The organism is Halosolutus gelatinilyticus, from assembly GCF_023028105.1.
Taxonomy (GTDB): domain Archaea; phylum Halobacteriota; class Halobacteria; order Halobacteriales; family Natrialbaceae; genus Halosolutus; species Halosolutus gelatinilyticus.
In genome coordinates this window covers 1,448,548-1,560,750 of the sequence record NZ_CP095491.1, presented here as the reverse complement: position 1 = coordinate 1,560,750, position 112,203 = coordinate 1,448,548, and the positions used below count along the sequence as shown (strand labels likewise).

The window sequence follows — 112,203 nt, the reverse complement described above, 5'->3', positions numbered from 1 at the left end:
GTCAGGACGATCTCGATACGCTCGAAGAGCGCGACGACATCGCGGCGGCCTACGGCTACATGCCGCTGTCGACGCAGGCGATCGTCTCCGGCGACGAGATTTCGCCCCAGAGCGACGCCCTGGTCGCGGCGGGACCACCGTACATCCGGGAGGATACCCTCGACGAGGGGCGACAGTTCGAGATGGGCGAGCGCGAGGCGGTGATCAACCCCGCCGTCGCGAATCAGTTCGAGGAGAACGTCTCCGCCGGCGACAATCTGACGATCGTCCTGCAGGGCGGCCGGCGGACCGAGGTCACCGTCGTCGGCATCACCGACTCCTCGGAAGGGCTGAGCCCGTTCGAGGGGTTCGAACCCTCGCCGCGCGTCTACGTGCCGACGGATCCGTTCTACACGGAGCAGGCCGCGGGGATGATTCCAGGTCCTGGCAACGGATCCGACGGGGAGGGAAGCCGTGACGACGGAAGCAGGGGCCAAGGCGGAACCGAGTCCGAAAGCAACGGCAGTAGCGGCGCGGGATCCCAGAACCAGGTCGACGACGCGCTCTTCCTCGCGATCGTCGTCGAGGCCGAGTCGGCCGACGAGGAGGACATCGATCGAGCCCGGGAGACCGCGATCGACTACCTGGAGAGCGACGAGTCGGACGCGGGGCAGTTGATGGGCGACGACCTCACTGTGAGGCTCCAGACGAGCACGGAACTGCTTCAGCAGTTGCAGGACGTGCTCGATCTCCTGCGGAACTTCATCGTCGGCATCGCAGCGATCTCGCTCGTCGTCGGCTCGATCGGCATCGCGAACATCATGCTGGTGAGCGTCACCGAACGCACCCGCGAGATCGGCATCATGAAAGCCGTCGGCGCGCAGAACCGGGAGGTGCTCGGCCTGTTCCTGACCGAGGCGGCGGTTCTCGGCGTGATCGGCTCGATCCTCGGGACGGGACTCGGCCTCGCAGCGGGCTACATCGGGGCGCAGTACATCGACCTGCCGCTGGTCTACCCCTACGAGTACGTCGCGCTCGCGATCGCCGTCGGGTTCCTGGTGGGCGTCGTCTCGGGCCTGTATCCGGCCTGGCGGGCGGCGCGAACCGATCCGATCGACGCCCTGCGTTACGAGTGACGACCGACGGCCGTCGATCGCAGGCGGATCCGTCAGGTTCGCTCCCGATCCCGATCGGCGTCGCGATCGCGCGCTCGGGAGTCGTCGTCGGGAAACGTCGAGTCCTCCTCTGGATCGTGTTCCCACGACGTCCCCGCGCCGAACTCGGATTCGCGCTCCGACGCGGGTTCCGAGGCTCGCGGCGGGCGCGTCGGGTCGACCGATCCCGGCCGATCCGGCGACAGGCCGACCGTGTCCCGCGTTCGCGCGCGCTGTTCCGGGTACTCCCGCGCGAGGTACGCGCCGAGGTAGCCGCCCAGCAGCGACAGGCCGACGGTGTAGAGGAAGACGAGGGCCGCGCCCACGAAGACGAAGAGCATCACGATCGCGAAGCCCTCGATCGGGACGGCCGCGACGCCGAACCCGAAGCCGAGGAAGCCGAGCACGAGCACCGCGCCGGCGGCGATCGGGAGGAAGGTGATGATGCCCGCGAGCGCGCCGACGATCGCGCCCCGTCGCTCGTCGGGGCCTTCGAGGAAGCCGGCGACGAGTCCCCCGACGACGGTGGAAAACGGGATGAACGAGAGCACGACGCCGACGACCGCGCCGATGATGGCGTTGATGAGGGTCCGTCCGGTGACCATAGCGATGGTACGTCGGGACGGAAGAAAAGTGACGGTGGTTCAACACCCGGACGCGACGTGGGTTCCGTCGGCGATCGACCGGCCGTCAGTCGCCGGCGTCCGCCAGCTGCGACTCCGACTCTTCGGCTGTCATCGACAGGGTCTCGCCCGACTCGCTCGGCGAGCCGTCGGGACCCGCGTCCGCGAGATCGGCGAGGGTCACCTCGCCGTTCACCTCGTCGGCGAGCAGATCGACCGACTCGACGAAGACGGCGACGATCAGCGGGCCGACGACGATGCCGATCGCGCCCAGCGTGAACAGCCCGCCGGTGAAGCCGATGAAGTAGAGGCTTCCCGGGAGGCCGGCCGAGCGGCGGGCGAGGCGGGGCCGGACCACGATGTCGGGGAGCCAGGCGACGAGGGTGATCCCCAGGGTGCCGACCAGCGCCGCCGCGGCGAGGTCGCCGACGGTGACCTGGTAGATCGCGATCGGGGCGACGAGGAGGCTCGGTCCGATGATCGGGACGAACTGCAGGACGGCGGCGACGATCGCGAGGGTGAACGCGGCGTCGTAGCCGTAGCCGAGGGCGAAGAACAGCGGGTAGGCGACGAGAAAGGTCGCGACCGAGGTCGCCAGCTGCAGGACGTAGATCGCGTACAGCGTCTCGCGCGCCCGCGTGGCCAGCGCGTAGACGACGTCACGGTAGCCGTGGGGAACGGGGGCGATGGCGGCCCGGGCGGCGGCGTCGCCCTTGAGCAACAGGGCGAACAGCAGGATGACGAACAGCGCGAACTTGATCGCGAGCACCGGCAGCGCCGACGCGAACGAGAAGGCGACGCTGTTCACGTAGTCGACGACGAGCGACTGTACCTCGCCGGACTCGATCGTGTACGTCACCCCCAGCGCCGTGGCGGAGATCGATTCCGGGAGTCCCCTGACGACGGCGACGATCTCCTCCAGCCGGAAGTAGAGGGTGACGACGATCGGGGAGAAGACGGCGACGGCCGCGACGAAGCCGAGGAGGGTAGCGGCGACCGCCGCCGTCCACTCCGTGAAGCGGTGCCTGGCGAGCCATCCCTGGACGGGTGCGAGGACGTACGCGACGGTCAGCGCGAACAGGATCGTTCCGAGCACTTCGAGGAGGATCCCCCCGGTGACGATTCCGAGCAACGCGACGACGCCTGCGAGGACGTACCGACGGTTTCCGGCGGACCTCCCGCCCCCGTTTCCGCGATCGATCGAGTTCGCTGTCACAGGAGGGAGTCTCACCGGGGCGAAATAACCCTTCGGATCGGTGATCGGTCCGCCGCGACGAACGTCATATTCCGTCGAATACGGGCCTTCAGTCTCCCGAATTTCGCGATCGCGCTATTTAAGACCACGCAGTGTAACAACCGTGTAATGAAACGACGGACGTTCGTCGGCGCGGTCGGCGGCGGCGCGGTCGCCGGACTGGCCGGCTGCGTGACCCGCGACGGAGACGACGGTCCGGAAAACGGCACGGAACCGGGGGATCCCGAACCCGAAGAGCCGGATCTCAGCGGCGAGTTGATCGTCGCCACCTACGAGTCGATGGTCGACGACGAGAACCCCGCCGGGACGTGGCTCAAGGAGGCGTTCGAGGAGGCGCATCCGGACGCCGAGCTCACGTGGACCGTCCCGGAATCGGGGCTCAACCACTACATCCGGCGCGAGCAGGAGGAGGCCGACCTGGACGCCGACGTCTACCTCGGCGTCAACGTCGACGACCTCGCCCGGATCGACGACGCGCTGGACGACGGCGGACTCTTTCGCGAACTCAACCTCGATCGGATCGGGCGCGCCGATCGGATCCGCAATGGCCTCGAGATGGGCGACCCGCACGGCCGCGTGCTTCCCTACGACACGGGCTACATCAGCCTCGTCTACGACGAGACCGAGGTCGACGAACCGACGACGTTCGACGATCTCACCGCGCCCGCGTACGAGAACGCGCTGCTCACCCAGAACGCCCAGAACTCCGATCCCGGACAGGCGTTCCTGCTGTGGACGATCGACGCCTTCGGCGAGGACGGCTACCTCGACTACTGGCGCGAGCTCGCGGACAACGGCGTTCGCGTCCTCGACGACTGGTACGAGTCGTACTACGGCGCTTACATGGAGGGTCAGCGGTCGATGATCGTCTCGTACTCGACCGATCAGGTGTTCGCCTCGGCCGAGGGCTACGACATGAGCCGCCACCAGGTCGCGTTCCTGAACGACCAGGGCTACGCGAATCCCGAGGGAATGGCGATCTTCGATCGCGCGACGAAGATCGATCTCGCCTACGAGTTCGTGAATTTCGTCCTGTCGAGCGACGCCCAGGCCGAGATCGCCCAGCGAAACGTCCAGTTCCCCGCGGTCGCGTCGGAGCACGTCGAACTCGATCCCGAGTTCGACCGGTACGCCCACGAACCGCCGGAAGCCGTGACGATGGAGTACGATCGGCTCCGGGGCAACCTCGACGGGTGGGTCGACGACTGGGCGCGCGAGTTCGCGAGCCAGTAGCGCCGTGACCCGCGCGGATCGACGCGCCGACGTCGCCGCGGCCGCGGTCGTCGCCGGCGGCCGGGCCTGGTTCGAACGCCGCGCGCTCGCCCTGGCCGGGATCGCGACGATCGGCGTCCTCGTCGTCATGCTCTACCTCCCCGTGGGCGTCGTTTTCGTCGACGCGGTCGTCGTCGACGGGGTGCCGACGCTCGCGGCGTTTCGCGAGGTGCTGACCGACCCGTTCTACGTCGGCGCGCTGGCGGCCGTCTTCTCGGATCCGCTGGCGATCGGGGGCCACGCGACCGCCGTTTTCGGCTGGCTCGCGGCGGTCTCCGTCTCCCTCTCGATCGAGTACCCGCTATCGGACGTCGCGCTGCCGGTCCCGTGGCTCCGCGTGACGACCCCCGGCGTTCGGCTGGGGCTGTTCGGCTTTACGGCCTACCAGGCGGCGCTCTCGACGATCGCCAGCGTCGCACTCGGCCTCCCCGCCGCCTACGTGCTCGCGACCTACGAGTTTCGCGGTCGGCGGACGCTTCGATCGCTGACGATCCTGCCGTTCGTGCTGCCCGGGATCATGGTCGCGGTCGGCTTCTACGCCGCGTTCGGGCAGACGGGGACGATCAACGGTCTGCTCGGGCTCGTCGGGCTCGGCCCCTACCCGTTCATCGAGCGGAATCCGCTGGCGATCGTGATCGTCGCCCACGCCTTCTACAACGCGCCGCTGGTCGCCCGGATCACCGTCGCCGCCTGGGAATCCGTCGACGTGCGAACCGTCGAAACCGCCCGCAGTCTCGGCGCGAGCCCGCGACGGGCGTTTCTCGACGTCATCGCGCCGCAGCTCTTCCCCGCGATCCTCACGGGCGCGCTGCTGACGTTCGTCTTCACGTTCATGACGTTCCCGATCGTGCTCGCGCTGGGCGGGCTCCAGCTGGCGACCGTCGAGGTCTGGATCTACGATCGGATTCGACGGCTCGCGTACGCCGAAGCCGCGACCCTCGCGATCCTCGAGACCCTCGTCTCGCTGGGGCTGACCTACGCCTACCTCCGCTACGAGTCGGCCCGATCGGGACTGGCGCGGGCGGCCGCCCCGCCGCCGAAGGAGCCGCTCTTCCCGGACCTGCGGACGGCCCTGACGCCGCGCCGACTCGCCGTCGTCGGCTACGGCCTCGTCGCGCTGGTGGTCTTCGTCGGCCCGATGGCGAGCCTCGTGATCGGGAGTTTCACGGACGGGAGCGGGTTCACGCTTCGCCACTACGCGTTCCTGCTCGAACGGCAGGTCGAGGGCCAGTCGTTCCAGACGCGTCCGTTCCCGGCCGTCCGGAACTCGCTGCTGTTCGGCCTGGGGACGCTCGCGATCGCGGTGCCGATGGGCGTGATCCTCTCGGTGTCGACCGCGCGCGCGGGCCGCGTGGGAACGATCGTCGACGCGCTCGCGATGCTCCCCCTCGCGGTCAGCGGGGTCGTCTTCGGGATCGGCCTCCTGCAGGGACTCGTCTTCGGGATTCCGCTACCCGGCGGCTGGCGACTCCAGGTGACGGGACCCGTCGCGATCGTGGCCGCCCACGCGGTGGCGGCGTACCCGTTCGTCACCCGAAACGTCTCGCCGCTGCTCGGCGCCCTCGATCCGGCCATGGTCGAGTCGGCCCGTGCGCTCGGCGCCTCCCGCTACCGCGCGCTGGTCGACGTCGAACTCCCGCTCGTCGCCAGCGGGATCGTCGCCGGCGCCGCCTTCGCCTTCGCCATCTCGATCGGCGAGTTCTCTTCGACGGTGATTTTGGCGGGCGGCGCCGACACCTACACCATGCCCGTGGCCGTCGAGCGCTACCTCGGACGTCGGTCGGGGCCCGCGATCGCCATGGGGACGCTCCTGCTCGTCGTCACCGCCGCGAGTTTCGTCGTCGTCGATCGGGTCGGCGGGAGGGTCGAACGGTGACCGAACTCCGCCTCGAAAGCGTCTCGAAGCGGTACGGAGGCGGACGGGGAGCGTCCGAGACCGTGGCCCTCCGGAACGTCGACCTCGCCGTTCGAGACGGGGAGTTCTTCACGCTCGTCGGCCCCTCCGGCTGCGGGAAGACGACGACGCTGCGGACGATCGCCGGCTTCGAGGAGCCGACGGCGGGGGACGTCCGCTTCGACGGGGCGGAGGTGACCGGCGTCGCTCCGGAGGACCGGAACGTCGGCGTCGTCTTCCAGAGCTACGCGCTCTTTCCGCACATGACCGTCGCCGAGAACGTCGGCTACGGCCTGCGCTTCCGGGAGCCACCGACGGGGACGACCGCCGACGAGCGCGTCGCGGAGTTGCTCGACCTGGTCGACCTGGACGGGATGGGCGATCGCAGCCCGGACCAGCTCTCGGGCGGGCAGCAACAGCGGGTCGCGCTCGCTCGGGCGCTGGCGCCCCAACCGGAGCTGCTCTTGCTTGACGAGCCGATGAGCGCGCTCGACGCCCGCCTCCGGGAGTCGCTGCGCCGGCAGGTGACCCGGATCCAGACCGAACTCGGGATCACGACGGTCTACGTCACCCACGACCAGGAGGAAGCGCTCGCGATCTCCGATCGCGTGGCGGTCATGAACGACGGACGCGTCGAGCAGGTCGCGACGCCCCAGGATATCTACCGCGAGCCGGCGACCCGGTTCGTCGCCGAGTTCGTCGGCGACAACAACGTCTTCGACGGCGACGTGCGAGACCGCGGCGACGACGCGGCCGCGATCGGCGGCGACGGCGATCGCTCCGCCGTCGAAGTCAGCGGGGAGTACTCCGTCGTCGAGGTCAGCGGCAAGACCTTCGAGCTACCCGCGCTCCCGGGCCGAGCCGATCGCGTCACCTTCTGCGTCCGGCCGGGGGCGCTCTCGCGGGCCGCCGATCGAAACCGGATCACGATCGCCGTCGAGACCTGCGAGTTCCTCGGCGAGACGGTCCGGGTCAACGGCCTGTGGAACGGGACCGAGACCGTCCTCCAGCTTCCGGACGTACCCGACGGGGACGCGGTGACGGTTGGATTTGATCCCGACGACGCGCACGTCGTCGACGTGCGGTGAGCCGGCGGGGCGACCGATCGCTTACTGCCGATCGACCGGTCGATCGACGAGCGGGGACACCCGTCATCGGACTACCGGAACTCGCAAGTGCGTCCTTTTCCGGACTCCCGTGGTACGTATTCGCATGCAAGTTACTCGCCAACTTAGGATCGACGTCGGGCGGAGAGAGATCCCCAGCGGAGGGACGGTGACCGTTCGCGTCCGCGACAATCGACGCCGACCAGTCGAGAACGCGCTCGTCGAAACCGAAACGAAATTGGCCAGAACGGACGCGCGCGGACTGTGTCGACTGCGGTTCGACTCGCCCGGCTTCTGGAAGCTCACCGCGGCGAAGTCCCCGACCGATCGCGTGGCGTACGATCCGGTGTCCACGCTCGTTCGGGTGGTGCCGACCGAGGCTGCGCTTCGGCCCCGTCGACGGATGGGGTCCCGGACCCGGATCGGATAACTACCCGAACCCGTTCGCCGGTGATTCTGCGCGCGCGAGAACCGCAACTGTACTAAAGTACGACGCGCGAGGCCTACTCAGTGGTGACCGATCGCGCGCTCGCACGCCCGAGAGCGACGGCGGGCGATCGGCGGAACCGACGAGCCATGAACGAATACACGATCCTCATCGCACTCGGGAACACGGCGACGCTCGTGACCGGCGGCGCCATCGCGCTGCTCGCCTACCGCGCGTTCCGGCGGACCGGATCGCCGGCGCTCCGGGCGCTTGCGCTCGGCTTCACCTGCATCGTCGCCGGCTCGGTCGTCGGCGGCGCCATCCACCTCCTCGCCGACAACGTCGCCCTCGGCGTCGCCGTCCAGAGTTCTATCACGGCGGGCGGCTTCGCCGTCCTGCTGTATTCGCTGTTCGTCGATCGATCGCGGACGACGATCGTGCGCGCGAGGGGGTCGCAGTGAGTCGAGACGCGCGGGAACCGACTCGCGTCGTCGCCATGGGGACCTTCGATCTCCTTCACCCCGGCCACGTCCACTACCTCGAGGAAGCGGCCTCGATGGGCGACGAACTCCACGTCGTCGTCGCCAACTCGGAGACGATCGACCACAAACCGGCTCCGATCGTGCCGGACGAACAGCGCCGGGACCTCGTCGCGGCCCTCGACGTCGTCGATCGCGCGCGAGTCGGGCACCCCGAGGACTACTCGATTCCGATCCGCGCGATCGATCCCGACGTGCTCGTGCTCGGCCACGACCAGCACCACGACGAGCGCGAGGTCGCGGCGATGCTCGACTCCTGGGAGATCGATTGCCGCGTCGAGCGGGCGAGCGCCCGCGAACCGCGGGACGACGACCCGGAGCTTCTCTCGAGCAGCGCGATCACGGACCGGATTCTCGAGCGGCGCGCCGCCGACGTCCCCGGCCGGCCGGGTCGGTAGCGGCGGACCGCCGGAGAACGTGGCAAAGCCGTTATAGTTATTCGTCGCGTGTTCGTGCGAACACGTATGGATAGGGATAGTCGGCGTTTCGACCGGCCCGCTCGCCTCGGGCGGTGGCACGCGCTCGTCGAACGGTACACGCCCGACGGGTGGCTCGGGCGGACGCTTCTCGGATCGACGACCGGGATGTCCGGGCTCTGGCTGCTGGCGCTGGCCCTGTTCGAAGTCCCGCGGTGGGGGCTATCGCTCGCCGCGTTGTTCTGGCTGCCCGCGCTCCTCGGGCTGGGACTGCCGGCGTTGGCCCTCTCGCTGGCGGTCCTCTGGCCGGTGTACCTCTCGCTCATCGGCAATATCGAGTCGGCCGACGCGTACCCGCGCTCGAGGACCGACGAGCGCGCGATCCCGAGCGGCCGAGAATCCGAATCCCCGAAACGACGCGATTCCGCCGCGTCGGCCGCGGAAGTCGACACCCCCGAACCGGCCGCGAGCGATCCGTTCGGCGATCTGAAACGGCAGTACGCGAACGGCGAGCTATCTGAGGACGAGTTCGAGCGCCGGATCGAGCTCCGCCTTCAGGACGGGACGGCGCGATCGACGGCCGGTGACACGGGCGGCGCGGGCGTCGAGCGACGAGAGCGAGTGCCGGATCGAAACTGAGTCCGTCGACGGTCCGCGGATCGCGGCTGCGAGACGGCGGCTCGCAACTCGCTACGACGAGCGCGACGCGAGCCGCGATCGGAACCGATCGAGCCCGTGTTCCAGCATATCGGGGCTCACCGGCTGAAACTCGTCGTCCGCGGGGAAGAACTGACGAACCGAATCCCAGCTGTCGCGAGCGTAGCGCTCGTCGAGCAGGACGCGAACGCCGACGTCCTCGGGGCTGCGGATGACCCGGCCGATCGCCTGCCGGGCTTTGCGGACGGCGGGGATAGTCAGCGCGTAGGTGAATCCGTCCTCGAACTCGTCGTCGTAGGCCCGCCGGACGGCCTTCGTCCGGGGGCTGGAGGTGTTGACGATCGGGACGCCGCAGACGACGGCGGCCGCGAGGCGATCGCCGCTGTAGTCGACGCCCTCGGTGAGCGTTCCCCGGAGGCTCGTGACGAGCACCTTCCCGTCGCCGGCGAAGAACTCGGCTTTGAGCGACCGGGTCGTCTCGTCGTCGCTCGCGGCGTCGAGCAGGATCGGCTTGTCGACGCGATCCTCGAGGACGCCGGCGGCCCACTCCGCTTCCGAATAGCTCGGCATGCCGACGAGGACGTTCCCGGGGAGGCGGGCGACCTTCGCGATCGCGTCCGCGTAGTGCGTGCGGGTCGGGTTGTCGTCTCCCGGTCTCCCCCGGTTGTCGTAGGTGAACTTGGGCGCGGCGACGGCGAAACTCTCGCGGTTCTCCGCCGGAAAGTGCAACCCGTAGCGGCGCTCGACGACCGGTCTGTCCTCCTCGCGCGCCAGGTACCGGAGTCCCGTCACCTCGGTGAAGGCGTCCATCGGTTCGAGGGTCGCGCTCATCAGAATGCCGCCGCCGAACGCGTCGAGGCGCGCACCGATCGCGTCGCTCGGGACGCAGTTGTGCAGGGCGAGTCTGGCGGTGTACGCGCGGCGCCACGAGTCGGCGGGTTCGGTCTCGTTCCAGGTGCGTTCGAGTTCGATCTCCCGGAAGTAGTCGGTGTGGCCCCGGCGGTACCACTCGCCGAGGACGCGACCGACGGCGGGCGCGGCGCGCGTCCGATCTTCGTCTTCGGCCTCGTTCAGGATGCGCGCGACGACGGCGCCGACCGTCTCCGAGCGGATCCAGTCGACATCCGTGTAGCCCGCGTTTCTCGCCCACTCGGTGATCTCGTCCTCGGCCGGCTCTCGCGGATCGCGAAGCGGGATCTCCTCGTCTTCGAGATCGGTCAGGTTCGACTCCCAACCCCGGTAGTGGCGATCGAGGTGGGCCGTCACCCGCCGATCGAGTTCCCCGCGGAGGTCCCGGAGGAACTCGAGGGTTCGAACGAGTTCGTCGAAGGAGACGTCCGTGTCCGCGAGTTCCGAGCGGACGAGGTCGGCGTCGGCGGTTTTGGAGCCGCCCTCGGCGCGTCGACCCTCGCGTTCGAACTTCACGGGCTGGATGACTCGCGAGAGTTCGGTCTCGGCCTCCCGCAGCGTCGCGTCGGCGATGCCGTCGCTGACCAGGTCTCGCACGCGCGGTTCGAGCATGTGCGCTTCGTCGCAGACGACGAACGTCGACTCGTCGAGCAGGGCGCCCGTAAACGCGGTCGTCGTGGTGGGATCGAACGCGTGGTAGTAGTTGCCGATGACGACCTCGGCGTAGCCCAGGAGTGCGCCCATCACGGAGTGCGGGCAGGTTCCGCGGCGGACCGATCGGGCGACGAGGTCCTCGGGCGTGACCATCCCGGTCTCGGTGAAGTCGAAGGGGACCGCTTCGACTGGAGAGCCTTCCTCGTCGTCCGGGAGGTCCTCGAGGTACTGCGCGTAGAACGGACAGTACTCGGTTTCCGCGCCGACGGGGCCGCCGTCCGAGTAGGTCGGCATGTCGAGCGGGTAGGGCGCCGGTTCCCCCGCCGTTTCGAGGAACCGGGCGGTGGTGGCGGTCCGCCCGCTGTCGGCCAGGCCGGTCTGTTGCTGGCGGGCGCGCGCGGCGAGGGTCCCCGTCGTCGTGTCGCCCCCCTCGCCCGTCAAGTCGCGAGTCCGATCGCGCAGCGTCTCGCAGCGATCGTAGACGTTTCCGTCGTCGATTCCGCCCGCGTTCGCGCGGTTGTACGGGCAGACGTCGGCCTTGCCGACGAGGGTGAGTCCCGAAACCGGGTTCCAGTCGTCGGGCAGGTTCTCGTTGATGGTCTCGAGGTCGGCTTCGAACTGGCGCAGTTGCTGTTTGACGCTCGTGAGCACGAACACGCGCTCGTAGTCGGTGTCCGGATCGCGAACGAGGTCGATCCCCGCGGTGAGCGCGATCATCGTCTTTCCGGTGCCACAGGCGCCCTCGACGACGGAATAGCCGCCGTCCCGAGCGGTTTCGATGGCGGTCTCGATGCCGTCGACCTGCTCGTCGTAGGGTTCGTCGTGGCCGAACACCATCCGCCAGTTCGTCATGCCTGCCGTACTCATCGTCGGTCGGTCATAGGGTTGACGGACTGCACTGGCCGCGCTCTCGTACATAAACCGCCTGGTTCGGCAGCTCGCCGAATCGGGCGACGATCGGACCGAGCGGTTCGACTCGCAGCCGGAAAGTCGCCGGTCGCTTCGAGCGCCGAGCGAAATCCGTCGGCCGTATCGGGTCACGAACGTCGGTGCTGGATGCTGCGAGCGTGCCCCTTTAACGGTCCGAGCACCTAGGTGCACGTACGATGAAAGTCCCCAAAGCCCTCCAGAACGCCGATCGCAGCGGCGCGGTCGTCCGGACCTTCGAGTACGACGACGGCAGCGTTATCGCCGTCGACTTCGGCCACGCGGGCGACGCCCTCACCGTCGACATCCTCGGGTCGACCGCGATCGTCGTCACCGACGGCGAGCAGTTCGAGTTCGAACTGCCGCCCGAAGCGACGGACGTGTCCGTCCAGAACGGCGTTCTAACGATCGAAGAATAGACGTCGGCGACGCCGCGGACCGATCGCTGCGGTCGAAATTACCCCGTTCGCCGACCGTCCCGATCGAACCGGCTCTTCTCTCGTCACAATCCCGATACCGCATCGAGCGGGCTCCGAAACGCAACCCATTCCAGCCTTCGACCGGTAGTACCGGTATGGCCGATGCTTCCGACGCGGACGTCGATCCCGATCGCTGGAGCGCCGAACTCGAGTCGAAACGCGCCGAGAAGGACGAGTTCTTCGCCGACCATCCCCAGTCGCCGATCCCGCCCGACGAGCGCGACGAGTTTTCGGGGCTGGACTACTTCGAACCGGATCCCGACTACCGCGTGACCGCGACCGTCGAGGTCCACGACGACCCCGAAGTCGTGTTGATGGAGACGACCGCGGGCCGGGAGATGCGCTACCTGCGAACCGCGACGCTCGAGTTCGAACTCGTGCGGGACGATCCGGACCTTCAGGACGGGACGTTCGAACTCGGCGCGTACGAGATCGAACGTCAGAGCGACGAACCGCTTTTCATCCCGTTCCGCGACAAGACTACCGGCCAACAGACCTACCGGGGCGGTCGGTACATGGAACTCGCGCCCGATCGCGACCTCGAGACGGACGACGAGATCGTCGTCGACTTCAACCTCGCGTACACCCCGTTCTGTGCGTTCAGCGAGACCTTCGATTGCCCGCTCCCGCCGGAGGAAAACTGGCTCGACGCGGCGATCCCGGCGGGGGAGCGGTTCGAGTCGAACTGACGGCAGGCCGATCGAAGGCGACGGACGCCAATACCGTCGAATCGGCCCCTGATCACGCGGTTCGAGTGGAAACGGAGGGGTGTCGGGGCGAACGGGGGTTCGGAACGGAAACCGAGAACGGAAATCGACGAGCGAGAATCGGTGAACGACTGCGACAGAGCGGTCGGTAGCCCGGCACCCGTGGACGTCGGTTGCAGTCGAAACCGAGGGCTGCACCGGCGGTGGGAGGCGAACGGGCGGTGCGATACGGCAGCTGATCGGTGATTCGATACGGCGAGACGATCGGCGAGCGGAGACGACGCCGTCAGGGCGCGACGCCGACGGTGAGTAACGTGCCGAACTCGCGGTAGCGTTCGACCATCGCTTCGCGGGTGTCCCAGTCGTCGGTCGGAAATTCGGACTTGTTCGGGATGGTGATCTCCCGATCGGGGACGTTGTCCTGTTCGGCGACGTGAAGGCCGGCCTCGCGGAAGGCCGATCGGTACTGCTCGCGGTCCCAGCGGGTCATCTCGATCGAGATTAACTCCTGCCACTCGTGGGAGTGGACGTTCTCCTCGTAGTAGTTGACGGCGCAGTAGAAGGCGCCGCCGGATCGGAGCACGCGGGCGATTTCGGCGAGCGTCTCGCGGGGATCCGCGGCGTAGTAGAAGGCCTCCATCGACCAAACGTGGTTGATCGAGTCGTCCTCGAAGGGGAGCGAGCCGAAGTCGCCGACGACGTACCCGACCTGCCCGTCGTCGGTGTAGCCGGCGGCGTTTCGCGCCATCTCGGGGGCGCCGTCGAGGCCGTAGACGCGGCCGGCGCCCTTGGTGTCCCGCAGCGCCCGGCCGGCGTAACCGCTGCCACAGCCCAGGTCGAGCACCGTATCGCCGGGTTCGACGGGCATCCGCGCGAGCGCGTGTTTGGCGGTGTGCCAGTGGCGCTCTTCCATCCCCTTGTCGCGACCGCTCGTGGCCCAGTCGTCGAACTCCTCGCGTACGCTCATGGGCGACCAATCACGACCGGGAGGCAAAACCGATTCGACTCTCTACCGTCCCGTCGAGACGACCCGGATCCCGCATCGGTACGATTTTCGACGGGATCCAGCGTTCCGATCCGGATTCCGCCGCCGGGCGGCGGGTTCGACGATCGAGTCCGTACCGAAGACACCGCGGCGTCCGGCACCGGTAGATTCTTTAGGCTGGCCTAAAAAGAGAGAAGTGGAGAGGTTTCGGTTGGCCGAAATCCGTGGGCATCGGATTCGGGCCGAAGAACACCCCTGTGTCCTCTCACCTCTTTCCACCGAAACTGACACAGCTACCGCCACGGAACGATCGGTATCCGTTCGATCGCTGCGAACGGCTGTCGCGTTCGTATCCGACGGCGGGGTGACCTACCGACGGTATCTCGGCCCCACGGTCCTCTACCGTATCGACTCGACGCCGGCGAGGTCGTCGAGCCGATGCACAACCACTCCGATCGGATCGAACTCGGCGAGTCCGTGAGCGGCGAGCCAGCGGTCTCGCACGAACTGGCCTGATCCCCCGTCGAACGGGATCGAAATCGAGACCGGACGGCCGAAACGCGGGTCTAGTAATCGGATTTTTGCCCACCTGACGGATTGTCGCGGCTGTCTGACTGATCGAAGTCCCAGACAGTCGGAGCTATCATCGAATCGATCGACGATCGAGACCAATCGCCACAGTGCGTCGGGGGACACATCCCCACTCTTAAGTCAGTGCCGAAAGTTGTTCACTCCAATATGGAATACGCGCTTGAAATCGACGGGACGCCAGAGACGGTACCGGGCGGAACCGGGGTGCTTCTACTCCACCCGAGCACGGGCGAAACTGACCGCATCGACACAGATTTCCTCAAGACGGATACCGACACCTTCCTCGTCATCTCCACCCGAACCACCGCTCGAGAGGTCAGGCAGAAACTGGAGTACTACGACGTCGACGAGAAACGTGCCGAAATCCTCGATACGCTGAGCATCGAGCGCGGCTACTCCCGCCGATCGAGCGATGCGGTCCACTACGTCGCCGCCCCGGACGACGTCGACGGCATCGTCGATCACATCGACGGCTTCCTCAACGACCACGACGGCAAACTCCGGCTCAGTTTCGATTCCGTCACGGAACTCGCCTACTACGCCGGCGACGACGAGGCGCTCGAGGCCGTCGAGCGGATCCTCGAACTTCTGGACGAATACGACGCGATCGGCCTCTTTCACGTCTCCGAGGACCCTCACGACGAGGCGTTCGTCGAGGAGATCCGCGAGCTGTTCGGCGGCGTGATCGATCTGGACGAAGACGGCACCATCGACGCCGAATTCTGAGCGGCGAGCGGCGTCAGCGGCCGCGGATCGCGGTGGAAAACGAAGAGGATTCGGGAACGGGGTTCGGTCACTCGGCCAGCGAGTCGAACGTCTTCTCGGCCCATCGAACCGCGTACGCCGATCCGTGATCCCGGTACGCGTCGGTATCGAGGGCCGCGTACGGCGCCGGGAGTTCGATCGCGTGTTTGATCGCCGCACAGGCGAGTTCGGTCGCATCCGCGAAGTCGGTCTCGCCGCGGGCGACGGCCCGCGGAAGGTCCCCGACCCGGCCCTCGAGTCTGGTTCCCGCATCCTGCCACGCGTCGGCGAGTTCCGGGTAGTCGTCGTTCCATCCGGCGAAGACCTCGCGGCTCTGGAGCCCCACCCAGCCGTCGTACAGCGCCGCGGCGACCTGATAGGTGCCGCCGGGGTCGAGCGGGGTCGCCCGGTTCAACGCGGGATAGTCGTCCTCGAAGAAGCCGAGGAAGTGCTCCGGGACGCCGAGATCGAGTTCCACGAACGCCTCCGCGAGGAGGAAGTCGATAAACGACTCCGGTGAGCCCTGAACGCGGGGTTTGACGATGACCGTCGGCGGATCGGTCTGACGCGTCCACGCGATGCTCCCGTCGCCCGGCATCCCGATCGTCAGATTCGAACTCGCGTAGCGAGCGAGCAGCGTGGGTGCGTCGTCGGGAAGCCAGTCCGCGGGATAGCTCGCGGGTTCGAGCGAGTCGACGATCAGACCGAGATCCTCGGCCTGCGCGGGTGGGACCGTCTCGAAGTCACGGGTCGCGTCGACTACCCGCGCGTCAGGCGCGTACGCATCGCGGACCGCTTCGAGCCGACTCGAGAGCGTCCGGGTCTCGAACATCAGGCGCCGAAGACGGTCTGGAAGACGATCAGAACCGACAGCAGTGCCGATGCGGCAACGGTACCGAGAACGATCTTGGTCGCGGTGCTCATACTCGGTGGCTATCGTCCACGTCGCTTAAATCCATCTGTCCCGAAGACGATCGCCGCCCGTACCGGCTCCGACCGCATCGCCCGAGGGTATCGATCGGGCACGCGCCATCCGACCGGCCACACCATCATTTCAACTGGAGGATATTTCGCTCCGTCACAGGCTACGAATCGTCAATTTGGTATTTCTGGAGTCGAACCGAGACGGTGTACGCAGAACGAGTTCGTTACTCGGAGTCGGCGCCGCGCCACGATTCCGGGACGTCGATGACGTACCGCCCGTCCTCTTGCAGCGACACGATGTACTCCTCACGGTTGTAGAGCTCCATCAGGTTGAGTTCGTACTGGCCCGGCTGCAGGATCTTGATGCTCTCGAACTGTTGGTTGAGTTCCGCGCGGAGCTCTTCGATCGACGGTCGATCGGCCGACGGTTCGCTGACGACGCGGCCGTTGCCCGGCGGTGCGGCGTCGTCTGCGGGTCGAGATTCCGGTGGGACGTCCGTCGACCCGGTCGCGGCCCGATCGTCGGTATCGCGGGTCCGCGGTGGAAGCTCGTCCGGCGGCTGCGACGGGAGGTCGTCCGTCGACACGACTTCGCTGCGCGCGTCGGCCTGTGCGGTGTCTTCGTCGTCCGGGAGCGACGTCCTGTCCGACGGGTCGACCGGATCCGATCTATCGGTCGGGTCTGCCGAATCGACAGGGGAGTCCGTCCCGGTATCGGCCCGCTCTTCCTGTGGCGGTGCCGATCGATCCTCGGGCCGCCGTGCGGCGTCGGGCCACTCAGTGAACTCGTCCGATCCGGTCGCCGGGGTGGACGCGTCGCCGGCGTCGGGCGACGCAGACGAGGGCCAGTCAGAGTTCTTCTCTCCCGCGGTGCGTGACTCACTCGCAGTACGTGTGCCGCCGGCTCCCTCCGAACCGGCTCCGGAATCGGTGACGTCGGCGGACTCCGTCGTTCGGGACGACGCGGTCGATCGAGCCCGGGTCGATCCGGAGTCGCCCGTATCCGCCGACTCGCGTGCGGCCATCGCCTTCGGCGCGAACTGGAACTTGTTCCCGCCGCAGTCGGGACAGCCCGAGAGCATCTCCTTCGAGCCGTCAGGGAACACCCGGCCGCAGTTCGTGCATTGGTGAGGCATTAGTCTCGGGACACGAGTGCGCTGATGAGCGTTTCGTCCTTGTGGAGCGTTTCGATCTGGTTCGCCGGGCCGATCACGGTCAGTTTCGCCGTCGACTCGTTCGATCCCATGATCCGACCGAGCAGCGACGAATCGCGCGTGTCCGACCGCGGGTAGGTCTCGATCTCGATCCCGTTGAACTCGTTGGGACTGATCTCGGACATCGTCACCTCGATGAGTCTACTCTCCTCGTCGGGCGTCAACCCCTCTTCGAGGATGACGATGTTCCCCTCGTGGACACCGTCTAAGATCATCCGGATCTTCTCCATGGTCGCCATTCCGTCCATCCGTTCGCCGCTGATGAGGTCGATCTGGACACCGTCCGGAGCGTCCGGTTCGTCCGCGTTCGTTGCTTTTGGCATGGCTATCACCCGAAGTACTCCGCGATGCTCTCGTACACTTCGTCCATATTCTCGCCCTCCTTGGCCGACAGCGGAACCGTCTTATGCTGCGGGAAGGCGTCCTCGATCCGCTTGACGCTCGATTCATCGAGGTCGATCTTGTTCGCGAAGATCAATACCGGCAGATCGCGGGATTCGATGATCCCGATCAACATCGTGTTGACCTGCGTGATCGGGTCCTCTGCGCTGTCCAGAACGTAGATGACGCCGTCGACGTCCTCCCGCAACCAATGCATCGCCTCGGCGACGCCCTCGGTCGCCTCTCGCGATCGGCGGATGGCGTCGTCTTCTTCCATCTCGTCGGTGAACTCCTCGTAATCGACCTTCGTCGTGACGCCCGGCGTGTCGACGATGTCGATCGTCACCGTCTTGCCGTTCCGTTCGATCTCGACGCCTTCCTTCCGGCGTGCGCGGCGCGTTTCGTGTGGAATGTGACTCTCCGTCCCGACAGCGTCACCAGTCCAGTCGCGGGCGATTCGGTTCGCGAGCGTCGTCTTGCCGGCGTTCGGCGGACCATAGATACCGATTCGTTTGGGCTCCTGTTCGGAGAACAGGCGTTCCGTGACCCGAGAGATACTATCTTTGAGCTCTGTGAACAATCCCATCCTTGGGGACCTCCAGCACCACGGGGTGCATCTGCGCGTAGTACAAACCGAACTCACTTAAGCCTACGTCAGACGTGTTGACTGTCAAATACGATTGAATCAAACCGTCGCGTGAAATATCCGTCGGAGAACGATCCGATTGGGAACCAGTGGGCGGGGAACGCTCGATCTCATATAAAGACCGTGATCTATGAGTACTATGAACTATCCGACGTACGCCTATCCGATGTACGTTGTCCGAGTGACAGACGACAGGTTTGGGGACGACGGACAACGACAGGGGATAGCAACCAGTATTGAATACGGTCAGTCCACCAGTTGAATACGATCAGTCGACCAACGATCGGCGGGGATCGTCGCGGGACGACGTAGTGATCGTCATCGTCGTAGCAATCAGTGTCGCGATCTGAATCGTCATTATTGCTGCCGCTGTGACCGTCAACGACTCGGACATCGGTAGAGAATGTCGCACTCGCCTTGCTGCTCTCGGACACCCCCACCCCTTCGTTTCAACTGGAGATCTGCGAGGCCGGTATTCCGTGAGTAGGAGAACTCATCACTGAGCGGACACGATCGTCCCCGATTTCGGCTCGAACCCCGAATAACGGGGAGCTCCCTGGAGAATATTGGAGAAGCGACGGTCCTAGTAATGTGAACGGTCTAATCCAAGTATTCTAGTAGAATCTAGTAATTGAATACAATACCCTAGTAATGTATGGCGTTTTGCTAGTTCTACGGATACTGTTTCTCACCCATCTAAATAAATCCTTCCGTCCGATAATCCGTCGATCCCGTCCACTCTCTCGGGTCGTTCCACCTGAAACGAAGGGGTGGGGGGGTTCCGAACCATCGTGTTGTGGAATAACACAGCACTCCATCGCATTGCTCGCCGATTCCGATCTTTCACGTCGTTTTCTCGTAAGCCGCGTCTATCTCGCCCAGCGATCGATCCGATCGTCACCGCAACGAGCCGCTGCATAGTGGTCGCGATACGTCCGCCGATCGCAGTACGACTTTACGGGACGCGGGCGCCGGCATCCTAACTCTCGGACAGTGACTTTCGGGGTCGTTGACTCTCGGGACGTTGACGACTATCGCACGGAACGGACGGCGTCGTGAGCACCACGCATCGTAATCACTGCGTGCAGGACTACGCCCGGATCGTATTGTCACCTACTGGTGAAACGATCACAGTCGTCGCTCGAATCGATCGACGGGACGGTCGCGCCGATCACCCGCTCGGTTGTCCGGACCGCGAATCGAACCTAGCCGCTTCGTCCCGACGGGACGACGGAGCGTCGACGCGAAACGAGCGTCCGCGAACTGCCGCGACCGAGGGTCGCAGTGCTCGATCGCGAGCCGTTTCGATCGACGCCAGTACCGAACGCGACCGAATGTGGAGGTCGAATGCGGCCGAATGCCGTCCGACATGCCGATACGCCGATCGGTCCGAACGTCGTCACAACAGCTGCATTGAATGGAAGATTTTATTACCAATGTCTTCCTCTGTTTCGTTTGCATCAACTGGACCCGATCCTGATATCTGGATGGGTGAAATAGCCGATATTGGCCGTTTCACTGGCTGTATTCCTGTATCCGGGGTCGGCGTTCCACTCGAAATAAGGGGGTGCGTGTACGACGGATGTCAGACAAGAATACGGAATCCACCAGGACCGACGTAAACGTCGAGCGCGACGAAACAGCCGGCTTTTCGACTGATTTCGGGAATTCCGATATCGAAGACGAAAGTTCGAATCAGGGGTTGTTCGACGACCTCCTCAGCGGGGAGCCGATCTTCGAGAACAAGGAGGTGTTACGTCCGTCCTACACGCCACACGAACTGCCACACCGTAGCGACCAGATCAACAAGATGGCGACGATTCTCGTCGCCGCCCTCCGCGGCGAAACGCCGTCGAACATCCTCATCTACGGGAAGACCGGCACCGGAAAGACCGCGAGCGCCAAGTTCGTCAGCAAGGAACTCGAGAGCACCTCCCAGAAGTACAGCGTTCCCTGCGACGTCGAGTACATCAACTGCGAGGTAACCGACACGCAGTACCGCGTCCTCGCGCAGCTGGCGAACAAGTTCATCGAGAAAAACGAGGCGCAGATCGCCGATCGGATCGACACACTCGAATCGCTCCTCGAGAAGCTCGAGGAGTACGATCGACCGGCCGACCGGGCTACTACCCAGTCCGATCTCTTCGACGAGGCGGCTGGTCTGTCGTCCGATCGAGACGGCTCCGACCCCGACGATTCGGTTTCGGCTGGAGGTAACTTCGACGTCAAGTCTGGCGAATCTGCAGTTGAAACAGGGGGGTCTGATTCAGCACTCGATACCGGAGATCCGGGTAGCGACGCGACGGGCGGCAGCGGGACGTCCGGCGACGGAACGCGCGGCGACGCGATCGGTGCCGGTGGAACGCTCCCGCCGGACCATCCGCTGGAATCGACGCCGTTCGGTTCGCGTGCGGAGATCGAAGACCGGATCGACCAACTGCGCGCCGACGAGGAGTCGTTCGAGGAAGTGCCGATGACCGGTTGGCCGACCGATCGGGTCTACAGCGTGTTCTTCGACGCCGTCGATTACGACGAGCGGGTCGTCGTGATCATGCTCGACGAGATCGACAAACTCGTCGAGAAGAGCGGCGACGACACGCTCTACAACCTCTCGCGGATGAACTCCGAACTCGAGAACTCGCGCGTCTCGATCATCGGCATCTCGAACGATCTGAAGTTCACCGACTTCCTCGACCCGCGCGTCAAGTCCTCGCTGGGCGAAGAGGAGATCGTCTTCCCGCCGTACGACGCCAACCAGTTGCGGGACATCCTCCAGCACCGATCGGAGGTCGCGTTCAAGGAAGGTGCGCTGTCCGACGACGTGATCCCGCTGTGCGCCGCGTTCGCCGCGCAGGAACACGGGGACGCGCGCCGCGCGCTCGATCTGCTTCGAACGGCGGGCGAACTCGCGGAGCGGTCCCAGGCCGAGACGATCGACGAGGAACACGTCCGGCAGGCCCAGGACAAGATCGAACTCGACCGGGTCGTCGAGGTCGTCCGGACCCTGCCGACGCAGAGCAAACTCGTCCTTTTCGCGATCATCCTCCTCGAGAAGAACGGCGTCCACAGCATCAACACGGGCGAGGTGTTCAACATCTACAAGCGCCTCTGCGAGGAGATCGACGCCGACGTGCTGACCCAGCGCCGCGTCACCGATCTCATCAGCGAACTCGATATGCTCGGAATCGTGAACGCGATCGTCGTCTCGAAGGGGCGGTACGGTCGAACGAAGGAGATCAGCCTCTCGGTTCCGCTCGAAGAGACCGAGGCCGTCCTGCTCTCGGACTCCCGGTTGAGCGATATCGACGACATCCAGCCGTTCGTCCAGGCCCGTTTCGAGAATTGACCGTTCCTTCTCGGCTTCGGTCGCGTCGAACGTCGATCGAATCGCGTCGAACCGGGTTCGATCTGAGCCGACTGCGAAACTGACTCTCGAGACCGTCGACCGAATCTCGAATTACCGTCGTCGTCGCGTGATGGCGGCCGCAGCCGTCGCGCCGGTCGTTGCCGTCGCCGCTGCGCCGGCCGGACCGGCGAGTCCAGGCCCCTGGCCCGATCCCGCTGACAGTCCCGGCTCGATCGCGATCGAGTTGATGATCGACGGCGACGTCGGGGCCGTCATCCCGAAGATCGAGTCGAAGGCCAGCCGGATGTGTCCGAGATACGGGATCCGGAACATGGCCTTGCCGGTGACCCACTCGGGTTTGACGATGTTCGTCTGGGCCCCGCCGTAGTGCTGATCGTAGCCCATGTTATCGTCGCCCTTGGTGACGAAGCCGTCGTGCGGCGCCGGACAGGCTTGTACTTCGGCGCAGGTGGCCCCACCGAGGTACTTCTGGTTCGCCTTGGTGTCGACCCAGTTTTCGCCCTTTTCGACCCAGAAGTGGGCCCGATGGATGACGGGCGTCCGGCGATCGCTTCCGTCGGGTTTGAAGACGATGACGTCGCCGGGTTGACTGAACTTCTCGTGGCCGCTGTCCTGCCCGGTTTCGCGGGTAACGATCCCGGTGCCGTCGATCGGATCGTCGCCGACGAATCGGTCGTCGTCGACGATGAAGATCAGGTCTCCCTCTTGCATGTTGGGTTCCATGCTCCCGCTCTCGACGGCGACCAGCGGCGGCCAGATGCCGCTGATCCCGAACAGCAGGAGGCCGATGAGCGCGACGAGCGCGACGCTGCTCAGGATATCGCGGGCGAGGACGACCGACTCGTCGTCGGTTCGCAGAAACCAGCGAACGATACCGACCTCCGCGATCGTCACCTCGTCGGTTCCCGCCCCGGCGTTCGAGGAGTCGGGCGTCCGAGTCGCCGATCCCTGCTCGGCTGCGATCGCGTCGCCGTCGGTTCGACCCGATTCGGAAGTCGATCGCCGGCCGGCCTCGGTCGATCGGTGCGCAGTCGCGTCGTCGTACGTATCGTCCGGAGCGGCGGTCCCGTCCGACGACGGGTCGTCACCTGGGCCCGAGAAACGGTGATCGGAAGTACCGTCTCCGGCGTCGTCGTCGTCGGTGTCTCCGGAATCGGGGCCGGTCATCGTCCCGTGTTTTGCCGCGGCCGGCAATCAACTTTCTGCTCGGACGCCCGCCGGGTCGGGGACGCCGATCTGACCCGACCCGGCCTTCGACAGGGCGATCCCGTCGAGCGGCCGCCGCGATCGAATCGAGCGGTCTCGGAGCCGTTACGATCGAACGATCTCGGATCCGCTACGTTTTTCCCCGCGCTCACGAATTCGAGGGGTGTGCCACTCGAGGGTCCCGCCCGGATCGTCAGCGAACTCACGAACCGCGGCTACAACGCCGAGCGCGAGGCGGTGACGCGCATCGCCGCCGCGGACGACCCGCAGGCTGTCCTGGAACGCGTCATCGAGCGGGTTCCGGCGGAGGCGCTCGTCGTCAGCACGGACCACGTCGAAACGGTCCTGGAGGCCAACCGGGAGCGAGGCGCCGGCGACTCCGAACCGGACGCGAACGCCGCTGATCGGGCCAGCGGCGCCGATTCGGCGTCCGATACCGACGCCGATGCCAGTGCGGACGCATCAACGAGCAACCCCCCTGTTTCAACTGGAGCTGGCGCCGAGGATTCGCCAGCCGACGGTGACCGTTCTCCAGTTGAAACGAAGGGGTCTCGATCGGCGGCCGATCGCTCGGTCGACCCCGAGGCCCGATCGCTCGAGATTCGAAACGACATGACCGGGCAGAGTACGGGAACCGGCGAGTACGGCGATTTCGTGTCGGTGTTCCGGGATCGCCTCAATCGGCTCGGCTCGAAGCTGCGGGGACGGGTCAATCACCGGCCGGCGACGGCGATCCAGAACATGCCGGGCGGCGGTGAGGTCGCGATGGTCGGGCTGGTCAACGACGTGCGATCGACGGCCAGCGGCCACTGGCTGATCGAACTCGAGGACGCCACCGGAACGTTCCCGTGGCTCGTGATGAAAGACCGGGAGTACGTCGACCTCGTCGACGAACTGCTCTGCGACGAGGTGCTCGCCATGGAAGGGACGCTCTCGGACGACTCGGGGATCGCGTTCGTCGATTCGATGTACTTCCCCGACGTTCCTCGAACCCACGAACCGTCGACGGCCGATCGGCCGGTTCAGGCGGCGCTCATCAGCGACGTCCACGTCGGTAGCCAGGAGTTCATGGCGGACGCGTGGAACCGGTTCGCGGACTGGCTCCACACCGAGGCGGGCGAGGCCGTCGAGTACCTGCTGATCGCGGGCGACATGGTCGAGGGCGTCGGCGTCTACCCCAATCAGGACGAGGAACTCGACATCGTCGATATCTACGAGCAGTACGAGGCGTTCAGCGAGCGCCTGAAACAGGTTCCCGGCGACCTCGAGATCGTCATGATCCCGGGCAACCACGACGCGGTGCGCCTGGCGGAGCCCCAGCCCGGGTTCGACGAGGAACTCCGGGAAATCATGTCGGCCCATGCCCCGCGCATCGTGAGCAACCCGTCGACGGTGACGATCGAGGGCGTCTCCGTTCTCATGTACCACGGCGTCTCGCTCGACGAGGTAATCGCGGAGCTTCCCGCAGAGAAAGCGAGCTACGACGAGCCCCACAAGGCGATGTACCAGCTCCTGAAGAAGCGCCACGTCGCACCACAGTTCGGGGGCCACACCCGCCTCGCACCCGAGGAGAAGGACTACCTCATCATCGACGAGGTGCCCGACATCTTCCACACGGGTCACGTCCACAAACTCGGCTTCGGCAAGTACCACAACGTGCTCGCGATCAACTCCGGCTGCTGGCAGGCCCAGACCGACTTCCAGAAGAGCGTCAATATCGACCCCGACTCGGGGTACGCCCCGATCGTCGATCTCGACACGCTCGACGTGACGGTCCAAAAGTTCAGTTAGTACCCGGCGTCGGATCGCGAGTCGGCGATCGATCGCCGGCAGCAGTGCTTTTATCCGCGATCGCGTTACCGTCACGACACCCGATCGAGATGTCTCCACCCGAACGGCGGCGGTCGTCCGAAGAACGCCGGTCCCCGTTTCGCCCCGCGATCGACGCCCACGCGCACCTGTTTCCCGAGCGGCTCGCCGAGGCGATTCAGCGCGCGCTCCGCGCCGAAGCCGGCTGGGAGTTCTCGAACCCGACGGCTCGACCCGAAATCGAGGAGGTCCTCCGATCAGCGGGCGTCGCCGCCTACGTCGCCCTGCCGTACGCGCACAAGCCCGGAATCGCGGCCGGTCTGAACGACTGGCTCCTCGAACGAGCGGCCGAGTCGACGTCCCTGCTCCCGTTCGCGACCGTCCACCCGGACGACGATGACGTCGCGAGTATCGTCCGTGACGCGTTCGAGGCGGGCGCTCGCGGGCTGAAGATCCACTGTCCGGTTCAGGAATGTCGCCCCGCAGATCCGCGACTCGAACCCGCACTGGAGATCGCAGCGAAGTACGATCGACCGATCACCTACCACGGCGGCACGGCGCCGATGTTCCAGGACAGCCCGTACGTCGGCGCGGACGCGTTCGCCGAACTGGTCGACTCCTACCCGGAGATTCGGGTCTGCTGTGCGCACATGGGTGCCTACGAGGTTGGCGCGTTCCTCGAGTTCGCGCGGAACAACGAGAACGTCTACCTCGACACGACGTTCGCGATGTCCACGTCCGCTCCCGACACGATGGGGTTCGATCCGTCGACGATCGCGGACGAGACGTTGATCGAACTCTCGGAATCCATCATGTACGGCTCGGACTACCCGAACGTTCCGTACCCGTATCGTAACGAGCGGGCCGGGCTGCTCGATCGAGATCTCCCAGAAGAAACGGCGCGGGATATCTTCTATCGGACCGCGATCGACTATCTGGGACTCGAAGAAGCGCCCGTCCCCAGGAAAAACGGCGAGTGAAACTTAGTCCTCGACTTCCGCCTCGTCTCGGAGTTCCGTCCGGCGGATCTTCCCGGTGACCGTCTTCGGGAGTTCGTCGCGGAACTCGATCTCGCGGGGGTACTCGTGGGCCGAGAGCTCCTCGCGAACGTGGGTTCGGATCTCTTTTTTCAACTCCTCGGAGGGCGTCGCGCCCTCGCTCGGCACGACGTAGGCCTTTACGATGTTCCCCCGCTCGCGGTGGGATTTCGGGACGACGGCAGCCTCGGCGACGGCCTCGTGCTCGCCCAGCGAACTCTCGACCTCGAAGGGGCCGATCCGGTAGCCGGACGAGAGGATGACGTCGTCGGCCCGCCCCTCGAACCAGAAGTAGCCGTCCTCGTCGGTGTGTGCGAGGTCGCCCGAGAGATACCACGTACCGTCGGGACCGTCGACGAAGCAGTTCGCCGTCTGTTCGGGCTTCTCCCAGTACTCCGCGAAGAAGCAGGGGTAGTCCCCGCGCTGGGCGATCTCGCCTGTCTCGCCCGGTTCCAGGACTTCGCCGGTCTCGGGGTCGACGACGGCGGCTTCGATCCCGGGCAGCGGCTTGCCCATCGATCCCGGTCGAACCGCCATCGTCGGGTAGTTGTTGACGATCATGTTCCCCGTCTCGGTCTGGCCGTAGGTGTCGTGGATCGTCACGCCCAGCGTCTCCTCGCCCCACTCGACGACGCCGGCCGAGAGCGGTTCACCGATCGACAGCGCGTGGCGCAGGTCCAGCGAAACGTCGTCCAGGACGCGCTCGTGCTCGCGGAGCATGCGGTAGGCCGTCGGCACCGAGAACAGGACCGTGATCGGGAACCGATCGAGCAGGTCGGCCCACGCCTCGGGGTCGAACTCGCCCTCGTAGGTGAACAGCGCGGTACCCCAGAACCAGGCGCCGAGCGTGTTGATCGGGCCGGTGAGCCAGCCCAGATCGCCGGTCGACCAGTAGAGGTCGCCCTCCTGGAGGTCGACGGCGTACTTCTGGGTCGCCGCGACGCCCGCGACCCAGCGGTGTTTGTGCAACACCCCTTTCGCCAGCCCGGTCGTTCCGCTGGTGTAGTACAGCAGCGCGTCGTCCTCGCCGCCGGTCTCCGCCGCGTCGTACTCGCGGCTCGCGGTCTCCATCTCGCCGTGGTAGCTGACGTCGCCGCGTCGGATCCCCGTCCCGTCGTCGCTGACGACGATCACGTGCTCGACGGAGGGCGCGTCGTCCAGCGCCTCGGCGACGGTCTCGCGATTCTCGGGCGTCGTGACGATCGCTTTCGCGTCGCAGTCGTCCAGCCGGTAGGAGATGCCGTCGGGGCCGAACCGCTCGTTGACGCCGCCGAAGACGGCTCCGCGCTTGAGCGTCCCGACCAGCGCGACGTAGTGTTCCGGTACCCGCGGCATGTACGAGAAGACGCGATCGCCGTGATCGATACCCAGCGACTCGAGGACGTTCGCGAACCGGTTCGTCCGCGCTGCCAGTTCCCAGAACGTCAGCGCCGTCAGCTCGCCGTCCTCGCTCACCTGGTAGAGCGCGACTTTCTCGTTGTTTTCGGCGTGGCGATCGCAGACCTCGTGGGCGACGTTGAGCCGCTCCGGCGCGCCCCAGCCCGCCGCTTCGTAGACGTCCTCCCACGAGAACCCCTCGCGAACCCGCTCGTAGTCGGGCATGTTGTGGTCCGTTGGCATACACCGCGGGTGGCACCGTTGTCGGCAATAATTGCTTCGGTCAGTTTCGTCGTCTGCGGCCGGGAAAAAGCCGGCCCGATCGGCGTCCCCGTGCGGACGCCGTTGCGCGTTCGCGGCGGAGCCCGTCTCCCTCCGGTGACGGGGCCGTCCCGCGGTTCGAGTCGAACGTCCTACGGCTCCAGTCGAAATCGGATCGTCCGCGAGCCGTCGAATCGCGGCCCGGTCCCGCGCTTTTCGAAGCCGAGTTCCTCGGCGGCCGTCTCGACCGGTTCGGTGCCGGGCGGGACCAGCACCTCGACGTCCATCGATTCGCGTTCGGCGAACCGAACGGGCTCGGCGAGCAACCGTCTGCAGGCGTCCGCCGTCCCGTCGAGCTGAGTGATGTGGACCGTATCCTCCTGGGCGTCGAAACTGATGAAGCCGAGGAGGTCTTCGGGATCGGAGACGCCGTACTGCGACTCGTCGACGTCCGCGTTCGGGTCGCGCGGCCCGTCCTCCGCGACGCGCACCGTCCGATCGTGCACCAGGTTCCGCATCACGTCCGTCGGAGAGTCCGCAATCGACGCGAGCGCATCGGCGTCAGCTTCGAGTGCGTCCCGTACGTTCATTTGAGTGTGGTAATGCTACCCACGAATATAAATCCCGTCGCAGTTCACCGATCCTGAACTATCTCCGATCGCGACCAATTCCGTCGTTGCGGCGGCGCGCTGGCGATCGGAATCGAACCGGTGACCGGTAAAATTAGCGGCGATGGGACACAGTTATCTGCTCGCTCTGGTAACGAACTGGCATATGAGCCACGCCACCGACAACCGAACGGACCGTGCAGAGGTGTCTGTATGCGCGTCGTAGCCAAGTTCGGGGGAACGAGTCTCGGCAGCGGCGATCGCATCAATCGCGCCGCGGACTCGATCGCCGCCGCCGTCGAAGACGGCCACGAGATCGCCGTCGTCGCCAGCGCGATGGGATCGACCACCGACGACCTGCTCGAGGAGATCACCTTCGAGACCGACGACGCCGATCGCGCCCAGATTGTCAGCATGGGCGAGCGGACGTCGGTCCGGATGCTCAAGGCCGCGCTGTCCTCGCGGGGCGTCGATGCTACGTTCCTCGAACCCGGCAGCGAAGAGTGGCCGGTCATCACGGACGAGTACGGCGAGGTCGACGTCGAAGAGACCCAGGAGCGTGGCCTCGAGGTCGCCGACTCACTCGACGAGACGGTCCCGGTCATCACCGGATTCCTCGCGGAGGGCCCGGACGGGTCGGTCACCACGCTCGGCCGCGGCGGCAGCGATACGACGGCCGTCATGATGGGCAAGTACATGGAGGCCGACGAGGTCGTCATCGTCACCGACGTCGAGGGGGTCATGACCGGCGACCCCAACGTCGTCGAAGGGGCCCGAAACGTCGGCGAGATCTCGGTCGACGAACTGCGGAACCTCTCGTTTCGCGGCGCCGAGGTCGTCGCCCCGTCCGCGCTGTCGTACAAGGACGGCAAACTCGACGTCCGCGTCGTCCACTACCAGCACGGCGATCTGCTCTCGGGCGGGACCAGCATCGAGGGCGAGTTCCAGAACCTCGTCGACCTGCGCGAGCGTCCGCTGGCCTGTCTCACCGTCGCGGGCCGGGCGATCCGCAACCAGCCCGGCGTCTTCTATCATCTCTCGGAGGCGCTCGCCGACAGCGACGTCAACATCGACGCCGTCGCGAGCGGCCTCGACACCGTCACCTTCTACGTCGACGAGGACGAGGCCGAGCGCGCCGAGAACATCCTCCACCGCGAGGTCATCGCCCGCGACGAACTCTCGAGCGTCACCGTCGACGAGCCGATGGCCGTCGTTCGAGTCACCGGCGGCGAACTCCCGAACCAGCCGGGCGTCATCAGCGATATCGTCAACCCGCTGGCCGACGCGCGGATCAACGTCCACGACATCATCACCAGCGCGACCAGCGTCGCGATCATCGTCGACTGGGAGGACCGCGAGGAGACCCTCGAACTCACCCAGGACCTGTTCTGAGTCCCCACGGACTTTCCGGTTTCCCACCCGCAGCGGCGGCGCTCGACCGCGGCGCCGACGTGTTCGTCGAGGCCGCTCGTTCCCGCCGGGTGGGAGTCGATCCGATCGCACCTATCGCTACGATTTCGAGTCCTAGTGTTCGCTTACTCGTTGATTTTCCGCACATTCAGGCTCAGGTCCTTTCCGTCGCAGACCCCGAAATGGATCCATGCTCGAACTCGCAATCCTGTTCCTCGTGATCGCGCTCGTCGCCGGCGCGTTCGGCGCGACCGGCGTTGCAGGCGTGTCGATGGCGATCGCCAAGTGGCTCGTGCTGCTCTTCCTGGTCCTGGCCGTGCTGTCGATGCTGCTGTAGGGCGATCGAGCCGCCGAGTCGACGCGGAGCCGTCGGGCAGCGCGGGACCCTCGCGTCTCGTCGCGGCAATCTACCCCCGAAGTCGCACGTTTTTCCCCGCGGAGCACGTCCCGTCCCTATGGAACCCCGCGAATCGGTCGATTCCGCCGACGATCGACGAAACGCCTCCCAACCGGAGACGGGCCTCGATCCGACGGCTCGTGCGGGACCGTTCGCGGTATCGGTCTCGGACCTCCGGCTGACGTACTCGGACGGCACCGAGGCCGTCCGGAGGGTCGACCTCGCGGTTCCCGAAGGCGAGTTCTTCGGCTTTCTCGGCCCGAACGGCGCGGGCAAGACGACGACGATCAAGGTGTTGGCGACGCTGCTGTCGCCGACCGGCGGCGAGGTGCAGGTCAACGGTTTCGACGCCCGAAGCGAGTCGCGGAAGGTCCGGGAGTCGATCGGCTACATGGCCCAGGAGACGAGCATCGATCCCGAACTCACCGCCGAGGAGAACATCAAGTTCGCCTGCGAGGCCTACGGCGTGCCCCGCGGCGAGCGCGCCGATCGCATCGACCAGTTGCTCGATCTGGTCGGCCTCGCGGACGTTGCGGACAAGCGGGCCGACGAGTTCTCCGGCGGGATGAAAAAGCGCCTCGACGCCGCGACCGCGCTGGTCCACGAGCCGCCGCTGGTGTTTCTCGACGAACCGACGACCGGGCTCGACCCGAAGGCGCGCAACCGGCTCTGGGAGTACTTCCGGGCGATCAACGATCGCGGCACGACCATCTTCCTGACGACCCAGTACCTCGAAGAAGCGGATCAGCTCTGCGACCGCCTCGCGGTCATCAACGACGGCTCGATCGTCGCCGAGGGTTCGCCCGCCGACCTCAAGCGCCGCGTCGGCGGCGAGATCCTCGACGTGGAACTGCAGGACGGAGGAGACGATCGCGCGCGAGCCGCGACGATCGCCCGCGAGTTCGACGCGTTCGACGACGCGACGATCGACGTCACCGACGAGGGGATCAGCGTAACCGCCGAGACCGCCCGCCAGCACGGGACGGACCTGCTGGTCGCGCTCCGCGACGCCGGGCTGACGGTGACCGGCTTCAACGTCCGCGCGCCGACGCTGGACGACGTCTTCCTCGCGATCACCGGCGAGACGGTCGATACCGACGGCACCGGCGACAACGGCGATGCGGATGCGACCGACGCGACCAACGATACCGGCACCGCGGGATCGCCGGCGTCGACGGGGGTGGACCGATGAGCGGCGAGTCGGTCGCCGCCGCCGGCGAACGGGCCGCGAGCGTCGACCGATCGGCGAACACGTTCCTCGGGGACGTCTGGGTCAACTTCAAGCGATGGAACCTCAAGGCGGTCCGCAACCCGTTCGTGCTGGTCGTCTCGCTGGTGCAGCCGATCATCTTCCTCGTCCTCTTCACGGAGGTGTTCGGCAACGTCGCCGGCGACGCCGTCAACCGTGGCATTCCGGGCATCAGCTACGAGACGTTTCTCGTACCGGCGATCGCCATCCAGGTCGCGCTCGCGGCGGCCGTCACCTCCGGCATCGGCCTCGTCAACGACATCGAGAACGGCATGTTCGAGAAGGTGCTCGTCTCGCCGATGAACCGGACCGCGGTGTTCGTCGGCAAGACCGCCGCGGAGGTGTTCCGGATCGCGATTCAGGTCGCGATCATCCTCGGTCTGGGCGTCCTCCTCGGCGCGGACATCGCGACGGGGATCGTCGGCGCCGTCGGAATCGTCGCCGTCGGCGTCCTCTTCTCGCTGTGGTTCATCGCCCTCTCGAACGCGCTGGCGATCCTCACCCGCGACCAGGAGTCGACGATCATCGGCGCGAACCTGCTGCAGTTCCCGCTGCTGTTCCTCTCCAGCGCGTTCCTGCCGCTTTCGACGCTTCCCGGTTGGATTCAGACGTTCGCCACGTTCAACCCAGTCACGTACGGCGTCGACGCCGCGCGGGCGCTGATGCTCGATCGGGACGTGATGACGGTCGTCGAGGTGACGCGGTTCGACGGCGCGATGAACGCGGTCGTCCCTGGCGTTGCGGTTCTGGCGGGTCTGGCGATCGTCCTCGGCGCGATCTCGGTCACGCTGCTGGCCCGAGCGACGAGTTCCGACGTGCAGTAGGCTCTCCGCGTTTTCGATCGAAGAATGCCGCCGATCGCTCGACCCCCTAGTCGGCGTCCTCCGCGAGGAGGTCCTCGGTCGCGTACTCCTCGCGGAGCGTCTTCTTGTCGAACTTGCCGGTGGCGGTCTTGGGCACCTCGTCGATGTAGACGACGGTGTCCGGGGTCCACCAGTCGGGATAGTCCTCGCTGAGGAAGTCGTTTAGCTCCGCGAGGAACGCGTCTTCGTCGTCGGGGACGTCCTCGGCCGGCACGACGAACGCGGCGGGGCGCTCCTGCCACTTCTCGTGGGGGACGCCGACGACGGTCGCCTCGGCGACGGCGTCGTGGGCCATGATGGCGTTCTCGAGTTCGACCGTGGAGATCCACTCGCCGCCGCTTTTGATCACGTCCTTCGCGCGATCGACGATCTGAATGTAGCCGTCCTCGTCGACGGTGACGATGTCGCCCGTTTTGAGCCACGACCCTTCGAAGTCGGCCTCGTCGGCGTCGGGCCGCTTGAAGTAGGAGTCCGTGACCCACGGTCCGCGGACGTAGAGTTCGCCGAAGTCCTCGCCGTTCCACGGCACCTCCTCGCCGTCGTCGTCGACGACCTTGAACTCGAGGCCCGGGACGATCAGCCCCTGTTTGGCCTGCTTCTCGTCTTTCTCTTCATCCGGTAGACCCTCCAACTCCGGCTTGAGGTGGGCGACCGTGCCGATCGGGGACATCTCGGTCATTCCCCACGCGTGGACGACCTCGACGCCGAGCTCGTCGTACTGGCGGATGAGGCTTTCGGGCGCCGCGGAGCCGCCGATGACGACCCGATCGAGGCTGGAGAGGTCGGCGTCGGTCTCCCGGACGTACTCGAGGACGCCCATCCAGACGGTCGGGACGCCGGCGCTGAGCGTCACGCCCTCCGCCTCGATGAGCGAGACCAGGTCGGCGGGATCGGGCGACGGACCGGGGTAGACGTGTTTCGCGCCTGCGGCCGTCGTCGTGAACGGGAGCCCCCAGGCGTTGACGTGGAACATCGGCACGACCGGCATGACGACGTCGTCCGACTCGATGCCCAGGCCCTGCGGCGTCAGGGTGGCCATCGTGTGCGACCAGAGCATCTGCTGGGTGTACTCGACGCCCTTCGGCTTGCCCGTCGTCCCCGAGGTGTAACACATCCCCGCGGGCGTCTCCTCGTCGAGTTCGGGCCAGTCGTACGCGGCGTCGTGGGCGCCGATAAACGACTCGTAGTCGGTGATCGGTTCGAGGCTCGCCTCGGGGACCTCCGACCCCATGACGACGTACTGCTCGACGCTCGCGAACGCTTCCTCGTCGTAGGCCGCCTCGAACGGCTCGAGCAGCGACGGATCGACGAAGAGCACCCTGTCCTGCGCGTTCTCGACGATGTACCGGATATGCTCGGGCGGAAGCAGCGGGTTGATCGTGTGTAGCTGGCCGCCGATGTTCGGCGCCGCGAAGTACACCTCCGCGTGCCGGTGGTGGTTCCAGCAGAACGTCCCGACTCGATCGCCCGCGCCGACCCCCGCCTCGTCGAGGGCGTTCGCGAGTTGGCGCGTCCGATCGGCGTACTCGTCGTAGGTGTTGCGGACGATCCCCTCGTGCGTCCGCGAGACGACTTCCTGGTCCGGGTGCAACCGTTCGGCGCGCCACAGAAACGGCCGCAGCGTCTGATCGTATCCTCCCATAGTTCGTGCTAACAATTGCCACCCAACTATAATAATAGTCGGTGTCGGATACGACGACACGGCTGCGTCCGCGTCCGTTCGAGATCGAAACCGCGATTTCGCGGCCGGGACCCCACTTCCGGCGATCGGTGGACGACTCCGCGGTCGAGACGGCGGATCAGCACGTTGGCGCCGGTGAGAGGCCCTCGGCGGCCCGAACCCGGCACCGATAGACAGCTACTCTCGCTCGATTTGAACTACCTGGCCGTCCGACTGGTCGTATGGTCGCGTACCGATCGAAAGTCGTCGAACGGATCGAACTCCCGTCGCGAGAGCGACGCGAACGCACCCTCTCGGAAGCCGGGTACAACGTCTTCAACATCCCCGCCGAGGAGGTGTACGTCGACCTGCTGACCGACAGCGGGACGGGCGCGATGAGCGACGCCCAGTGGGCCGCACTGATCCGCGGCGACGAGGCGTACGCCGGCTCGCGGAGCTTCGAAGAGCTTCGGTCAGCGGTCGCGGACGTTATGGGGTTCGAGTACGTGCTCCCGACCCACCAGGGACGGGGCGCGGAGAACGTCCTCTACGGGACCGTGCTTTCGGAGGGCGACGTCGCCCTGAACAACACCCACTTCGACACCACGCGCGCCCACGTCGCGAACCAGGGCGCGGAGCCGGTCGACTGTCCGACCGACGCGGCCCACGATCGCGATTCGGAGGCGCCGTTCAAGGGGAACTTCTCGATCGATCGCGCACGGGAATTCGTCGACGAGGTCGGTCGGGATCGGGTGCCGCTGGTGATCCTGACGATCACGAACAACTCGGCGGCGGGCCAGCCGGTCAGCGTCGAGAACACCCGGCGCGTCAGCGAGTTCGCGGAGGAGATCGACGCGACCTTCGTCGTCGACGCCTGCCGGTTCGCGGAGAACGCCTACTTCGTCCGGGAGCGCGAGTCCGAGTTCGCGGACGCCTCGATCGCGGAGATCGCCCGCGAACAGCTCTCCTACGCCGACGCCGTCGTGATGAGCGGCAAAAAGGACGGGCTGGCCAACGCGGGCGGCTTCGTCGCGACCGACGACCGGGATCTCTTCGAGCGGTGTAAGCCGCGGACGATCCTCTACGAGGGCTTTCCGACGTACGGCGGGATGGCCGGCCGCGACGTCGCGGCGCTCGCCGTGGGGCTGCGCGAGGCCGTCGAGGACGCCTACGTGGCCGATCGGGTCGACGGCATCCGCGAGTTCGGTCAGTTGCTCGCCGACGCGGGCGTCCCGATCGTCACGCCGACCAGCGGCCACGCGGTCTACGTCGACGCCGGTGCCGCGCTGCCCGACGTCCCCGCCGACGACTTCCCGGGCCAAGCATTCGTCTGCGAACTCTACCGCGAGGGCGGCGTCCGCGGGGTCGAACTCGGGAGTTTCGCCTTCCCGGAGACCGACCGACCCGAACTGGTCCGCCTCGCGGTTCCGCGGCGGATGTACCACGGAGACCACTTCGAGCACGTGGCCGAGGCGGCCGCGGCGGTCATCGAGAAGCGATCGGACGTCTCCGGCTTCCGGGTCGCGACGAACCCCGAGATTCCCGAACTCCGGCACTTCACCGCCGAACTCGAGCCGATATCGTCGTAGCTCGCGTCGGCTGCGAGAGCCGAGCCGGCGACCGCCGCGTTGCGATCCGTCGGTCGTATCGATCGGGGCGCGGAACGCCGTCGTTCGACCGGGAAATTCGAGGGGAGGCGGACGAAACGACGATCCTCTCGGCCGACGGCGGCGAATCTACCGATCCGACAGAGTGCGCGAAAAGCGGTGGTCACGGCCCGCGAGCGGACCCGACTCCGGCCGGCGAGGTTCGGCCCGATCGACCGTCGTCAGCACCGGCGGGGTCGACTCACGAGAGCCGACGCTTCGCCCGCGATCGCAGCCCCGATGACTGGCTTCCGGTTCCGCTCGCGACCCAGTCGGGCAGCTGGGACTCCAGTTGCGATCGCTTTTCGGCTTTCATCTGGCTGTACTGTCGTAGGACGAGTCCGATTCCGAGGTAGAGGCCGGCGTCGACCAGCTCCCGTCGGAACCGTTCGTTGTCGTTCCGCACAGCGATCGCCTTCGCGAGCGAGAGGACGCCGATCGCGAGGTAGAGTTTCGAACTCCGCGAGGGATCGCCGCTGAGCATCCGTTGTAGCGCCATGCGACCCACCGTACCACGTTCTGTTTGATAAATGTCGTGCGGGGGTATGCCGGAAACCGGTGCGTACCGGGCGCCCGGTCGAGCGAGACGTTTCCTCGCCGTTCACGCGCCGCCGTCCCGTTGCTTGACGCCTCGGTGGCGCCGATCGTCGATCGGTTCGATCGAGAATCCCAGCCGCTCGTAGAACGGCCGCACGCCGTCGTCGAAGTGGGCCGTGAGCTGCGCCTCTCGTTCGAGCGCCCGCTCCATCAACAGCCGGCCGATACCGCGGCCGCGCTGTCGACGGCGGACGCCGATCGCCGAGACGTGGCTGCCCCGTTCGCGCGGTTCGAGGACGACGGCGCCGAGGATCCGTTCGTCATCTTCGTCTCCGCCGCCGTCCCCGATCGCCGTCTCGTCGTCGGTCGACCCGCCGCGTCGATCGCCGGCGACGAGGACGTTCCCCTCCGCGATCCGGGCCTCGACGTCGCCCGGTTCGAGCATCGCGGCGTCGAGGATGCGCCGCACGTCGAGGACGTCGTCGATCGTCGCGGTGCGGACGTGCATCGTACTCGTCAGGTGAGTCGGTCCGCGTCCGCTAACAGCGCGTCGATTTCCGGTCGGTCCCGGATCGAGCCGTCGCGGGACGACGGGACGACGGCGATCTCGCCGGGATCGCGAACGTCGAACGCGAGCGGATCCGGCTCCGGACGGACGTTCGCGAGGGTCACCTTGCCGACGGTGTCGATCATGGGTGTCCGGTACGATCCCCGCCGGGAAAACGATCGGGCTTTCTGGACCGTCCCGATCGGGCGTTCGAGACCGAAAATCGTCCGAACGGTTAAGGAGTGACTCGTGGTAGCGGATGCCATATGGGGCGGAAGAACGGCTGTACCCGACACGGGGTTCTCGAGTTCGGGGGGCGATCGACGCTCGACCGACGAACGGTGCTGCGGCGCTCGCGCGAGAGAGGGACGACCCGATGAGCCTGATCGTCATCGCCGACATCGCGCATCCGGACCTCGCGCTGACGCCGACGATTCAGGGGTGTCCGGGCGTTTCCATCGAGGTCGTCCCGCATTCGACGACGGACCCCGAGACCGGCCTGTTCTTCTTTCTCGTCGAGAACGCCGACGAGTCGTTCGAAGACGCGCTCGGTCGCGATCCGACGGTCGCGGAGTGGACGCCCGCCGACGACCTCGATTCGACCCGCATCTACCGATTGCAACACACCGACGAGGCGATACTCATCTCGCCCGCGGTCAGCGAACTCGGCGGGTTGCTATTGAAAGCGGAGAGCGTCGATCGCGGCTGGACCGTTCGACTTCACCTCCCCGATCGAGAGGCGCTCGCCACGCTGTGGGAGTACTGCGAGGGGCGGGACATCTCGTTCGACTTGCATCGCGTGTTCCGCCAGGACGAGTGGACGAACGGGCGGGCGACGGATCTGACCGACGAACAGCGGATCGCCCTGGTCAGCGCCTACGAGGAGGGCTACTTCGAGGAACCGCGCGAAACCTCGCTCGAGGAACTCGCCGAGCGACTCGACATCTCGCCGACGGCCGTCGGCGGCCGCATCCGCCGCGGGACGGGCAAGCTCGTCGAGACGACGCTGCTCGAGGAGTAGCGTCGGAACCGACGGAGCCCCACGGCGCTGCCGACGCCGCTCAGAACGCGGCGAGGTGATCGTCGCGGGGCTCGTAGAGCGCGCCGGTCAGTCGCACCTTCTCGATCGCGCCGAGCGCCTCGCCGACGGTGTCGCCTCGCTCGCTCATCGCGGCGACGACGATTCCGATCGGGACGCCGTTTTCGTCCCCGTCCCGCGCGTCGAGCGCATCGACGATCGCCGCGACGTCGTCAGGATCCGCCACCTCGTCGTCGAGGTCGGCGTCGGGATCGGCGCGGGTCACTACCACGTCGTGTCCCGTGTGCCGGTAGTGACGGCGGTAGAACGCGACGACTTCGTTCGGCTCCATGGTCTCGCACTCGACGTCGCAGTCCGGGCAGATCGCGACGAACGGGGGCTGCCGGTAGGTGGTCATGGGTACTGCATGATTTTCGGCGGTTACGCTTCCGAGGCCTCACCCTCGTGCGATCGGTCCTCGGCGGTCTCGTCGGCGTACGCGTCGTAGGCCTCCTGTGCGAGCCGGTGGAGCCGGTGAACCGTGTGTTCGTTGGGCCCGAGTTGCGCCTGCGCGATCGCACCGGTGTTCAGCCCGCGCTGCTGGCGCTCGACCAGTTCGAAGTCCTCCTCTTGGAGCTGCCTGCTCGTTCGGACGAACTGCGTCTCCTCCTCGCTCAGCTCCGACTCCCGGAAGTAGTAGTCGGCCACCAGCTGAAACCGTCCTTCGTCGATCGGATCGACGAGGTAGGTTCCGTACCCGTCGGCGGTGCCGTACATGTTGACCGCGAAGTTCGGCCAGAAGTAGTGAAACTGCGCCTCGTGCTCGTCGTGGATGCGCATCTCGTCGTCGACGTCCTCCTTGTGCTTGTAGTGGAGGGTCCAGTGGTAGTCGTCGACCTCGAGTTCGGACTCGAGGAGTTCCAGATCTTTGACCCAGTCCTGGTGGTTCGCCTGGCAGTGGTCGCACTCGGAGTAGTTGCCGGCGAAGACCTTCCAGTTGCACTCGACCTCCGAGACGATTCGGCGGGCGAGGCGGTACTCCTCGAGCGGGAGCGCCTCGAGTTCGTCCGTCAGCTCCCCGGCCTGTTCCGCCAGCGGCATCGGGTCGTCGTCGAGGTTCACGAAGACGAACGGGCCGATTCGATCGGTGTGGACCGCCATGAGCGAGTTGTCCTCGGCGTCCAGCTCGGGGACGTCCTCGTCGTCGAGGTCGGGGTTCAGCCGCGCCTCCTCGAAGCTCCGGGGCGTGCTCGCGAGATCGCCGTCCAGGTCGTAGGTCCAGAGGTGGTACGGACACTGGATGCGCCGCGCGTTGCCCGGATCGGTCATCGGGGTGTCCTCGACGATCGCGGAGCCGCGATGGGCGCAGACGTTGTAGAACGCCCGGATCTCGCCGTCGTGATCCCGGAGCACGATGAGCTCCCGATCGCCGATCGTCCGGGTGAAGTAGTCGCCGGTCTCCGGGATGCAGTTCGCGTGCCCCGCGTACACCCAGTAGCGACCGAACACCGCCTCCTTCTCCAGTTCGTGGACCTCCGGATCGGTGAAGTACCACGCCGGAAGCGCGTTCGTCTCGTCGGTGATGTCGGGACTGACTCGCTCTACCTCGTCCAGACCGTTGTTCCATCTGGTCATGCTCTGTGTCATGCCATGGCGTACCGTTCAATAATGGTTGATCGCAGGTAGTTCGGACCTATAAGTGGCGGCGGGCGGTTATCCGCGGGAGCGGCCGGGGATCCGACTCGGATTCCCGGCCCACGTTCGCGGCCGGATCGCGACCGCGCTCGGTTACGCGATCGCGTGCCGACTCGCCGTTCGCTACCGATCGGCCGAGATCGCGACGACGGTCGACGACACGGTAGGGACTCGTCGACGAGGAGTTCGACACCTGATCGACGCGTCAAAAAGGTGTGACGTGAGACAGACGAACTCTCATGGACGTCGTCATCGAACCGGGCGGCAGTATGAGCACGGACTCCGAACGGTACGACGCCGTCGTCGTCGGCGTCGGCGGGATGGGAAGCGCGACGACGTACCACCTGGCCGCGCGCGGAATCGACGTCCTGGGCCTCGAACGGTACGACGTTCCGCACACGAAGGGATCCTCGCACGGCATCACGCGGATCATCCGCCGAGCCTACTACGAGCACCCCTCGTACATTCCCCTCATCGAGCGGGCGTACGACCTCTGGAAGGATCTCGCGATCGAAACGGGACGCGAGGTGATCCACCGGACGGGGTCGATCGACGCCGGACCCGAGGGCAACGTCGTCTTCGAGGGCTCGCGCCGCTCCTGCGAGGAGTACGACATCCCCCACGAGGTGCTCGCGAGCGAGGAGGTCACCCAGCGGTTCCCGGGCTATCGACTCCCCGACGGCCACATGGCGGTGTACCAGCCCGACGGCGGGTTCGTCGTCCCCGAGCAGTCGATCGTCGGTCACGCCGAGGCGGCGCAAGCCGCCGGCGCGGAGGTGCGCGCCCGCGAGCGCGTCGTCGACTGGAAGCCGACGCCCGACGAGGGCGTCCGCGTCGAAACCGATCGCGGCAGCTACGAGGCCGACGCGCTCGTGCTCGCCGCGGGCGCGTGGAACTACAAGCTCGCCGATGCGCTCGACGGCCTCGCGGTTCCAGAGCGGCAGGTACTTGGCTGGTTCCAGCCCGATCGTCCGTCGACGTTCGCCCCCGAGAACTTCCCGGTCTGGAATCTGAAGGTCGAGGAGGGACGGTTCTACGGGCTGCCGATCTACGACGTTCCGGGGATGAAACTCGGGAAGTACCACCACCGGGACGAGCGGGTCGACCCGGACGCTTACGAGACGGAACCGACGATCGAGGACGAGCGCGTGCTCCGGGAAGTCACGCGGCGGTACTTCCCCGACGCGAACGGGCCGACGATGCGACTCGCCACCTGCATGTTCACGAACTCGCCGGACGAGCACTTCATCCTCGATACGCTGCCGGATCACCCGCAGGTGGCCGTCGGCGCCGGCTTTTCCGGCCACGGCTTCAAGTTCGCCAGCGTGATCGGCGAGATCCTCGCCGACCTCGCGATCGACGGCGAGACGGACCACCCGATCGAGATGTTCCGACTCGATCGGTTCGACGAGTAGACCCGAGCGGGCGCGAAAGCGGGCTCGCACCGACGCGACCGCGGACGGTTCGATCCGCTCTCAGCCAGCACTTCCAGTCCGCGCTCTCGGGCCGTCAGATCGCGGGCTTCGATCCGTCCGCAGCTCCTTCCGATCGCGGCGTCGTGTTATACGCCACAGATTATGCACCCGGATAGCTATGCCCGATCGGCTGGCAGTACCTGTGTCATATGAGCACAGGGAACGCGATTCCCGATACGGCAGGAACCGTCGTCGTCGGCGCCGGCTGCGTCGGCTGTAGCGCCGCCTACCACCTGACCCGACTCGGCCGGGAGGACGTCGTCGTCGTCGACCAGGGGCCGTTGTTCGAGACCGGCGGATCAACTTCGCACGCCCCGGGACTGGTGTTCCAGACGTCGGGCTGTAAGCTGATGACGCGGATGGCGTCGTACACGCGGGAGCTGTACGAGGACCTCGACGGGTTTCGGACGTGCGGCGGCATCGAGGTCGCGTACACCGCGGATCGCTGGGACCTCCTGAAGCGAAAGCGCGAGTGGGGACGGTCCTACGGCATCGAGGGTGGGGCCCTGCTCTCGCCCGCCGAAGTCGCCGACCGCGTCCCGCAGGTGGACGAGTCGGTCGTCCGAGGCGGCTACTACGTCCCGACCGACGGCAAGGCCCACGCGGTCGACGCCTCGGCGGCGATGGCCGAGCGCGCCCGGGCGGTGGGCGCCGAGTTCTACGGCGAGACGACCGTGACGGACCTCGAGACGAACGACGGCGAGATCGAGGCCGTCGTCACCGATCGCGGCCGGATCGCGGCCGACGAGGTGCTCGTCGCGACCAACATCTGGGGGCCGCTGTTCGGCGAGATGGTCGGCGTCGATATCCCGCTGGTTCCGTGCGCCCACCAGTACCTCGTCTCCGACGAACTGCCGGAACTCGCCGGCGCGAGCCGGGAGATCGAACAGCCGATCCTGCGCCACCAGGACCGGTCGCTGTACTTCCGTCAGCACGGCGAGCGGTACGGGATCGGCTCGTACAACCACGAGCCGCTGCTCGTCGATCCCGCGGATATCTACGGCCCGGAGAAACTCGACGACCTGGGCCTCGAGTACCCCTCGCTGCGGGAGTTCACGGCCGAGCACTTCTACGAGAACACCCACCCCGATCACGAGCAGACGGCCTCCGACGCGGCCTGCGAACTCATCCCGTCGCTGCGGGACGCCGAGTTCGAGTCGGCGATCAACGGCATGTTCTGTTTCACCCCGGACGGAATGCCGATCCTGGGGCCGACGGAGGACATCGACGGCCTCTGGTGGGCGCTGGCGATCTGGGTCACCCAGTCCGGCGGCGCGGGGAACATCGTCGCCCACTGGATGGAAGACGGCGTCCCGCGGCTCGACGGCGATCGCGTCGACGCGACGCCGGCCCACCTGTCGCGGTTTCAGCCCCACGCCGGATCGCGCGAGTACACCTGGGGTCGCGGCGCACAGCAGTATCAGGAGGTCTACCAGCTGATCCACCCGCGCGAGCAGCCGCGGGACCAGCGGGCGCTCAGGCGGAGCCCGTTCTACGATCGCCAGGCGGAACTCGGCGCGGAGTTCTACGACGCGGGCGGTTGGGAGGTCCCCCAGTGGTACGAAACGAATGAGTCGCTGCTGGAGGAGTACGACGTACCCGATCGGCCGGCGTGGCTCGATCGGAACTGGTCGAAGGCCCAGGGCGTCGAACACCACGCGGTCCGCGATCGCGTGGCGATGGTCGACATGACCACCTACACCGGGATCGAGGTGACGGGCGACGGCGCAGTCGGGTTCCTCCAGGGGCTCCTGACCAACGACGTCAATGTCTCGCCGGGACGGATGCGCTATGCGGCGATGTGCAACGAGGACGGCGGCGTCCTCGCGGACGTGACGATCGCCCGGTTCGCGGACGATCGGTTCGTGCTCTACACGGGTGGCGGCAACTCCGCGACGCTGCACTCGCGGTGGATCCGCGAGCACGCGCCGAGCGACGGCTCCGTCTCGGTGACGACGCACGACTCGAGTCTCTGCGGCGTGGGCGTCTTCGGCCCCGAGGCACGGAACGTGTTGGCGCCGCTGGTCGAAGCCGACCTCTCGAACGACGCGTTCCCGTTCTACACGGCCCGAGAGACGTACCTCGAGAGCCTGCCGGTGACCGCACTCCGCCTCTCGTACGCGGGCGAACTCGGGTGGGAGATCTACACCCCGACGGAGTACGGCGCGCGCCTCTGGGAGACGATCGAGGACGCCGGCGAGGCGTACGGGATCGTCCCGATGGGGTGGGCGGCCCTCGCCTCGACGAGCCTGGAGAAGGGGTTCCGGCTGTGGGGGACCGATCTCACGCCGGAGTACGACCCCTACGAGGCGGGCATCGGCTTCGCCGTCGACCTCGAGACGGAGTTCCTCGGCAAGGAGGCGCTGGTTGAGGCCCGCGACGAGGGGATCGATCGGAAGATCACCCCGATCACGCTCGACGAACCCGGCGCCCTCGTCGACGCCGGCCACCCGGTGTTCGATCCCGACGGCGACGAGGCGCTCGGGTACGTGGCCCGCGCGGAGTACGGCTACACGATCGACGCGGGGATCGCGTACGCCTACCTGCCGGCCGACGAGGCCGAGGCCGGCCGCGAGGTCGAACTGGGCTACGAGAACGATCGGTACCCCGCGACGGTCCGGGACGAGCCGCTGTTCGATCCCGATCGGGAGAAGATGCTCCGCTGATCCGCGATGAACCGGAAGCGCAGTACCATCGAGTTCGATGACGTCGAGGTCGCGCGGGAGCGACTCGACGATGAGTCGGTCGTCAAGCACACGCCGGTCGAGCGGAGCACGTCGCTCGACGACCTGACCGACGGCGAGGTCCACCTCAAGATGGAGCACCTGCAGTGGACCGGCTCGTTCAAACCGCGCGGCGCCTACAACAAGATCGCCCAGTGCGCCGACGAGACGGATCGGGTGGTCGCGGCCAGCGCGGGCAACCACGCCCAGGGCGTCGCGCTCGCGGCGACGAAACTCGGTGTCGACTCCACCATCGTGATGCCGAAGGGAGCGCCGCAGGCGAAGGTCGACGCGACCCGGGGCTACGGCGCCGACGTCGAACTCGTCGGGAGCGACTTTCGGGAGGCGATGCGCCACGCCCGCAGCCTCGTCGACGACGAGACGACGTTCGTCCACGCCTACGACGACCCCGCCATCGTCGCCGGGCAGGGTACCCTCGGGATCGAGATGTACGAGGACCTGCCCGACGTCGACACGATCGTCGTCCCGATCGGCGGCGGCGGCCTCATCTCCGGGATCGCGACCGCGTTCGCCGAACTGTCGCCGGAGACGCGCGTCGTCGGCGTCCAGGCGGCCGGGGCGGCGACCGTTCCCGATAGCCTTCAGAAGGGCGATCCGGTCGCCCTCGAGTCGGTGAAGACGATCGCCGACGGCATCGCGACGGGCGGCATCTCGGAGCTGACGCTCTCGCACATCCAGGCGCACGTCGACGAGGTGGTGACGGTCACCGACGGCGAGATCGCCCGGGCGATCCTCCTCCTGCTCGAGCGGGCGAAGCAGGTCGTCGAGGGCGCCGGTGCGGCCTCGGTCGCCGCGATCATCAGCGAGGAACTGGACGTGGCGGGCGAGACGGTGATGCCGCTGCTCTGCGGCGGCAACCTCGACATGACGATGCTCCAGACGGTGCTCGTCCACGCGCTGACCGATCGGGAACAGCTGTTGCGGTTGCGCGTTCGCATCGACGACCGGCCCGGAAAGATGGAGGAGATCTCGGGGGTCATCGCCGAGCACAACGCCAACATCCAGACCATCCGCCACGATCGATCGGCCCCGGAACTCGACGTCGGGGAGGCGCACCTCGTCTTCCAGATCGAGACCAGCGGCGCGAGCCAGGCTCGCGCGATCATTCGGTCGATCCGCGGCCACGGGTACGAGGTCAGACACGTCAACGCGTGACCGCTCCGAACCGGACGCATCGACGATAACCGGCCCAGCCCGTCTCCGCGAGACGTCCACTTAAAAGGGTCGCCGATGATTAAGATGAACACTGATGGGGGACTTTGCCAACTATTGGCATGAGTTCCCGTACCACGAGTACCCGTCGGACGAGGGGCGATCCGTCGGCGGGTGACTGCGTCGCGCGACGGCGATCGATCGGCCGAATCCACGGGAGTAGACCACGACGCGCACGGTGACCGACAATGGACGACACCAGACACAACACGCTACGAACCTTTACGGACGAACTCGACACCGTCGTCTTCGGCGCCGGGTTCGCCGTCGCGGCCGTCGCGGTACTCGCGTTCGTACTCAGACCGGCAACCGCGTCCAAATACATGAACAGGGCGAACAAATTCTTGTGGACGGCGCTCGGGTGGTGGTACCTGCTCGCCATGTTCGTCCTCGTCGTCTTCGTCGCGTTCCTCATCTTCGGCCCGTGGGGGAACATCAAACTCGGCGACGACGACGAGGAACCGGAGTTCACCTTCCTCGCGTACTTCGCGATGCTGTACTCGGCGGGAATCGCCGCCGGTATCGTGTTCTGGGGGCCGGCCGAGGCGATCTTCCACTACGACGCCGTCTCGCCGTTCATCGGTGCGGAATCGCAGTCGTCGTCGGCCGCCGTCGGAGCGATCCAGTACACGTTCTTCCACTGGGGTATCTCCGCGTGGACCGCCTACGTGGTCGTGGCGCTGCCGATCGCGTACTACGCCTACCGCCACGACGCGCCGATGCGCATCTCGACGGTTCTGGCCCCCTGGATCGGGATCGAGAACCTCGACGGGCCGATCGCGAAGCTCGTCGACGTGCTCGCGGTGTTCGCGACGATCGGCGGCGTCGCGACGACGCTGGGGCTGGTGGGCAACCAGTTCCTCGTCGGCGTCGAGTGGATGACCGGCGCGAGCGTCGGCGACGCGGGCACGGTGGCGGTGATCACCGGGCTCACCGTCGCCTTCACGATCTCGGTCGCGCTCGGCGTTCGAAAGGGGATCCGTCGGCTCTCGTACTTCAACATGGGGCTGTTCGCCGTGGTGACCGTCGCGACGTTCGTCCTCGGTCCGACGACGTACATCACGTCCGTCGGAACGGAGGCGCTCGGCGCCTACTTGAACCAGTTCGTCACGATGAGCTTCTACACCGGCGCCGCGGAGAGCGTCGGCGGCGGCGTCGCCGAGTGGGTCGGCAACTGGACGGTCTTCTACTGGGCGTGGTGGTTCTCCTGGACGCCGTTCGTCGGGCTGTTCATCGCCCGCATCTCGCGCGGCCGGACGGTGCGACAGGTCGCCGTCACGGGCGTCGTCGCCTCGACCGGCGTCACGATCCCGTGGTTCGCCACCATGGGCGGAACGGCGATCTTCCTGCAGGAGACCGGCCGGGCCGACATCCTCACCGTGGTCGGCGAACTCGGCGAGGCCGGGTCCGGCTACCCGCTGTTCGAGGCGCTGCCCCTCGGCGGAGTGTTGACGGTGTTGTTCCTCGTGCTCGTCACGACCTTCCTCGTCACGTCGGCCGACTCCTCGACGTTGGCGCTCGGGATGCTCACCACCGGCGGCGCCGAACGCCCCTCGACGATCAACCGCGTCATTTGGGGCTTCCTCATCGGCGCACTCGCGTCGCTGCTGATGGTCACCGGCGGCGTCGACGCGCTTCGGGCGGCTGCGATCATCACCGGCGGCCCGTTCTCGGTCATCGCCCTCCTCGCCGTCGCGTCGATGGGTCTCGCGTTCGGCACCGAACGCTCGCTGTTCCTCCGAGAGGAAGACGGCGTGGAGGTGCCCGGCACCGGCGACGTCGTCGGCGTGGACAGCGCTCCGGACGACGATTGAGCCGTCGATCGCCGTCCCGGCGGCACCCTCGCGTCTACCGACCGTCGACTCGCGGGGCGTTACCGCGGCTTCACGCGACCGAAAACGGAACGTTCGATCCGCTCGCCGTTCGACCCTCGATCGACGCGGTCACTCCTTCGGCGCGACCTTCCCCGCGAACGTCTGGAACTCGATCGTGTCCTCGGGGATGTGGAACGTGTCGGTCGCGAACTCGTAGACGTTCTCGCCCGATTCGGCGCGCCAGACGATGTAGCCGAACTCGTCCTCGACGAGCTGTTGCTCCATCGCGATCGACGCGTCGGGGTGGTCGAACTCCTCGAACAGGGTCGCGAACAGCCCCTCGATCTCGTCCAGCCCGCGGAACGTTCCCATGTTGGTGACGACCGTCGAGTCGTCCGTGTAGTCCTCCATGACCGCCTCGAGATCCTGGTTCTCGAAGGCGTCGAGGTGGTGATCCAGTACGTCTTCTCTCGTCGTGCTCGTGGACATGTGTACCCTCCCGCCGGATCCGCGGCCGGCGAGTCTGTCGAGGGTTCAACACGATCGATAATAACGGTTCTGTCGGTTCGCCGGATCGGTGAGCGGCGCAAGTCGTGCCGGGTCGACTACTCGTAAACCGGAAACGACTCGCAGAGGTCGTCGACCGCGTCGGACGCCCGATCGCGCGTCGTGCCGTCGTCGGGAGCGTCGATCACGTCGGCGACGAGGTGGCCGACCGTCTCGATCTCCTCGGGGCCGAACCCGCGCGTCGTCAGCGCGGGCGTCCCGATGCGGACGCCGCTGGTGACGAACGGCGATCGCGTCTCCCCCGGAACCGTGTTCTTGTTGACGACGATCCCGACGTCGGAGAGCGCGGCTTCGGCGTCGGCCCCGGTGAGGTCCGGGTGCGAGTCCCGGAGATCGACGAGGACGAGGTGCTTGTCGGTCCCGTCGGAGACCAGCGACAGCCCGCGCTCGCGCAGGACGTCGGCCAGCGCGGACGCGTTGTCGACGACCCGTTCGGCGTACGCCTCGAAGTCGGGCGTCAGCGCCTCCGCGAATCCGACCGCCTTTCCGGCGACGTTGTGCAACAGCGGCCCGCCCTGGCTGCCGGGGAACACCGCGCTGTCGACGTCGTCCGCGTACGCCTCCTCGCACATGATGATCCCGCCCCGGCCGGCCCGGATGGTCTTGTGGGTGCTCCCGGTGACGAAATCGGCGTGCCCGACGGGACTGGCGTGTACGCCCGCGGCGACGAGGCCCGTAACGTGGGCGATGTCAGCGAGGTGGTATGCGTCGACCTCGTCGGCGATCGCACCGATGCGCTCCCAGTCGAACTCGCGCGGGTAGGCCGAGGAACCGCTGACGACGAGGTCGGGGTCGACCTCGCGGGCCTGCTCGGCGAGCGCGTCGTAGTCGACGTACCCCGTCTCGGGATCGACCTCGTACTGTTCGACCGCGTAGAGTTGCCCGGAGAAGTTGACGTGGTGGCCGTGGCTGAGGTGGCCGCCGTGGGTCAGATCGAGCGAGAGGATGGTGTCGCCCGGTTCGATCGCGGCGAAGTAGACTCCCATGTTGGCCTGCGTTCCGGAGTGCGGTTGGACGTTGACGTGGTCCGCGCCCCAGAGCTCCGTCGCCCGCTCGATCGCGAGTCGCTCGACCTCGTCGACGTGCTCGCAGCCGCCGTAGTAGCGCGCGCCGGGATAGCCCTCGGCGTACTTGTTGGTTAACGCCGTTCCCTGGGCCGCCAGGACGGCTTCGGAGACGTGGTTCTCCGAGGCGATCATCCCGAGGGTCGACTCCTGGCGCTCGCGTTCTCGATCGACGGCATCCGCGACAGCCGGGTCCACCTCCGTGAGGTGATTTGACATACCGCGATCATCGAGAACGTCCTCCAAGTAGCTTCGTCGCAGGTGATCGACCCGTTCAAAAGTCGGCGATCTCGTCAGCCGCCTTTGATCAGCCGCAACACGGTGACGTGCTCGCTCTCGACCGGCTGGTCCTCCGGGACGGGGCGGCCGTCGACGAGGACGCTCACCTCGTGCGGGCTGAGGTCGACTTCGCGGAGGAGGTCCGCGTACGTCGGCGTCGCCTCGCCGGCGCTCAGGGAGTCGAGATCGAACTCGTGGGTGTCCTCGCCCTTGACGTCGACGGTGACCTGCATGGGCGATCTTACGAGGGAACGAACTTGAGGAGCGCGGTTCGGAACGAGCGTAGCGAGTGAGAACCGCGGTAAAGCGAGCGGTGAGTGGAACGAACCGCGAGAAGCGAACGGGGAGTGCGCGGTCCGACGGGCCGCGAATTCGAGCGGGGAACGAAGTGACCCGCGAAAAGCGCAGCGACCCGTGAGCAACGAAGTGACCCGGGAGCAAACGAAGAAAGCGAGAACCGCGGAGGTACGAGCGAGAACCGCGATCGACGCTCGCAATCGGCGGGCCGTAGCCCGATCGGAGCGCCCGGTCACTCCGCCGCCGAGCCGTCGGGCTGGGCCGGCGCGGGCGACGCTCGGGTGTGCCGCCGGTGGGCGACCAGCCCGAGCGAGAGCGCTCCCAGTCCGAGCAGGAGAAGTAGGAGGTTGAGCAGGCCGCCGACGATCGGTATCCGCGCGAGGAGCGCGCCGCCGAGCAGGCCGACGACGAGCGCGAGCCAGCGGTTCTCGACGCCGGCGGCGGAAAGCAGCCACGCGGCGACGGCGAACCGGCCGTAGACGACGCCGATCCAGACGACGAGCGCGAACGCGAACGCGCCGAGCACGCTGATCGGAATGCCGAGTACCGTGATCGCGATCGCGATCAGCAGGATCGGCACGCCGACGAGGACGCCGAGGCCCGCGAGGCCGGTCCTGACCGGGTTGGTCGCGACGCGCCGGACGACCCCGTCGGAGAACCGTGGGAAGACGGCGAGCAAGACGGCGCCGAGCAGCAGGTTCATGACGAACGCGTAGGCCACGAACACCCACTCGGTGATCGGCTGGAGCGTCGGCCAGACCCCGACGCCGACCCGCGAGTCCTCCGTGATCTGGCCGGCGACCGCGTCGGTGTTCCCTTCGAGCGTGCCGCCGTAGCGGAGGTCGCCCTGGATCGACGCGGTCTCGCCGAGGCGGATCGTCTCCGCGCCGATCTCCGCGTCGCCCTCGATCGTGCCGTCGATCGTGACGGTGCCGGCGCCGGCGTCGAGCGAGCCGCCGATCACCGCGCCCTCGCCGACGACGAGGTTGCCGGCGCCGGCGCTGACGTCCCCGTCGACGGTCCCGGTGATCTCGACGTTCCCCGCGGCGGCTTCGACGTCGCCGCGGACCTCGCCCTCGACGTGGACGTTGCCCGCGAACGCGCTGACGTCGCCGGTGACGGTCCCGCGGACGATCACGTTCCCGGCGAACGCCTCGATTTCGTCGACCGTCTCGCCCTCCTCGACGACGATCGTGCCGCCGGCCTGTCGCTCGGACTGGGCGACGGCCCCGATCGGGACCGTCCCGAGCACCACGACGGCGAGGACGGCGACGACGACCAACTGCGTTCGCGAGAGTGGAATGCGTTCCATACCGATCGTACGACTCCCAGGACCCAATAACTGTCACCTAGTTCCCACGACGGAGGAGTCGGCCGAGGCGATCGGATCCGCCGTAATCGTCACCTCGCGATCGGTCGCTCGCGCCCCCTCGAACGATCCGATAGCCCCGTTTCCGCCCGGCCCCGGCGGTGGCCTTCGGGCGATTTATCTGCGGGCCGCCCCTTGCGATCGGTATGAGCGAGGCCGACGACCAGGCGGCGGAGCCGACCCCCGGCAGGACCGAGGTCTGGATCGAGAAGTACCGCCCGGAGCGGCTCGACGAGATCAAGGGCCACGAGAATATCATTCCGAGACTGCAGCGGTACGTCGAGCGGGACGACCTGCCGCACCTCATGTTCGCGGGGCCGGCCGGGACGGGGAAGACGACCGCGTCACAGGCCGTCGCGCGGGAGCTTTACGGCGACGACTGGCGGGAGAACTTCCTCGAACTCAACGCCTCCGACCAGCGCGGGATCGACGTCGTTCGCGATCGCATCAAGGACTTCGCTCGATCGTCGTTCGGCGGCTACGACCACCGGATCATCTTTCTGGACGAGGCCGACGCGCTGACCAGCGACGCCCAGTCCGCGCTCCGCCGGACGATGGAGCAGTTCTCGAACAACACCCGCTTCATCCTCTCGTGTAACTACTCCAGCCAGATCATCGATCCGATCCAATCGCGGTGTGCGGTCTTCCGCTTCACCGAACTCTCCGTGGAGGCCGTCGAGGCGCAGGTTCGCGAGATCGCCGAGAACGAGGGGATCGACGTGACCGACGACGGCGTCGACGCGCTGGTCTACGCGGCCGACGGCGACATGCGAAAGGCGATCAACGGCCTCCAGGCCGCGGCCGTCATGGGCGAAACCGTCGACGAGGAGACGGTCTTCGCGCTCACCTCGACCGCCCGCCCCGAGGAGGTCGAGGAGATGGTCGAGCACGCCATCGACGGCGACTTCACCGCCGCGCGCGCCGCGCTCGAGGATCTGCTGACCGATCGCGGCCTCGCCGGCGGCGACGTGATCGACCAACTGCATCGCTCCGCGTGGCAGTTCGACATCCCGGAGCCAGCGACGGTGCGCCTGCTCGAACGGCTGGGCGAGGCCGACTACCGGATCACGGAGGGGGCGAACGAGCGACTGCAACTCGAGGCGCTGCTGGCCTCGCTGGCGCTCGAAAGCGAGTGAGTTAGTTTTCGACGTTTCGGATCCGATCGAGCGCCGGATCGCGGGTCGAGTCGGAGAACAGCCAGTCGTCGTCCGTTTCGACGCCGACGAACTCGACGCGCGTCCCGCCCGCGGCGCGCTCGTTGATCGAAACCGACCAGCCGTGGGCCTCGGCGATTCGGGTGACGATCCCGTAGCCGTAGCCGCACCGATCGGCGCGGTCGGCGCCGGGTTCGAGGAGTCGTTCCCGATCGGCGTCCGGACCGGGAACGTCGTCGGCGACGAAGAATCCGTTCGGCGTCGCGCCGACGCGGAGCGTGACCGGCCCCTCGTCCGCCGGTTCGGCGCTTCGAAAGAGGTGCTCGAGGGCGTCGGTGAGCCGCTCCTTGTCGGCTTCGAGGAGTCGATCCTCGGCGACGTGTAGCAGCCGTCCGTCCCGGTCGTCGTCGTCGAGGCGCGCCCAGGCTCGTCTGGCCAGATCGTGGAGCGCGACCGGCTCGACGGTCGCGATCACGCCCCGCCGCCGGGAGAGTTTCAGGAGCGCGTCGATCGACTCGGCGAGGCGGTCGTGTGCGATTTCGACCTCCGCGGCGTGGTCGGGATCGCCCGTCTCTCGTGCGGCCGCCAGGTATCCTTGTGCGAGGTTGAGTCGGTTGCGCAGTTCCTGGTTGACGATCCGTTCGAACGCCTCGAGCCGCGCCCGCTGGGCGGAGAGCGCTCGCTCGCGGCGTTTGCGATCGGTGACGTCCCTGAACGTCGCGACGCCGACGGCGCGGTCCTCGCGCTCGCACGTCGCGACGGTTACGAGGAAGTCTCGCCGTCCCTCCGGCGTCCCGCACCGGACGAACGCACGCGACGGCCCGTCGTCCCCTCGATCGGCGCTCGTCCGATCGCCCGTCTCGACGGCGTCGAGCGCGTGGTGGTCCGCGAGTCGCGTTCCCCGGAGCGCCGGGGCGTCTTCGTCGAAGACGGTTTCGAACGCGGCGTTGACGTCCCGGACAATCGCTTCGCCGTCGACGATCGCGTACCGAACCGCGGGATCGGGAACCGCCTCGAGGAGCGACGAGAGCCGGGCGTCCGCCGAAGCGGCCCCGTCGTTCGCTCCGGAGCGGTCGCCGGCGTCGCTCGGCGCGCTCGGAAGCGCGGTCGGCTCGTCTGCGGGGGCGGGACCGCGAGCGATCCAGCGGATCTCGTCGGCGAGGTGGACCGTCGATCGATCGCCGTCGCGACGGACGTAGCCGTCGATGCCGGCGGTCGCTCGCGCGGCCGTCGGAGCGTAGGCCGCGTCGGCGTAGAGCACCAGCGGCGTTTCGCCGCAGGCGTCGATCACGTCGAGCAGATGCGCGCCGTCGGCGGTCGTCGGCGTCTCCGCGAAGACGACGCAGTCGGCGGCGGGCGCGCGATCGCGGATCGCTTCGAGGGAGACGGCCGGGACGGCCGAAACGCCGGACGCGCTCCGCTCGAGGTCGCCGGCCCCGCGACTCGCGTCGGCGCCGGTGGCTGCGACGTACAGGACGATGACGGTCATGGGGTGTGAACGCGGGTCGTCACGTACGGCTGTCGAACTGTGTGAAAAAGCTACTGGTTGGTTCACCGGGCGACTCGGCCGGATCGGTGCGGCCCGATCGTCGATCGTCACCCGCGAACGGCGGCCGATTCCGCCGCCGTCACCGATCGGGCGACTGCCGACCCGTCCGGTTCGCAACGCTCGTCCCGAGCCCGTACCAGTAGGCGACGAGAATCCCGACCGGGACGAGCCAGCACGCGCCGTAGGGGAGGTACCATTCGCGGGCGTGCGCCGGAGCGGTGACGAGAAACCGGCGCACGCCGACGCCGGCGACGATCGTCGCGGCGGTGACGAACAGCACCGCGTTCTCGTCGATCGACCGGTAGCGCCAGGGACGGTAGGTTCCTCGCCGTCGAACGTCGGTCGAAAGCACCGCGAGCGCACACGCGGCCGCGCCCACGGTGAGCGCGATCGAGACGTCGAGATCGAGCACGTACCGGCCGGTGGCGGCGTCGGCGAGGAGCACCGGGACCAGCGGGAGCGCGAACGACAACGCCGGCCCGCCGTTCCAGGCCGCGTACCCCAGCGGAACGACGAGCATCGTTGCCGTTGCGAGCGCGATGAGTACGGCGCTGATCGTATCGAAACTCGGCCGCGCCGTGTCGAGCGGGGTACCGTCGATCACGACCGCGCCGCCGGCGTAACTGGCCGCGAACAGGCCGACGACGGCGAGTACGTACGCGATCGCGATCGTCGTTCGCCGCCGATCGAGGCCGATCAGCGGGTTCTCGAGGATCGCGGGGCCGTCCGGCCACTCGATGAGCCGGCGGTCGGTGCTCACGGCGCCTCCGCGATGACCGTCGCGACCCCGTCGTGGTCCGGCGCCTTGGCGTTGTCCAGATCGATCGCCCCCGGCGAGACGGACCACCCGTCGGCGGCGTAGAGCGTTTCCACCGTCTCGCGGCCGCGTTCGTACGAGGCGATCCCGTGTTTCGGTCTCGCGCCCGTATCTTCGTGGGCCTGCATCGAGACGACGCCGTCGAACGCCCAGCACCGGACGTGGCGGCGGCCGCTGGTTCCGTAGTAGGTTTCGGCCGCCGACGCCTGCTGGCGAACGTACCGCGCCGTCTCGCTGTCCCACGCGTATCGGGTGTACTCTTCGACGTTGCGCAGCCAGCCCGCGTTCTCCAGCACCCCCATTACGCGCTCGAGCCTGCCGCGATCGGGAAGGAGAACGACGTTGACCGGGGCGGTCGGGGCGAACTCGCCGCCGCGGCGGGGTCGGTACTGATACCGCGCGATCGGCGCGTCGTTCTCGTCGCCGATCACCTCGTCGTCCCACGGCGTGACGACGGCCGACGGCCCGGCGCCCTCGACCGTGCCGCCAGTCGTCGTTGATTCGGGCGGCGACGGCAACGTGGCGACCCCGATCGCCGTTCCGATCCCCATCACGCCGGCCTTTCGGAGGAGCGTCCGTCTCGTCGGCATCGTCACGCGATACCTCGGCGGGTCGCCGGTCGGCGTCCCGGCGACCGACTCGGGCGCGGCTGCCGTCTCGTTCGTTCGGCCACACGGTTTCGATTGAACCCCACCATTCGTAGATACGTCAATTAGGTGCACATTATTACGTCTTCCGTTCTGGTACAGGATCGCGCCCGGTCCGGCGCCGCAGGATTCGGGTCGGAGCGGCGATCGGCCGAGAACGGTTCCGTCGGGAATCACGCGGCTGTCGGGGTGCTTCTGAACGTTGCGGAACTGTTTTACCCGCTGCGCGGTCAATGCACGTGTAATGAGCGAACTGGCGGAGGAGTACCGACTCGAGTACTTCGAGTCGGAAGGATTCGAGCGCAAGGAGTGCGTCGAGTGTGGCGCGCACTTCTGGACGCGCGATCGGGACCGGGAGACCTGCGGCGAGCCGCCGTGTGCGGAGTACGACTTCATCGGGAACCCCGGCTTCGAGGAGGAGTACAGCCTGGAGGAGATGCGCGAGGCCTTCCTCTCCTTTTTCGAGGAGCACGGCCACGAGCGGATCGATCCCTACCCCGTCGCGGCGAACCGCTGGCGCGACGACGTCCTGCTCACCCAGGCGTCGATCTACGACTTCCAGCCGCTGGTGACCAGCGGCAAGACGCCGCCGCCGGCCAATCCGCTGACGATCTCTCAGCCCTGCATCCGGATGCAGGACATCGACAACGTCGGCAAGACGGGCCGGCACACGATGGCCTTCGAGATGATGGCCCACCACGCCTTCAACACGCGCGAGGACGTCCCCGAGGACGAGTACGCCTACCACGGCGAGGTGTACTGGAAGGATCGGACCGTCGAACTCTGCGACGAACTGCTGGACTCGATGGGCGCCGACATCACCGAGGTCACCTACATCGAAGATCCGTGGGTCGGCGGCGGTAACGCCGGCCCCGCGATCGAGGTCATCTACCGCGGGCTGGAGTTGGCGACCCTCGTCTTCATGTGCATGGAGCAAGACCCCGAAGGCGAGTACGAGCTCAAGGACGGGAACCGCTACTCCTACATGGACACGTACATCGTCGACACGGGCTACGGGCTCGAGCGGTGGACCTGGATGAGCCAGGGCACGGCGACGGTCTACGAGGCGATCTACCCCGACATGATCGACTTCCTCAGGGACAACGCGGGGATCGACTACACCGACGAGGAGACGGAACTCGTCAACCGCGCCGCGCGCCTGTCGGGTCAGCTCGACATCGACGACGTCGACGATGTCGAGGCGGCTCGCGACGATCTCGCGGCCGAACTCGGCGTCGATACCGACGAACTCCGCCGACTGGTCGAACCACTGGAGGACATCTACGCGATCGCCGACCACTGCCGGACGCTGGCGTACATGTTCGGCGACGGCATCGTCCCCTCGAACGTCGGGACGGGCTACCTCGCGCGGATGGTCCTCCGCCGAACCAAGCGGCTGTGTGACAACGTCGGCGTCGACGCACCGCTGGACGAACTCGTCGACATGCAGGCCGAGCGCCTGGAGTACGAGAACCGCGATACGATCCGCGACATCGTCCGCACCGAAGTCGAGAAGTACCGCGAGACGCTCGAACGCGGCGGCCGCCGGGTCGAGAGCCTGGCCGAGGAGTACGCGAAGAAGGGCGAACCCGTTCCGACGGAGGAGCTGATCGAACTCTACGACTCCCACGGCATCCAGCCCGATATGGTCGCCGAGATCGCCGACGACGTCGGCGCCGAGGTCGACGTTCCGGACGACTTCTACAGCCTGGTCGCCCAGCGCCACGACACCGTCGAAGCGGCCGAGGAGTCCACCGGCGACGCGGAGGAGCGGTTCGAGGACCTCCCCGAGACCGAGAAGCTCTACTACGACGACCAGCAGCGAACCCAGTTCGAGGCGGTCGTCCTCGACGTCTTCGAACGCGAGGACGGCTACGACGTCGTCTTAGACCAGACGATGTTCTACCCCGAGGGCGGCGGTCAGCCCGCCGACACGGGAACGCTCTCGACCGACGACACCACCGTCGAGGTTTCTGACGTCCAGATCGAGGACGGCGTGATCCTCCACCGCACCGACGACCACCCCGGCAAGGGCGAGTTCGTCAACGGCCAGGTCGACGCCGCGCGCCGGCGCCAGCTCATGCGCCACCACACGGCGACGCACATCATCATGCACTCCGCACGCACCGTGCTCGGCGAGCACGTCCGCCAGGCCGGCGCCCAGAAGGGCGTCGACTCCTCGCGGATCGACCTCCGCCACTACGATCGCATCGATCGCGCGGCCGTCAAGGAGATCGAACGCGTCGCAAACGAGATCGTGATGGACAACACCGCGGTGAGCCAGGAGTGGCCCGATCGCCACGACGCCGAGGCCGAGTACGGTTTCGACCTCTACCAGGGCGGCATCCCGCCGGGCGAGCAGATCCGGCTGATCCACGTCGACGAGGACGTGCAAGCGTGTGGCGGCACCCACGTCGCCCGAACCGGCGAGATCGGCACCATCAAGGTGCTCAACACGGAGCGCGTCCAGGACGGCGTCGAACGGATCGTCTTCGCGGCGGGCGAGGCCGCCCTCGAATCGACCCAGCGCACGGAGGACGCCCTCTACGCGGCGGCCGACGTCCTCGACGTCTCCCCCGAGAACGTTCCCGAGACCGCCGAACGGTTCTTCGAGGAGTGGAAGGACCGCGGCAAGCGGATCGAGGACCTGAAAGAACAGCTCGCTGCGGCGCGCGCCGGCGGCGGTGGCGGCGGCGAGGAGGTCGACGTCGGCGACGCGACGGCGATCGTCGATCGGATCGACGCCGACATGGACGAACTTCGAGCGACCGCGAACGCCCTCGTCGAGGACGGCAAGATCGCCGTGCTCGGAAGCGGCGAGAGCGGCGCGCAGTTCGTCGTTGCGGTGCCCGACGGCGTCGGCGTCAACGCCGGCGAGGTCGTCGGCGAACTCGCCCGGAAGGTCGGCGGCGGCGGCGGCGGCCCGCCGGACTTCGCCCAGGGTGGCGGTCCAGACGCCGACGCGCTTGACGACGCACTCGACGACGCGCCGGATGTGTTGCAGAACGTGCTGAACGCCTGATCGGCCGCCACTCCGACCGGCCGCCAGGTTTCTCTCCGCCCGTTCGACCGCCGAGCGATCGCGCCGCCCGCCGTCGGGGTCGACGCTCCCGATCGACCGCGAACCCGCTGGTATTTTCACGAGCGCGTCCGCTGTTCACGCATGCAAATTTCGGCGTGGGACGACGAACTGCGGTCGTTCGTCGACGAACTCTGCGGGTTCGAGTCGACGGCTGGAAACGAGGCGCCCGCCCAGGAGTGGATCCGAGAGTACCTCTCTGACGCCGGCTTCGAGACCTACCGGTGGGACGCCGACACGGAGGTCCTCGCTGGCCACCCGTCGTTTCCGGACGACTCCGACGAGATCGAGACGGCCGATCGGCCGAGCGTCGCGGGCGTACTCGAGTTCGGCGACCCGGGCGCCGGCCGAACCCTCGTACTGAATGGCCACGTCGACGTGGTCCCGACGGGCAGCGGCTGGAAGGGCGATCCGTTCGAACCGCGGTGGGTCGACGACGCCGGCGCGGCCGGTCGGCTCGTCGCCCGCGGCGCGGCGGACATGAAAGCCGGGTTGGCGACGTGCGTGTTCGCGGCCCGCCACCTCGCGGCGTCGGAACCGGACGTCGACGGCCGGCTCGTCGTCGAGAGCGTCGTCGGCGAAGAAGAGGGCGGCATCGGCGCGGCGGCCGCGGCGATCGAGAACCCGTACCCGTTCTCGCGGGACGCGGCGATCGTCGCCGAGCCGACCGAGTGTCGGCCGGTGACGGCGACGGAGGGAAGCGTGATGAAGCGGCTCCGACTCGAGGGCCGATCGGCGCACGCGGCGTCCCGCTGGCGGGGTGAGTCGGTCCTCCCCAGGTTCGAGCGCATCCGCCGGGCGTTCGAGGATCTGGAGGCCGAGCGTGCCGAGCGCGTGAGCCACCCGTTATACGAGGAGTTCCCGATCTCGTGGCCGGTCTGTTTCGGCCGCGTGGAGGCGGGCCGGTGGGCGTCGTCAGTGCCGGACCGGCTCGAAGCGGAGGTCCGAATCGGCGTGGCGCCCGGCGAGACGGTCGCCGAGGTCGAACGGGAGTTTGAGGAGCGACTGGCCGCGGTCGTCGCCGAGGACTCGTTCCTCGAATCCCACCCGCCGACGTTCGAGCGCTTCTCGATCCAGTTCGAACCCGCGGAGACCGACGCCGACGAACCGGTCGTTCGGGCGGTTCAGTCGGCGATGGCCGACGCCGGACTCGAGGACACCGACGTCCGCGGTGCGACTTACGGCGCCGACAGCCGCCACTACGTGCGCGCCGAGATTCCGACCGTGCTGTTCGGGCCGGGAACCGTCGACCAGGCCCACTTCCCCGAGGAGTCGATCGCGTGGGAGGAGGTCCTGACCGCGGGGGAGGTTCTCGCGGCGGCGGCCCAGGCGTATCTGGCGGGCTGAAGTAGTTCCGGCGGCCGCTCGATCGGGTTGCCTGCGCTCATTCGAGGTGATCGTATCCCGGGAGCGTTCGAACCAGGTGGCCTTCGATCTCGTACACTCGGCCCAGCAACCCGTCGGCCTCGATCGTCTCCGGTTCGTAGAGGGTTCGCGTCCGAAGGCCGGTACAGCCCGCGAAGGCGGCGGTAAGACCGCCGCCGCCCGGCGCGAGCAGCCGTCTGCGGGAGGGAGTCCGGATCGATCGCCGATTCGATCGATCGTCGGGAACCATGATTCACCCGTCCGAACGGAGACGTATCTGTCTTCCTAACGGTTTCGCTATTGAACGGACCGGGGAGTATTGGAGGCCGCGATAGCCTCGAGTCGAAACCCCGCCTTCTTTCCCCGATTCGCGCGTTCGTTCACCCATGCCCACCGCCGCTACCGGCTCCGTCTCGCTGTACTACGATCGCCAGGGCGACGGCGATCCCGTCGTCTTCGTCCCCGAGGCCGGCCTCGGGGGCTGGCTGTGGGGGTGGCAACACGCCGCCGTCGCCGGCCCGTACGAGGCGATCGTCTGGGACCTCCGGGGGACGGGTCGATCGGACGCGCCGCCGGGTCCGTACGCGCTGGAGACGCTCGTCGGGGACCTGACGGCCGTGCTGAACGAGTGCGGCGTCCGAAAAGCGCACGTCGCCGGCTGCGGTCTCGGCGGTGCCGTCGCGCTCGCCGCGGCCCGGACCACGAACCGGGTCGAGACGCTGACGCTGTTCGGAACCGCGCCGCGGGGCGAGACGTACGATCTCGACCCGCTGTTCGCGCCGCCGGACGATCGGGCGGCGCTCCGTGACTCGCTCGCGGCGGGCCTCTCGGAGGACTTCCTCGAGTCTCAGCCCGACGCGGTGGACGGCGTCGTCGACTGGCGGGCGGACGGCGACGCCGATCGAGCGGGCTGGGAGGCGCAGGTCGCCGCACTCGAGGAGTTCGATGCGACGGACTGGCTCGTGGAGGTCACTCAGCCGACGCGCGTGATCCACGGCACCGACGACGAACTCGTTCCAGACGAGGCTGGCGAAGACCTCGCGCGCAGCCTCCCGCGCGGCGAGTTCGTCCCGATCGACGGCGCGGGCCACCTGTGCTTCGTCGAGCGATCGCGGACGGTCAACGACCTGCTCGCGGACGCTCTCGAAACCGGAACCGAAGACGAGTGGGGGTGATCGGGTCGTCCTCCGCCGAAGGGTTCATGTTCGAGCGATCCGACGAACCGTCCCGGCGTCAGGACTCTTTCCACTCGCCGTAATCGGTCTCCTCGACCTCGCCTTTCGCCTGCCGGTTACGCGGCCAGTAGGCGATCCCCACCGCGAGCCCGTAGCCGAGCAGGACGCCGCCGAGGACGACCGAGCCCGGTACCCAGGCTATCGACGCGGCCTGCCACCAGGTCTGGCCCGGGTAGTACGCGCCGATCCGGAACAGCCAGCTGACCAGCATAACGGTTAGTAACGGGAGGTACACCCGACGGAGACGTCGCCCGAGCGCCTCGGAATACGGCATCTTGATCGTCGGGTTGCGGTAGTCTTCGCTCAACTCCGCTCGCCAGCGCGATAGTTCCACGCCCGCGGACGGATCGAGGGCGTTCGCGAACAGGTTCTCCTGCAGCAATCGCACCCGCGAACGCCACACGTCGTAGCTCTGGTACCGCCGCGCCTCGATCCCGAGAAACACCGACATCACGAGCATCCCGATCAGCAGGATCACGTGCGAGGTCCCGTCGCTCGAGAACGCATAGACGAGGATCGCGGCCATGACAGTGACCGCCCAGTTGGTGGTCTGGTCGAGTCGATCGCGCCAGGTGGTGACGCGCGAGATTTCCCCCCGGTAGAGGTGCGCGGTGACCGACCCGAGGCCAGTACTCTTGTCGACCATCTCGCGACCGATCTCCCGCTCTTCGGACGCTTCCGGGTCGAAATCAGGGTCGCCTCCGATCATTACGACCGGTATCACCGGAACGGAGATAACGAGCACGCCTGCACTACGGGAAAGTTGCCCCCGCGAACGCGCAGGTCGCGAATCGGGTCGGCGCGACCCGCGCCGTTCGTGCTTGCGACTGACCCCCGACGTACTACGTACGAGAGCGTGGACGGGACGACCGTGACGCTTTCGCTGGCTCGCCGGGCCGATCGCTTCCCCGACCGTACTGCGATCGTGGACGTCTCGGAGCACCGTCTCTACGCGCCCGCCGAGACGGTCCACGATGATCGCGTCTCCTACGGCGAACTCGCCGCGATCGTCGATCGAACGGCCGAGCGCCTCGCGGCGCTGGACGTCGGCGTCGGCGACACCGTCTGTTACGTCTCGAGGAACCGGGTCGCCTCGATCGCGCTCCTGTTCGCCTGTCGTCGACTCGGCGCGACGTACGCCCCGATCTCGCACCGGCTGACGCCGGCGACCGTCAAGCGCCCGTTCGAGGTGCTCGATCCCGACCTCGTCGTCTCCGAGGCCGCCCAGCGGGACCTCGTGCGTTCGATCCCGTTCGACCGATCCGTGACGCTCGAGAAACTCGCCGAAACCGATCGGACGTCGACCGAGGACGGCGACCGAGTGGCCGTGTCAGTCGACGAGGACGCCGATCGCGACGGCCCGCTGCTCGCGCTGCACGGCGAAACCGGTCGGCCGATCGTCGGCTACTCGGCGAGCGCCGTCGAGTGGAACTGCATCACGGCCGCCGTAACGTGGGGGCTCTCGGGCGACGACTCGGGACTCGTATCGACGCCGCTGTCCGCCGCCGACGGTCTGTTCCGGATCGCGCTCCCGTTGCTCTACGTCGGCGGAACGCTGGTGCTCGATCGGGCCTTCGATCCGGGTGACGCGCTGACCGCGATCGACGCCCGCGACGTGACCGTCCTCGCCGGCCGCGCGACGGTGGTTCGCGAACTCGCGGCCGACGAGGGATTCGCGGCGATCGAGGCCGTCGACCTCGTGATCTGCGACGAGGCGACCGACCAGGACCTCGTCGCCCCGTACGCGGCGCGCGACGTCCCGATGGTTCGCGCGTACGGCCGACTCGAGTGTCCGACCGCGCTGTGCCAGACGACGGGAACCGACCCCGTCGCGGGTACCGGCGTCGGCCGTCCGCTCCCGGACTGTCGGGCCCGTCTCGTCGACGACGAGGGAACCACCCTCGACGGCGCGGTTGAAGGGCGTCTCCAGCTGTCGGGTCCGGTGCTCGCGACGGACTACGTCGCCGCGTCCGGAACCGACGACGAGGAGTGGTACGAGCCCGCGATCGAGGAAGCCGCGGAATCCGCCGCGAGCGACGACGGCCTCGACGGCACTGACGAACCCGCCGGCGAGGGCGAACCCGATCACAGCGGCGATGCCGACGGTGACCGCGGCCGATTCGAAGACAACTGGTTCGATACCGGCGACCGGTTCCGTCGGGACGAGGACGGGTCGTACCACTCAATGTGAGTCCCGTGCGGTCGATCGATCCCGACGCGCCGTCCGCGGCGACGCGATCGAGTCGCGCGGGTCGCCCGCGGCGCCGATGCGATCGAACCGCTCGGGCCGCCGTCTGCGGTCGCGGCAAGGCCGGGATGCGACGGAAGGCCTATTTATATCGAGCGGTCACTAGCCGCCGATGAGACAGCTTCGGCTCGCCGTCCTGAACGCCGCCCACCGGGACGTGAACACGACGCGAAACTTCCGGCGCGAACTCGACGCCTCGCTGGCGGAGTTTGACGTCACCGAGGGCGAGGTCCCCGACGGGTTCGACTTCGACGGCGCCGTCGTCACCGGCTCTCGATCGTCGGTCTACTGGGACGAGGAGTGGATCGAGACGACGAAGGAGTGGGTGAGGGGGGCGATCGATCGCGAGCTTCCGATTCTCGGGATCTGCTGGGGCCACCAGTTGCTCGCGGACGTTCTCGGCGGCACCGTCGAGGCCATGGGCGTCTACGAGGTCGGCTACAGCGAAATCGAACACGGTGGCGACTCGCGGCTGTTCGACGGTATCTCCCGGGAGTTCACCGTCTTCACGAGCCACTACGATGCCGTGACCGAACTCCCGCCGGGGGCCGAGTCACTCGCCGAGAACGAGTACTCGAACCACGGCTTCCGAAGAGGGCGGGTCTTCGGCGTCCAGTTCCACCCCGAGTACGACATCAAGACCGCCCGCGAACTCGTTCTTCGGAAGGACCTCTCCGAGGAGCGGCGCCGATCGGTCCTCGACGAAATCACCGAGGAGAACTACCAGCGGGCCTGCGAGGCCAAACTCGTCTTCGACAACTTCGTCGAGTACGTTCGCGAGCGAAGCGAAGCGGTAAGCAAGCCCGAAAACGCTTCGGCGTAGCCCGGACTTCCTGTTCGGCGGCCTCCGACGGATCGACTGTCGCTGACCTCCAGACGAACGCCGACGTGTCACCCGAGTGACCACCACGAGGGGAACGGCCGCAAAAGGGGACGCTGCTGGCGACCGCTCTTGGTGATTCCGCCGTGGTATCTGTTTCCGGTTGAGTTACTTGTGCCCCTGAACGGCGCCACCGTAACTGTTCACGAACCCACAATGATCGATTATCAAATGTATAGTAACGGAGAAAATTGGAATCAGGCGGAGTATGGTACGCACATACCGACGCGTATTCCTGGGTACAGCCGCGTCTGCGCTGGCACTCGGTGGCACCGTTGCAGGCACAGAACCGTTCTCGCAGGCAGACACGGATACCGAAGCGGGTCCCTGGCCGCAGTTTCAGGGGGACGCCGCGAACACGGGTTCAACCGACGCGGAGGGTCCCAGACGACACCTCGAGTCGGCGTGGAACGTCGACTACGACGAGGTCGGACGCTGGGGGATCAGATCGGGTCCCGTACTCGCGGATGGAACGCTCTACTTCGCCTCGCTGGAAGACACCCGCATGAGTGGGATGGGATACGTCCACGCGGTCGACGCGAGCGACGGGTCACACGAATGGCGCGTCGAGACGGATATGAGAGCCCGATCGACGCCGGTGGTCGCGGACGGCCGCCTGTTCATCGGCGACGGCCCGCTGCTCGCGCTCGACGCCGAAAACGGGTCGGAACTCTGGCAGTCGGAAAGGGGCGTTTCCCGCTCGCCAACTTTTGCGAACGGAACGCTATACGCGACCACGGGCAACCACGTCACCAGTAGCGTCCGCAGTCGTACCGTCACTGCGTTCGATCCCGCGGACGGGAGTGTCGAGTGGACGTTCGACCCCGCAACAGAAGACGTGGACTGGAAGCCCGACACCACACCCGCCGTCGCCGGCGACACGGTGTACGTTGGCGTCGGTATGTCCCAACGGGGGGCGCTGTGTGCGCTTGCAGCCGACACCGGCGAGGAACGCTGGCGCGTCGAGTTGCCGGAACTCGCCGACGGATCGACCATAGACATGACGTTTACCGCTCCCGTGGTCGCCGACGACACGGTGTACATCAGCGCCGGTTCCGAGAACTATTGGCACAACCTCTACGCGTTCGACGCCGCCACGGGCGACCAGCGGTGGTCCGTCTCCGACGCACGGACGCCGGCCGTCGGGAACGACACCGTCTACGCGGTAAATCGATACGACGGCGAGAACGACAACAGCGAACTGCGCGCGTTCGACGCCGAGACCGGCGCCGAGCGCTGGACGACCACCTTCGACGGAGACAACGTGACCGTGGTCAGCGAACTGGCGGTAGCCGGCGAGACCCTGTACGCCGGGACGGGCGGCGACGGTCTGTACGCCGTCGACGCCGAGACGGGGAAGATTCTCAGCCGAGGCGCCGAGAGGCGGTATCCCGCGTCGATGAACGCCGCGCCAGCGGTGGTCGACGGTACCGCGTTCGTCGCGACGTACGATCCGGACTACGACACGAGCGTGTACGCATACGTCGAGAGCGAGAAACCGCCAGCACCCGAAGCTACCATCAGCCTTGACGAGCCCGGACCGCACTGTGCGGGCGAGGACGTCATCTTCGAATACGAACTCACCTTCGAAGGCGTTGACGACCCCGAGCGTCGAAACGAGTTGATAGACGAGTACTCCTACGAGTGGAAAATTGACCACGCGATCGGTGACGACGAGGAGCCGGCGTTCGAGGAGTGGAGTTCAGCCGTCACCATCGACAGGCACGCCTACGATGAACCGGGCACTTACGAGGCGGAGATTACGTTCCGGGACTCCTTCGACAGGACGGCGTCGGCGTCGACGACCGTCGAGATCGCCGACTGTGACGGGCCGACCGCACAGATCGAAACTACCCCTGCTGACGCCGAGACGACGGACCTCCCGCAGGGAACGCAAGTCGGCCTCGACGCTTCGCCCTCCGAGTCCGAAGTCGATATCGAAGCCTACGAGTGGGACACGGACAGCGACAGCGATTTCGAGACGGACGCGAAAGCGTTCTCGATCATCGTCGGCGGCGAGAGCTGCGGCGACGAAACGTGGGACGAGACGCGGACGATCACGCTTCGAGTGACCGACGTCGCCGGAAAGAGCGACACGACTTCCGTAACGCTCTCGACCGAATCCGACGAGGAGAGCGAGTAAAACCGGGATCGGAATCAGTCGGCCGCCGCCGCGATCCTCGCCTCCTCCTCGGCGCCGATCGCCTCGACGATCAGTTCGGCGACGTCGACGATCTCGATCTCGTCCTCGTAGCCGCCGGTCTTGCGGCCGTCCTCGTACATCGTCATGCACATCGGGCAGGCGACGACGAACTTGTCGACGCCGCTGCCGGCGTCGGTGTCCTCGAGCGCCTCGCGCAGGCGCTCCTCGCTCGGCTTCGGCTCCTCCTCGAAGTCCATCCAGAGGCCGCCCCCGCCGCCGCCGCAACAGAAGGAGTTCTCGCGGTTGCGCGGCATCTCGTCGAGCGTGCAGCCGGTCGCCCTGATCAGTTCGCGCGGCGCCTCGTACTCGTCGTTGTACCGGCCGAGATGACAGGGGTCGTGGTAGGTGACCGTGTAGTCGAGTTCGGTGCCCGTGAGGTCGAGTTTGCCGTCGTGGACGAGTTCCTCCACTGCCTGCGTCCAGTGGAGGACCTCGATCTCGCCGTCGGCGTTCCACTGTTCCTCGTAGTCGAACGGCATCATCGGGTCGTCGGCGAACTCCTCGAAGTCGACCTCGGGGTACTCGTTTTTGAACGTATTGTAGGAGTGGGGGTCGGTGCAGACGATCGTCTCGAACTCGCAGTCTTCCCACGTTTCGACGTGGTGGCCGGCGAGTTCGATGTAGAGGAACTCCTCTCCCACGCGGCGGATGTCGTTGCCGTCGTACTTCTCGTCGTCGAAGAGGATGCCGAAGCTGACGTCCGCTTCCTGCAGGATGGCCGCGAGCGATCGGGCGACCTGCTTGTTGCGCTCGTCGTAGCTCGGGAAGTCGCCGACGTACCAGAGGTAGTCGACCTCCTCCTCCCGGGCGTCGGCGACGTCGAACTCGAGTTCGTCGGCCCAGTCGCCGCGGTTGCGCGGGGAGTCGCCGAACGTGTTGCCGTTTTGCATGACGTTCTGGAAGACGTCCTGCATGCTGGGGGCGATGTCGCCCTGGTCGGTCATCTGGCGCTGGAGGCGGGTGAACGACTGCAGGTGCTCAATCTCGACGGGGCAGGCGTCCATGCAGGCCATGCAGGCCATGCAGGATTCCATGGTCTCGGTATTGATCACCGAGGTGCCGCCGTCGGCGATGATCGGTTGCTCCCCGCCGCCGGCATCGAGCGATTCGCGGTAGTTCCGGAGGTCGAGGATAACGTTGCGCGGATCGAGCGGCCGATCGGAGGCCTTCGCGGGGCAGACCGACGAACAGCGACCGCACTTGGTGCAGGCGTCCTGGTCGAGCAGTTCCTTCCAGGTGAAGTCGTCGATCGATTCGGCGTTCGTCGCGTCCAGATCCGCGGGAACGTTCGGCAGCCGCCGACCGGTCTGCTCGTCGCGCGTGACGACGTTCGCGAACGAGGAGACCACGTGGAACGGCTTGCCGGCGGAGGGGATCCACGCGATGAAGAAGAAGGCCATCAGCGAGTGGAGCCACCAGGTCGCCCAGTGGAGGTTCTCGACGTTCAGTCCGGCGCCGTTGACGCCGGCTTCGGTCGGCCCGAGGGTCGCGAGACCGATCGCCTGGAACGCGAGCGCCAGCCCGTAGCCGACGAAGCTGACGATTTCGTGCTCCGGTATGCCGGCGCTGTAGATCCGGAGCCCTTCGAGCAGGAAGCCGCCGACGCCCAGTCCGAACAGGAGCCAGATGAAGAGGTCGTCTTCGTTTCCGGTGTGGCGATCCCAGAGGCGTTCGTTACGGACCCAGTAGCGGCGGTACATCGCCATGCCGAGGCCCACGACGAACAGCAGCCCCATCGCGTCGACCATGAACTGGTAGGCGAGGTAGAACTCGCCGTGCCAGAACGACATCGAGAGGAGTTTCTGGGCGGCGTACTCGTCGACCATCAGGATGAGCGTCGCGATGAACAGCGACAGAAATCCCCAGAGGATGAACGAGTGCATCAACCCGCCGTAGAGGTCCCTGTTGAACTGCTTCTCGTTCGTGACGACGATCTTTGCGGCGCTGACGATCCGGTTCGCCAGGCCGTCGAGTCGATCGAACGGATCAGCGTCCCCCTCCGCGTAGCGGCTGAACCGCCGGTAGACGCCGTAGACGAAGACGAGGATCGTGATCGTCGCGAGGAGATAGAACAGCGCATACTCGGTGCTACTGATCCCCCAGTACGTATCCCTCGTCACGTCCGACTGGGCTACGATGTTCATGTTCTATCACGGGGAGGGTGGTGACTTAATTCTTGCCCCGTCGAATTTGCCGCTATCACGCTTCCCTCGTGCGTAAATAGTAATTCAATTGTGGGTTCATAACTGTTGTTCACCGCCGGCTTCTGCCGACGGTATCTGGCAACAGGCTTAAATAGCCGCCCGTCGGGATGTTCCATCCATGAACGAAAAAACGGAGGAACTCAGGGATATCTTCACCGACGTTACCGACGGGGAAGCGACGATCACCGAGTCGCAGGAGGACACCCGCGGATCGCTCGAAAAGGACGACCGAAGCGCCGAGGACCGGCTCGAGAACGTGATCGCGCAGATGCGCGAGCGGTACGAGTTCGAGACGCCGCTCTCGGACGACCAACTCATCGCTCTCTCAAAGGCGTTTTACGACGGCGAGAGCGACGACGCCATCGCCGACGATCTCGGCGTCGACGAGGAGACGGTCTTCGACGCCCGGCTGTCGCTGCACCTCGTCGCCGAGGACGACGCCGATGAGGTCGACCTCGTCGCGATCCGTGATCGGGACGAAGACGATGCCACGCTCGCCGCGGAGTACGACGTCAGCGAGACTCAGATCCGCCGCTACCGGCGAGTCGCCGCGGCCAAGGACGAATCCCGCGCGGCCAACGATCGCTACCGCGACGAGTTCGACAGTATCCTCGCCGACGCGGACCTGACCGATCGGATGGCGACCGACGTCCGCGAGGACGGCCTCGAGGACGCCACCGAGGGGATGGAGACGAACGTCGACTTCTAAGAACGAACTTTTTAACGGGGTCTTCCCTCACTTCGTTCGGTCAAACCCCGCCAAAAAACTTCGATGAAAAAAGGCCGAGCGCTCGCTGCCGCTCGCGCTCGGTACAAATGCTTGTACCGTATGAATTAGACGCATCTTCGTAGCCAGGATCTGGACGACTCTTTTTATACGATCGGACGGCCAGACCGCTCGTGTCTCGCCAACTGGTCTCGTTCAGCGACCTCCGATCGGCCGCGTACTGCCCGCGGAAGTGCTACTATCAGCGAACCCGGGACGATTACGATCGGGAACCACCGCCCGAAGTCGCCGAGATCCGCGCCCTCGCGACCCGATACGAGGATCTCCTCGATCGCTCGGTCGACGCGCTCGAAGCGGAACCGATCGCCGTCTCGCCGGAGGCGTACCGCGATCGACTATCGCGCACGCGAGATCGGTTGCGGGAGGCCGGCCACTGGGATCGACTACGGGAACCGGCCGATCGCGACGTCCTGTGCGCCGGCCGGCACTGCCGCGGGATCGTCCACAAGGTGCTCGACGCCCCGCTCGCACCCGCGGTCGTCTCCCCCGGGTCCCCGCCGGACCAGGGGGTCTGGGAACCACAATCGGTTCACGCTGTCGCCGCCGCGAAAGCCCTCGCGTGGGAGTACGAAACGCCCGTTGATCGGACGTGGATCGAATACCCGGCTCACGGCGTGATTCGCCGTATCGATCTCACCGTCCGGCGGAAGGCCCGGTACCGGCGCGCGCTCCGGACGGTTCGGGAACTCGACGGGCCGCCCCCGCGGATCGACAATCGATCGAAGTGCGAGGCCTGCGAGTTCGCCGCCGACTGCGGGGTTCGAACGCGGACGTTGCGATCGCTCCTCGGATTGTAGAGGCCGCAGTTAGGGAGGAGAGTCCGATCAGTGCTCGTCGAGCCAGCGTTCGATCTCGTCCGCCCGCGCACCGCGTCGGTGGATCGTTCCCGTCGAGACGTCGACGACCGTGCTCTCGGTGCCGGCCGTCTCCCCGCCGTCGAGAGTCGCGGCGGCCGTCTCGCGGATCGTTCGATCGAGCTCGCCGAGCCGTCGCACGCTGCCCTCGCCGCTGACGTTCGCGCTCGTCGCAGTGATCGGCGTCCCGGCCCGTTCGCACAGCGCCAGCGCGAGGTCGTGGTCCGGAATCCGGACGCCGACCCGATCGCGGCCGGCTGTGAGTTCGTCCGGAACCTGCTCGCGTCGGGCACAGAGCACCGTGACGGGGCCGGGCAGGAACCGGGCCATGAACTGGCGCTCCCGATCGCTCGCGCGCACGTACTCGAGTGCGGCCGGCACCGACGGCACCGCGAACGAGATGGGCTTCGATCGGTCCCGCCCTTTCGCCTCGAAAACGCGCGATACGGCGTCGGGATCGAGCGCGTCCGCGGCGAGTCCGTAGACGGTCTCCGTGGGGTAGACGACGAGCTCTCCCTCCCCGATCGCGGCGGCGGCGCGGTCGATGTCGCTGTCGGTCATTCGATCGAACGTCGGGCCGTAACCGGCAAAAACGTACCGCGATCGCCGTCCGGTCGCGGCGGCCGCCCCACCCTCACCACGGTTGATCGGTATCGCCACGATTGGCGTCTCAGTCGAGGGCGAGTTCGTCCTCGAGGTCGTCGTAGTCGGGGAACTCCGGCCACTCGGTCGCGACCCAGGCCGCCTCGACGGTGCGATCGGCGTCGATCGCGACGAACGCCAGCCGCGGTTCGCCGATCCCGGCCATCCCGTCGAGGTCGTGGGCGATGCCGTAGGATTCGGCGACCTCGTTGGACGGATCGGCGAAGATCGAGAACGGATACTCGTTCTCGTCGAGGAACCGGGCGATGCCGTACGGCGTCGAGGCGCTGACGCCGACGACGCGCTCGTCGCGCTCGTGCCAGCCTCGCTCGGCGAGTTCGTCCCAGACGTACTTCGCGACGAACGAGCCGACCATGGGCGTGAAGACGAGGATCGTCCCGCCGTCGGCCGCGAGGCCCGCGAGGTCGCGATCCTGCCAGAACTCGTCGGTGACCAGCGGACGGGTGAAATCGGACGCCTCGCTGCCGGGCTCGGGGCCGTCCGCGGGATCGAGTTCGACGACGTCGAACGCCGGCATCACTCCTCACCTCCGGCGGCCGCCGCGGACGACGGCTCCTCGTCTGCCGTTTCCGCGGCGCGATCGCCGTAGGTCGACTCCAGGTAGTCGACGATGTTCGCGCTCTCGGCCATCGTCACGCCGGTGTTCTCGTCGACGATGACCGGAACGGTGCGGACGCCGGCGACGCGCTTGACGACGTCGCGCCGTGAGTGCAACGGCTCGACGAACCGCGAGGCGTACTCGAGGTCGTACTCGGTGAGCCGTCGCGCGACCCGCTCGCAGTACGGACAGCCCTGTAGTCGGTAGAACGTGATCGGTGCCTCCGTGTCTGCACTGGCGGCTGCGATCATAGATGTTCGTTTGGGTGAGAGCCGGGTAAACGTGTCGTCGGCGGTCGTACCGACCGCTAAATGGTAACGGGTAAACCGATCCGGTGACAAGACTGCACATCAATGGCGCCGTCTCCGCTGCTCGAGGTTGCACTCGCCGCCTTCGAGGTGCCAGTTGTGGGTCTCGAGGTCGATCAGACGTCCGTGACGATCCTCGGCCTTCTCGCCATCGTCATACTGGTTGGACTCTCCGCCTTTTTCTCCTCGTCCGAGATCGCGATGTTCAACCTGTCGAAACACCGGCTAGAGGGAATGGTCGAGGACGGCACCGAAGGTGCAACGTTAGTACAGGAACTCAAAAGCGATCCGCATCGGCTGCTCGTGACGATCCTCGTCGGCAACAACCTCGTCAACATCGCGATGTCATCGATCGCCACGGCCCTGCTCGGGATCTACTTCGAGGGGCTCGCATCGATTCTGCTGGCGACGTTCGGCGTCACCGCAATCGTCCTCCTGTTCGGCGAGAGCGTTCCCAAGTCTTACGCGGTCGAGAACACCGACTCGTGGGTGGTTCGCATCGCGAAGCCGCTCAGAGGCACCGAGTACCTCCTCTACCCTCTCATCGTCCTGTTCGACTACCTCACCCGACAGGTGAACCGCCTCATCGGCTCTACGGGGGCGATCGAGTCGCCCTACGTGACCCGCGACGAGATTCAGGAGATGATCGAGTCCGGCGAGCGGGAGGGGGTCTTAGAGGAAGAAGAGCACGAGATGCTCACCCGGATCTTCAGATTCAACAACACGATCGTCAAGGAGGTGATGACGCCGCGACTGGACATGACGGCCGTCCCGAAAGGCGCCGGCATCGACGAGGCGATCGAAACCTGTATCCAGAGCGGCCACGCGCGTATCCCGGTCTACGAGGGTAGCCTCGACAACGTCCAGGGCGTCGTCCACATCCGCGACCTCGTCCGCGACCTGAACTACGGCGAGACCGACGCCGACGACCTGGAACTCGCCGACCTCATCCAGCCGACGCTGCACGTGCCCGAGTCGAAAAACGTCGACGAACTGCTCACCGAGATGCGCGAAAACCGGATGCACATGGCGATCGTCATCGACGAGTTCGGCACCACCGAAGGGCTCGTCACGATGGAGGACATGGTCGAGGAGATCATCGGCGAGATCTTAGAGGGCGGCGAGGAGCAGCCGATCGAGGAGATCGACGACGACACCGTCCTCGTCCGCGGCGAGGTCAACATCGAGGACGTCAACGAGGCGCTGGACGTCGAACTGCCCGAGGGCGAGGAGTTCGAGACCATCGCGGGCTTCATCTTCAACCGCGCGGGTCGACTCGTCGAGGAGGGCGAGGAGATCACCTACGACAGCGTCCGCATCACGGTCGAGGACGTCGAGAACACCCGGATCATGATGGCGCGGCTCCGCAAACTCGAAGGCGAGGCGTCGACGATCGACGCGGACGAGACGCCGGATGACGAGGCCGACACCGGCGACGTGACGGATAGCCCGCTCGAGTAGATCGGTCGGAACGGAGCCCTTCGTGAACCACCAGCCGCCCGCTACGATCGAAGCGCGCGACGGAGCCGTCGTTTCGCGTTCTGCAGCCGCTTTTTCACCCGCTCCGAAACGCGCACCCGTCGCGAGCCGACGATCGCGTGTATCTCGCTTGCGACCCGCGGCGGGACCACGATTCGACGCGGCCCCGCGACGTACTGTCCGTCCGGTTGGGCGTACTCGAGCGTCACGACGGCCGCGTCACCGATCCGTCGACTGGACACGGCGTCGATCACCGAGAGGTCGATCGCCTGCTCGGGATCGTAGAAGTAGAGCATTCCCTCGTCGCGGTCGAACGCGCCGACGGACCGCAAGAACGACGCGAGTACGAGCGCGACGAGCGCGAGCGGGATCGTCAGCGCGGCCAGTCCCGTGAACGGACCGGCGCCGGCGTCGAGTAGTTCCCGTTGGGAGACGATCCGTCCGACGAGCATCAGCGAGCCGATGATCGCTCCCATGACGACCGCCCCGACGATGGCGTCCGTCGCCCGCTCGGCGTACCGCTCCGCCCGCCCGGAGACCGCGAGCGCGAGCGCCGTGGCGACGATCGCGGCGAAGCTCGCGACGACCAGCTGCGCGCCGAAGGGGCTGACCTGATAGGCGAGTTCGTAGATTCGCCAGAAGACGACCATGACGATGGCCGCGAGGAAGGTGCCGACGCCGAGCGCCCACAGGGCGCGAACCGTGAGCGAGGTCGAGGCGTCCCGGCGCCAGCCGATCGGGTCCGATTCGGAATCGTCCATGTTCGACCTCGGAACCGGTCGTGTAAAGGCGGTTCGGTGTCTCGCTACGCGGTCGCCTGATTGGGCTGCCGCCGCGGACGGGAACGAAAGGGCTCGGCAAGGACTTCCGCGGCGGTAACAGAGCGTGCAACGACCTCGGATCACTACGCTCGAGCGGTAAGCGCGGTTAACCGATCAGCGAGAAGATGACGACGTAGCCGGCGTAGGTGACGACGATCGAGCCGGCGAGCGAGCCGGCCCACGCGAGCACCGTGTACAGCATCTTGCGGGCGCTGACGCCGCCGCCGGCCCCCGCCGCGGCGTAGCCGCTGCCGATGATCGCGCTGACGATGATCTCGTTGAACGAGACGGGGATGCCGTAGAGGACGGCGGCCTGGGCGATGATGAACGACGGGATGAGCGCAGCGATCGACCGCCGCGGGCCGAGCGAGGAGTAGTCCTGCGAGATCGCCTTGATCATCCGCGGCGCGCCGGTCCACGAGCCGAGCAGGAGGCCGAAGCCACCGCCGAGGAGGAGCGCGGGCAACGGGAGGCCGACGTCGCCCGAGAGCGGGATGAGCGGGCCGACCGCCAGCCCGACCTGACTGCCGCCGGCCGAAAAGGCGACGAGGCCGCCGAGGACGAGCAGGAAGTGCCGCTCGCCGCGCTCGGTACCGTTTCGGAGATCGACTCCGATCGCCAGCGCCCACAGGGCCGCGATGGCGGTCGTCGCGACGACGACCCCGACGTCCGTCGTCAGGGGGAACCAGCCGCCGGCCACCTGGGCGATCGACGCGCCGCCGGCCTCGTCCGGATTGAGGATCGCGAACTCGATGTTCGCGACGAGCGCCCCGACGAACGCCGCGAGCGCGACGATCAGGTACTCCTCGGCGACCGGTTCGGCACGGAGGAGTCGGGCGATGGCGTAGGCGAGACCGCCGCCGGCGAACGGCGTGAGGATCCACAGGGCGGCGATTTCGGTGTACTTCGCCCACGCGGGATCGCCGCCCATCGCCAGCCCGACGCCGATGACCGCGCCGGTGACGGTAAACGCCGTCGCGATCGGATAGCCCGTGAAGACGCCGATAGCGACCAACGCGGCGGCGATGAGCAGCGCGATCGTCGCCGCCAGCGGCGACAGCGTCACGTTCCGGATCAGTTCGGCGCCGACCGCCTCGGAGACGTTCGCTCCCTGTAACACCGCGCCTGCGAATCCGAGGACGCCGACGAAAAACCCCGCCCGCATCACGGAGATCGCGTTGGCGCCGACGGCGGGTGCGAACGGCGTCGATCCGCTCGACCCGGCGCCGATCGCCCACGCCATGAAGAGGCTGGCGATTGCGGCCACGAGGAAAGTTCCGAGCGTGGCGATTTCGACCATCTATCCGGTTCCTATTGGGTGACCCTACAAGTGTGTGCCGACCTGCAGTTGCCAGTGACGGCGCGGATATCGCGATCGTACGGGGCACGCTCGAGTCGACGCGGGGGTGAGTCCGCGAGTACTGCTCGATCGCCGTACCCGTTTTCGGTCTCGCCGGAGACTCGCCCAAATTACTCGACCAGCTCGGAATCAGCTGCGGCGTGCTCGACAAAGAAATCACCGCTTCCGTACAGAATCCATACTTCGGCCACCCAGAGTGCTGTGGCAGCCACGATACCCAGTAGTAGATCGACGTCATCTTCGACGGTACCTGATTCGAGAACCTCGAAAAACCCTGAGATAATGTGGACACTCCAAAAAAGGAGCCCGCCGGCAAGGCCGGTAGCGGCTCCGCTCCGCAGCGGCTCGTGGTCAGTTCGTCGTCGACTTCGTCTCGTCCTCGCTTTCCGGCGGCGGTTCGACCCCCTCGATCGCCTCGGCGGCGTCGGTGTCCTTCTCGACCTGGACGTGCCACCGATCGACCTCGTCTTCGAGTTCGTCGAGGCGGTCGGAGACGTCGTCTTTCAGGACGTCGTCGTTGACGTTGACCTCGAAGATGAACTGCTCCTCGTCGCCGTTGCCGCGGGCCGACTGCTGGATGTTGGCGCTGATGAGTTCGTTGTCGAAGTAGTACGGTGCGAGCTGGGTCATCACGTTCTGGTAGACGGTATCCTCGACCCGGCGAAGCGCCTTGCGGCCGGCCGAGTCGGCGGCGCGTGCGACGTAGTCGATCGACTCCCGCCAGGTGCCGACCGCGCCTTCCGCGTCGTCCTTTTCGAGCCGTTCGTACGACTCGGAGAGTTTCTCGCCGGCGGTCTTGATGTCTTCGTCGGGTTCTCTGCCGGCCTTCTCGCCCTTTCCTTCCTCCACGCTCGCCTGGTCGGCGGTCTTCTCGCTGACCTCCGTTTCGAGCGTTTCGTGGGCCTTCGGACGCCACTCCTCCCACTCCTCGAAGGCGCGGGCGAAGCGGACGCCGTAGTCGGCGTCAGGGTCGTGAACGCCGGCGTCGCGGAGCGCGCGGGTGATGCGCTCGCCGTGTTCGACGACGTCGCCCCAGTCACCGCGGACCTTGAATCCCGAGATGCTCTCTTCCATTCGGCTGGGTCGGGGGTAAGAGACCGATCGGTATAAACTTCGTTGCCGGCAGCGTCCGTCGGCGATCGCGGCGGCCGCGAGCGACGGGGCGATCGATGCAGTGGATGGATCTCGTCGATCGGCCGGCGGTCAGTACCGCTGCTCGTCGGCCGGCCGTTCGTCAGGCGGATAGCCGCTCGTCCCCTGCCCGTACTGTCCCTGCTCGGACGGCCCTTGCATTCCGTACCCGCCGGAGTAGCGACCCGTCGACTGGCCGCCGTACTGCTGGCTGTCCACCTGTCCGGTCCGCTGACGTCCCCTCTGCCAGGTCGGCTGTCCGCTCATCTGGTCCGCCGGTCGAGCGGTCGTGTTGCCCATCCGCCGGCCGTCCACCTGCTGGAGAACGCTCTCGCAGGCGTTCATCGTCCGATCGATCGTGGCGATCGTCTCGGCGACGTGGGACCGGTGTTCGAACCGCCGGAGTTCGGCGAGCGCTTCGGTTCCGATCCGGAGGAACGCGTCGGCGACCTCGGGACCGAACATCGAGTCGCGGGCGATCAACATCTCGTTGAGCGCGGCGATCTCGGCGACGTCCTGGCAGATCCGGGCGCAGATCCCGATTTCGGGTGCGCCGACGGCGCACTCCTTCGCACACCAGGCGGCGACGTGGGACAGTTCGCCGAAGTCTTCCAGGGCGATGCGCAGTTCGTCGGTCATGTGGTCCTCGAAGGACCGCGGCTGCTGCGCTCGGGAGCCCCCGTACTGACCGCCGAATTGCCACGTCCCTCCGCGCTGGCCGCCCGTCTGTTGCCCGCCCCGTTGACTTCCGTCTGTCCGTCCCGTCCGGCCGCCGGGTCGTCGCCCGCCCGGCTGTCCGTACTGCTCCGTTGGGTGACGATACTGGCCGCTCGATCGCTCGTATTGACCGGTACGTCCGCCGTACTGGTCGCCCGTCTGTTGGTACTGGTGACTCATCGAGATTCGCCTCTTGAGGCACGGCCCGGTACGCCGATCGGCCGATTAAAGCGGGCCAACCGTTACGATCGTTTCGCGGGCTAATCCGCTCTTTCGCGCGATTTTTCCTCGGACAGCGGGACGCTGTGATCGATTCGAGCGAGTAACCGGCGGTTGGACGGGGCGTCGACCGTCCACCGACGTCGCGCGACGCGCGTTCGAGGGTGAAGCGGGATCGATACCATGAACTACCCTGCGGATGCGAATTCGGGTATGACGATCGAAGACCGGGATAACGCGTATCTGGTCACGCACGCACTCGCGAAGGACACGCTCTCGCGGCTCCGGGACGTCGAGACCGAACAGGTCAGCTTCCGGAAGGGGCTCGTCAAACTCGGACGGATCTGCGGCTACGAGATCATCGACGGCCGCATGGAGACCGAGTACGTCGAGATCGAGACGCCGCTGGAGACGACCATGGGCGAACGCGTCCGCGGGCTCGACGACGTCGTCATCATCAACGTGTTGCGCGCGGCGACGCCGTTCGTCGAGGGGCTCCTGAAGGCGTTTCCCCGCGCCCGGCAGGGGGTCATCAGCGCGAGCCGAGACGAGGAAGCCGGCCGCGGCGAGGACGGGTCGTTCCCGATCACGGTCGACTACGTAAAACTCCCCGAGATCCACGAGGAGGACACCGTGATCGTCGCCGATCCGATGCTCGCGACGGGGAGTACGATGTGCACCGTCCTCGACCACGTTCTCGAAAGCGCCGAAGCCGAACCCGAGCACCTGATCGTGCTCTCCGCGGTCTCCGCGCCCGACGGACTGCTCCGCGTGGGCGGGGCGTTCCCGGAGGTCGACCTGCTGACCGTCTCGATCGACGATCACTTAGACGACGACGGCTTCATCGTCCCCGGTCTGGGCGACGCCGGCGATCGGGCGTTTCGCACGACCTGATACCGGCCGTCGAGCGACGCCGCTTCGCGATCGACGTCGATCGCGCCGATTCCCGGACGTCGGCGGTACGATCGCGGACGATCGGCCGAGTCGCCCAGCGCACCGAATTCAGGAGTCCGACCCGGGGCAGGTGTCGATCCCGAAGAGCGCGTTCGCCGGGCAGCGTTGGATCACCGCCGTCGCGGCGATGTCGCTCCCCGCGAGGAACGCGAGCGTTCCGGCCGTCCGATCGCGGTTCCGGTACCCGACGATCAACAGGACGACGGCGAGGACGGTTCGAAGCGTTCGATCGAGTCCGCCGACGTTCTTGTCCATACGGTGACGACGGGTCGCGAGAGCCGTAGCTGTCGTCCCTGCATTCGACGCGCCTCGCAGCGTCCGTGAAACCGGCCCCTGATCGATCGGCGGTGCCGGCCGCGCTACCGGCCTCCGGCGGTCTCGGCTTCCGAATCGTCGGCTTCCGATCCGGCGGCGCCGGAGAGGCCGGCGTCCCGATCGCGCTCGAACGCCGGCGGGGCGTCGTGGTGGTCGGAGTAGCCGTCGAACCAGCGGACGATGCGCTCGAGGCGATCGACGACGTGGCCGGGTTCGCCCGAGCGGGAGAGTTCGTGACCCTCGCGGGGATAGCGAACCATGCGAGTGTCGACGCCATGTTTCTGCAAACCGAGATAAAAGAGTTCGGCGGTGTTCGCCGGCGTTCGATAGTCCCGATCGGAGTGTATCACGAGCGTCGGCGTGTCCACGTTCGAGACGTGCGCGACGGGCGATTTCTCCCGGAGGAACTCGGGATCTCCCCAGGGGGTCGTCCCGAAGTCGCCTTCGACCAGCTTGAACGCGTCCGTCGACCCGTAAAAGCTCGCGAGATCGTAGACGCCGCGCTGGGAGACGGCCGCCCGGAACCGATCGGTGTGCGCGACCGTCCACGCGGTCATGAACCCGCCGAAGCTGCCGCCGGTGACGAACTGGTTGGTCTCGTCGACGTAGTCGCGCTCGCAGACCGCGTCGGCGCCGGCCAGAACGTCTCGCAGGGTGACCGCTCCCCAGTCGCGATCGATCGCCATCGCGCGGTCCTCGCCGTAGCCGGTCGATCCGCGCGGGTTGCACCAGAAGACGACGTAGCCCCGTGCCGCGAGCGTCTGGAACTCGTGCCACATCGTGCCCGCGTTCGTCCACTGGATGTGCGGGCCGCCGTGGATCTGGACGACCAGCGGGTACTCCTCGTCGGAATCGAACGCGGGCGGTCTGAGCACCCACCCCTGGATCTCCACGCCGTCGCTCTCGAACCGCACCTCCTCGGGTTGCGAGATCGGCCGATCGGCGAGGAAGCCGCGGTTGACGCGGCTCAGCCTGACGGTTTCGTTGCCGCCGCGGGTCGTCGCGAAGACGTCGCCGGGATGGTCCCACTCGCTCTGGACGTACGCGATCGCGTTCGCGCCGACCGAGAAGTCCTCGACGGTGACGCCGTCGCCGTACACCCGTTTCGGATCGTCGCTCGCGTCGCCCGGAGCCGACCAGAGAACCCTCGATCCCTCGTCGGGCGTACTGAAGTAGAGCCGCTCGCCCTCGGGGTCCCACTCGAACGAACACCGGTAGCCCACGGTTCGATCGAGCGGCGCCGTCGGCGCGACCTCGTCGCCGGTCTCGCGATCGTGGACCCGGATCTCGGTCTGGCGCATCGTCATCTTCTCCTCGGGGGTGTACTCGAAGGCGACCTTCCCGCCCTCGGTCGCGGCGACCGATCCGGCGTCGAGCCAGCCGGACGTCCGGGTGATTGGATCGGCCTCGTCGCGCTCGAGATCGTGCTCGTGGATCTCGTACGTGATCGAATCGTCGGGCCGATCGCCGGCCTTGCTCGCGTAGTAGATCGTCCCGTCGTCGCCCCACGTCGGCGAGACGTAGTCCGCATCGCCCTCGGTCACTCGCGCGACGGCGTCGGTTTCATCCGGGCTCGTTTCCGGGTCCCGATCGAGCGCGGCCGCGACGTCGAGCACGTAGATGTGGCTCCGTCGACCGTCGAAGTACTCCGTTCCGGCCCGGTAGACCATGCGATCGATCACGCGCGGATCGGGCGCCTCGCGCTCGTAGTCGGAATCGACCGCGAGGTCGCGATCGGCCTCGCGATCCGCCGCGGTCACGCGCTGCGTGAAACACAGTCGGCTGCCGTCCGGACTCCACTCGATACCGCTGACGCCGCCGACGACGCTCGTCACCCGTCGCGCTTCGCCGCCGTCGGCGGGGAGCAGCCAGAGTTGGGGTCGATCGTTCGCCTCGCGGCGGGTGCTGACGAACGCGAGCCGGTCGCCGTCGGGGTGCCATCGAGGTTCGCCGTCGATCCCCTCACGCGCGGTGAACTGTTCGGGACTGTCCCCGCCGATCGGCGCCACGAAGATCGTCGCCTGATCGGCCGTCTCGTCCTCCGGGGTCCGCCGGACGAACGCGATCCGTTCGTCGTCGGGCGAGAGCTGCGGGTCGGCGACGCGGACGATGTCGTGGTAGTCGGCAACTTCGATCGGGTGCATGCCCACACCCTGCGACGCCGAGCAAATTAGTGGTTCGCTCCCGGCGATCGGGTTGCCAATTTAACATAATCACTCGATGGCGGGTGTGATGAGCGCTACTATGTCACTCGCTTCTATCAAAACGTGATCGTTTGTAGGCGTGCATCGAAGAATCTATTAAAGAACGTGGGTTACAGTGCAAGCATGGCTCGAACTATCAATCGGCGCCAATTTATTGCGGCAAGTGGGGTTGCCGGGTTCGCCGGCCTGGCCGGCTGTATCGGCGACGACGTCCAGAACGAGAATGGGGACGGCGACGGCGGGGATTCCAACCCCGACGGAGACGGCGAGATTCTCTCGTGGCACGCCGGCGGGCAGGGTGGCACGTACTATCCCCTCTCTGGCGACTTCAAGACCATCGTCGAGGAGAGCACGGGGCACAGCTTACAGGTGCAGTCGACGGGTGCGAGCGTCGAGAACGTCGGCAGTCTCAACCGCGAGAAGGCCGACTTCGCGCTGATCCAGAACGACATCGCGTACTTCGCGGTCAACGGCACCGGTCTCGAGCAGTTCGAGGGCAACTCGATGGAGAACATCCGGGGCGTCGCGACGCTGTACCCGGAGACGATCCACGTCGTTACCCAGGCGGATTCGGGAATCGAGACCGTCGAGGACCTCGAGGGGACGACGGTCAACACCGGCGCCCCCGGGAGCGGAACGCAGGTCAACGCCCTGCAGATCCTCGAAACCGCGGGCATCGGGGAGGGCGACTTCGACGAACAGAACGGGGACTTCACCACGGCGACCGAACAGATTCGCGACGGCGACGTCGACGCTGCGTTCGTCGTCGGCGGTTGGCCGGTCAGTTCCGTCCAGCAACTCGCGACGACCTCCAGCGTCTCGCTGGTCGAAGTCTCCGGCGACATCCGCGAGAGCGTAAAGTCCGACGCCGAGTGGTTCGCCGACGACACAGTCCCCGCGGGAACCTACGACGGCATCGACCAGGACGTCGAAACAGTCTCGGTCCAGGCGATGATCGCCACGCACGAGGGCGTCGATGAAGGGGTAGTCGAAGAGGTCACGGCGGCGATCTTCGACAACACCGACCAGATTACGCAGAAAACGGAATTCATCGGCGTCGACTCGGCGCAGGACGGCATGCCGATCGACCTCCACCCGGGCGCCGACGCCTACTTCAACTGATCGTCGAACCCGCGCATCTTTCGATCGTGTCCCGACTATCTCGCCGACAGATCGCCGTCGTCGTCCTCGCGTTGCTGGTAGCGACGGCAGCCGCGGCCGTCGCGACCGCGTCGGCGAACCGGACCCTCGTCGTCGCCGACGCCGAGACGGGCGACCGAGTGCTCGAACGGCCGGTCGAGGACGGCACCGAAGTAACGCTTTCGTACACCCATAGCGTCGAAAAAACGCCGATCGAAGACGTCTACGTCGTCGACGGGACGACGCTTCGAATGGACCGCATGGTCTTTCGCTCCCACGGAGCCGGATTGCCGACGGACGCGGCGTACGAGCGAACCGACGAGGGGTTCGTCCTGCCGCTGAACGACTCGTACGAGACGGTCCGAGTCGTTCCGGGATCGATCGCGGGCCACGAACTCGTCGTGGGCGACAACCGGTACGATCTGGTCGCACACTCCGACGGTTCGGTGGTCATTTTCGTAACCGAGCGGACGCTGTCCGATCGGCTCTCGGACCCGCTCTCGCTCGGCGATCGGTCCGAACCGATACCAGCCACCGATTTGCAGATTACTCGCTACTGATAGATATGAGCGTAGATACGCCAGATACGGACGCACTCTCGGAGGAAGAACAGGAAGAGATTCTACAGGAGGTCGAACGCCGCCGCACGCTCACCGGCTCGGCAGCCGTCATCGCCGCGCTCGTCGGGATCGCGTTCTCGGCGTTCCAGCTGTGGCTCGCCGCTCGCGGCAACACGTTCGGGTCCACCCAGCTTCAACGGCTGCAAATTAACACGATACACGTGACCTTCGCGCTGGTGCTCGCGTTCTTGCTGTTTCCCGCAACCCGCGGCGACGGGGCGGTCGCCCGCCGACTCGGGGCGATCGAGCCCGCCGCGCGCCGACGGTTCGGTGCCGAGAGTGCCGCGACGCGGCTCGTCGAGCGACTCGGCGACGGCGTTCGCTGGGCGTTCGTCGACCCCGCTCTCGATCGCGTTACGCCCGTCGACGTCCTCTTGATCTTCCTCGCCGCGCTTCCGTCGTACTACATCCTCACCCAAATCGAAGAAATTCAAAACCAGGTACCGGTCTTCGGCATTCACGCGGCCCACACGATCCAGGAGGCCCATCCGATCCTCGAGCCGATCGTGACGGCGCTCGCCGCGGTCGGCATTCCGCTCCACGGGACGTCGTATCCGTTCTTGATCGGCGTTCTCGGCATCCTGCTCGTTCTCGAGGCGACCCGGCGAACGCTCGGCGCCCTGCTCATGTCGCTGGTCGCGTTCTTCATCGTCTACGCGCGGTGGGGCTACCTCGTCCCCCGAGACTCGGCCGTCGGGATGTTGGCGATCCAGCCCGACAGCTGGGGTAACATCATCTACAACCTCTGGTTCACGACCGAGGCGGGCGTCATGAGCACGCCCGTCTCCGTCAGCGTTCGCTACATCTACATCTTCATCCTCTTCGGGGCGTTCCTCGAGATGAGCGGCGCCGGCAGGTGGTTCATCGACCTCGCGTACTCGCTGACCGGGACGAAGAAGGGCGGTCCCGCCAAGGCGAGCGTCGTTTCGAGCGGCTTCATGGGGATGCTCTCGGGGTCGTCGATCGCCAACACCGTCACGACCGGGGCGTTCACGATCCCGCTGATGAAACGCTCCGGCTACACCCCCGAGTTCTCCGGCGCGGTCGAGTCCTCGGCCTCCTCGGGCGGTCAGATGCTCCCGCCGGTGATGGGCGCCGCCGCGTTCCTGATCGTCGAGTACTCCGGCGTTCCGTACCGCGACGTCATCGTCGCCGCCGCCCTACCCGCGATCGCCTTTTTCTTCGGGATGTGGATCATGGTCCACTTCGAGGCGGTCCGGGGCGGCATCGGCGGCCTCCCGCGGAGCCAGCTTCCCGACGTCCGCTCGCGATTTCGCGAGGGTTGGTTCTACCTGATTCCGATCGTCCTCCTGTTGTACTTCCTCGTCGTGGCTCGCCTCTCGATCGGCCGCTCGGGCTGGTACACGATCGTCGCCATCGTCGCCCTGGCCGCGGTCGTCGCAGCCTACACCGAGCGAACTCGCGTGCCGCTTCTCGGGACGATCGCCGCCGTCTACCTCGCCCAGACCGCAGCGTACGCGGTCGCCGGCACCGGGCTCGCAGGCGCGATGCGGGCGGCGATCGGCGCCGACGTGCCGACGGGGGCGTACTCGATCGGAAGCGCGGCGACCGCCGCGGCCGGCGACCTCGGCGCGATCGCGATTCTGGTCAGCCTCGCGTTCCTGCTCGTCCGGCCCGGTTCGGACGCCCCGCTGCTCGACTTCGAGGACGACGTCGACGAGAGCGCCGAACGGACCGCGGCGGCGATCGGTGTGCCGCGGTTGGCGAACAACACGGCCTACCGATTCGGCTCGTTCATCCTGAAGTCGATGGACTCCGGCGCGCGAACCGCGACGACCGTCGCCGTCGCCGTCGCGGCCGCCGGGGTCGTACCGGGGGTCATCAGCGTCTCCGGCCTCGGACCGAACCTCGCGTCGCTCATCAGCGCGGTCAGCGGCGGTTCGATGCTCGTCCTGCTCTCGCTGACGGGCGTCGCCTCGATCATCTTCGGGATGGGGATGCCGACGACCGCCATGTACATCATCCTGATCGCGATGCTCCAGACGCCGCTCATCCAGGCCGGCATCATCGTGCTGGCCGCGCACCTCTTCGTGCTCTACTTCGGCCTGATGGCGGATGTCACGCCGCCGGTCGCCGTCGCCGCGTTCGCCGGCGCGGGGGTCGCCAAGGCCGAGGAACTCAAGACCGCGACGATCGCGTTCCTGCTCTCGCTGAACAAGATCCTCGTGCCGTTCGCGTTCGTCTTCTCGCCCGGCATTCTCCTGATTCGCGGCGACGTCGACGACTGGTCGATCGTCGGCTGGGCCGACGTCGCCGACGTCGGGTTCTTCCTCCCGGAGGTTGTGGTTCCCGTCCTCGGCATGTTCCTCGGCATCTACGCGCTGGGGGTGACGATCATCGGCTACCAGTACGCGTCGGTCTCGCCGACCGAGCGCGGGATCTACTCGATCGCGTCGATCCTGCTGATGGTGCCGGAGATTCCCCTCCTCATCGCGGAGGGCGTCTTCGCGCTGTTCGGCATCCCCTCGCTGCTGACGATCTTCGTGATCACCCTGCCGCTTCGGGTCGTCGGACTGGCGCTCCTCGTCGGGATCTCCTACCGGAACCACACCCGCGCTTCGCTCGAGGAGGCGGACGCGGACGTTGCGCCACAGACGCCGAGTGACGCCTGATCGCGGCACTCGATCCGATCGCCGTCGTTCGCGACCGCAGGACCTCGATAGTGTTTTCACTTCGATTAGCGTACGAACATGACGTGACCGAACGAAATGCGGTTTCCTCGATCACCGACCCGGACGCCCTCTTTCGGCTCGCGGCCGGCGTCTACACCGGCGTGCTGTTCGCGAGCGGAGCGGCGACGATCGCCGTCCTCGAAGCGACGTCTCCGCTCGTTCTCGCGGGTGCGGCGCTCGTGGCGTTCGTCCTCGGATCCGGCGCCGGTATCGCCCTCGCGGGACGGGACCGCACACTGCCGGCTCGACTCGGCCGGAGCCTGAAACGGCGGCTAGTGTCGCTCCTGCCGGCGGCGGCGTTCGGCGTGGTGGCCCTCGCATCGCGGTTCGAGTGGCTCGTCCGATCGCTCTTCGTCGTCGCGTTCGCCGCGGCGTGTGCGCTCCTCCTCGCGGGACACGCCCTCTCGAGGGCGGCCCAGAGTCGGTACGTCGAGACGCTCGTCATCGACGAACCGGCGGCGGCGTGGCGGTGGAGTCCTCGCGGAACCGCCTGGATAGACGGGCTCTTGCTCGTACTCAGTCTCGTCTTCGTATTCGGGAACGCGATCGAAGGAAACTGGCCGTCCGCTATCTTCTGGACGGTGTTCGCCCTCCTCTGGTCGGGCGGTCGGGTCGCCGAGGGGCGCTGGCGGGTCGACGCGCTCGGAACGACGCCGCGGCTTCGGGTTCACGACGCTGGTCTCGTCAAACAGCGTCCCTTCACCCGATCGCTCGTCCCCTGGGAGTCCGTTTCGCACGTCCGCCTGCGCGAGGACGAACTCGTCCTCGATCGCGGCCTCTTCGACGTTCGTTTCGACAGCGCGGAACTCGACGATCCCGAGGGGCTTCGCTCGGCGATCGACCGGTACGTCTCGAACGCGAACTCCCCGCCGCGAACTGCCGGTTGAGGCCTTCGGACGTTCACTCGAGATCGACGCGGCCGCTGGTCGCGCTCCGGAGTCGATCGCGCAGCGCATCGGCCTCGTCGACCGGAACCCGTACGCCGAAGGAGACCGCCGTTTCGTACTCCGCGTCGAACTCGTAGCCCTCGCTCTCCAGAATCCCGCGCACCGTCCCGGAGTCGTCGTACTCGACAGTCGCGGAGACGCGTTCGTGCGGGCGTTCCTCGACGACACCGGCCTCATCGATCGCCTCCTTGACGGCCCGGGAGTAGGCCCTGACGAGGCCACCGACGCCGAGGTTCGTCCCGCCGTAGTAGCGGGTGACGACGACCGCGCAGTTCTCGATCTCCCGCTGGGCGAGCACGTTCAACGCCGGCTTGCCCGCCGATCCCGACGGTTCGCCGTCGTCGCTGGAGTACTCTCGGAGGAAGTCGCCATCCGTGTCCGCGCGAACGCGGTAGGCGGGAACGTTGTGCGTCGCGTCGTCGTACTCCGCCTCGACGGTCTCGACGAACGCTTCCGCATCCGCGACGGAGTCGACGGGTCGCGCGTGCCCGATGAACTCCGATCCCTGCACGACAAACCGCGCGGTCGCCGGTTCCACGACGGCGCGGTAGGTCCGACTCACGATCGCCACCTCCGGCGGATCCGCGCGCTGATCATGGCGGCGCTTCGCCGGCCGGCGAAAAGAGGCCATCGTTCTCGCGGACGCTCGTCGATCGCCTTCGCGGCGGGTCCGCCGGTCGCACATCCCTCCCGGCCCTCTCGGAGTTCGACTTCTGCCGGCACCCCCGACGCTATTAGCCAGGGTGTGGTGTCCACTCGCATGGACGGCGCCGCGATCGATCAGGAGTTCGCAGAGGAATTACGAAGCGCCTGCCGAACGACGGTCGGCGACGAGCTGCGGAGTATCGCGTACTTCACCGAGGACGACGTCGAGCAGTTGTACCTCCGATCGGACCTCGAACGGACGGCCGATCTAGTCGGCTTCGCCGATCACGAGCGGCTCGGTTTTCGCTCGCAGTCTGCGTACCGGAACACGCAGCTCGGAGAGTACCAGGCGACGATTCGGCTGTTCGAGAACGGTTACCTGACCCGGGTTATCCGGGACGACCACGGTGTCTGGGTGACGACGGATGAGATGTCGCTCGAACGGTTCGAAGAACTCATCAGCGTACTCGACGCCCTCCTCGAGGAGCACGACGTGGCGATCGACGGCGGCGAGTGAGGACGCCCGATCGAAGGCGACGCCGTCGCGAGGCGGATCGATCGCCGGCCGCTCAGGAGCCGCCGTCGGCGATCGAGACCGCGATGCTTACTGCAGTTCGATCTTCCGAACGAACTCGAGGTCCCGGATCGCGGTGATGACGTCGCCCGGCAGATCCTCGTCGGTGATGAGGTACAGCCGCGGCTCGTCGGTGAACTCGGGGTCCTCGCTGATCGTCTGCCGGATGGAGATGCCGTGCTCGGCCAGCGTCCCCGTCACCTGCGAGACGATCCCCTCCTGTTCAGCGTCGTCGACGGCGACCGAGAGGACGGTCAGGTCGAGCACTGGCGCCAGGTCCATCAGGCTCGGCACCTGCGAGATGTTCTGGAAGATCTGGCGCAGTTCGGGGTCCTCGAGGATGGCACCCGTCGTCGAGTCGACGACCCGACGATCGACGTCGATCTCGCGAGCGATCCCCGTGTTCGGAATCTCGATCCCACCGGATACCACGCGGCCGTCGTCGTTGACGGAGAAGCCCCGCTCGAGCAGCAGGCGAATCACCGCCTGCTGGCTCGGCGACCCCTCGAACTTCTCCATGATCTCGTCGAACATTCGTTGGCGGATGTACGTGGGCCGGTATATAGTCTCCGGTGGTCGACTCGCGGCGGCCGACGCCGGTTCGACCGGCGCGGTGTCTGACGGATCTTTTTAGTCTTTCGGCCGCTACCCCTCGATCATGCGAGCACTTCGCCGCTGTGATTTCTGTGCCGGTGATCCCGTCGGCACGTTCGAAATCGTCCCATCAGCACTCGAACCGACGGAGGCCGAACAGCGCCGCGCGATCCTCTGTGACGACTGTAAGAACCGCCTCGAGACGCTGCTCGAACCGCTGCTCGTCCGCGCCGGCGTCGACGCGGACGCGCCCGGGTCCGAACTCGACGGCGGCGAAACGGAGGAGTCGGACGTCGCGACCGCGGACGAATCGACGACGGAGCGGTCCCGAGCGACGAGTTCGAACGCAGCCGTTTCGGCCCCTTCTGCGGTCGATTCCGCCGACGCCCGCGACGATGCGAAGTCGACCGACGATCGCGGCGGTGAGACGGGCGGGGACGCCGACGCCGATGCCAGCAGCACGCCGTCGACGACGGGCGGCATCACCGTCGAACACGCGGACCGCGATGCCGCGGCGTCTTCCGGATCCGACGCCGACGACTCGAACGCGACGGCGATCGGCTCCTCGAGTGCGATCGACGCCGCGACCGACCGATCGAGCGAGAGCGACGACGAGAACGGTGATGACAGCGGCGCGGACGACGCCGATCGCGACGCGCCCGGCGATTCGCCGGCGGACGGCGCGACCGACGAGCAACCGGCCGACGATTCGAACGCGACGGGCGGTCCGTCGGCGTCCACGGCCGCCAGCAAACGCGGTCTGCGGACGTACGCCAAGGTCGTCCGGCTCCTTCGCAACCGCAAGGCCCCGATGGACCGGCGGGCCATCGAGTCGCTAGCCGCCAACGCCTACGACCTCGAAACCCGGGAGGTGGAAGCAATCATCGACCGCGCGATCGAGAACGGGGAATTCGTCGAGGAAGAGGGCGTTCTTCGTCCGGCTTAAAGCGTGCCTTTCGTGCTCGGCGTCCCGTCTCGGCGCTCGTCGATCCGGGTCGCGTCGTCGAGGGTCCGGGCGAGCGCCTTGAACAGCGCCTCGACCTCGTGGTGGGCGTTCTCGCCCTCGACCGCGAGGTGTAGCGTCAACCCAGCGTTCATCGCGAGCGACTCGCCGAAGTGGCGGGCCATGTCGCTCGTGAACTCGCCGATCGCCGCCTGCGAGAACTCGCCGTCGAAGTAAAAGCGCGGGCGGCCGCTGACGTCGACGACGGCGCTCGCGACGGCCTCGTCCAGCGGCACCCGCCGATCGGCGTAGCGGACGATCCCCGATCGGTCGCCGAGCGCCTCGTCGAACGCCTCCCCGAGGACGATCGCGACGTCTTCGACCGTGTGGTGGTCGTCGATCTCGAGGTCGCCGTCGCAGTCGACGTCGAGGTCGAACAGACCGTGCTTGGCGAACGACGTCAGCATGTGGTCGAAAAAGCCGATTCCCGTCTCGACCGTCGCCTCGCCGGTCCCGTCGATCGCGATCGCGCACTCGATCGCGGTCTCGGTCGTCTCGCGCGTGATCGTCGCCGTTCGATCGCTCATGCGGTATCGATACCGCCGCCGATACAAGGCGGTTGCGCTCGTCCGGCGGCGTTCGATCGGCGTCGGAACCGTCCGGCGACCGGACGATATCCGCCGGTTCGATCGGCCGAGCCGAAAATCGACTTTCACTCGATCTGCGTCCCGTATAAAACGTCTAACGGTTTATGAAGGAGTTTGAAAACGTCCGGAACCGCCGCCTAGCGGGGTGAAACGTCCCGAAACGCGGCCAATATTCAGCCCGTTATATGATACCTGCAGTGAATGTCGTGATCGAGAGGTGAACCGAGCACCGATGTCCAACCACTCCCCGCTCTCGAACGAATCGATCGCCCCGTCCTCCCCTGAGACGGAGCGCCAGCCCGATGACCACCGCCGCCGACTCGCCCGGTCGGTGAAGCAGCCTGCCCAGTTCCTCTCGTTCTGGGTCGCGATCGCCCTGCCGTTCGTCCACCTCCCCCTGCTCGCACGGGGATTGGGCGATCCGACGGTCTCGATCGCGTTCGTCGCCCTCTTGGCGATCAACGTCCTCACCCTTTACCTCGGTCACGGCTACAACCGGGACTGAGTCGGCGCCGGCCGCCCCAGCCTCGTCCTCCTTCGCGCCCTCCCGCTGATCGCGACGAACTGCCGGCTTCCGTCGTCCTCCCACGTCTTACCCGCCGATCGCCGACTGCGCTTCCGCCAGCGTGAACTCCCCCTCGTACAGCGCGCTTCCGACGACGACGGCCGCGGCGCCGGCGCCCGCGAGGGCGCGGACGTCCTCGAGCGAGGCCACGCCGCCGCTCGCGATCACCGGGATCTCGGTCGCGTCGACCAGTTCCCGGACGGGATCGGTCGCGACGCCCTCGAGCCGGCCCTCGACGTCGACGTTCGTAAAGAGGATCGCGGCCGCACCGAGATCCTCGTACCGTTCGGCGGCCTCGACGGGCGAGATGCCGGCGCTCTCGGTCCAGCCCTCGACGACGACCTCGCCGTCTTTCGCGTCGAGGCTCACGACGACGCTGTTCGGGCGGTAGTCGCTGATTTCGGCCACGATCTCGGGGTTTTCGACCGCGGCCGTACCGAGGATGACCCGATCGACGCCGCGATCGAGCAGATCGACGGCGTCGTCGACGGTTCGAATGCCGCCGCCGAGTTGGGTCGGCACGTCGACGGCGTCGAGCACGGCGTCGATCGCGTCAGCGTTTCCCCGCTCGCCCTCGAACGCGCCGTCGAGATCGACGAGGTGGAGCGATCGGGCGCCGGCGCCGATCCACCGTCGAGCCGCCTCGACGGGATCGCCGTAGGTTTTCTCCGTTCCGCGCTCGCCCTGAACGAGCTGGACAACCGCGCCGTTTTGCACGTCCACCGCCGGCACGACCTCGAACTCCTCGAATCCCTCGTCGGCGTCGGTACTCATACTCGAGTGCCCGGGCCCGACGCGAGTAAAGGCGACGGTTTCGCGGACGGCCGTCGGCGATGTCACGACGCGCTGTGACGATCCGGGGTCGGCGACGTCCATCGCCGATACACTGTCCGAACTCTGTGGAGAATTATTACGTGCTGGGTTGGTGTTGGATGGAACGATGGTGGCCAGTCTGGTTATCGCTCAGGCGGGAGCAGGCCAGCCGACGCTCACGCCGGACATCCTCGTCGTTCTGGGCGTCGTCGCGATCGCGCTCGTGCTCTTCGTCACCGAACGACTGCCGATCGACGTGACCGCGATCCTGTTGATCGTGATCCTCGTCGTCCTCGAGCCGTGGACGGGCATCGACGCGAGCACCGGCATCTCCGGGTTCGCAAACGACGCGACGATCACGGTGCTCGCGATGCTCATCCTGAGCGGCGGGATCAGTCGCACCGGATTGGTCCAGCAGGTCGGTCGCCAGATGGCCGAGTACGCCGGCGACAGCGTCCGCAAGCAGGTGTTCGCGACGGTCGTCGCGACGAGCCCGGCGTCGGGCTTTCTGAACAACACGCCCGTCGTCGCGCTGCTGGTGCCGGTCGTCACCGACGTCGCCAACCGCGGGAACACGTCGCCGTCGAAGCTGTTGATCCCGCTGTCGTACGCCTCGCAGATGGGCGGGATGCTCACGCTCATCGGGACGTCGACGAACATCCTCGCGAGCGACGTCAGCGCCCGTCTCGGAACTCGCTACCCGGAACTCCACGCGTTCTCAATGTTCGAGTTCACGGCGCTCGGCGCGATCGTCGTCGTTACCGGATCGCTCTACCTGATCTTCGTCGGTCACTACCTCCTCCCCGAACGCGTTCCGCCGCGCGCGGATTACCTCGAGGAGTACGAAGTCGGAGATTACGTCGCCGACGTGGTCGTCGTTCCCGGCTCGCCGATCGCGGGCGTTACGGTGGGGGAGGCGACCGACAGGTTCGGCCTCGAGGTCGATGTCGTTCAGGTCGTCCGCGAGGCGGACCGCTCGGTCGCGCCCCGGCGCGATACGGCCCTCGAAGAGGGCGACGTGCTGGTCGTCCGGACGAACAGAGGCGCGATCTCGACCGTGGAGAACGTATCCGGGCTCGAACTGGTCGGCCAGCCGTCGTCCGCAGCGGAGCTCTCGGACGGGAACGACGAGGGAATCATCACGGAACTGGTCGTCGCGCTCGACTCGCGGCTCGTCGGCGAACGGCTCGATCCCGAGGGGTTCCGCGAGGACTTCGGCGCGGCCGTTCTCGGGCTCCGCCGTGGCGGCGAACTGATCGGCGAGCGGATCGTCGGTCGCCGACTCGACGTCGGCGACACGCTCCTCGTCCAGGCGCCCCCCGACACGCTCGATCGGCTCTCCCGCCGCGACGACGTGATCGTCGCCCGCGAACCGTCACGGCCCGAGTACCGCTCCGATAAAGCGCCGATCGCGGTCGCCATCATGATCGGCGTCGTCGCGATCGCGGCCCTCGAGATATACCCGATCCTGCTCACCGCGCTCGCGGGCGTGGTCGCGATGGTCGTCACCGGCGTCCTCGATGCGAACGAACTGTACGACGCCGTCGAGTGGGACATCATCTTCCTGCTGGCGGGAGTCATCCCGCTGGGAGTCGCGCTCGAAGGATCGGGTGCGGCCGCCTACCTCGCGGCGCTCGTCGTATCGTCGGCCAGATTCCTCCCGACACTGATCGTGTTGTGGCTGTTCTACCTGCTCACGGCGATCGTGACCAACGTCATCAGCAACAACGCCAGCGTCGTTCTCCTCATTCCGGTTGCGGCGGCGGCCGCGTCGGGGATCGGCGCGAACCCGTTCGCGTTCGTCCTCGCGGTGACGTTCGCCGCCAGTACCGCCTTCCTGGGTCCGATCGGCTACCAGACGAACCTGTTCGTCTACGGGCCGGGCGGCTACCGGTTCGGCGACTACGCCCGGATCGGCGCACCGCTGCAGGTGTTGCTTTCGGTCGCGACCGTGCTCGGGATCGCGTACATCTGGGGGGTCTGAGTCGCGACAGCGATACGCCGACCCGCGGCGAGTGGTACGCAGCGAACGCCGACGACGGCGCCGAGACGGCGACCGACTCGATCGTCGCGCTGTTTCGATACTGGTAGTGGCTGCTTCGGACACTCGGGGCGGCGGTGATCGCGGGAATGATATATCACACCACGGTAATCCGGTTCCGCTGACACCGAGCGAATCGGCTGACGGGACGACTGCAAATAGGCGCGCTTTTAGGATCGGACCACGTGGGTACACAGTGTGACAGAAGTACTACTTATCGTGGGGCTTCTCGTTGCCGCCTTCGTCGGCTACAACATCGGCGGCGCGACGACGGGACCGGCGTTCGGGCCTGCCGTCGGCGCGAACGTGATCACGAAACTGATGGCGGCGGGACTGATGTCGATTTTCTTCTTCCTCGGCGCGATCACGATCGGGCCGCAGGTCGTCACGACCCTCGGCAGCGATCTCGTCCACACGACCGCGATCTTCACCCTCAAGGCGAACGTCGCTGTCCTCTTCTTTATCGGCGGCGCGCTCTTTCTCGGCAACTACGCGGGGGTTCCGGCCTCGACGTCGATGACCGCCGTCGGGGCGATCTCCGCGCTCGGCGTCGCGACGGGCGAACTCAACTTCGCGGTGCTGGGCGAGATCGTCGTCTGGTGGATCGTCGCTCCGATCATCGGCTTCTGGGTCTCCGGCGTCGTCGGCCGGTACTTCTATCCCCGGATCAACGCCTGGATCGCCATCGAGGGAAGCCGCGACGGCGAACCGATGATCGCGATCGATTGGCGCGGAGCCGTACCGCGATTTCAGTTCGGCGGGTCGGGCACCCGCCGGGAGATAACGGGCTCGTTCGTCGTCGTCGGGATCGGCTGTCTGATGGCCTTCTCCTCGGGGACGAGCAACATCGCGAACGCGATCGCGCCCATCTACGGCACGGGGCAAGTCCCCATGACGCCGCTCATCGTGATCGGGTCGGCGGCGGTCGCCGTCGGCTGTTTCACGATCGCCCGGCGGACCATGGAGACGCTCGGAAACGACATCACCAACCTGCCGCTGACGGCCGCGATCGTCGTCGCCGTCGTCGCGTCGGCGATCGTCATCGTGCTGTCGGCGATCGGCATCCCCGCGAGTTTCGTCATCATCGCGACGATGTCCATCATCGGGCTCGGCTGGGGTCGGGCGACCCGGACGACGACGCTCTCGGACGCCCGGCGAGGCGAGGAGACGCGGGTGTCCGTCGGGGCGCTCACCGCCGAGGAAGAGGGTGAGCAGGCCCCGGAGATCGGCGAGGAAGAGCCCGAGGATATCCCGAAGGCGTCGGACCTGTTCGATCCGTCCACGACGGCTCGCGTCATCCTGATGCAGAACGTCGTGCCGATCATCGCGACCGTCGGCGCGTTCCTCACGTTCGAATACGTCCCGATCTTCGGGTTCTGACTCCCGTCGGAACGCGATCCGACGATCGGTTTTGCTTGCTTTGAATCCCGTCACTGAACTCCGGTTCCGTTCCCTATGTATCCACGAATTCCGGTGACTAGTGACTGTTTTTTGTGCGTGACTGTGGATTCTGACTCAAAAACGATTTAGGACTGAACAGCAAGCTATACCAGTACGGGGGACGAAGCGCCGAGTGATGCCCACGGTAGAATACCTCAACTACGAAGCACTGGACGACCAGGGCTGGGACATGGACGACGACGACCTCTTCGAGAAGGCCGCAGACGCCGGCTTCGACGACGAGGATTACGGCACCCTCGACGTCGCCGAGGGCGAATACATCCTCGAAGCTGCCGAGGCACAGGGCTACGACTGGCCCTTCTCCTGTCGCGCCGGTGCATGTGCGAACTGCGCCGCGATCGTCAAAGAGGGGGAGATCGAAATGGACATGCAGCAGATCCTCTCCGACGAGGAAGTCGAGGAGAAGAACGTCCGCCTGACCTGCATCGGATCGGCGGAGACCGACGAGGTCAGGATCGTCTACAACGCCAAGCACCTCGATTACCTGCAGAACCGCGTCATTTAATCCGTCTCCGTCGCGCGAGCGACGCCTCGTTCCGGCGTCGCGTTTCTCGTTCGTCCAATCGCCGCGTATGTGACGAGCCGGGGCTGGGCTCCACGGCGAGGTCGCGTCGTCTCCTTGGTACTCACCCGCGGACGTCGTCCCGTCGTTCGACCGCGGCGTCGAAGGCGCGTCGGATCGCGTCGCTCGGCTCGAGCGCCTCGAGCTCGGCCTCGATATCGATCGCGGCGAGCGATGGGGTCGCCTCCTCGTCGCGCTGTAGCGCGGCGACGTGGACGAGGTAGGAGAGCCGGAACAGCCAAACGGCGTGAGCCACGTCGTCGGCCGATTCGATGCGGTAGGTCGTCGCGGTCGGATGCATCGGAACGGCGTGGTGGACTTCCGTTCGTCCCTCGGCGAGCAACTGCTCTCGGAGCGGTTTCGGATAGTCGATGTCGGCCACACTCGGGTGTACGTGGCCGATTTCGCTCCCCTCGAGGTCGAAACTCACCGCGCCGAACCGGCCCCGTTTGGGCGCGATCCCCGGCCACGACGAGACCAGTTCGTCGATCCGTTCATCGACAGGTTTGCGTCGTCGTTCGTTTTCCATGGGTCTAGCGTTCTCGCTCGGGGGCTATCGAACCGTCCTCCTGCCACTCCATCGGGGGTACCGCCCCGAGTTGCTGGAACCAGGCCAGCGAGTCCATTCGGGGCCACACCTCCGCGATCCGCCCGTCCGACAGCCGGCAGATCATCGTCGATTCGACCGCCACCTGACGCCCCGTCGGTTCGATTCCCAGGTACGTCCCGTCGTGCGTTCCACCCACCGTGGCTCGAACCGCGACCTTCGTTCCGTCTCCGAACACGTCTTCGACGTCGACCCGAAAGTCGGGGAACGCCTCGCGTATCACCGTCGACTGGACCTCGAGAAAGCGGTCTCTCCCCCGGAGCGTTTCCAGTCCGTGGATGACGAACTCTGGCGTGAGTATCTCGTCGGCGGCGGTAAAATCGCCCTCACTCAGGATTTCGCCGCAGTAGCGGTCGACGATCCGGTTGTCTGATTCTGTTACCATGATCTCAATTGGCGGACCGGATGAGGGACGTCTTGCCCCGCTCCGTCGAATCGATCGGTCGAAACGGGGTCCGCTGCGGTCCCTTCGGCGGCCGTCCCGCGAGATACCGTACGATGGCGGGGGGTATGGGGGTTCTCGTAAACATTTTCACGTCGGTATTCGTCTTTCGTCGCTCGCCGAGCGTCGACGATCCGTGTGCCGAGGCCGACGCGGATCAGTCCGGTCCGAGGCGCTCGTCGCTTCGCCGCGCGTCGGCGACGAACGCCTTGACGATCCGCTCCTCGGCGCGGTGGAGGACGCCGCTCGCCGCGGAGGGATTGACGTCCAACTCGGCCGCCAGTTCGGAGAGCGAACAGCCTCGGGGGGTGTCGTAGTACCCCCGCTCGATCGCTTCGGTGAGGACCTCCCACTGCCGGTCGGTCAGCAGGTCCGTCATCTCGACCGACTGGGTGATCGAGAGCACCTCGAACGAGACGTCGGCCCGATCGAATTCCGTCCTCAGTTGCGACAGCCGCTCCCACGAGACGATCGTCTCGACGGTGAGCCGGCCGTCGCGGAGCACCATCGGGTACTGCGGTAGCATCCCCGCCGTGCGCGCTGCGACTCGCGGCGCGTGCTCCGCGGTTTCGAGCTGAACCAACACGCCCTGGTTGTCGGTGCGTAACACCTCGTAGGACCGGACCTCCGGAGCCTCGTCGAGCGTTCGGAGAAGCGCCGCGGAATCGGACGTCTTCGCGTCGACGACCACCTGGAGGGCCTCTTCCGTCCGGTGGGACGTGAGCATCCGAAATTCGTCGTCCGGGTGCTCGATCGAGAAGGCGACCAACGAATCACGGGGGAGCTCGACGTTCAGCCGGACGGTGGGCAGATACCCCTTCGACGCTCCGCTGACTTGTTAACGTGGTTGTGAAGGTATTCACGCGAACCGCTACGGTGCATGCCGTCCTCTCTTCACGTATGGACCCGATAGACTCCACTCCAAACGGTATTCGTGACCGGATCGACGGGCGGAAACGCTTCTTCGACGAACGAACGGTCGCGCCCGTCGCCGTTCCGTTCGCGAAACGCCTCAGTGACGACAGTACGGCCGTCGTAATACACCTCACCGTACCGGCGGGGGCGAAAGGTGAGGTGGCGGAATGACCGAGAGTCACCCGGCTCACGTGTACCGCGTCGATAAGTTCGATGTCCCTGTCGAAGCGATCGACGAGGTCCTCAGTAACGTTCGGCGCACGCACGATCTCCTCCGGGACCAGCCAGGCTTCGTCCAGGACCTCGTGCTCGAGCAGTCGGGCGGACCCGGGCGATTCAACCTCGTCACGATCGTCGAGTGGGAGAGCCAGGAAGCGATCGAAGACGCCAAGGACGCGGTTCGGGCCATGCACGAGCGTATCGGTTTCGATCCACAGGAGCTGATCACGCGGTTCGAAATCGAGGCAGACCTCGCGACGTATACTCGTCTCGACGACTAACACACGGATTTCTCGCGCGGAACTGTACCGACCTCAGTTCACGATTGTCGAGCGGAGTACTCCGGAGACGATCGAAGTCGAGTGCTTCGCTCCCGGTGGAATGCGGCTGTGTTTGTTCCGGAGGGACTGAATTCCGTGAATATTTGCGATGTGTCGGCAGTTGGAGACCGCACGTCTATGGACCATCACTCGCTCTACGCGTACGTGTGCGAATTCGTACAAAAATACGATTCCGCGAAGCGTTATCTCTATTTCCGGCGTAGCTACTCCGAGGAGACCATGAATAGGATCGAATCCGCTGTCAGCGACTGGCCCGGTGTCGAGGTCCGGCCTCACGACCGAGGTGGCGGGCATGAGTTCGTCCTCGACGGACGAGAGATCGGCCACGTTCACGGGGATCGACTCGCCGACATTCCGTTCGCAAAACGGCTCCGCGACGTCCTCCTCGAGGAAGGACGAGCCGAGAAACACCACGTCGTCCCCGACTCCGGATGGATTTCGTACTACATCCGATCGGACGACGACGTCGACGGCGCCCTGTGGCTCTTGCGCCTCTCGTATCTGTACCAGCTGGTCTTGCTGCGAAAACGGACGGGTGACTCGCTGGAGAAGGACGGGATCGATGTCGACGCCGAACTCGCCGAATTGGACACGAGTGACGACGTCTACCGCACGTTCGATGCGCTTCGGACGGCCGGGTGATCGGCCGACTCAGCCGGCGTCGAGACTACACCCGTCATGTGTGCCTCGCAGGGGAGACAGACACGGAGTATTCCGAACCGACGACTACGGGACGTCCTGGGAAGGACTCGATACAGCGTGGCCCGAGGAATTTACTGCTCCCTTTCCTCGCTCGCTCGCCGTTAGCGAGTGATCACGCGGGCTGGACTCACACAGGTCGGTTTACGTTTCCACTCCGACGCACGGGATCGCTCGTTCCGCGCGTCGATACTCGATGGTCGAGGCCGGCGTTCGCGATGAGCCGCGTTGCTCACCGAGATCTTCGGGTGCCGGTGTAGCGGCGGCCCGTCGCCGTCCGTCGGCAAGGACGTTTCGCTGACCGCGTCCGACCCCCTCATCTCCGCTCGTCCAGCGTAGATGGCGTCTATCGGAGACGAGGTTCGACTAGCGATCGGTGCGTTCGATCGCGACCGGTCACTCGAAGAGAGACCGCATTACTTTCGCTTCTGTTTTTCGGAGATGCTCGGCGATCGTCCCGTGAGTGACGTCGAGTTTCGCCGCGATGTCGCGCTGACTCGCGCGCCGGGGAATCTCGTAATACCCCTCCGAAAGCGCAGTCTTCGCGATTTCTCGCTGGCGCTCCGTTAGTTGCGCAAGCAATGAGCGGCTACCCGGTTGGTAAGTCCCCGTCCGTTCGACCGTCACGTTCAACTCGTCGGGAATAGCGGCGACGACGTTACTGAGCACCGCGTCCTCGCCGATTAGGGTGACTCGCAAGCCTCGATCGGAGAAGGTCATCGGCCATTCAACGGTAACCTCTTGCGTAACGAGGAGTTCGAGGAGCCGTCGTTGGTCGGCGACCGGTTCGTAATGCATGTACACGAGATCCTCTCGACCCCGGGTAACGGAGCAGGTTAACATGCCCGGGGCTTCGGTGGCGAGCCCCGCGATCCGTTCGGCATCACCCTCGAACCGGCAGAGGCTGACCGCCGTTCCATTCTCGAGCAGACTGACGTCGTACACTTCCTCGTAGATCGCCAGTATTTCGTCGCCCTTCCGTATCTGTCGAATCCGTTCGGTCGACGCTCGCTCGTTCGCGATTGTGATTACCAGCGTTGCGTATCTCATACTCGATCGATCAGCGTCCGATGAGAACTCATCGGATGGGGCCTTCGGTCCCGTCCTCGCGTTGAACGGTACATTTTCGTAGGATTGAGTGGTGTGACCATTTAAATTCGCCGAGCACGCTTGGCACCATTCTCAATCTATTCGCCAGGCTTTGTACGGCCGTGAACGGCAATCGACCGGAGTATAAAACGGACAGCAGTATCGAGCAGACGTCGGACACATCCTCCGCAAGATTGTGCTCGACCGGATCTCCCGTGATCGAGATACGCGGTCTAACGAAGCGGTATGGTGATTTCGTTGCCGTAGACGACCTCGACCTATGCGTCGAGCGTGGAGAAATCTACGGCTTCCTCGGTCAGAACGGAGCTGGGAAATCGACGACGATTAACGTCCTTCTCGACTTCATCCGGCCGACCAGCGGTGAGGTTCGCGTCATCGGTTACGATCCCCTGCAGGAGAGCCTCGCTGTTCGGCAGCGAACGGGTGTTCTGCCGGAGGGGTTCGACCTGTACAACCGATTAAGCGGACGCGAGCACCTCGCGTTCGTGATCGAATCGAAGGCCGCGGATGAGACGCCCGAGGAAATCGCGGCCCGCGTCGGAATCGCTGACGCGCTCGACCGACCGGTCGGCGGGTATTCGAAGGGAATGAAACAGCGGCTCGGACTCGGTGCGGCGCTGATCGGGGCTCCCGACCTGCTCATCCTGGATGAGCCATCGTCCGGGCTCGATCCCGGAGGCGCCCGCGAGATGCGCGAAATCGTCCGTGAGGAAGCCGACAGAGGCGCGACCGTCTTCTTCTCAAGTCACGTCCTCGAACAGGTCGAGGCGGTCTGCGACCGCGTAGGAATCCTTCGCGACGGCAGACTCGTCGCCGAAGATACCGTCGAGGGGTTGCGTGAGACGACTGGAACCGAAGTGACGTTCGAGATCGAAGTCGATCGCGTTCCGACGGGGGTGGCATCGGCGATCGGAGCGCTCCCGGGGATCTCCGAAGTGACTACGACTCGGTCGTCCGTCACCGTGCGTTGTCGCGATGACTCGAAGATGACCGTATTGAACGAACTGGAAGCTGCCGGCGCGACGATCCGTGATTTCGATCTCGACGAGGCGTCTCTCGAGGAGTTGTTCATGGCATACGCCTATACGAACGGTGACGATGAGGGTACGGCGAACTCCGCGAAGGATGAGCCGATCGGAATCGAGGCCGGAAATCGCGAGGACTACCGATGAGCGCTCTCACCATCGCGAAGAAGGAATTCAAGGACGGCATTCGGTCGCGGTCCCTGCTCGTGCTCGTTCCCCTTTTCGGGCTACTGATGGCCGGCGCGGCGTACTTCTTTACCGAGATCGCACCGCTCGGGGGCAGTGACGATCCGCGGACAAAAACGGTCATTCTCTCACTGTTCGTTCCGACGTACATCGCATTACCTATCATCGGGACGATGCTCGGATACAAATCGATTAGCGGCGAGCGCGAATTGGGGAGCCTCAAGTTCCTCCTCGGACTCCCACACACCCGGCGAGACGTCGTCTTGGGCAAGCTGGCCGGATTATCGGGAATTATGATAGTGGCAGTTATTTCTGGGTTCGCCGTCGGCGGAGTCGCGCTCTTTACGCTCCACGGCACCTTCCGCCTCGGCGACTACGTCGCCCTCATGAGCGTGGCGATCGTGCTTGGCGTGGTGTTCGTCTCGATCGCCATCGCATTCTCGTCGGCGGTCCGTTCGTCGACGGTCGCCACAGCAGGGGCGATAACCCTAGTCCTGATTTTCTTGTTCCTCTGGGATGGGTTCCTTACGGTGGTTGCGCACTTCGCCGGTGAACTATCGTTCGTCGAGTCATCGACGGTACAATCGGCCGAATGGTACCTGTTCCTCCAGTACCTCAATCCCGCGATTGCGTACCAGGGCGCTGTAGCGGCATTACTGGACATGAGAGGCGGTCCGACTTCGGTTCTCGCGAATCCGCCGTTCTACCTCGAAGAGTGGTTCGGATTCGTAATCCTCGCGTTCTGGCTCGCCGTCCCGATCGGCCTGTCGTACCTGCGATTTCGGCGTACTGATCTCTGAAACCACCGACGCGTGCCACTGCGCGCCCTCATCAACAACTACGCTCGTTTCGGACGATGTCCTGTTTTGCTGAGATAGTTGCACTCGACTCGTCACAGTACGTTACTAGCGTCGGCCCGCCCCGTCTGAACGAATCCTCACACCACGGAATCACCGCCGACGCAGCTCGCAGTCGCGACGCTGGTGATCGACGCTCCCCGCTCGCGCAACGGCTCGAGTCCAGTGCAGCGAGGACGCTCGAACTACGGAGCCGCTTCGGAGACGAATTCGGTGACGATGCGTCCCTCGGCCCGCCGGAGGAGTTTGCTCACCGCCGATTTGCCGACGTCGAACGCCTCGGCCAGTTCGGCGAGCGTACACCGCTGTGGGGTGGCGTAGTACCCACGTGCAACCGCTTCGGTAACGACCTGCCGCTGGCGATCGGTGAGCAGTCCGCTCGAGTCGTGCGAGTGCGTCAACGACACGATCTCGTACGGGATACCGAGCTCCGACAGCGTCTCGAAGTACGCCGCCAGCCGTTCCTGCGAGGCCTCCAATCGCGCGGAGAACCACCCGTCTCGAAGGGTGACGGGGTACTGCGGGACGGTTCCCGACGCGAGAAGGACGTCGTACGACTCCGTCATCTCGCTTCTGAACTGGAGCACGATCACCTGATCGTCGGCGTGGAACACGTCGCAGGAGCGCACCTGCGGTGCATCTTCGACGGCGCGAACGAACGTCTCGCCGTCCGCCGTCCGGACTTCGACGATCCCGAGCAGACTCCTCTCCGTCGGAATAGTCGCCAGGACAGTGATCGTGGTCTCCGGAAGCGTCGTCGAGAGATCGGCCAACCAGTCGTCCGCCGCCGTAGCGTCGAGCTTCAGGCGCGCGCGAGGCATATACGACGTCGACCGCGTAGCGGCTTAAACATGGAAACCGGTTTCCGCGTACCGTTAGGCCGATCGCGGGACTACGACGACCGCAGACGATGAAACCGAAACACGAACTGCGCGAGACCGTGAGGCCCGCTCGATTTATCGTACCCGTGCGACCGGAGACGGAGGGGGCCGAATGAGCGGACGATTCGGCGTCGAGGGAACCACCGCGATCGTCACGGGGGCGTCGAGCGGAATCGGCGAGGTGATCGCGACCCGGTTCGCCGCCGACGGAGCGAACGTCGTCATTTGTTCGCGCGAACAGCGGAACGTCGACGCCGTCGCCGAGCGGATCGAGGACTCGGGCGGCAGCGCGCTCGCCGTCGAGTGCGACGTGACGGACCGCGAGGCCGTCGACGATCTCGTCGCGGCGGCGGTCGAAGCGTTCGGCTCGATCGACGCGCTGATAAACAACGCTGGCGCGAGGTTCCCGACCGCCTTCGACGAGATCTCGGAGGCGGAGTGGAAGACGGTCGTCGACGTCAACCTTCACGGCACGTATCGCTGTACGCAGGCCGCCGGCGAGCACCTCAAGGACGGCGGCGGCGGAACGGTGATCAACCTCGGGCTCTCGAGCGCCGCGGGCCGGCGGGGAACGCCGTCGCTGAGCCACTACGGCGCCGCGAAGGCCGCCGTGATCGACCTCACGACGACGCTCGCCTACGAGTGGGCGAGCGACGGCGTTCGGGTCAACTGCATCGCGCCGGGGTTCGTCGCCACCCCGGCGATCGAAGCCTACCTGGGCGTCTCCGCGGCGGACCTCGATCGGGACGCGGTCGATCGCTCGATCGCCCTCCCGGAGGAGATCGCCGACGTTGCGCGCTTCCTCGCGAGTCCCGCCTCGTCGCACGTCGTCGGCGAGACGATCACCGTCGACGGCGTGCCCCGGATCGAGGAGACGCCGGAACTCTAGTCGCCACGTCCGAGAGGGGTCGATATTTCGAGTCAAATCCTCCCGATAGCGGATCGCTCTCACAGCCGTCGCTTGTTGTTCTCGTCGTACGGCCGGAGGTTCTGCGCCGCCAGATCCACGATCCGATCGATCCGCTTCTCCCTGGTTTCGGTCGTCTTCGCGTCGTCGACCAGCGTAATGTACGCGTGCTGGTCCGTGTTCGAGAACGCCCGGAAGTTCTCCCACGCCGTTTCGTTCCGCTTCAGGGCGCGCTGGAGCGCCGGAGGGATCTCGTGATCCTCACCCACCCGGTACGCGTCCTTCCACGCCCCCGACGCCTTCGCCGCGTCCACCGACGCCATCCCGGCTGGCGTCATCTTCCCCGCATCGATCATCGCTTCGACGCGCTCCGTGTTCGCCTTCGACCACTTGCTGTCCGGTTTTCTCGGGGTGAACCGTCGCTTGTACGTCTCGTCGTCGATCGCGTTAATGAGGCCGTCGATCCAGCCGAAGCAGATCGCCTCCTCGACCGACTCTCCGTAGTCGATGCCGGTCTCGTCGGCGTCCGTCTTGTAGTAGCCGACCCACAGCTCCTCGGCCGCGTCGTGATTCTCCTCGAGCCAGGTGCGAAACTCGGTTCGCGAGGTGAAGAATATCGGTTCCATGAGTCCTCTCGATCGGTGCGGTCCCGATCGGCGAGCGTAATTCGCCCGGCAACGGCATAACGATCGCTGCCGAACGGACCGTCGGCAACGGTACCAACTGACCCGTTCGAGTACTACGCAAACGGCGAGAGCACGCCGCGGTCGACGTGTGTCAGCGTTACGTTCGCGTCACGTCAGACGAAACGCGTTCAACGGAGCGGCTCGGATCGATTTCCCGCGCGATCTCGCGAGCGTCTCACGCGACGCCTTCGGAGAGCGGCGAGTCCGACGAAACGCCTTGGCCGGAGAGACGTGCCAGCCGCCGAAACGAGCTTTTAACGCCGAAGTGTAGTGTCCCTATGACTGCCCGCGCAACAAGCAGGATGGAAGCGATTCCGCGATGGCGACGGAGCGCGGCAACCGGAATTCTGGTGCTCGCCGCGCTTGGCGCGCTGTACGCCTTCGTCGCGGCGATTCCGACCGTCCGCGCCGCGAGTCCCGAAACCGTCGTCGTCGAGAGTTGGCGCCTGTTCGGCTTCCTCGTCTTCGCCGGACTGTTCCTGCTGCTGGCCTACCGACCCGACCAGTATCCGGGCGTTTGGGAGCTGGTGATCTTCCACAAGGCCGCACTCGCCGTCTACCTCGCCGGGTTCGGCACCGACGCGGTCGACGGACCGGCGGTCGCCGCGACGGACGGCGCGCTCGCGATCGCGCTCGTCGTCGCCTACCTGCTCGTCGAGGGGTACCGAAACTGGGATCGACTTCGAAAGTCGGCTGCCTAACGACCAGCGACCGATCGCCGTCGCGCCGGCGAGTCGTCGGCGCGAGCGAGTAGCGTCGCCGAGACGCCGATCCGCGTATACCGTCCGATCGTTCGGGCGTACGATGCGATCGCTACTCCCTCGACGGATACACCTCGTAGTGCGTGACCGTCGGTTCGAAGGCGACCAGGTACTCGTCGTCTTCCGGATAGTACTTCGCCGCGTCGATGGGGTCCCCGGCGAATGCTCGAATCGCCGCCTCCGATTCCCAGAACGTGAGCGTGAGGAAGTGCGCTTCGTCGCCGTCGAGGCGGCGAAACAGGTAGACTCCGAGGTTCCCGTCGATCGACTCGTAATCCGGAACTGCCCGATCGTTCAAGAATTCCAGGTACGAATCCGCTTTTTCCGCAGGCGTCGTTCCGTGCCAGATTCGTCCGATCATGACGTGCAGACGCGCACCGAGGTGAAAACGATTACAGTGCGAGTTCGGCGCGACGGGTGACCGATCAGGCTCGGGCCGGCGACGGTGACGCCGACGTGCTCGTGAGGTAGCTGACGAGAACGATGAGCGCGCACGCGACCGGCGCCGCGACGATCACCGCGTCCAGTCCGTACGGGCTCCCGAGAACCGTGTCCCAGCTGATCGCGAGCACGGCGCCGGCGACCATCCCGGTAAGGCCGCCGATCTTGGTCAGTCGATTTCGCATCAGAAAGATCGCCAGCAGCGGCGGCGTGATCGCGGCGCCGTATGCCGTGTACGAGTACATCTGAACCTCGAGGATGGTCGGGAAGTACTGTCCGAGAACGAACGCGAAGATGCCGAGAACGACGACGAAGATCCGCGTCAACCAGAACACTCGCTCGTCGGGCGCGTCTGGATTGACGAACCCCTTGTAGAGGTCCTGCGAGAGGTTCGTACAGGCCGACAACAGGTACGAGCTCCCGGTCGTGATGATGAACGCCGCGGCGGCGGCCAGCAGGATGCCCCCGACCCACGTCGGGAGCACGGTGGTCGTCGCGATCAGCGCCATCCCCGGGTCGAGTTCGGGGAACATCGCCCGCGAGGCGAACGCGATCACCGGGACGAGCGTCATCGTCGCGACGGCGCCGACGAACCAGGCGATGAGTCCGGCGTTCGTCCCCTCATCCGTTTCGCCGGCGATGATACGCTGGTACATGTTTTGGTCGGCGAGGATCAACAACAACGGGGGTGCCCAGAGCCCGAAGAACTCGAAGAGAGAGAGGTTACCGAGCGCGTCGAGGTGGGTCGCGGGGACGTTCGCGGTGATCCCCGACCAGCCCCCGGCCTCGAGGACCACGAACGGAACTGCGATCACGAGACCCAGGAGCATCAGGAAGGCACTGATCGCGTCCGTGTAGGCGACCGACATGAGTCCGCCCATCGCCGCGAGTGCGATAATGATTCCCGTCCCGATTATCGTCCCCTGCGTGACCGAGATTCCGGTCGTGACGTTCAGCACGAAGCCGAGCCCGATGAACTGGTAGGAGACGATTCCCACGTACGCGAACGCGATCACGAGCAAACTGATAATTCGCCCCTCCCGACCCAGCTCCTCCTCGATCATTTCGGGGATCGTCAGCTTGTTGAACTCCCTGATACGCGGGGCGAGCACCTTGAGGGCGGTGATACCGACGAGAGACGCCGTCCCGAAGAGGATCGCGGGCCACAGCCCGTTGTCGTACGCGATCGAGTTCGCGCCGCCGGTCACCGTTCCGGACCCCATCCACGTCGCCAGCAGCGTTCCGGCGATGATAGCCGCGCCGAGGCTTCGGCCGGCGACCATGAAGTCTTCCGCGGTCTTCGTCTTTCCGTACGCCCAGACGCCGACGCCGAGCATTACAACGAGATACCCGGCGACGATGTACAGCAGTGTCGCGTCGCTCTGAACTGCCATACTATGGGAATTGAAGACGTGTGTGATAAATGCACCTCTAACGCCTCATTCATCCTATAATACATTAAATACTTGACGAAATGTACCGGGATCGGGTTCGGTTTTAAGATACCGACGAAACTACTGGTATCCGATGACAGATCTCTCGATCTCCGAATCAGAATACCGCGAACGCAAACGGGCGCTGCTGGAGCGAGCCGAAGCGGACGGATACGACGGCCTCGTTCTGTTCGGCTCGCTGAACATCCACTACGCGAGCGGGATGTACCACTTGCCGACGGAACGGCCGGTCGCACTCGGTATCGCCGACGAGCGAGTCGAGGCGGTCGTCCCTCGCCTGGAACGAGAGCACGCCGCCCGAGACGACTTCCTGATCGACGGCGTGACGTCGTACTTCGAGTATCCGCAGGACGAGCCGATGGAGTCGGTCGCCGAGATGTGCGATCGACTCGGAATCGCAGACGGCGCGATCGCGGTCGATTCCGACGGCAGCCCGGCGCGGAACGGGTACACCGGTCCCGCGCTCTCGTCGGTCGTCGCTGCGGACGTCGGCGTCGAAGCGTACGTCACGGAACTGCGGGAGACGAAGAGCGACCACGAGATCGAACTCATTCGGGAGGCGAGCGTCTGGGCCAACCTCGGCCACCGGCTCCTGCAAGAGCGGATCGAGGTCGGGCGTCGCCCCATCGAGGTCCGGGCCGAAGTCGAGGCCGAGGCCGTAAAGACGATGCTCGATACGCTCGGCGATCGGTACGAGATGCGCTCGTGGGCGAACCCGATGCAGTGTCTGTTCACGACGGGCGACGTGACCGCGCTTCCGCACAGCATGGACCAGACGACGAGGATCGAACGCGGCGACAACGTCGTCACCATCGTCAAACCGACCGTCGGCGGCTACACGACCGAACTCGAGCGGACGATGTTCGTCGGGGAGGCGAGCGACGACCAGCGGACGTACTTCGAGATCATGCGGGAATCGCAGGAGATCGCGATCGACGCGATCGCGCCGGGCGTGGAGTACGCCGCGGTCGAGGAGGCCGTCGTCGACTACTACGAGGAACAGGGGGTCATCGAGTACACCCAACACCACGTCGGCCACAACATCGGTCTGGAGGGACACGAACGCCCGTTTCTCGACGTCGCCTCCGAGGGCACGATCCGGCCGGGCGAACTGTTCACCGTCGAACCGGGGTTCTACGTCCCCGGACTGGGCGGCTTTCGCCACTCGGATACCGTGGCGGTGACCGAAGACGGAACGGAGACGCTGACGTACTATCCTCGCGATCTCGAGCGTCTGATCGTTTGAGAACGCGTCGGCGCAGGCGTTCTCGAGGAGCGATCGTCCGGTTCAGTCGGGAGCGACGAACCGGACGGCTTCCGGATCCCGATCGTCGGCGACGAACGCGAGCAGCCGGCGCCCCTCCTCGAGCAGCGCGGCTCGCGTCTCGTCGTCGAGCGGGTCGAGCGGTTCGACGAGCAGCGTCGCCCCGTCGCCATCCCGTTCGACGCTCCAGAATCCGGCGAAATACCCGTCGACGAGGACGCTCCCCTCCCCGAAACGTCGGTCGACGAACCGTTCCCAGTGGTCGGCGGGAACGATCCGCGTCCGATCGGCGTGGGACAGCAGTGCGTTGTCGAACTCGGGGAGAAAGCGCGGCGGCGCAGGGGTATTGGGGTCGGGAAGCGGCGCGTCGGGCACGTCGAACAGTTCCCTGCCGTCCTCGTCTGCGAAGGTCCGCAGGTCGGGGCGGAGCCGCTCGAAGGCGTCGCCCAGTCCTGTCAGTCCCGACCAGGTCCGCGCGTCGGCGACGGTCGCTGGGCCGAACGCGGCGAGGTACCGACGGAGCAGGTCGTCCAGCAGGGCGTCGTCGGCCGCGGGGACGGACTCGCCGAGCCAGCGCTCGACCGTGGTTAGCGCGGCCGGCCCGCTTTCACCCCAGATTCCCCGCGGCGGAACGAACACCAGCGGAAGCAGACACCGGACTGCGAACGCCAGCGCCGTCGGGTCGGCGTCCGGCCACCGGGGTTCCAGCAGATCGCGCACCTCGGCCTGGGTTCGCGGTTCCTCCTCGAGCAGCGCCCGGCCGGCCGCCAGCACCTCGTCCACGTCGACCGTCTCGAGCTCCGCCCGTCGCGCGGTATTGGTGTAGACACCCCGCTCGAGTACCGACTGAACGACCGGTCGGATCTGCAGGTAGTCGTCGGCAGTGACCAGGTGGATCGTCACGCGCATCAGCGACGCGCGGACGGCCCCCCGGTCGGCGATCAACGTAGACAGCTCCTCGTGGTGGAACCCCTCGAGTCTGCTCCACAGCCCGACGTACGGGTCGTCGGGCTCCTGGGCCTGCATCCCGACGAGCCGCTCGATCGCCTCGTCGGCGGACAGCACTCGTCGGCGAAGCAGCGACTGGCGTTCCAGCAGCGCGCGGTTGAGTGCGCGTCGATCGAGCACTTCCGAGTTCATCGCAGCCCGCGGACGAACGACTGCACGCCGACTCGGCGGGCGGATTTCTCCGCGGCAGCAGGGCGGCCCCGGTCCACATCGAGCAGTTCGTCCGGCCAGTTCATTCGATTCGAACGCTCGTTGAATCCCCCGAGGTCAGGACGGAGAACGTCGACGCGGAAGGGCTCGATCTCGGCGCCGCTTGTACGGATCATTCTGATTCCCTCAACGGAGAGAGGGCGACCACCGTATTAAAGACGTAATCTCGTTGTCAAGAACGGTGAGCGTTCTGCTTTCCGAAGTGTCCCCCGGAACGGCGTCGATCGAACCGAAACGCGCCGTTCTCCGGCGCGTTCCAACGAACGTTCTCCTTCGAAACGGTACGGGAGTATCCGGCGTAGACGGGCGAAGTCGCCGATACGAGCGCCGGACTCCGCTCCCGCATTTCGCGACCGTTGGGGCCGGCGAATCGATCTCGCTGGCGCGACCACCGCGGACGAATACTCGTCATCGAACGGAGCGATTTCGAGTTCATCCTACTGTTCGTCCCGATCTGGTGGGTGTGGCTCACGCACGTGTACTACGGCGACGTGTTCGATACGGGCGATCTCCTCTACTCGGTCACGACGCTCCTGGCGATGTTCGGCGTCCTCCTCTGGTTGACGACGTTTAGCGGCGTGTTCCACGGCAGAACTACCGTCTTCGTGTTCGGCTATCTCACCCTCCGGATCGTCAACGCGCTCTCGTGCGTTCTACTCGGGTGGATCGATTCGCCGCAACCCGGTTCACGGATCGATTCGCGATCAGGAACTGCGCCGGCTTCGTGTTTTGGATCGGTTCGTTACTCGGCGGCGGCGCCCTGCAGTATCCTCGTGAAGCCCCGTGAAATGGCCCGGATCGGTCGACAAACGATTCGGCGGGATCGACGCGGTACAACGGCGACGTGGATCGGCCGTCGGTGGCCGTCCGGGCGACGGAATCCGATCCTGCGCCCCTCTAGAGGGTCAATCTGAGGCGCCCTCCGCGTTACGAGGATCGACGATAGTTACGGACGTGAGCGCTCGTTTTCCCGCGATTTCGAGCAGGAGGTTCGTAAGTTTCCCTCGGAAGCCGGTCCCTCTCGGGCGAGCGACGATCGCTCGATCCGCGCCGAATTTCTCGCTCGCATTGATAATCGCTCGCGTCTGTGTCTCCCGTGCGAGTTCGGTCCGGACGTCCGCACCGTGCGAAGCGGCGAGGTCTCGATAGTCCTCGAGTACTCGTTTCGCCTCGCGTTCCCGACGGGGCGCGAACTCGTCGTCCCACACCGCCGGCTCGGTGACCGACATCGCGACGTACGGTTCGAGGACGTAGAGAACGACGAGTTCGACATCGTCGAATTCGGTCGCCGCGGTGACGACCGCTCGGCGGGACCGTTCGGAATCGTCGACCGGAACGATAACGGTCGGTCTCGCGGGTCGTTCGGGAGCGTCGATCGGTGTCGGCGTCGGTACTTCGCTCATAGAGTCTATTGCGAGCACTTCGTATTGGATCGTCGTTCGGTGATCACCGAACCGCGTCGACGGATGCAGAGTCACGTCGCCTGTATCGACTCCTAGTCGCTGCAACCCGCCGCAGTGCGGGTTTCCGAGCGGATTCGCGTGCGGGCGCGAAACGGCTATTTTCGGTGCACGCCGACTACCGCTCATGCGCGAGTTCATCTTTACCGTCGAGTACGAGCGAGGGGCCGATCCCGTGATGGACGTGTTCATCGATAATCCCGACGCTCGAGCGCGGACGATTTCGTGTCACGTGTCCGCCGAGGGACTGTGGCGTCTCGACCAGATCACCGGCCCCGAGACAGCGCTCGGCCGGTTGGACGATCTCTTCACCGACCCGGTTCACTGCAACGAGTGCATCGGCGAGCGACACTGCCACACGAACTGGGAGTACGAAACGCTCTCGAGCGAGCCGACGTGCCGGCTGGTCTACACGTACCGGCCGGCGGGAAGCGACTGCTGGTCGATTCCGCACCTCGCGAGTTGTTACCTCGGCGACGGACTGATCTGCCACGCCGAACGGCGCGGAAATCGGTACGAGTGGCGATTGCTCCTCTGCGACGACGCTCCCGCCGGCGACCTGTACGACGCGCTTCGGGACGAACTCCGAGACGGGCTCGGCCTGGGATTTCAGCAGGTCGGCGATCCGTCCTACTGGATCGACGACGCGGTTGCCATCGCCGAACTGCCGCCCGAGCAGCGCGCCGCGATCGACGCGGCCCTCGAGTGTGGGTACTATCAGACCCCGCGCGAAATCTCGCTGACGGATCTCGCCGCGGAGTTGGAGGTCCCGCTGTCGACGCTCCAGTATCGGCTGCAGCGGGCCGAAGCGTGGATCGTTCGGCGCTTCGCAACCCGGTCGACACCCGGCCGAGAGTAGGGATAGTTAGCCAGTGAAAGCGGAACGTATCGCGTAACTGGAGGCAGGCGTTCGGCACATCGCTGTCTTGCCCGTCTCACCGACGCGTACGAACGTCCCGGACCACGATATGAAATTAGTACTGTAGCAGCATCGCCGACGACAACCGCACGTCTTATTAATCTACACAGATTAATTATTAATATGGTTGAGGACGACTTCGACGGTGGAAGACCCGACCCGGATTACGACGTCATCGTTGTCGGTGGCGGTCCGGCGGGTCTTAGTGCCGCACTCCAACTGGGACGGTCGTTGCGCAGCGTTCTGCTCTGCGATAGCGACGAACCGCGGAACGGACCGGCCTCGCGCGCTCACGGGTACCTCACTCGCGACGGCATCAGTCCGACGAAATTCCGCCGATTGGCTCGGGAGGAGGTAACCGCCTACGAATCCGTCGACTATCGGGCGGCTGCGGTCAGCAGCGCCACCGACGATAGCGATCGGTTTCGAAGTACGCTCGAAACCGGCGAAACCTACTCGAGCCGGAAGCTCGTTCTCGCAACGGGTGTCACCGACGTCCTCCCCGATATCGATGGGTTCGAACGGTTCTGGGGGAGCAGCGTCCATCGCTGTCCGTACTGTCACGGGTACGAACTCCGCGGCCGACCGCTGGGCGTTCACGTCGATTCGGCCGAGAAGATCGAGATCGCGAAGCTCGTCTACAACCTGAGTGACGACCTCGTCGTCTTTACCGACGGTAGCGACGCGTTCGACGACGAGACCCGTGACGCGTTCGTCGGGCAGGGAGTTCAGTTCGAGGACGAACCGATCGCCGCTCTCGACGGGTCGGAAGGGGTGCTCGAACGCGTCGCGCTCGAAGACGGGCGAGAGATCAACCGGCGGGCCCTCTACTACTTTCCGGGGGTCACACAACACACCGCTCTCGTCGAGCAGTTCGGTCTCTCGCTCGATTCCCGGAACTTAGTGGAGACGGATGCCAACGGCCGGACGTCGATTGATGGACTCTTCGTCGCGGGCGATGCGTCGGATCGATACGGATGGTCGTTGAGTTTGGCCGCGGCTGAGGGAAGTGAGATCGGCGCCGTCATCAATGCGGAGCTGTCCGCCGAACCGTTCGCGAGCGACGAATAGCCGCGGGAGACGCGTTCAGCCGGGCGTTTCGAAGCGAACAGCGAACGGTCACGTCGATACGCGTTCGTCCCGAGACGGTACCGGTCGACAACGAGATCGGGGCCGAGCGGATTTCCGTCTACTTCTGTGGTCAGTCACCTTTATTCAACCATTCGGTTAAATATTGGCGCGTCGTAGACTCCACCGACGGATTGAACGGCCCTTCGACGAGTCCAACCGGCCGGCTGAACCGGTAGCGCGTCTCTCGGACGGACCGGTTCGACCCGTCAGCCGCCCGTTCGGAGAGTGATGACCGATGGCGAACGAGACGACCGACGGACCCGCGATCGGACTCGGCTCGGCCGAGCCCGATCGCGCGGCCACCGTTCGTCCCGTCGTCCGAACGCGTTCGCGAGGTGGGATCGTCTCCCGCGCGAGCGTCCGAACGCGGTACTCGGTACGAACGGTAGCAAATCACGAAGCGTGAGTCCATATGACCGCACAAACAACCACCAACATACGGAAGAACATCGGGAACTCGCGATCGAGGAGTCGGCTCGTCAACTATTCGCTGTGGATCGTACAGGTAGCGCTCGCGCTCATCTTCTTGATCGCGGGCGTCACGAAATTCGTTACGCCGATGGAGGTGATGACAGCACAACTGCCGATGGCGCTGCCGGGGGCGTTCATCCTGTTCATCGGCGCCGCCGAGATACTCGGCGCGATCGGGTTGC

Annotated in this window: 108 protein-coding genes and 1 pseudogene (2 of these 109 cut by a window edge); 58 read left to right on the top strand and 51 right to left on the bottom strand. The window is 66.3% G+C overall.

Annotated elements, in window-relative coordinates:
• Window positions 1–1,115, top strand: partial view of an ABC transporter permease gene (locus tag MUH00_RS07765; RefSeq protein ID WP_247003526.1) — the 3' portion only. Its footprint begins 247 nt before the window's first position; 1,115 of the gene's 1,362 nt are visible here — the last part of the coding sequence; its start codon lies off the left edge, out of view; it ends in the stop codon at window positions 1,113–1,115.
• A 32-nt stretch (window positions 1,116–1,147) separates the two neighbouring features.
• Here the strand turns inward: MUH00_RS07765 and MUH00_RS07760 are convergent, their stop codons facing one another.
• Together MUH00_RS07760 and MUH00_RS07755 are read right to left on the bottom strand one after the other, a co-directional pair.
• Entirely contained in the window at window positions 1,148–1,738 is a 591-nt protein-coding gene (locus MUH00_RS07760) for a DUF5518 domain-containing protein (RefSeq protein WP_247003525.1), read from the bottom strand.
• 85 nt (window positions 1,739–1,823) lie between these two features.
• The gene (locus tag MUH00_RS07755; RefSeq protein ID WP_247003524.1) at window positions 1,824–2,972 is read right to left on the bottom strand and encodes an AI-2E family transporter; all 1,149 of its coding nucleotides are present in this window, start codon (window positions 2,970–2,972) and stop codon (window positions 1,824–1,826) included.
• A gap of 147 nt (window positions 2,973–3,119) precedes the next feature.
• On the opposite strand from MUH00_RS07755, the gene MUH00_RS07750 reads away from it, so the two are divergent.
• The 7 genes from MUH00_RS07750 to MUH00_RS07720 all read left to right on the top strand — a co-directional run bounded on the left by MUH00_RS07750 (window position 3,120) and on the right by MUH00_RS07720 (window position 9,304).
• Complete coding sequence (locus tag MUH00_RS07750) at window positions 3,120–4,244, top strand: thiamine ABC transporter substrate-binding protein (protein WP_247003523.1); 1,125 nt, start codon at window positions 3,120–3,122, stop codon at window positions 4,242–4,244.
• A 4-nt stretch (window positions 4,245–4,248) separates the two neighbouring features.
• Window positions 4,249–6,159: an ABC transporter permease gene (locus MUH00_RS07745; RefSeq protein WP_247003522.1), complete on the top strand. Its 1,911-nt coding sequence runs from the start codon at window positions 4,249–4,251 to the stop codon at window positions 6,157–6,159.
• Window positions 6,156–7,265, top strand: a complete 1,110-nt coding sequence (locus MUH00_RS07740) for an ABC transporter ATP-binding protein (RefSeq protein ID WP_247003521.1) — start codon at window positions 6,156–6,158, stop codon at window positions 7,263–7,265. The genes MUH00_RS07745 and MUH00_RS07740 overlap by 4 nt, the downstream gene beginning before the upstream one ends.
• A gap of 124 nt (window positions 7,266–7,389) precedes the next feature.
• Window positions 7,390–7,713 carry a DUF4198 domain-containing protein gene (locus MUH00_RS07735; protein ID WP_247003520.1) on the top strand — a complete coding sequence of 108 codons (324 nt, stop codon included), beginning with the start codon at window positions 7,390–7,392 and terminating at the stop codon, window positions 7,711–7,713.
• A gap of 146 nt (window positions 7,714–7,859) precedes the next feature.
• Entirely contained in the window at window positions 7,860–8,171 is a 312-nt protein-coding gene (locus MUH00_RS07730; RefSeq protein WP_247003519.1) for a DUF7521 family protein, read from the top strand.
• A 35-nt stretch (window positions 8,172–8,206) separates the two neighbouring features.
• Window positions 8,207–8,647: an FAD synthase family protein gene (locus MUH00_RS07725; protein ID WP_247003918.1), complete on the top strand. Its 441-nt coding sequence runs from the start codon at window positions 8,207–8,209 to the stop codon at window positions 8,645–8,647.
• Window positions 8,648–8,713: 66 nt separating this feature from the next.
• Entirely contained in the window at window positions 8,714–9,304 is a 591-nt protein-coding gene (locus tag MUH00_RS07720) for an SHOCT domain-containing protein (RefSeq protein WP_247003518.1), read from the top strand.
• Between the two features lie 51 nt (window positions 9,305–9,355).
• Here MUH00_RS07720 and MUH00_RS07715 read toward each other — a convergent pair whose 3' ends face one another.
• A complete protein-coding gene (locus MUH00_RS07715; RefSeq protein ID WP_247003917.1) occupies window positions 9,356–11,737 on the bottom strand; it encodes an ATP-dependent DNA helicase in 2,382 nt (793 codons plus the stop codon).
• Between the two features lie 254 nt (window positions 11,738–11,991).
• Here MUH00_RS07715 and MUH00_RS07710 point away from each other — a divergent pair, with 254 nt between their 5' ends.
• Together MUH00_RS07710 and MUH00_RS07705 are read left to right on the top strand one after the other, a co-directional pair.
• On the top strand, window positions 11,992–12,231 hold the full coding sequence (locus tag MUH00_RS07710) for a DUF7127 family protein (RefSeq protein WP_247003517.1): 240 nt from the start codon (window positions 11,992–11,994) through the stop codon (window positions 12,229–12,231).
• A 155-nt stretch (window positions 12,232–12,386) separates the two neighbouring features.
• Window positions 12,387–12,980 carry a DUF1684 domain-containing protein gene (locus MUH00_RS07705; protein WP_247003516.1) on the top strand — a complete coding sequence of 198 codons (594 nt, stop codon included), beginning with the start codon at window positions 12,387–12,389 and terminating at the stop codon, window positions 12,978–12,980.
• Window positions 12,981–13,284: 304 nt separating this feature from the next.
• Here the strand turns inward: MUH00_RS07705 and MUH00_RS07700 are convergent, their stop codons facing one another.
• Window positions 13,285–13,965, bottom strand: coding sequence for a class I SAM-dependent methyltransferase (locus tag MUH00_RS07700; RefSeq protein ID WP_247003515.1), 681 nt, complete (start codon window positions 13,963–13,965; stop codon window positions 13,285–13,287).
• Between the two features lie 370 nt (window positions 13,966–14,335).
• On the opposite strand from MUH00_RS07700, the pseudogene MUH00_RS07695 reads away from it, so the two are divergent.
• Together MUH00_RS07695 and MUH00_RS07690 are read left to right on the top strand one after the other, a co-directional pair.
• A pseudogene (locus tag MUH00_RS07695) lies at window positions 14,336–14,499 on the top strand (ABC transporter ATP-binding protein); the annotation flags it as partial.
• A gap of 222 nt (window positions 14,500–14,721) precedes the next feature.
• Window positions 14,722–15,300 (top strand): DUF7090 family protein, encoded by a 579-nt coding sequence (locus tag MUH00_RS07690; protein WP_247003514.1) that lies wholly within the window; start codon window positions 14,722–14,724, stop codon window positions 15,298–15,300.
• Between the two features lie 67 nt (window positions 15,301–15,367).
• Here MUH00_RS07690 and MUH00_RS07685 read toward each other — a convergent pair whose 3' ends face one another.
• The 5 genes from MUH00_RS07685 to MUH00_RS07670 form a co-directional block, all read right to left on the bottom strand.
• Window positions 15,368–16,150: a DUF7089 family protein gene (locus MUH00_RS07685; RefSeq protein ID WP_247003513.1), complete on the bottom strand. Its 783-nt coding sequence runs from the start codon at window positions 16,148–16,150 to the stop codon at window positions 15,368–15,370.
• On the bottom strand, window positions 16,150–16,242 hold the full coding sequence (locus MUH00_RS23150) for a hypothetical protein (RefSeq protein WP_425603044.1): 93 nt from the start codon (window positions 16,240–16,242) through the stop codon (window positions 16,150–16,152). The genes MUH00_RS07685 and MUH00_RS23150 overlap by 1 nt, the downstream gene beginning before the upstream one ends.
• Window positions 16,243–16,466: 224 nt before the next feature.
• Window positions 16,467–17,378 carry an OapC/ArvC family zinc-ribbon domain-containing protein gene (locus MUH00_RS07680; RefSeq protein ID WP_247003512.1) on the bottom strand — a complete coding sequence of 304 codons (912 nt, stop codon included), beginning with the start codon at window positions 17,376–17,378 and terminating at the stop codon, window positions 16,467–16,469.
• Window positions 17,378–17,779, bottom strand: coding sequence for a DUF2073 domain-containing protein (locus MUH00_RS07675; RefSeq protein WP_247003511.1), 402 nt, complete (start codon window positions 17,777–17,779; stop codon window positions 17,378–17,380). Before MUH00_RS07675 ends, MUH00_RS07680 begins: the two co-directional genes overlap by 1 nt.
• 5 nt (window positions 17,780–17,784) lie before the next feature.
• Entirely contained in the window at window positions 17,785–18,423 is a 639-nt protein-coding gene (locus MUH00_RS07670; protein WP_247003510.1) for an Era-like GTP-binding protein, read from the bottom strand.
• Window positions 18,424–20,065: 1,642 nt separating this feature from the next.
• On the opposite strand from MUH00_RS07670, the gene MUH00_RS07665 reads away from it, so the two are divergent.
• Complete coding sequence (locus MUH00_RS07665; RefSeq protein ID WP_247003509.1) at window positions 20,066–21,829, top strand: Cdc6/Cdc18 family protein; 1,764 nt, start codon at window positions 20,066–20,068, stop codon at window positions 21,827–21,829.
• Between the two features lie 111 nt (window positions 21,830–21,940).
• Here the strand turns inward: MUH00_RS07665 and MUH00_RS07660 are convergent, their stop codons facing one another.
• Complete coding sequence (locus MUH00_RS07660; protein ID WP_247003508.1) at window positions 21,941–23,017, bottom strand: S26 family signal peptidase; 1,077 nt, start codon at window positions 23,015–23,017, stop codon at window positions 21,941–21,943.
• Window positions 23,018–23,221: 204 nt separating this feature from the next.
• Here MUH00_RS07660 and MUH00_RS07655 point away from each other — a divergent pair, with 204 nt between their 5' ends.
• Complete coding sequence (locus tag MUH00_RS07655) at window positions 23,222–24,847, top strand: DNA-directed DNA polymerase II small subunit (RefSeq protein WP_247003507.1); 1,626 nt, start codon at window positions 23,222–23,224, stop codon at window positions 24,845–24,847.
• An 89-nt stretch (window positions 24,848–24,936) separates the two neighbouring features.
• Entirely contained in the window at window positions 24,937–25,845 is a 909-nt protein-coding gene (locus tag MUH00_RS07650; protein WP_247003506.1) for an amidohydrolase family protein, read from the top strand.
• A gap of 3 nt (window positions 25,846–25,848) precedes the next feature.
• Here MUH00_RS07650 and MUH00_RS07645 read toward each other — a convergent pair whose 3' ends face one another.
• Window positions 25,849–27,522 carry an acetate--CoA ligase gene (locus tag MUH00_RS07645; protein WP_247003505.1) on the bottom strand — a complete coding sequence of 558 codons (1,674 nt, stop codon included), beginning with the start codon at window positions 27,520–27,522 and terminating at the stop codon, window positions 25,849–25,851.
• Between the two features lie 170 nt (window positions 27,523–27,692).
• Entirely contained in the window at window positions 27,693–28,130 is a 438-nt protein-coding gene (locus tag MUH00_RS07640) for a hypothetical protein (protein ID WP_247003504.1), read from the bottom strand.
• A gap of 231 nt (window positions 28,131–28,361) precedes the next feature.
• On the opposite strand from MUH00_RS07640, the gene MUH00_RS07635 reads away from it, so the two are divergent.
• From MUH00_RS07635 to MUH00_RS07620, 4 genes are all read left to right on the top strand, one after another.
• Window positions 28,362–29,540, top strand: coding sequence for an aspartate kinase (locus tag MUH00_RS07635; protein ID WP_247003503.1), 1,179 nt, complete (start codon window positions 28,362–28,364; stop codon window positions 29,538–29,540).
• A gap of 208 nt (window positions 29,541–29,748) precedes the next feature.
• Window positions 29,749–29,895, top strand: a complete 147-nt coding sequence (locus tag MUH00_RS07630) for a DUF1328 domain-containing protein (protein WP_247003502.1) — start codon at window positions 29,749–29,751, stop codon at window positions 29,893–29,895.
• 118 nt (window positions 29,896–30,013) lie between these two features.
• Window positions 30,014–31,147 carry an ABC transporter ATP-binding protein gene (locus MUH00_RS07625; RefSeq protein WP_247003501.1) on the top strand — a complete coding sequence of 378 codons (1,134 nt, stop codon included), beginning with the start codon at window positions 30,014–30,016 and terminating at the stop codon, window positions 31,145–31,147.
• Window positions 31,144–32,028 (top strand): ABC transporter permease, encoded by an 885-nt coding sequence (locus MUH00_RS07620; RefSeq protein ID WP_247003500.1) that lies wholly within the window; start codon window positions 31,144–31,146, stop codon window positions 32,026–32,028. The genes MUH00_RS07625 and MUH00_RS07620 overlap by 4 nt, the downstream gene beginning before the upstream one ends.
• 46 nt (window positions 32,029–32,074) lie before the next feature.
• On the opposite strand, the gene MUH00_RS07615 is transcribed toward MUH00_RS07620, so the two are convergent.
• Window positions 32,075–33,709, bottom strand: a complete 1,635-nt coding sequence (locus MUH00_RS07615; protein WP_247003499.1) for a long-chain fatty acid--CoA ligase — start codon at window positions 33,707–33,709, stop codon at window positions 32,075–32,077.
• Window positions 33,710–33,969: 260 nt separating this feature from the next.
• On the opposite strand from MUH00_RS07615, the gene MUH00_RS07610 reads away from it, so the two are divergent.
• On the top strand, window positions 33,970–35,316 hold the full coding sequence (locus MUH00_RS07610) for a tryptophanase (protein ID WP_247003498.1): 1,347 nt from the start codon (window positions 33,970–33,972) through the stop codon (window positions 35,314–35,316).
• A 259-nt stretch (window positions 35,317–35,575) separates the two neighbouring features.
• Here MUH00_RS07610 and MUH00_RS07605 read toward each other — a convergent pair whose 3' ends face one another.
• From MUH00_RS07605 to MUH00_RS07595, 3 genes are all read right to left on the bottom strand, one after another.
• Window positions 35,576–35,872: a hypothetical protein gene (locus MUH00_RS07605; RefSeq protein ID WP_247003497.1), complete on the bottom strand. Its 297-nt coding sequence runs from the start codon at window positions 35,870–35,872 to the stop codon at window positions 35,576–35,578.
• 102 nt (window positions 35,873–35,974) lie between these two features.
• The gene (locus MUH00_RS07600; RefSeq protein ID WP_247003496.1) at window positions 35,975–36,418 is read right to left on the bottom strand and encodes a GNAT family N-acetyltransferase; all 444 of its coding nucleotides are present in this window, start codon (window positions 36,416–36,418) and stop codon (window positions 35,975–35,977) included.
• 8 nt (window positions 36,419–36,426) lie between these two features.
• The gene (locus tag MUH00_RS07595; protein WP_247003495.1) at window positions 36,427–36,603 is read right to left on the bottom strand and encodes a hypothetical protein; all 177 of its coding nucleotides are present in this window, start codon (window positions 36,601–36,603) and stop codon (window positions 36,427–36,429) included.
• Between the two features lie 230 nt (window positions 36,604–36,833).
• Here MUH00_RS07595 and MUH00_RS07590 point away from each other — a divergent pair, with 230 nt between their 5' ends.
• On the top strand, window positions 36,834–37,478 hold the full coding sequence (locus tag MUH00_RS07590; RefSeq protein ID WP_247003494.1) for a helix-turn-helix domain-containing protein: 645 nt from the start codon (window positions 36,834–36,836) through the stop codon (window positions 37,476–37,478).
• Between the two features lie 40 nt (window positions 37,479–37,518).
• Here the strand turns inward: MUH00_RS07590 and MUH00_RS07585 are convergent, their stop codons facing one another.
• Both MUH00_RS07585 and MUH00_RS07580 read right to left on the bottom strand, forming a co-directional pair.
• Window positions 37,519–37,893 (bottom strand): hypothetical protein, encoded by a 375-nt coding sequence (locus MUH00_RS07585; RefSeq protein WP_247003493.1) that lies wholly within the window; start codon window positions 37,891–37,893, stop codon window positions 37,519–37,521.
• A 23-nt stretch (window positions 37,894–37,916) separates the two neighbouring features.
• Complete coding sequence (locus MUH00_RS07580) at window positions 37,917–39,110, bottom strand: aromatic ring-hydroxylating oxygenase subunit alpha (RefSeq protein WP_247003492.1); 1,194 nt, start codon at window positions 39,108–39,110, stop codon at window positions 37,917–37,919.
• Window positions 39,111–39,439: 329 nt separating this feature from the next.
• Between MUH00_RS07580 and solA the strand changes: the two genes are divergently transcribed.
• The 4 genes from solA to MUH00_RS07560 all read left to right on the top strand — a co-directional run bounded on the left by solA (window position 39,440) and on the right by MUH00_RS07560 (window position 46,415).
• A complete protein-coding gene (gene solA, locus MUH00_RS07575; protein ID WP_247003491.1) occupies window positions 39,440–40,585 on the top strand; it encodes an N-methyl-L-tryptophan oxidase in 1,146 nt (381 codons plus the stop codon).
• 209 nt (window positions 40,586–40,794) lie between these two features.
• Window positions 40,795–43,311, top strand: coding sequence for a GcvT family protein (locus MUH00_RS07570; protein WP_247003490.1), 2,517 nt, complete (start codon window positions 40,795–40,797; stop codon window positions 43,309–43,311).
• Between the two features lie 6 nt (window positions 43,312–43,317).
• On the top strand, window positions 43,318–44,544 hold the full coding sequence (gene ilvA / locus MUH00_RS07565) for a threonine ammonia-lyase (RefSeq protein ID WP_247003489.1): 1,227 nt from the start codon (window positions 43,318–43,320) through the stop codon (window positions 44,542–44,544).
• A 245-nt stretch (window positions 44,545–44,789) separates the two neighbouring features.
• The gene (locus MUH00_RS07560) at window positions 44,790–46,415 is read left to right on the top strand and encodes a BCCT family transporter (protein ID WP_247003488.1); all 1,626 of its coding nucleotides are present in this window, start codon (window positions 44,790–44,792) and stop codon (window positions 46,413–46,415) included.
• A 129-nt stretch (window positions 46,416–46,544) separates the two neighbouring features.
• Here MUH00_RS07560 and MUH00_RS07555 read toward each other — a convergent pair whose 3' ends face one another.
• The 4 genes from MUH00_RS07555 to MUH00_RS07540 form a co-directional block, all read right to left on the bottom strand.
• Entirely contained in the window at window positions 46,545–46,904 is a 360-nt protein-coding gene (locus MUH00_RS07555) for a nuclear transport factor 2 family protein (protein WP_247003487.1), read from the bottom strand.
• A gap of 116 nt (window positions 46,905–47,020) precedes the next feature.
• Complete coding sequence (gene glyA, locus MUH00_RS07550) at window positions 47,021–48,265, bottom strand: serine hydroxymethyltransferase (RefSeq protein WP_247003486.1); 1,245 nt, start codon at window positions 48,263–48,265, stop codon at window positions 47,021–47,023.
• 74 nt (window positions 48,266–48,339) lie between these two features.
• The gene (samp2, locus tag MUH00_RS07545; protein WP_247003485.1) at window positions 48,340–48,558 is read right to left on the bottom strand and encodes a ubiquitin-like small modifier protein SAMP2; all 219 of its coding nucleotides are present in this window, start codon (window positions 48,556–48,558) and stop codon (window positions 48,340–48,342) included.
• A gap of 296 nt (window positions 48,559–48,854) precedes the next feature.
• Window positions 48,855–49,934: a DUF8173 domain-containing protein gene (locus MUH00_RS07540; RefSeq protein ID WP_247003484.1), complete on the bottom strand. Its 1,080-nt coding sequence runs from the start codon at window positions 49,932–49,934 to the stop codon at window positions 48,855–48,857.
• 203 nt (window positions 49,935–50,137) lie between these two features.
• Between MUH00_RS07540 and MUH00_RS07535 the strand changes: the two genes are divergently transcribed.
• Entirely contained in the window at window positions 50,138–51,127 is a 990-nt protein-coding gene (locus MUH00_RS07535) for a replication factor C small subunit (RefSeq protein ID WP_247003483.1), read from the top strand.
• Window position 51,128: 1 nt separating this feature from the next.
• Here MUH00_RS07535 and MUH00_RS07530 read toward each other — a convergent pair whose 3' ends face one another.
• From MUH00_RS07530 to MUH00_RS07520, 3 genes are all read right to left on the bottom strand, one after another.
• Window positions 51,129–52,634, bottom strand: coding sequence for an ATP-binding protein (locus tag MUH00_RS07530; RefSeq protein WP_247003482.1), 1,506 nt, complete (start codon window positions 52,632–52,634; stop codon window positions 51,129–51,131).
• Between the two features lie 139 nt (window positions 52,635–52,773).
• The gene (locus MUH00_RS07525) at window positions 52,774–53,454 is read right to left on the bottom strand and encodes a hypothetical protein (RefSeq protein WP_247003481.1); all 681 of its coding nucleotides are present in this window, start codon (window positions 53,452–53,454) and stop codon (window positions 52,774–52,776) included.
• Complete coding sequence (locus MUH00_RS07520) at window positions 53,451–54,101, bottom strand: hypothetical protein (RefSeq protein ID WP_247003916.1); 651 nt, start codon at window positions 54,099–54,101, stop codon at window positions 53,451–53,453. The genes MUH00_RS07525 and MUH00_RS07520 overlap by 4 nt, the downstream gene beginning before the upstream one ends.
• Window positions 54,102–54,402: 301 nt before the next feature.
• Here MUH00_RS07520 and alaS point away from each other — a divergent pair, with 301 nt between their 5' ends.
• Together alaS and MUH00_RS07510 are read left to right on the top strand one after the other, a co-directional pair.
• Entirely contained in the window at window positions 54,403–57,180 is a 2,778-nt protein-coding gene (gene alaS / locus MUH00_RS07515) for an alanine--tRNA ligase (RefSeq protein WP_247003480.1), read from the top strand.
• A 141-nt stretch (window positions 57,181–57,321) separates the two neighbouring features.
• Window positions 57,322–58,584: a M20/M25/M40 family metallo-hydrolase gene (locus MUH00_RS07510; protein WP_247003479.1), complete on the top strand. Its 1,263-nt coding sequence runs from the start codon at window positions 57,322–57,324 to the stop codon at window positions 58,582–58,584.
• 37 nt (window positions 58,585–58,621) lie between these two features.
• Here the strand turns inward: MUH00_RS07510 and MUH00_RS07505 are convergent, their stop codons facing one another.
• Window positions 58,622–58,852: a hypothetical protein gene (locus MUH00_RS07505; protein ID WP_247003478.1), complete on the bottom strand. Its 231-nt coding sequence runs from the start codon at window positions 58,850–58,852 to the stop codon at window positions 58,622–58,624.
• A gap of 136 nt (window positions 58,853–58,988) precedes the next feature.
• On the opposite strand from MUH00_RS07505, the gene MUH00_RS07500 reads away from it, so the two are divergent.
• Window positions 58,989–59,777, top strand: coding sequence for an alpha/beta fold hydrolase (locus MUH00_RS07500; protein ID WP_247003477.1), 789 nt, complete (start codon window positions 58,989–58,991; stop codon window positions 59,775–59,777).
• A 58-nt stretch (window positions 59,778–59,835) separates the two neighbouring features.
• On the opposite strand, the gene MUH00_RS07495 is transcribed toward MUH00_RS07500, so the two are convergent.
• Window positions 59,836–60,546: a DUF2270 domain-containing protein gene (locus MUH00_RS07495; RefSeq protein ID WP_247003476.1), complete on the bottom strand. Its 711-nt coding sequence runs from the start codon at window positions 60,544–60,546 to the stop codon at window positions 59,836–59,838.
• Between the two features lie 147 nt (window positions 60,547–60,693).
• On the opposite strand from MUH00_RS07495, the gene MUH00_RS07490 reads away from it, so the two are divergent.
• The 3 genes from MUH00_RS07490 to MUH00_RS07480 all read left to right on the top strand — a co-directional run bounded on the left by MUH00_RS07490 (window position 60,694) and on the right by MUH00_RS07480 (window position 65,108).
• Window positions 60,694–62,028, top strand: a complete 1,335-nt coding sequence (locus MUH00_RS07490; RefSeq protein ID WP_247003475.1) for a class I adenylate-forming enzyme family protein — start codon at window positions 60,694–60,696, stop codon at window positions 62,026–62,028.
• 169 nt (window positions 62,029–62,197) lie between these two features.
• Complete coding sequence (locus MUH00_RS07485) at window positions 62,198–62,908, top strand: type 1 glutamine amidotransferase (protein WP_247003474.1); 711 nt, start codon at window positions 62,198–62,200, stop codon at window positions 62,906–62,908.
• A gap of 265 nt (window positions 62,909–63,173) precedes the next feature.
• A complete protein-coding gene (locus MUH00_RS07480; protein WP_247003473.1) occupies window positions 63,174–65,108 on the top strand; it encodes an outer membrane protein assembly factor BamB family protein in 1,935 nt (644 codons plus the stop codon).
• A 14-nt stretch (window positions 65,109–65,122) separates the two neighbouring features.
• Here MUH00_RS07480 and MUH00_RS07475 read toward each other — a convergent pair whose 3' ends face one another.
• On the bottom strand, window positions 65,123–67,312 hold the full coding sequence (locus tag MUH00_RS07475) for a heterodisulfide reductase-related iron-sulfur binding cluster (RefSeq protein ID WP_247003472.1): 2,190 nt from the start codon (window positions 67,310–67,312) through the stop codon (window positions 65,123–65,125).
• A gap of 178 nt (window positions 67,313–67,490) precedes the next feature.
• On the opposite strand from MUH00_RS07475, the gene MUH00_RS07470 reads away from it, so the two are divergent.
• Window positions 67,491–68,081 (top strand): conditioned medium-induced protein 4, encoded by a 591-nt coding sequence (locus tag MUH00_RS07470; protein WP_247003471.1) that lies wholly within the window; start codon window positions 67,491–67,493, stop codon window positions 68,079–68,081.
• Window positions 68,082–68,272: 191 nt separating this feature from the next.
• Window positions 68,273–68,956 carry a CRISPR-associated protein Cas4 gene (locus MUH00_RS07465; protein ID WP_247003470.1) on the top strand — a complete coding sequence of 228 codons (684 nt, stop codon included), beginning with the start codon at window positions 68,273–68,275 and terminating at the stop codon, window positions 68,954–68,956.
• Window positions 68,957–68,983: 27 nt separating this feature from the next.
• On the opposite strand, the gene MUH00_RS07460 is transcribed toward MUH00_RS07465, so the two are convergent.
• The 3 genes from MUH00_RS07460 to MUH00_RS07450 all read right to left on the bottom strand — a co-directional run bounded on the left by MUH00_RS07460 (window position 68,984) and on the right by MUH00_RS07450 (window position 70,525).
• A complete protein-coding gene (locus MUH00_RS07460; protein ID WP_247003469.1) occupies window positions 68,984–69,574 on the bottom strand; it encodes an L-threonylcarbamoyladenylate synthase in 591 nt (196 codons plus the stop codon).
• Between the two features lie 109 nt (window positions 69,575–69,683).
• The gene (locus MUH00_RS07455; RefSeq protein WP_247003468.1) at window positions 69,684–70,193 is read right to left on the bottom strand and encodes a redoxin domain-containing protein; all 510 of its coding nucleotides are present in this window, start codon (window positions 70,191–70,193) and stop codon (window positions 69,684–69,686) included.
• A complete protein-coding gene (locus MUH00_RS07450) occupies window positions 70,193–70,525 on the bottom strand; it encodes a glutathione S-transferase N-terminal domain-containing protein (RefSeq protein WP_247003467.1) in 333 nt (110 codons plus the stop codon). The genes MUH00_RS07455 and MUH00_RS07450 overlap by 1 nt, the downstream gene beginning before the upstream one ends.
• 102 nt (window positions 70,526–70,627) lie before the next feature.
• Between MUH00_RS07450 and MUH00_RS07445 the strand changes: the two genes are divergently transcribed.
• Entirely contained in the window at window positions 70,628–72,043 is a 1,416-nt protein-coding gene (locus tag MUH00_RS07445) for a hemolysin family protein (protein ID WP_247003466.1), read from the top strand.
• A 41-nt stretch (window positions 72,044–72,084) separates the two neighbouring features.
• Here MUH00_RS07445 and MUH00_RS07440 read toward each other — a convergent pair whose 3' ends face one another.
• The 4 genes from MUH00_RS07440 to MUH00_RS07425 form a co-directional block, all read right to left on the bottom strand.
• The gene (locus MUH00_RS07440; protein WP_247003465.1) at window positions 72,085–72,822 is read right to left on the bottom strand and encodes a hypothetical protein; all 738 of its coding nucleotides are present in this window, start codon (window positions 72,820–72,822) and stop codon (window positions 72,085–72,087) included.
• Between the two features lie 166 nt (window positions 72,823–72,988).
• Window positions 72,989–74,182: an inorganic phosphate transporter gene (locus MUH00_RS07435; RefSeq protein WP_247003464.1), complete on the bottom strand. Its 1,194-nt coding sequence runs from the start codon at window positions 74,180–74,182 to the stop codon at window positions 72,989–72,991.
• A gap of 411 nt (window positions 74,183–74,593) precedes the next feature.
• Window positions 74,594–75,316, bottom strand: a complete 723-nt coding sequence (locus MUH00_RS07430) for a DUF5828 family protein (RefSeq protein WP_247003463.1) — start codon at window positions 75,314–75,316, stop codon at window positions 74,594–74,596.
• A 129-nt stretch (window positions 75,317–75,445) separates the two neighbouring features.
• On the bottom strand, window positions 75,446–76,270 hold the full coding sequence (locus MUH00_RS07425) for a hypothetical protein (RefSeq protein WP_247003462.1): 825 nt from the start codon (window positions 76,268–76,270) through the stop codon (window positions 75,446–75,448).
• 252 nt (window positions 76,271–76,522) lie between these two features.
• On the opposite strand from MUH00_RS07425, the gene upp reads away from it, so the two are divergent.
• Window positions 76,523–77,203 (top strand): uracil phosphoribosyltransferase, encoded by a 681-nt coding sequence (gene upp / locus MUH00_RS07420; protein ID WP_247003461.1) that lies wholly within the window; start codon window positions 76,523–76,525, stop codon window positions 77,201–77,203.
• Window positions 77,204–77,311: 108 nt separating this feature from the next.
• Here the strand turns inward: upp and MUH00_RS07415 are convergent, their stop codons facing one another.
• Window positions 77,312–77,518 (bottom strand): YgaP family membrane protein, encoded by a 207-nt coding sequence (locus MUH00_RS07415; protein WP_247003460.1) that lies wholly within the window; start codon window positions 77,516–77,518, stop codon window positions 77,312–77,314.
• A 104-nt stretch (window positions 77,519–77,622) separates the two neighbouring features.
• Complete coding sequence (locus MUH00_RS07410; RefSeq protein WP_247003459.1) at window positions 77,623–79,722, bottom strand: S9 family peptidase; 2,100 nt, start codon at window positions 79,720–79,722, stop codon at window positions 77,623–77,625.
• Between the two features lie 183 nt (window positions 79,723–79,905).
• Between MUH00_RS07410 and MUH00_RS07405 the strand changes: the two genes are divergently transcribed.
• The 4 genes from MUH00_RS07405 (at window position 79,906) to MUH00_RS07390 (ending at window position 85,122) form a co-directional block, all read left to right on the top strand.
• A complete protein-coding gene (locus MUH00_RS07405) occupies window positions 79,906–80,904 on the top strand; it encodes a TAXI family TRAP transporter solute-binding subunit (protein ID WP_247003458.1) in 999 nt (332 codons plus the stop codon).
• Window positions 80,905–80,930: 26 nt separating this feature from the next.
• Window positions 80,931–81,482, top strand: coding sequence for a DUF1850 domain-containing protein (locus tag MUH00_RS07400; RefSeq protein WP_247003457.1), 552 nt, complete (start codon window positions 80,931–80,933; stop codon window positions 81,480–81,482).
• A gap of 5 nt (window positions 81,483–81,487) precedes the next feature.
• Window positions 81,488–84,175 (top strand): TRAP transporter permease, encoded by a 2,688-nt coding sequence (locus MUH00_RS07395; RefSeq protein WP_247003456.1) that lies wholly within the window; start codon window positions 81,488–81,490, stop codon window positions 84,173–84,175.
• Between the two features lie 83 nt (window positions 84,176–84,258).
• On the top strand, window positions 84,259–85,122 hold the full coding sequence (locus tag MUH00_RS07390) for a PH domain-containing protein (RefSeq protein WP_247003455.1): 864 nt from the start codon (window positions 84,259–84,261) through the stop codon (window positions 85,120–85,122).
• Between the two features lie 13 nt (window positions 85,123–85,135).
• Here MUH00_RS07390 and MUH00_RS07385 read toward each other — a convergent pair whose 3' ends face one another.
• On the bottom strand, window positions 85,136–85,744 hold the full coding sequence (locus MUH00_RS07385; protein WP_247003454.1) for an IMPACT family protein: 609 nt from the start codon (window positions 85,742–85,744) through the stop codon (window positions 85,136–85,138).
• A gap of 198 nt (window positions 85,745–85,942) precedes the next feature.
• Here MUH00_RS07385 and MUH00_RS07380 point away from each other — a divergent pair, with 198 nt between their 5' ends.
• Window positions 85,943–86,344 (top strand): DUF7522 family protein, encoded by a 402-nt coding sequence (locus MUH00_RS07380; protein ID WP_247003453.1) that lies wholly within the window; start codon window positions 85,943–85,945, stop codon window positions 86,342–86,344.
• Between the two features lie 87 nt (window positions 86,345–86,431).
• Here MUH00_RS07380 and trpY read toward each other — a convergent pair whose 3' ends face one another.
• Window positions 86,432–86,935 carry a TrpY family transcription regulator gene (trpY, locus tag MUH00_RS07375; protein ID WP_247003452.1) on the bottom strand — a complete coding sequence of 168 codons (504 nt, stop codon included), beginning with the start codon at window positions 86,933–86,935 and terminating at the stop codon, window positions 86,432–86,434.
• Between the two features lie 124 nt (window positions 86,936–87,059).
• Here trpY and MUH00_RS07370 point away from each other — a divergent pair, with 124 nt between their 5' ends.
• Window positions 87,060–87,941 (top strand): hypothetical protein, encoded by an 882-nt coding sequence (locus MUH00_RS07370; protein ID WP_247003451.1) that lies wholly within the window; start codon window positions 87,060–87,062, stop codon window positions 87,939–87,941.
• Here MUH00_RS07370 and hisB read toward each other — a convergent pair.
• Window positions 87,938–88,525, bottom strand: coding sequence for an imidazoleglycerol-phosphate dehydratase HisB (gene hisB, locus MUH00_RS07365; RefSeq protein ID WP_247003450.1), 588 nt, complete (start codon window positions 88,523–88,525; stop codon window positions 87,938–87,940). The genes MUH00_RS07370 and hisB overlap by 4 nt on opposite strands.
• Before the next feature lie 292 nt (window positions 88,526–88,817).
• Between hisB and MUH00_RS07360 the strand changes: the two genes are divergently transcribed.
• Window positions 88,818–89,090 (top strand): DUF8028 family protein, encoded by a 273-nt coding sequence (locus MUH00_RS07360; RefSeq protein WP_247003449.1) that lies wholly within the window; start codon window positions 88,818–88,820, stop codon window positions 89,088–89,090.
• Between the two features lie 87 nt (window positions 89,091–89,177).
• On the opposite strand, the gene hisA is transcribed toward MUH00_RS07360, so the two are convergent.
• The gene (gene hisA / locus MUH00_RS07355) at window positions 89,178–89,924 is read right to left on the bottom strand and encodes a 1-(5-phosphoribosyl)-5-[(5-phosphoribosylamino)methylideneamino]imidazole-4-carboxamide isomerase (RefSeq protein ID WP_247003448.1); all 747 of its coding nucleotides are present in this window, start codon (window positions 89,922–89,924) and stop codon (window positions 89,178–89,180) included.
• Between the two features lie 166 nt (window positions 89,925–90,090).
• On the opposite strand from hisA, the gene MUH00_RS07350 reads away from it, so the two are divergent.
• From MUH00_RS07350 to fer, 3 genes are all read left to right on the top strand, one after another.
• Complete coding sequence (locus tag MUH00_RS07350; RefSeq protein WP_247003447.1) at window positions 90,091–91,947, top strand: SLC13 family permease; 1,857 nt, start codon at window positions 90,091–90,093, stop codon at window positions 91,945–91,947.
• 255 nt (window positions 91,948–92,202) lie between these two features.
• On the top strand, window positions 92,203–93,384 hold the full coding sequence (locus MUH00_RS07345) for an inorganic phosphate transporter (protein WP_247003446.1): 1,182 nt from the start codon (window positions 92,203–92,205) through the stop codon (window positions 93,382–93,384).
• 196 nt (window positions 93,385–93,580) lie between these two features.
• On the top strand, window positions 93,581–93,970 hold the full coding sequence (fer, locus tag MUH00_RS07340) for a ferredoxin Fer (protein ID WP_247003445.1): 390 nt from the start codon (window positions 93,581–93,583) through the stop codon (window positions 93,968–93,970).
• Between the two features lie 121 nt (window positions 93,971–94,091).
• On the opposite strand, the gene MUH00_RS07335 is transcribed toward fer, so the two are convergent.
• The 3 genes from MUH00_RS07335 to MUH00_RS07325 form a co-directional block, all read right to left on the bottom strand.
• Window positions 94,092–94,556: a luciferase domain-containing protein gene (locus MUH00_RS07335; protein WP_247003444.1), complete on the bottom strand. Its 465-nt coding sequence runs from the start codon at window positions 94,554–94,556 to the stop codon at window positions 94,092–94,094.
• A 4-nt stretch (window positions 94,557–94,560) separates the two neighbouring features.
• Window positions 94,561–95,019 (bottom strand): ester cyclase, encoded by a 459-nt coding sequence (locus MUH00_RS07330; RefSeq protein ID WP_247003443.1) that lies wholly within the window; start codon window positions 95,017–95,019, stop codon window positions 94,561–94,563.
• Between the two features lie 214 nt (window positions 95,020–95,233).
• Window positions 95,234–95,803 carry a helix-turn-helix domain-containing protein gene (locus tag MUH00_RS07325; RefSeq protein WP_247003442.1) on the bottom strand — a complete coding sequence of 190 codons (570 nt, stop codon included), beginning with the start codon at window positions 95,801–95,803 and terminating at the stop codon, window positions 95,234–95,236.
• 173 nt (window positions 95,804–95,976) lie between these two features.
• Between MUH00_RS07325 and MUH00_RS07320 the strand changes: the two genes are divergently transcribed.
• The 3 genes from MUH00_RS07320 (at window position 95,977) to MUH00_RS07310 (ending at window position 97,193) form a co-directional block, all read left to right on the top strand.
• Complete coding sequence (locus MUH00_RS07320; protein ID WP_247003441.1) at window positions 95,977–96,162, top strand: hypothetical protein; 186 nt, start codon at window positions 95,977–95,979, stop codon at window positions 96,160–96,162.
• Window positions 96,159–96,491, top strand: a complete 333-nt coding sequence (locus MUH00_RS07315) for an antibiotic biosynthesis monooxygenase family protein (protein ID WP_247003440.1) — start codon at window positions 96,159–96,161, stop codon at window positions 96,489–96,491. Before MUH00_RS07320 ends, MUH00_RS07315 begins: the two co-directional genes overlap by 4 nt.
• Window positions 96,492–96,770: 279 nt before the next feature.
• Entirely contained in the window at window positions 96,771–97,193 is a 423-nt protein-coding gene (locus MUH00_RS07310) for a luciferase domain-containing protein (protein WP_247003439.1), read from the top strand.
• 453 nt (window positions 97,194–97,646) lie between these two features.
• Here the strand turns inward: MUH00_RS07310 and MUH00_RS07305 are convergent, their stop codons facing one another.
• The gene (locus MUH00_RS07305) at window positions 97,647–98,300 is read right to left on the bottom strand and encodes a helix-turn-helix domain-containing protein (RefSeq protein ID WP_247003438.1); all 654 of its coding nucleotides are present in this window, start codon (window positions 98,298–98,300) and stop codon (window positions 97,647–97,649) included.
• 254 nt (window positions 98,301–98,554) lie between these two features.
• On the opposite strand from MUH00_RS07305, the gene MUH00_RS07300 reads away from it, so the two are divergent.
• Window positions 98,555–99,532: an ABC transporter ATP-binding protein gene (locus tag MUH00_RS07300; RefSeq protein WP_247003437.1), complete on the top strand. Its 978-nt coding sequence runs from the start codon at window positions 98,555–98,557 to the stop codon at window positions 99,530–99,532.
• Window positions 99,529–100,371 (top strand): ABC transporter permease, encoded by an 843-nt coding sequence (locus MUH00_RS07295; protein WP_247003436.1) that lies wholly within the window; start codon window positions 99,529–99,531, stop codon window positions 100,369–100,371. The genes MUH00_RS07300 and MUH00_RS07295 overlap by 4 nt, the downstream gene beginning before the upstream one ends.
• Before the next feature lie 242 nt (window positions 100,372–100,613).
• Here MUH00_RS07295 and MUH00_RS07290 read toward each other — a convergent pair whose 3' ends face one another.
• Window positions 100,614–101,249, bottom strand: a complete 636-nt coding sequence (locus tag MUH00_RS07290) for a helix-turn-helix domain-containing protein (RefSeq protein ID WP_247003435.1) — start codon at window positions 101,247–101,249, stop codon at window positions 100,614–100,616.
• A 172-nt stretch (window positions 101,250–101,421) separates the two neighbouring features.
• On the opposite strand from MUH00_RS07290, the gene MUH00_RS07285 reads away from it, so the two are divergent.
• Window positions 101,422–102,198 (top strand): SDR family NAD(P)-dependent oxidoreductase, encoded by a 777-nt coding sequence (locus MUH00_RS07285; protein ID WP_247003434.1) that lies wholly within the window; start codon window positions 101,422–101,424, stop codon window positions 102,196–102,198.
• 59 nt (window positions 102,199–102,257) lie between these two features.
• On the opposite strand, the gene MUH00_RS07280 is transcribed toward MUH00_RS07285, so the two are convergent.
• Window positions 102,258–102,842, bottom strand: coding sequence for a YdeI/OmpD-associated family protein (locus tag MUH00_RS07280; RefSeq protein WP_247003433.1), 585 nt, complete (start codon window positions 102,840–102,842; stop codon window positions 102,258–102,260).
• 338 nt (window positions 102,843–103,180) lie between these two features.
• On the opposite strand from MUH00_RS07280, the gene MUH00_RS07275 reads away from it, so the two are divergent.
• Window positions 103,181–103,603 (top strand): hypothetical protein, encoded by a 423-nt coding sequence (locus tag MUH00_RS07275; protein ID WP_247003432.1) that lies wholly within the window; start codon window positions 103,181–103,183, stop codon window positions 103,601–103,603.
• Window positions 103,604–103,715: 112 nt separating this feature from the next.
• On the opposite strand, the gene MUH00_RS07270 is transcribed toward MUH00_RS07275, so the two are convergent.
• Window positions 103,716–104,024 (bottom strand): antibiotic biosynthesis monooxygenase family protein, encoded by a 309-nt coding sequence (locus MUH00_RS07270; protein ID WP_247003431.1) that lies wholly within the window; start codon window positions 104,022–104,024, stop codon window positions 103,716–103,718.
• 64 nt (window positions 104,025–104,088) lie between these two features.
• Window positions 104,089–105,498: a sodium:solute symporter family protein gene (locus MUH00_RS07265; RefSeq protein ID WP_247003430.1), complete on the bottom strand. Its 1,410-nt coding sequence runs from the start codon at window positions 105,496–105,498 to the stop codon at window positions 104,089–104,091.
• Between the two features lie 133 nt (window positions 105,499–105,631).
• Here MUH00_RS07265 and MUH00_RS07260 point away from each other — a divergent pair, with 133 nt between their 5' ends.
• Window positions 105,632–106,804, top strand: coding sequence for a M24 family metallopeptidase (locus MUH00_RS07260; RefSeq protein ID WP_247003429.1), 1,173 nt, complete (start codon window positions 105,632–105,634; stop codon window positions 106,802–106,804).
• A gap of 42 nt (window positions 106,805–106,846) precedes the next feature.
• Here the strand turns inward: MUH00_RS07260 and MUH00_RS07255 are convergent, their stop codons facing one another.
• Window positions 106,847–107,962 (bottom strand): winged helix DNA-binding domain-containing protein, encoded by a 1,116-nt coding sequence (locus MUH00_RS07255; protein WP_247003428.1) that lies wholly within the window; start codon window positions 107,960–107,962, stop codon window positions 106,847–106,849.
• 539 nt (window positions 107,963–108,501) lie between these two features.
• Here MUH00_RS07255 and MUH00_RS23145 point away from each other — a divergent pair.
• Complete coding sequence (locus MUH00_RS23145; protein WP_425603041.1) at window positions 108,502–108,954, top strand: low temperature requirement protein A; 453 nt, start codon at window positions 108,502–108,504, stop codon at window positions 108,952–108,954.
• On the opposite strand, the gene MUH00_RS07250 is transcribed toward MUH00_RS23145, so the two are convergent.
• Window positions 108,946–109,443, bottom strand: a complete 498-nt coding sequence (locus MUH00_RS07250; protein WP_247003427.1) for a universal stress protein — start codon at window positions 109,441–109,443, stop codon at window positions 108,946–108,948. The two genes, MUH00_RS23145 and MUH00_RS07250, sit on opposite strands and share 9 nt — an antisense overlap.
• A gap of 184 nt (window positions 109,444–109,627) precedes the next feature.
• Between MUH00_RS07250 and MUH00_RS07245 the strand changes: the two genes are divergently transcribed.
• The 3 genes from MUH00_RS07245 to MUH00_RS07235 all read left to right on the top strand — a co-directional run.
• Window positions 109,628–110,359, top strand: coding sequence for a helix-turn-helix domain-containing protein (locus MUH00_RS07245; RefSeq protein ID WP_247003426.1), 732 nt, complete (start codon window positions 109,628–109,630; stop codon window positions 110,357–110,359).
• A gap of 183 nt (window positions 110,360–110,542) precedes the next feature.
• Window positions 110,543–111,490 carry an NAD(P)/FAD-dependent oxidoreductase gene (locus MUH00_RS07240; protein ID WP_247003425.1) on the top strand — a complete coding sequence of 316 codons (948 nt, stop codon included), beginning with the start codon at window positions 110,543–110,545 and terminating at the stop codon, window positions 111,488–111,490.
• Between the two features lie 472 nt (window positions 111,491–111,962).
• Window positions 111,963–112,203: the 5' portion of a DoxX family protein gene (locus tag MUH00_RS07235; protein ID WP_247003424.1), read on the top strand. Its footprint extends 191 nt past the window's final position; 241 of the gene's 432 nt are visible here — the first part of the coding sequence; its start codon is at window positions 111,963–111,965; its stop codon lies beyond the right edge, outside the window.

Coding starts and splice junctions, on each gene's coding strand:
- MUH00_RS07760 (WP_247003525.1), bottom strand. CDS start 1,738: ATGGTCACCGGACGGACCCTCATCAACGCCATCATCGGCGCGGTCGTC.
- MUH00_RS07750 (WP_247003523.1), top strand. CDS start 3,120: ATGAAACGACGGACGTTCGTCGGCGCGGTCGGCGGCGGCGCGGTCGCC.
- MUH00_RS07735 (WP_247003520.1), top strand. CDS start 7,390: ATGCAAGTTACTCGCCAACTTAGGATCGACGTCGGGCGGAGAGAGATC.
- MUH00_RS07730 (WP_247003519.1), top strand. CDS start 7,860: ATGAACGAATACACGATCCTCATCGCACTCGGGAACACGGCGACGCTC.
- MUH00_RS07725 (WP_247003918.1), top strand. CDS start 8,207: ATGGGGACCTTCGATCTCCTTCACCCCGGCCACGTCCACTACCTCGAG.
- MUH00_RS07720 (WP_247003518.1), top strand. CDS start 8,714: ATGGATAGGGATAGTCGGCGTTTCGACCGGCCCGCTCGCCTCGGGCGG.
- MUH00_RS07715 (WP_247003917.1), bottom strand. CDS start 11,737: ATGACGAACTGGCGGATGGTGTTCGGCCACGACGAACCCTACGACGAG.
- MUH00_RS07710 (WP_247003517.1), top strand. CDS start 11,992: ATGAAAGTCCCCAAAGCCCTCCAGAACGCCGATCGCAGCGGCGCGGTC.
- MUH00_RS07705 (WP_247003516.1), top strand. CDS start 12,387: ATGGCCGATGCTTCCGACGCGGACGTCGATCCCGATCGCTGGAGCGCC.
- MUH00_RS07700 (WP_247003515.1), bottom strand. CDS start 13,965: ATGAGCGTACGCGAGGAGTTCGACGACTGGGCCACGAGCGGTCGCGAC.
- MUH00_RS07690 (WP_247003514.1), top strand. CDS start 14,722: ATGGAATACGCGCTTGAAATCGACGGGACGCCAGAGACGGTACCGGGC.
- MUH00_RS07685 (WP_247003513.1), bottom strand. CDS start 16,150: ATGTTCGAGACCCGGACGCTCTCGAGTCGGCTCGAAGCGGTCCGCGAT.
- MUH00_RS23150 (WP_425603044.1), bottom strand. CDS start 16,242: ATGAGCACCGCGACCAAGATCGTTCTCGGTACCGTTGCCGCATCGGCA.
- MUH00_RS07680 (WP_247003512.1), bottom strand. CDS start 17,378: ATGCCTCACCAATGCACGAACTGCGGCCGGGTGTTCCCTGACGGCTCG.
- MUH00_RS07675 (WP_247003511.1), bottom strand. CDS start 17,779: ATGCCAAAAGCAACGAACGCGGACGAACCGGACGCTCCGGACGGTGTC.
- MUH00_RS07670 (WP_247003510.1), bottom strand. CDS start 18,423: ATGGGATTGTTCACAGAGCTCAAAGATAGTATCTCTCGGGTCACGGAA.
- MUH00_RS07665 (WP_247003509.1), top strand. CDS start 20,066: ATGTCAGACAAGAATACGGAATCCACCAGGACCGACGTAAACGTCGAG.
- MUH00_RS07660 (WP_247003508.1), bottom strand. CDS start 23,017: ATGACCGGCCCCGATTCCGGAGACACCGACGACGACGACGCCGGAGAC.
- MUH00_RS07650 (WP_247003506.1), top strand. CDS start 24,937: ATGTCTCCACCCGAACGGCGGCGGTCGTCCGAAGAACGCCGGTCCCCG.
- MUH00_RS07645 (WP_247003505.1), bottom strand. CDS start 27,522: ATGCCAACGGACCACAACATGCCCGACTACGAGCGGGTTCGCGAGGGG.
- MUH00_RS07640 (WP_247003504.1), bottom strand. CDS start 28,130: ATGAACGTACGGGACGCACTCGAAGCTGACGCCGATGCGCTCGCGTCG.
- MUH00_RS07635 (WP_247003503.1), top strand. CDS start 28,362: ATGCGCGTCGTAGCCAAGTTCGGGGGAACGAGTCTCGGCAGCGGCGAT.
- MUH00_RS07630 (WP_247003502.1), top strand. CDS start 29,749: ATGCTCGAACTCGCAATCCTGTTCCTCGTGATCGCGCTCGTCGCCGGC.
- MUH00_RS07625 (WP_247003501.1), top strand. CDS start 30,014: ATGGAACCCCGCGAATCGGTCGATTCCGCCGACGATCGACGAAACGCC.
- MUH00_RS07620 (WP_247003500.1), top strand. CDS start 31,144: ATGAGCGGCGAGTCGGTCGCCGCCGCCGGCGAACGGGCCGCGAGCGTC.
- MUH00_RS07615 (WP_247003499.1), bottom strand. CDS start 33,709: ATGGGAGGATACGATCAGACGCTGCGGCCGTTTCTGTGGCGCGCCGAA.
- MUH00_RS07610 (WP_247003498.1), top strand. CDS start 33,970: ATGGTCGCGTACCGATCGAAAGTCGTCGAACGGATCGAACTCCCGTCG.
- MUH00_RS07605 (WP_247003497.1), bottom strand. CDS start 35,872: ATGGCGCTACAACGGATGCTCAGCGGCGATCCCTCGCGGAGTTCGAAA.
- MUH00_RS07600 (WP_247003496.1), bottom strand. CDS start 36,418: ATGCACGTCCGCACCGCGACGATCGACGACGTCCTCGACGTGCGGCGC.
- MUH00_RS07595 (WP_247003495.1), bottom strand. CDS start 36,603: ATGATCGACACCGTCGGCAAGGTGACCCTCGCGAACGTCCGTCCGGAG.
- MUH00_RS07590 (WP_247003494.1), top strand. CDS start 36,834: ATGAGCCTGATCGTCATCGCCGACATCGCGCATCCGGACCTCGCGCTG.
- MUH00_RS07585 (WP_247003493.1), bottom strand. CDS start 37,893: ATGACCACCTACCGGCAGCCCCCGTTCGTCGCGATCTGCCCGGACTGC.
- MUH00_RS07580 (WP_247003492.1), bottom strand. CDS start 39,110: ATGACCAGATGGAACAACGGTCTGGACGAGGTAGAGCGAGTCAGTCCC.
- solA (WP_247003491.1), top strand. CDS start 39,440: ATGAGCACGGACTCCGAACGGTACGACGCCGTCGTCGTCGGCGTCGGC.
- MUH00_RS07570 (WP_247003490.1), top strand. CDS start 40,795: ATGAGCACAGGGAACGCGATTCCCGATACGGCAGGAACCGTCGTCGTC.
- ilvA (WP_247003489.1), top strand. CDS start 43,318: ATGAACCGGAAGCGCAGTACCATCGAGTTCGATGACGTCGAGGTCGCG.
- MUH00_RS07560 (WP_247003488.1), top strand. CDS start 44,790: ATGGACGACACCAGACACAACACGCTACGAACCTTTACGGACGAACTC.
- MUH00_RS07555 (WP_247003487.1), bottom strand. CDS start 46,904: ATGTCCACGAGCACGACGAGAGAAGACGTACTGGATCACCACCTCGAC.
- glyA (WP_247003486.1), bottom strand. CDS start 48,265: ATGTCAAATCACCTCACGGAGGTGGACCCGGCTGTCGCGGATGCCGTC.
- samp2 (WP_247003485.1), bottom strand. CDS start 48,558: ATGCAGGTCACCGTCGACGTCAAGGGCGAGGACACCCACGAGTTCGAT.
- MUH00_RS07540 (WP_247003484.1), bottom strand. CDS start 49,934: ATGGAACGCATTCCACTCTCGCGAACGCAGTTGGTCGTCGTCGCCGTC.
- MUH00_RS07535 (WP_247003483.1), top strand. CDS start 50,138: ATGAGCGAGGCCGACGACCAGGCGGCGGAGCCGACCCCCGGCAGGACC.
- MUH00_RS07530 (WP_247003482.1), bottom strand. CDS start 52,634: ATGACCGTCATCGTCCTGTACGTCGCAGCCACCGGCGCCGACGCGAGT.
- MUH00_RS07520 (WP_247003916.1), bottom strand. CDS start 54,101: ATGCCGACGAGACGGACGCTCCTCCGAAAGGCCGGCGTGATGGGGATC.
- alaS (WP_247003480.1), top strand. CDS start 54,403: ATGAGCGAACTGGCGGAGGAGTACCGACTCGAGTACTTCGAGTCGGAA.
- MUH00_RS07510 (WP_247003479.1), top strand. CDS start 57,322: ATGCAAATTTCGGCGTGGGACGACGAACTGCGGTCGTTCGTCGACGAA.
- MUH00_RS07505 (WP_247003478.1), bottom strand. CDS start 58,852: ATGGTTCCCGACGATCGATCGAATCGGCGATCGATCCGGACTCCCTCC.
- MUH00_RS07500 (WP_247003477.1), top strand. CDS start 58,989: ATGCCCACCGCCGCTACCGGCTCCGTCTCGCTGTACTACGATCGCCAG.
- MUH00_RS07495 (WP_247003476.1), bottom strand. CDS start 60,546: ATGATCGGAGGCGACCCTGATTTCGACCCGGAAGCGTCCGAAGAGCGG.
- MUH00_RS07485 (WP_247003474.1), top strand. CDS start 62,198: ATGAGACAGCTTCGGCTCGCCGTCCTGAACGCCGCCCACCGGGACGTG.
- MUH00_RS07480 (WP_247003473.1), top strand. CDS start 63,174: ATGGTACGCACATACCGACGCGTATTCCTGGGTACAGCCGCGTCTGCG.
- MUH00_RS07475 (WP_247003472.1), bottom strand. CDS start 67,312: ATGAACATCGTAGCCCAGTCGGACGTGACGAGGGATACGTACTGGGGG.
- MUH00_RS07470 (WP_247003471.1), top strand. CDS start 67,491: ATGAACGAAAAAACGGAGGAACTCAGGGATATCTTCACCGACGTTACC.
- MUH00_RS07460 (WP_247003469.1), bottom strand. CDS start 69,574: ATGACCGACAGCGACATCGACCGCGCCGCCGCCGCGATCGGGGAGGGA.
- MUH00_RS07455 (WP_247003468.1), bottom strand. CDS start 70,193: ATGCCGGCGTTCGACGTCGTCGAACTCGATCCCGCGGACGGCCCCGAG.
- MUH00_RS07450 (WP_247003467.1), bottom strand. CDS start 70,525: ATGATCGCAGCCGCCAGTGCAGACACGGAGGCACCGATCACGTTCTAC.
- MUH00_RS07445 (WP_247003466.1), top strand. CDS start 70,628: ATGGCGCCGTCTCCGCTGCTCGAGGTTGCACTCGCCGCCTTCGAGGTG.
- MUH00_RS07440 (WP_247003465.1), bottom strand. CDS start 72,822: ATGGACGATTCCGAATCGGACCCGATCGGCTGGCGCCGGGACGCCTCG.
- MUH00_RS07435 (WP_247003464.1), bottom strand. CDS start 74,182: ATGGTCGAAATCGCCACGCTCGGAACTTTCCTCGTGGCCGCAATCGCC.
- MUH00_RS07430 (WP_247003463.1), bottom strand. CDS start 75,316: ATGGAAGAGAGCATCTCGGGATTCAAGGTCCGCGGTGACTGGGGCGAC.
- MUH00_RS07425 (WP_247003462.1), bottom strand. CDS start 76,270: ATGAGTCACCAGTACCAACAGACGGGCGACCAGTACGGCGGACGTACC.
- upp (WP_247003461.1), top strand. CDS start 76,523: ATGACGATCGAAGACCGGGATAACGCGTATCTGGTCACGCACGCACTC.
- MUH00_RS07415 (WP_247003460.1), bottom strand. CDS start 77,518: ATGGACAAGAACGTCGGCGGACTCGATCGAACGCTTCGAACCGTCCTC.
- MUH00_RS07410 (WP_247003459.1), bottom strand. CDS start 79,722: ATGCACCCGATCGAAGTTGCCGACTACCACGACATCGTCCGCGTCGCC.
- MUH00_RS07405 (WP_247003458.1), top strand. CDS start 79,906: ATGGCTCGAACTATCAATCGGCGCCAATTTATTGCGGCAAGTGGGGTT.
- MUH00_RS07395 (WP_247003456.1), top strand. CDS start 81,488: ATGAGCGTAGATACGCCAGATACGGACGCACTCTCGGAGGAAGAACAG.
- MUH00_RS07380 (WP_247003453.1), top strand. CDS start 85,943: ATGGACGGCGCCGCGATCGATCAGGAGTTCGCAGAGGAATTACGAAGC.
- trpY (WP_247003452.1), bottom strand. CDS start 86,935: ATGTTCGACGAGATCATGGAGAAGTTCGAGGGGTCGCCGAGCCAGCAG.
- MUH00_RS07370 (WP_247003451.1), top strand. CDS start 87,060: ATGCGAGCACTTCGCCGCTGTGATTTCTGTGCCGGTGATCCCGTCGGC.
- hisB (WP_247003450.1), bottom strand. CDS start 88,525: ATGAGCGATCGAACGGCGACGATCACGCGCGAGACGACCGAGACCGCG.
- MUH00_RS07360 (WP_247003449.1), top strand. CDS start 88,818: ATGTCCAACCACTCCCCGCTCTCGAACGAATCGATCGCCCCGTCCTCC.
- hisA (WP_247003448.1), bottom strand. CDS start 89,924: ATGAGTACCGACGCCGACGAGGGATTCGAGGAGTTCGAGGTCGTGCCG.
- MUH00_RS07350 (WP_247003447.1), top strand. CDS start 90,091: ATGGTGGCCAGTCTGGTTATCGCTCAGGCGGGAGCAGGCCAGCCGACG.
- fer (WP_247003445.1), top strand. CDS start 93,581: ATGCCCACGGTAGAATACCTCAACTACGAAGCACTGGACGACCAGGGC.
- MUH00_RS07335 (WP_247003444.1), bottom strand. CDS start 94,556: ATGGAAAACGAACGACGACGCAAACCTGTCGATGAACGGATCGACGAA.
- MUH00_RS07330 (WP_247003443.1), bottom strand. CDS start 95,019: ATGGTAACAGAATCAGACAACCGGATCGTCGACCGCTACTGCGGCGAA.
- MUH00_RS07325 (WP_247003442.1), bottom strand. CDS start 95,803: ATGCTCACGTCCCACCGGACGGAAGAGGCCCTCCAGGTGGTCGTCGAC.
- MUH00_RS07320 (WP_247003441.1), top strand. CDS start 95,977: ATGGACCCGATAGACTCCACTCCAAACGGTATTCGTGACCGGATCGAC.
- MUH00_RS07315 (WP_247003440.1), top strand. CDS start 96,159: ATGACCGAGAGTCACCCGGCTCACGTGTACCGCGTCGATAAGTTCGAT.
- MUH00_RS07310 (WP_247003439.1), top strand. CDS start 96,771: ATGAATAGGATCGAATCCGCTGTCAGCGACTGGCCCGGTGTCGAGGTC.
- MUH00_RS07305 (WP_247003438.1), bottom strand. CDS start 98,300: ATGAGATACGCAACGCTGGTAATCACAATCGCGAACGAGCGAGCGTCG.
- MUH00_RS07295 (WP_247003436.1), top strand. CDS start 99,529: ATGAGCGCTCTCACCATCGCGAAGAAGGAATTCAAGGACGGCATTCGG.
- MUH00_RS07290 (WP_247003435.1), bottom strand. CDS start 101,249: ATGCCTCGCGCGCGCCTGAAGCTCGACGCTACGGCGGCGGACGACTGG.
- MUH00_RS07285 (WP_247003434.1), top strand. CDS start 101,422: ATGAGCGGACGATTCGGCGTCGAGGGAACCACCGCGATCGTCACGGGG.
- MUH00_RS07280 (WP_247003433.1), bottom strand. CDS start 102,842: ATGGAACCGATATTCTTCACCTCGCGAACCGAGTTTCGCACCTGGCTC.
- MUH00_RS07275 (WP_247003432.1), top strand. CDS start 103,181: ATGACTGCCCGCGCAACAAGCAGGATGGAAGCGATTCCGCGATGGCGA.
- MUH00_RS07270 (WP_247003431.1), bottom strand. CDS start 104,024: ATGATCGGACGAATCTGGCACGGAACGACGCCTGCGGAAAAAGCGGAT.
- MUH00_RS07265 (WP_247003430.1), bottom strand. CDS start 105,498: ATGGCAGTTCAGAGCGACGCGACACTGCTGTACATCGTCGCCGGGTAT.
- MUH00_RS07260 (WP_247003429.1), top strand. CDS start 105,632: ATGACAGATCTCTCGATCTCCGAATCAGAATACCGCGAACGCAAACGG.
- MUH00_RS07255 (WP_247003428.1), bottom strand. CDS start 107,962: ATGAACTCGGAAGTGCTCGATCGACGCGCACTCAACCGCGCGCTGCTG.
- MUH00_RS07250 (WP_247003427.1), bottom strand. CDS start 109,443: ATGAGCGAAGTACCGACGCCGACACCGATCGACGCTCCCGAACGACCC.
- MUH00_RS07245 (WP_247003426.1), top strand. CDS start 109,628: ATGCGCGAGTTCATCTTTACCGTCGAGTACGAGCGAGGGGCCGATCCC.
- MUH00_RS07240 (WP_247003425.1), top strand. CDS start 110,543: ATGGTTGAGGACGACTTCGACGGTGGAAGACCCGACCCGGATTACGAC.